This is a genomic window from Methylobacterium sp. J-001 (assembly GCF_022829565.1).
Lineage (GTDB): Bacteria > Pseudomonadota > Alphaproteobacteria > Rhizobiales > Beijerinckiaceae > Methylobacterium.
Genome location: NZ_JAKSYN010000137.1, coordinates 55,883 through 169,882 on the forward strand (window position 1 = coordinate 55,883; position 114,000 = coordinate 169,882).

Consider the following 114,000-nt stretch of genomic DNA (forward strand, 5'->3'; position numbering starts at 1 on the left):
CGCGGTCATCGGCTCCTGGAACACCATGGCGATGCGCCGGCCACGCAGGGTGCGCCAGGCCGGCTCGTCCAGCGTCAGAAGGTTCCGTCCTTCGAACAGGATCGAGCCGGTTTCGGGTTTTAGCGCCCGGGGCAGCAGGCCGGTGAGCGCGTAGGCGCTCATCGACTTGCCCGAGCCTGATTCGCCGACCACGCAGAGGATCTTGCCGGGCTCCAAGTCGAGGTTCAGGCCTTCGACGGCATGCGGACGGTCGGCGCCCTTCGGGAGCGCGATCGTCAGGTCACGGATGCGGACGACCGGCGCGCTCATGATTCAAACCCTCGCTGCACGGCGGCGCAGGATGTCTGGGCCGGAATCGCCGAGATCCCAGAACAGCCCCGCCATGATCGCCATGCCTTCGCGGGTGCTGGAGGCGAGCATGTGCTCGTCCGGGCCGTGCTGGCGGCAGGCCGGGTAGGAATGCGGCACCCAGAGAGTCGGCAGGCCCAGGATCTCCGAGAAGGCATCGTTCGGCAGCGAGCCGCCGAGATTGGGCAGCAGAGCCGGTTTTTTTCCGGCGCTCGCCTCGATCGACAGAAGCGCCCATTCCACCCAGGGATCTTCCACCGGCAGGCGGGTCGCCTGGAACACCTCCGCTGCCCGCGCCGGCCGGACCTCGATCATCGGAAAGCCGTTCGCGTCCAGATGGGCGCGCACGTTCTGGATCAGGTTCTCCCAATCGGTGCCGACCACGAAGCGCAGCTGCAGGGTCGCCTTGGCGTGGGGCGGCACGGCATTGAGCGGCCCGTCCGGATCGCCGGTCTTGAAGGCCAGGACCTCCAGGGTGTTCCAGGCAAACACCCGCTCGGCCGGGGTCAGCCCGGGCTCGCCCCAATCCGCGTCGATCGTGGGCGCGGTCGGGTCCTCGCCGACCCGGATGTCACGGAGCGCCGCGCGCACGCCCTCGGGGATGGGCGGCGGCCGCAGGGCCTCGACCAGGATGCTGCCGCGGGCATCGACCATCGAGGCGATCGCCGAGGCCAGCACGGTGCCGGGGTTGCGCAGCAGACCGCCCCAATTGCCGGAATGGTGTGGCCCCTCGCGTAGGGTGAGGCTCAGCTCGAAATTGTAGGCACCGCGAGAGCCCAGGAACATCGTCGGGCGTTCGGCGCTGAGCCGTGGCCCGTCCGAGGCGATCAGCACGTCGGCGCGCAGAGCCTCGCGCTGCGCCCGGCAGAACGGGCGCAGGCCCGGCGAACCCGATTCCTCGCCCATCTCGATCAGCAGCTTCACGTTGAAGCCGAGACGGCCGTCTCGGGCAGCGATCACCTGCTCCAGGGCCGCGAGGTTGAGGACGTGCTGGCCTTTGTTGTCGGCGGTGCCGCGCCCGTACCAGCGGTCGCCTTCGACCACGATTTCCCAGGGGCCAAGCCCCTCGCGCCACTGCTCGGGATAGCCCCGCACCGTGTCGCCATGGCCGTAGATCAGCACGGTGGGCAAATTCGGCCCCTCGTGCCGCTCGGCGATCAGGAACGGACCGTGCACCCCGTCGGGGTTGGGGAAAATCTGGGGCGCCGCGAAGCCGAGGCGGGCGACCAGGGGCGTGATGAACGCGTCGAGATAGGCGTGCAGGGCCGCCTCCTGCCCGGGCGCCTGGCTCTCGGTTGGGTAGGCGACGGCGTCCCGCAGGAGCGCGAGAAAGGCGCCGGAGTCGAACGTCTCGGTTGCGCGCGCGATGGCGGCGTCTCGCGTCATGGTGTGTTTCCCGTGAAACATTGCGGTTCTGCACCGGAAAAGTTCAGGCGCTGCCTGGTGCACGTCAGCCGGTGAGGGCGCTCCCGGGCGCCTTATCCATGCCGACCCTCGGGGGCGGTGATGTCCCGCAAACCATCGCCCAGAAGGTTGATCGCCAGCACGAGGAAGAGGAGTGCCACGCCCGGGATAGTGATCACCCAGGGCTGGAAGAACATGTACTGCTTGCCCTCGGCGATCATCAGGCCCCAGGACGGCAGCGGCGGCTGCACCCCGAGTCCCAGGAACGACAGGGCGGCCTCCAGCAGGATCGCGTGTGCCATCTCCAGCGTCGCCACGACGATCAGGGCGTTGAGGATGTTGGGCAGGATCTCCTGGAGGACGATGCGCAGGTCGGTGAGGCCCGAGGCGCGGGCGGCCGAGACGAAATCCTGGTTGCGGATCTGCTGCGTGGCGGCCCGGGTCACCACGGCGAAGCGGTCCCAGAGCAGGAAGCCCAGCACCAGCACCACGACCTTGAGCGAGCCGCCGACCAGCGACGCCATGGCCAACGCCACCAGCACCACCGGCATCGCCAGCCGGGTGGTCACGATGTAGCTCACCACCGAATCGACCCAGCCGCCGAAATAGCCGGCGCAGAGGCCGAGTACCGTTCCGATCAGCCCGGAGATCAAAGCCGCCGAGATCCCGATCAAGAGGGAGATCTGGCCGCCGTAGAGCAGGCGGCTGAGATAGTCGCGCCCGAGCTTGTCGGTGCCGAGCACGTGGTCCCAGGTGCCTTTAGCCTGCCAGATCGGCGGGATCAGGCGGCGCGAGACGTCCTGCGCATAAGGGTCGTGCGGGGCGATGAGCGGGGCGGCGAGCGCCGCCAGCACGATCAGCCCGAGGATGCCGGCGCCGATCAGGAAGCCACCATGGCGCAGGCCGCGCCGCAGCATAAGGCTGGTGGGCGAGCGCACCGGCGCCAGGGCGGCCGGGACCGTGATGTCCGGAGGGAGGGCGGGCGCGGCGAGCGCCGCCGTGTCGGGGGGCAGGCTCATGGGGCGAGCGTCCTCACGATTGGCGCAGGCGCGGATCGAGGAAGGCGTTCAGCAGGTCGGCCGCGAGCGTCAGGGCGATGTAGATCATCGCCAGAACCAGCACGATCGCCTGGACCACCGGGAAGTCATTGCGGGCGATGGACTCCCAGGCGAGCTGGCCGAGCCCCTGGAGCGAGAACACCGCCTCGATCACGATCGAGCCGCCGAGCATGAAGCCGAACTGCACCGCCGCCAGGGCAATCACCGGGATCACGGCGTTGCGGAGCGCATGTCGCACCAGGATTTTTCGCGGCGGCAGTCCCTTTGCCCGGGCGGTGCGGACGTAATCGGAGGCCAGCACCTCGAGCATGCCGTTGCGGGTGAGCCGCATCACCGCCGGCATGGCGTAGTAGCCGAGCGCCACCGCGGGCAGGACGAAGTTCTTCCAGCTCGCGTTGCCGGAGACCGGCAGCCAGCGGAGGTTGACGGAGAAAATCAGGATCAGGGTCAGCCCGAACCAGAAGCTCGGCATCGCCTGGCCAAGTACCGAGATCGACAGGGCGAGCCGGTCGATCCAGGTATCGCGCTTGACCGCGGCGATCACCCCGAGCGGCACCGCCACGAACAGAGCCACCGCAAGGGCGATCACACCGAGATAGAGGGTGATCGGCAGGCGGGCTGCCAGCAGGTCGATCACCCGCTCGCGGAAGTAGAAGGAATTGCCGAAATCGAGGTGCAGCGCCTTCCAGGCCCAGGCGAGGAACTGGGCCAGCAGCGGCTGGTCCAGGCCGTAATCCTTGCGGATCTGCACGATCTGGGGCCCCGTGGCCTCCGGCCCGGCGATGGCCGTAGCGAGGTCCCCCGAGAGGTGGAGCAGCATGAAGCTCGCCACCGAGACCGTGAACGCCACCGCCAGGGCGACCAGGATGCGCCGGAGCGTGAAGGCCAGCACGGTGCCGCCCCCTTACTTCCAGGACGCCGCGTAGAAGCGCGGCACCTCGTCCGGCTGGGCGGTGAAGGTCAGGTCCGACGTGAAGGCGTAGTTGGTCGCGTAGGAGAACATCGGCAGGGCATAGGCCTCTCCGGCGATCCGCTGGAGCGCCTTGGCGTAGGCAGCCTTGCGCTTCTCTGGGTCGGTGGAGCCGTCGCCCGCCTGCAGGTCGGCGATCACCTGGGGATCCTTGGTCAGGTCTTCCTCGCCGCCGCGGAAATAGACTCCGTCGAAGGCCGAGACGTCGTTGACCGAGAACGAGCCCCAGGTCTGGTAGCCGATCGAGATCTTGCCGGCCCGCAGAGAATCCCGGAACGCCGCATAGCGCAGGTAGTTGAGCCGCACCTTGATGCCGACCGCCCCGAGATAGCCGATTACCGCCTCGGCATAGTCCCGCTCGCGATAGGCGCCGAGATCGATCTCGAACCCGTTCGCGTAGCCGGCTTCTTTCAGCAGCGCCTTCGCCTTGGCCGGATCGTAGGGATAGCGCATCACCCCCTGGTCGGTGCAGCCGAACTGGTCGACGAAGCAGAGCGCGTTCATCACCCGCGAGGCGCCGCGCACGAGGTTGTCGACCATCGCCTTGCGATCGATGGCGTAGGAGATCGCCTGCCGGACCCGCACGTCCTTGAGCGGCGAGTTCTCCTTGGCGCGGCCAAGCGTGTCGAACTGCAGGAAGCCGACCCGCATCGTCTCGGAATTCAGCACGGTGATGTTGGGGGCCGCGCGCAACTGCTCAGCCTGATCGCTCGGCACCCGCCAGATCCAGTCGACGCCGCCGGTCATCAGCTCGGCCATCCGGCTTTCACCGTCCGGGATGACCCGGAACTGCAGCTTGCCGATCTTCGGCTTCCCGAGCGGGCTGCCGGCCCAGTACTGGGCGAAGCGCTCCATGGTGACGCCGCGGCCGCTATCGACCTTGGTGATCTTGTACGGGCCGCTGCCCACCGGCGCCTTGGCGAAGCCGTCGAGGCCGACCTTCTTAAAATAGGAAGCCGGGAAGATCGGGGTCGGGCCGGCGAGGTATTCGAGCGCCGCCGGGAATGGCGCCTTGAGATGGATCCGCACGCTGTGCGGGCCGGTGACCTCCACCGACTTCATCCAGTCGACGTTCTGGCGGGTGACGGTGCGGGCCTCGGGCGTCAGCACGTAGTTGAACGTGAAGGCCACGTCCTCCGGCCCGAGCGGGTCGCCGTTGTGGAAGGTCACGCCCTCGCGGATCGTCAGGTCGAGGGTGGTGTCGTCGGTCCAAGTCCAGGCGGTGGCCAGCATCGGCTTGTAGGTGCCGTCCGCGGGGTCGCGCCACAGCAGCGTATCCCAGCAGTTGCGGGCCAGCACGACGCCCTCGCGGGCGCTGTTGTGATAGGGGCTGACGTTCTCCGGCTCGCTGTCGGACGCGTAGACCAGGGTGTCGTCGACCTTGCCGGCGAGGGCCGGGCTCGCCGCGACCAGGGCGGTCAGAGACACTGCCAGGGAAGCGGCACAGGTGATCGTCCGTATCGGCATGTCGACTCCGTCTCCGACGGCGGAGCAGCAGGGTGCCCGGAGTAATTCCGCGACTGCCGCCTTTTTCACCCTGCCATGATGTTGTGCATCTGGGATCGCAACAAGTAGAATTTAGCGAGCGATGCATTGCCGTTTCGGCAACGGAGATGCGCGATAAGTCGTCTTGAGGCAGAATAATGCAGATTACGGGGCTGCGCTACTTCCTGACGGTCGCCCGAACCGGCTCGATCGCGGCGGCCTCGGCCCAGCTCAACGTCGCCGCCTCAGCGATCAGCCGGCAGGTCGCCAACCTGGAGGCCGAGCTTGACTGCGTTCTGTTCGAGCGGCGCCCGCGCGGCATGGTGCCGAGCCCGGCCGGTGAGCTCCTGGCTCAGCACGCGCATCAGATGCTGATTCGGTCCGAGCAGGTCGTTGCGGAGATCGGCGAGTTGCAGGGCCTGGCCCGGGGCCTGATCCGGGTGGCGAGTTCCGAGGGGTTCGCCCTCGACATCGTGCCGAACGCCGTGGCGTCCTTCCACGCGGCCCATCCTGGACTTCGCTTCGAGGTGACGGTGCTGCCCCCCGCCCAGGTGACGCAGATGGTGGCGGCGGGCGAGGCCGATCTCGGCATCACCTTCGCGCTCGCACCGACCACCCAGGTCGAGGTGCTGTATGACGGGGAGGTCGACATGCGGGCGCTGGCGGCGCCCGACCATCCCCTGGCACGGGCGAAACTCGTGCAGCTCTCCGATCTGCCGAACTATCCGGTCGCCCTGTCGACCCGGGACACGACCCTGCGGCAGGTGTTCGACGCGGCCTGCCTGCACGAGGGGATCGTGGTCGAGCCGGTGCTGACCGCCAACAACCTGGCCTCCCTGCTGCCGTTCGTGCGCAATTCCCGCGGTCTCGCGCTGATGTCGGCTTTGTCGGTGCGGACGCCGGTGGACCTGAACGCGTTGGTCAGCCTGCCGATCCGCGCCCGGGCGAGCCTGGCCCGGGGTATCCAGGTCCAGGCCATGCGCGACCGGCGGCTGCCCCGGGCGGTGCGGGGCTTCTTGCGCCAGCTCACCGACGCGCTGCCGCCGCCGGTGGGGGCCGGTTAGGGCCTTGCCTCAGGCGCCGCCGCGGACCGAGGCGATGGCGCAGCCATGGTCCATCACGTCCTCGGCGCTGGCGCTCGGCGCCCGGTAGGCCAGCAGCAGGAAGCCCGGCTCTGGATCGCCCGGCGGCGTGGCGAGAGCCGCAAAGCTCGTCCGGTGCAGGTCCGGCCGGGGACCCGGGAGGGTGCGCAGAGCCGCGAACGGGTTGAAGCGTTCGGCCTCGGCGGCCGGCACCCGCATCGCGTGGTAGTGATCCCCGGCGAGCGGCACCGGGAAGCGGGTCCAGGTCCCGCGGATCTGGCGGCCATGCGCCTTCACGGCGGCCAGCACGCTCGGCTTCAGGCAGTCGAGATGGATGTGGAGCTGGTCCTGGCTCCGCCCCCGGGCAGAGTTGACCGCGAGCCCCACCGCCTCGGGCGGCAGCTTGCCCTTCAAGGCGTCCGACACGAACGGGCGTGCCGCCAGCGCCGCCCGCCAATAGGCGGCCCCGCGCGGCCCGCGCAGAACCGGAGCTTCCAGCCCGGCCACGGTGTCGGTGGGCATCACCACGATGTGGGTCGGCTCGCCGGGCGCGCGCAGAACCGCCGAGCCGGGATGGTCCTTGTCGCCGAGATCGACCGACAGGCACGGAAACGTCCGGTCGGCGATCCGCTTGGCGAGCACGCAGGTCTTCAGCGCGGCCCACAGCACGTCCCGGCTGGGGTCCGGCGCCGCCGCGGCCGGCATCGCGAGCGTAACGACAAGGGCGGCGATCAGCGCACGGCGCATGGAAAGTCCCGATGAGGCCGGGCCGGCGGACTGCCCGGCCGGCCGGGCTTGCGATAACCGTCTCGGACTGCGCCGGCAAAGCGTCCGGTGCCGCGTTGGGAGCGGCCCGTAATCAGGAGACCTCGATGCCGAACGTGCTCACCCCCGACATCGGCGCCCAGTTCGCGGCGGTCGCCTTGGGCCACGTCACCCGGGAATATCCCAACAAGCCCGGCCACGTCCTGGCCGGACCCGAGGACGCGCGGACCCCCGCGGCCCTGCACCCGGTCTTCCACGGCAGCTACGATTGGCATTCCTGCGTCCACGGATACTGGCTGCTGGCGCGGGTGCTGCGGCGCTTTCCCGGTGGCCCACAGGCCGGGGCGATCCGCGCGCATCTCGATGCGCAGCTGGTGCCCGACAAGGTGGCGGGGGAATGCGCTTATTTCGCCGCTCCGACCGCCCGGGGTTACGAGCGGCCCTATGGCTGGGCCTGGCTCTTGAAGCTCGCCGATGAACTGTCGCGCCTGCCCGAGCGTCGCTGGGCCGAGGCCCTCGCGCCGCTCACCGGGATGATCGTGCAGCGGGTCCGGGATTTCCTGCCGGTCGCACCGTATCCGGTGCGGGTCGGCACGCATTTCAACACCGCCTTCGCGCTCCGGCTGGCGGCCGATTACGCCGAGGGGGCGCCGGACGCGGCCCTGTCCGACCTGCTGCTGGGCACCGCCGAGCGCTGGTACGAGGCGGATACGGACTGCCCCGCCTGGGGGGAGCCCGGGGGCGACGATTTCCTGTCCTCCGCGCTGATCGAGGCCGAATGCCTGCGTCGGCTCCTGCCGGCGGACCGGTTCCGGCCCTGGTTCGACCGGTTCCTGCCGGATCTCACGGCGGGGCGGCCCACGACCCTGTTCCGGCTCGCCACCGTGACCGACCGCAGCGACGGCAAGATCGCCCATCTCGACGGGCTGAACCTCAGCCGGGCCTGGTGTTTCCGGGCCCTCGCCGCCGCCCTGGATCCGGACGATCCCCGTCGCCAGTCGCTCGCGACCGCGGCCGAGGCGCATCTGGAGGCCGGTCTCCCGCATGTGACCGGCGATTACATGGGCGAGCATTGGCTCGCGACCTTCGCCCTGCTGGCGCTGGAGGCCGGATCGGATTCCGGCCCGTGAGGCCGACCACTATGAGAAGTTCTTGAGAACCTTTCGCCGTAGCCTGCGTTGTTTTCCGTCATGGCTACGAAGCGCCTGGAACAAAAAAAGGACCACCCCCGAAAGAGCGGCCCGAAGTCTTGGGAGGAAACGCCCACGAGGGGCAGCAGCACGGCAACACCATCGCCGTGCTGCATCGCGTCAACCGGAGAGGGGAGACCTTGTTCCCAGCCCGATCCGGCGCTGCGTCGCCTCGTAGAGCACCTGGGCGAGCTGCTCGGCCGAATACGGCTTGCGCACCAGCGCGAAACCATGTGCGTCGTCGGTCGCCAGGATGTGGCTGTAGCCCGAGGTCAGGACCACCGGCAGGTCGGGACGGCTGCGCTGCAGCTGCCGGGCGAGGGCGACGCCGCCCATCCCCGGCATGACCACGTCCGAAAAGACCGCGTCGAAGCGATCCGGGGTCCGCTGCAACTCGGCAAGCGCCTCTTCGGCGGATTTCGCCCAGATCGGCGCGTGGCCGAGATCCTCCAGGATCTGGGTGCAGAAGCGCCCGACCCCGAGATTGTCCTCCACGACCAGGATGCACAGGCTCCGCTGCGGCTCCGCCTCCCGGCGGTCGTCGCGACCGGGATCGGCGGCCGCCGCGGGGGCCTCGACCTGCGGCAGGTAGAGGGTGAAGCGGGTGCCCCGGCCGGGCTCGCTCGCCACGTCGATATCGCCGCCCGATTGCTTGGCGAAGCCGATGACCTGGCTGAGTCCGAGCCCGGTGCCCTTGCCGATCTCCTTGGTCGTGAAGAACGGCTCGAAGATCCGCCCGAGATCCGGGGCGGGGATGCCGGCGCCGGTATCGACCACCATCACCGCCACGAACGGCCCCGGGGCGCCGGCATGCCCGCGGATCGGTGGCATCGGGCGACCGCTCTCGAGATGCAGGGTCAGGCTGCCTTCCCCGTCCATCGCGTCGCGGGCGTTCACCGCCATGTTGATCAGCGCCGTCTCGAACTGGCTCTCGTCGGCCCGCACGAAGCAGGCTCGGCCGGGCAGGTCGGTCTCGACGTGGATGCGGGCGCCGGTGACCGAATCGATCATGTCGGCGATGCCGCGCAGGCGCTCGCAGATGTCGAAGACCTGGGGCTTGAGCGCTTGGCGCCGGGCGAAGGCGAGGAGCTGGCCGGTGAGCTTGGCGGCGCGGTCCACCGTGTCGGAGACCGCGTCGAGGTAGCGGCGCCTGCGCTCCTCGGCCAGCTCCGGCCGGCGCAGGAACTCGACCGACGAGCGGATGATGGTCAGCAGGTTGTTGAAATCGTGGGCCACGCCACCCGTGAGCTGGCCGATCGCTTCCAGCTTCTGCGATTGCCGCAGTGCCTCCTCGGCGTGGCGCTGCTCGGTGATGTCGCGCCCGAAGCCGTAGAACAAGCCATCCTCCGGCACGACGGTCCAGAGCACCCGCCGGCGGTCGCCGTCCCGGGTCGTGCACGACAGCTCGACATCTTCGGCCTGGCGGCCCTCGCAGAGGGGATTGAGAGCGGCCCGCGCCGCCTCGCGCTCCGAAGCGACGACGAAGTCGATGGCGGTCCGGCCCAGGGTCTCCTCCTCGGACCAGCCGAGCGCCCGGCTCCAGGAGGGGTTCACGGACTGGATCTGCCCGTCCCGGGCTGTGACGAGCTTCAGCACCGGCGACAGGTTCCAGACCCGGTCGCGGTCGCGGGTCTGGGCGGCGACCTGCGCCTCCAGGTGGTCCGCCCGAGACTGGAGCAGCGCCTCGTCCCGGTGCCGGGCCGCCGCGGCACGCCGGCTCTCCAGCAGGCTCATGAGGGTCCGGCCAAGCGCCTCCAGAATGAAGACCTGCTGCTCGGTCAGGATGCGCGGTTCCCGGTCGAGGACGCTGAGCGTGCCAATGGACCAGCCCTCCGGGGTGGCGAGCCGCACGCCGGCATAGAAGCGCAGGTCCGGCTCGCCCGCGCCGTCCAGGCAATCCGGCAGCACCAGGGTGCTCGCCTGGCCCAGGGTCTGGGTGCAGAAGCCGGTCTCGAGGGGCCGGTCCGGCGCCGCATGGCCGAAGGCGGCCTTGGTCCATTGCCGGTCGCCGTCGGCAAAGCTGATCCGCGCCATCGCGGTACCGCAGGATGCGGCCGCCATCTGGGCGATCTCGTCGAAGGTGCGTTCGGGTGCGGTGTCGAGGATGGCGTAGCTGCGCAGAGCCGCTAGGCGCTGGGGATGGTGGCGTTCGAAGCCCGACGGGCAGGACATGGTCTCGTTCCGCGACACGGCTGCGTCAAATCCCACGGCACCGACCCGCCAAGTCAATCGACCCCTCAGGCGAGTCGATCAACGGCGGTCTGACGGCTTGTTAAGCCGGTTCTTCCTACAACGCGCGAGCATCGCTTTGCGCCGGCTCATCCGGTGCAGATCGACGCGCCGCAGGGTGTTGGGCACAACCGCCAATCCGTCACGATGTGCAGTATGGTCGCACGGCGTATCGAACAGAGTGGCCGCGGGTTCCTCGTTAAGACACAATTTGACCGGAGTGGGCGTGGACCTCAGACTCGACGACCTCGTCCGGCATACCCGTGGCGATCCGGTTGCGGCGGCTCGCGAGGTCGCGGCCGGCGCGGCGCGTCGAGCCGGCCACCACGATCACGACGGCGGATTTCCGGCCGAGGATGTGGCGGAGCTGGCCCGGGTCGGCCTGCTGGCCGCGCCGGTCCCGAGGCGCGCCGGTGGCGCGGGCCTCGGTGAGGAGCCGGACGGAGCCATCCTGCGCGCCGTGCTGACGCAGATCGGCGCCGGCAGTCTCGCGCTGGGGCGCGTCTACGAGGGGCATATCAACGCCGTTCAGCTCGTCGCCCGGTATGCCAGCGGCGAGGCGCGCAACAACCTGCTTGCCGATGCCGCGCAAGGCCACCTGTTCGGGGTCTGGAACACCGAGCCGCCGGGCAACGGCCTCAAGATCGCCGGCACCGAAGGCACCCGGGTCCTGCACGGCGTGAAAACCTTCGCGTCGGGGGCCGGGTTCGTGACCCGCGCCCTCGTTACCGCGCAGCCCGAGACCGGCGGCTCGCAGATGATCGTCGTCGCCCTCGAACCCGGCGAGCGGGCGGACCTCTCCGCCTGGCGGGCGCAGGGGATGCGGGCTTCGGCCACCGGAACTGTGGATTTCACCGGGCTGGGCGCCGAAAGCTTCACGCCGGTCGGTGCCCCCGACGATTATCAGGTGCAGCCGCATTTCTCGGGCGGCGCTTGGCGCTTCCTCGCAGTCCAGCTGGGCGGCCTGGAGGCTGTGCTCGACGCCTGGCGCGGCCATCTCGTCGCCACCGGCCGCGGCGAGGACCCGCATCAGCTCGCTCGCCTCGGCGAGGGCGTGATCGCCGCCGAGACCGCGCGCCTCTGGGTGGCGCGGGCCGCCGCGATCGTGGGCGAGGAGGGCGATCCGGACGGGATCATCGCCTACGTGAATCTCGCGCGCCTCGCGGTCGAGCGCGCCGGGCTGGACCTCTTGGGATTGGCCCAGCGCTCGGTCGGCCTGCAGGGCTTCCTGCGCGACCACCCGCTGGAGCGCCTGACCCGGGATCTCGCCACCTACCTGCGCCAGCCCGGTCCCGACCGGGCGCTGACCGAGGGCGCCCGCCACGTCTTGCGTGCCCCGCAGGCGAGCGGCGCTCTATGGCTGGACGAGGCCTGAGCCGAAGGGATGGGATTCGGAACGCAAGCCTTTTCGAATGCGGCATCGCGTCTGTGAATCGGATGGCGGCGGGCGGGAGCCCTGACCGTCGACCGGCGTTTGCAGCATCCGGGACAGGTTCGGATCAGCATGGCCAAGCGCAGGACGAAGACGGTCGCCCACCAGGAGACCGAGGACGCGCCGCTGATGCCGACCGGCGCGCTGGCGGTGGCGCTGCTGGGCCTGGCGGAGGATGCGGCGCCGCTGGTCCACGTCGCCCGGGATGCCAGGCGGCTGGAGGAACTGGCCGCGACGCTCAAGGCCCTCGACCCCGAGGCCCGCGTCGCCGTCTACCCGGAATGGGATTGCCTGCCCCTGGACCATGCCTCGCCGTCGCGGGCCATGATGGGTGCCCGGGCCGCCACGATGCGCTGGCTGACCGACCGGGACGCCCTGCCGGGCTTCCTCCTGACCACGGCCCCGGCGCTGATCCAGCGGGTGCCCCCGCCCGAGACCTGGGCTTCGGCCCGGGTGACCCTGCGGGTCGGCGCCCCCCTCGACGTGGCCGCCGTGACCGCCGACCTCCAGCGCCTCGGCTACATCCTCGACGAGCGGGTCGACGAGCCCGGCGAAATCGCCGTCCGGGGCCGCACCATCGAGGTGTTTCCCGCTGCAGCCCCGCGCCCCTGCCGGATCGAGCACGCCGAGGGCCGGGTCACAGCCATCCGCTCCTACGACCCGATCTCGCAGCGCTCCGTCGCCGAGGTCGAGGATCTGGTGATCGATCCGGCCACGGAGATTATCCTGGCGCCGGATTCCGGCCAGAGCTTCGAGCCCTTCACCGGGCAGGAGCATCGGCTGGACCGCTATTATCCCCGCCTCGTCACCCTGCTCGATTACGTGCCTGAGGCCCGGCTCGTGGTCGAGGACGGCACCCAGGCCCGGGTCGATGCCTTCTACGAGCAGATGGACGAGGCCGGAGCCCGGCGTGCGCCCCGCGGCGGCCGGCCGGATGGCGGCGCCGGTCTCTACCTCGCGCCCAAGGCGTGGCGGGACCTCGTGACGGCGCGCACCCGGGCCATGGCCACGGACGCCGCGGCCGAGCCGGTCGAGATTCCGGTGTTCGCCCGAGAGCGCCGGCCGGAAACCGCCTTCGCCAAGTCGATGCGGGAGCGGCTGAAGGCCGGCGACGTGATCGTGCTGGCTGGCTCGCGCCAGCCGCTCCGGCGCCTGGTACGCCAGGCCGGCAAGATCGCCGAGCGCCCTGTCCGGCTGATCGACGCCTGGTCCGACGTGGCCGAGGCGTCACAGGGCGACATCCTCGCCCTGGAGGCGCCGATCGGAGCCGGCTTCCGGGTCCCGGCCGGAGGCGCGACCGTGTTCGCGGCGGCCGACCTGTTCGGGCCGGATGCCGCGGTGGCCGGCACCGCCCGGGCGATCCTGCCGATGGGCGAGGTCGACTTGCGCCCCGGCGACGTCGCGGTCGACCGCGACCACGGCCTGTGCGTGTTCGAAGGGCTGGAGCCCGTGGCGAGCCCCCAGGGCGTCGGCGGGGAAGACGAGCCCTCCGAGGCCCTGCGGTTGCGCTTTGCCGGCGACGCGATCCTGATGGTGCCGGTGACCCAGGCCGATCGGATCTGGCGCTACGGGCCGGAGCCGGATGCCGTCACCCTCGACAAGCTCGACGGCGGCACCTGGGCCCGTCGCCGCCTGCAGGCCGAGGCCACCATGGCGCGGACCGCCCGCGTGATGCTGGACGCCGCCCGCGCCCGCCGGGACACCAAGGCCCCGGTTCTGGCGCCTCCGTCTCGCGACATGGAGCGGTTCGCCGCCGGCTTCGGCTTCGCCCCAACCCCGGACCAGGCCGCGGCGGTCGACGCTCTGATGGCCGATCTCGCCTCCGGCCGGCCGATGGATCGGCTCGTCTGCGGCGATGTCGGATTCGGCAAGACCGAGGTGGCGCTGCGGGCACTCGCAGCGACGATTTTTGCCGGCAAACAGGCTGCGCTCATCGCCCCGACCACGGTCCTGGCCCGCCAGCATGTCGAAACCCTACGCCGGCGCTTCGGCCGCTTCGGCATCGAGGTCGCGCAGCTTTCGCGCCTGGTCTCCCCGGCCGAGGCCAAGCGGGTGAAGGCCGGTCTCGCGGACGGTTCGATCCGGCTCGTGGTCGGAACCCAGGCACTGGCCGCCCGCGGCGTAAGCTTCGCCGATCTGGGCCTGACGGTGATCGACGAGGAGCAGCGCTTCGGCGCCAAGATGAAGGCGGACCTGCGCCGCCTGGCCGAGGGCGGGCACGTGCTGACGCTCACCGCCACGCCGATCCCGCGCACGCTCCAGGCGGCGCTCGTCGGCCTGCAGAGCCTCAGCGTGATCGCCACGCCGCCGGTGATGCGCCAGCCGGTCCGGACCGTGGTGGCACCGCTCGACGCCGACGCGGTGCGCGAGGCCCTGATCCGCGAGCATCGCCGGGGCGGCCAGAGCTTCGTCGTCTGCCCGCGCATCGAGGACATCGCCCCCATGGCCGAGCGCCTGCGCGGACTCGTGCCCGGCCTCGACGTGCTGGTGGCGCATGGCGACCTGAAGCCGTCGGCCATGGACGAGGTCATGGTCCGCTTCGCCGACGGGGACGGCGACGTGCTGCTCGCCACCGCCATCGTGGAGAGCGGCCTCGACGTGCCCCGGGCCAACACCATGCTGGTCTGGGAGGCCGCCCGGTTCGGGCTGGCGCAACTCCACCAGCTGCGCGGCCGGGTCGGCCGTGGCCAGCGGCGCGGTGTCGTCCATCTGCTCAGCGATCCGGCCGCGCCGCCACCGCCCGCTTCCCTGCAGCGCCTACGTGCCCTGGAGGCGCTGGATCGGCTCGGCGCCGGCTTCGCGGTCAGCGCCCGCGACCTCGACCTGCGTGGCGCCGGCGACCTCGTCGGCGAGGATCAGGCCGGTCACGCCAAGCTTGTCGGGCTCGGCCTCTACCAGCACCTGCTGCAGCTGGCCCTCACCGCCGCCAAGGGCGAGCCGGCCGAGGATTGGAGCCCGGAGATCGAGATCGGTCTGCCGAGCCGGATCCCGGAGGATTACGTGCCCGAGCCGGAGATCCGCCTGAGCCTCTATACGCGTCTGCTGCGCCTGCGCGACGGGGAGGCGATCGAGGCCCTGGCCGGCGAGGTCGAGGACCGCTTCGGCGCAGCCCCGGCACCGGTCCTGGCCCTGTTCACCCTGGCGCGGCTGCGTGCCGCCTGCTGTGGACTGGGTGTGGCCCGGCTCAGCGGCGGTCCCCAAGGTGTCGCGGCCGATATCCGAGCCGACCGGCCCCTGCCGCCGATGCCGGCCGAGGATGGGATCATCCTGCGCCAGGGCCGCGTGGTCTGGCGGAACGCGTGCGCCAACGCGCAGGCCCGGGCCAGCTTGGCGGCCGATCTCCTTGACCGCATCCGGGCTGCCCGGGAGCGCACGGCGTGAGGCGGATCCGACTCCAGGCGAACCACCCTCACGCGCTTGTGAGGTTCGCCCAGGCTGCACCGGTACAATCATATCAGTGACAGCGCAGCCGTAGCAGCCCATCTGCGGCGGGCCATACCCCGATCGAGTCTCCCCGCACCCCGCCGTGGTGTGGGGGGCAGTCGGGTCCCGCCGTTGTACCGGGGTCTCTTGCCCTTTCGGCTTCGGTACGACCGCATGGCCGGGTGCCCATGACCCCGTGCAAGGCGGGTACCCGGCCTGTCGTTCGTCCACGTCGAACCCATGACGGGCCTGCGCCCGGAGTTGACCGGAGTCGTCCGCTCGGGCCTTCTCGACGGGAACGGGGTCATGCACGGGTCCGCTGGAACCGTCCCGCAACCCTGTGCATTTCTGGGGCCAACCAAGGGAGGCATCATGCACGTCACGATTGAGCAGGCCGAGCGCGCGATCGCCGCGGCACGGGTGAAGGCCAAGGAGCTCGACACCCAGATGTGCATCGCGGTCGTCGATTCCGGCGGCAACCTGAAGGCGTTCCACCGCATGGACGATGCCTGGGTCGGCTCGATCGACATCGCCCAGAAGAAGGCCAAGACCTCGGTGTTCTTCGGGATGATGACCGGCCAGATCGGCCAGCTGTCCCAGCCCGGCGGCCCGCTCTATGGCATCGAGCATTCCAACGATGGGCTGATCACATTCCCGGGCGGAATCCCGATCGTCGACGCCGACGGGGTCATGTCGGGCGCGATCGGCGTCAGTGGCTCCACGGTCGAAAACGATCACATCGTGGCGGAGGCCGGGGCCAGGGCCATTGGCCAGACCGAACTCCCGGCTCATCCCTGGCGGACCTGAGCGAAGACGGGCGGCCAGCGCGTCACACCACAAACCCTGGAGCCGTCACCAGAGGGGGGACGGCTCTAAGGATCCCGCCCCGCGAGCGCCCGGCCGATCCCGAGCAGCAGCATGCTCGAGATCAGTTGGAGGTTCGCGTTGCCGTAGCGCTCAAGCGCGGAATGGACGCGGATGCACTGGTCGGCCGCGGCTTCCAGGTGCTTGGCCTGGGCCGCGTCATCCCCGTTCGCGGCCGGTGATGCGCCGGCATAGAGATCGGTGACGTCGATATAGGCGCCGCGCCCTCGCAATGCGCCTACGGAGTCGGGCGCCAAGCGGCCGCGATTGAGGATCCAGCGAACGTGGCCGGCCTCGCTCAGGACGCGGAACTCCATCGAGACCAGGCCGCCTGTCCGGCGCACCGTGCGGATCCGGTCGAACACCCAGCCGCGATCTTCGGGATGGATGCGCCCGAGGGCAACATCCAGCGGTAATGGCTTGCCGGCAAAGCTCGAATCCCCGGACAACAAGGTGGCCGCACCCGCGTCGAGCACGGATCGGCCGGCCAGGACATCGGTGTCCCAAGTCCCGACGAATCCAGCATCCTGCAGGGCGGAGGCCGCCGTAGACGCCAACGCCATTCAATCCCCCAACCCCGGCTGCAGCCTCTTCATCGTCGGGCAGCCCGATAGCCCGCAGCGACACATGTTGCGGTGACGCGCCGTGTCCAGAGATTGTCCGGATCAATGACAGTTCTGCACCCGGACATGTCGTCACGGGTCTCCGCCGCCCAGGCTGGGCCGGGTACTGCTTTTCGCCGGTTTGGTGGACTCATTCGTGCCGAGCAAACGCAGCGTAAAGCTTTTCATGCTCCGCTCCTTGCGCCGCTGAACTCATATCCACTTCAGCGGTGAATGCTTTACAGGCTCGGATACGGTATCGTTTCAGGTCTCTTGATGCGTACATACATCTTCCGGGCGATTCGCCGGGAACCGAACGGGATGCTCGGCCCCGACCTGTATCGGCACGCCTTCGCGGCGAAGGATGACTCGGACGCGGTGGCGGCGGCCAAGAGGATCGATCTCGATCTGACGCAGCTCGGCGCCAATGCGGTCTACGTCTCGGCGGAGGACGGGCGGGCGATCTGGAGCCTGCACGCGCAGGATTTTCCCGACCCGAGCCTCTGAATCCGCCCCCGCCCTGGTGCCGGATGGGATCACGGCCTAACGTCGCCGCCTTCGGTATACGGTCGGCCGAGGCGCGGGATCACATCAGCATGGATCGCACCAACCTCCCGCTCTCGTCGAATCGCCTCTGGGACAGCCTGATGGAACTCGCCCGGATCGGCGCGCTCCCCAACGGCGGCAACGACCGGCAGACCCTGACCGACCGGGACGCCGAGGGGCGTGCCCTGTTCCAGCGCTGGGGCGAGGCGATCGGGCTGACGCTCACCGTGGACCGGATCGGCAACATGGTCTTCCACCGGCCGGGACGGGATCCGGACCGGAAGCCCGTCGCGATCGGCAGCCACCTCGACACCCAGCCCACCGGCGGCAAGTTCGACGGTCCGCTCGGCGTGCTCGCCGGCCTGGAAATCCTGCGCGCCCTGCACGAGGCCGGGATCGAGACCGAGGCGCCGCTCCTGCTGATCAACTGGTGCAACGAGGAGGGCTCGCGCTTCGCACCGCCGATGAGCGGCAGCGGCGTCGCCATGGGGATCGTCCCGGAGGCCGACGTGATGGAAACCCGCGACCTTGCCGGCCACGTCTTCGGCGAAGAGCTTCGACGGATCGGCTGGCAGGGCGAGTCGGATCCGGCGGCTCTTCGCGGGATCGGCGCCTATTTCGAATTGCACATCGAGCAGGGCAAGCGCCTGGAGGATGCCGGCCTGACCATCGGGGTGGTCGACCGGGCGCTCGCCCAAATCTGGTACGAGATCACCGTGCTGGGCGAGGAGGCCCATGCCGGCAGCCCCATGGCCGGCCGGCGCGACGCCATGATGGCCGCCGCGGCGCTGATCGGGTCCCTGGAGGACATCGCCCGGGAAGCGGTCGGCCCCGAGGGCGAGCGCGGCCGCGCCACCGTGGGCGTGCTGAAGGCCGAGCCGGCGAGCCGCAACATCACGCCGGGCCGGGTCTGGTTCAGCCTCGACACCCGCCACGGCGATCCCGGGCAGCTGGAGGCGATGCGCGGGCGGATCCTGGCCCGGGCGGACGCGCTCGCGGCCGAGCGGGGCGTCACGATCCGGGTGGAGGAGTTCTGGCGCGCGCCGCTCACCCCGTTCGACCCGGTGCTGGTCGACCGCGTCCAGGCCGCCGCCGAGGCCCGGGGCCATGCCTGGACCCGGATGCCCACCGCGATCTATCACGATGCCGTCTATTGCGCCCGTCGGGTTCCGGCGGCCCTGGTGTTCTGCCCGTGCCACGGCGGCATCAGCCACAACGAGGCCGAGAGCATCACGCCGGACTGGGCCCGGGCCGGCATGGAGGTGCTGGCCGACGCGGTCCTGGCCACCGCCGGAATCGTGCGGTCCTGAGGAGTCTGGTCCGGCATGTCCGACGACAACGTCATCCGTCCGACCTTCGGCACGCCCCGCAATGCCGCGCCGCCCGAGCGAACCGATCCCGATGCCGAGCTTCCGCCGCTGCGCCTGTTCGGCGCGGCCGCCGGCCACCGGGTCGGACTGATCCGCGACACGGCAGCCCAGGAAGGCGACGTGTTCCGGATCGTGGTCGGTCCGGAGGATGAGCAGGCGGTGGAGACCGTTGCGCTGCTACCAGCCGGTGCAGACACCGAGGGGGAGGCGGAGCGGATCGGCTTCGCGATCCTGAGGGCGCTGGAGGTGATCGAAGGCCCGGTCTGACCCGGCTGCCCGCCCAATGGATCTGTCAGACGACCGGCTTCGGTTTGATGATCGGCGAGCGCGTCAGGCTCTGGATCTCGCGTCCCGGCCGCCCGGCCTTGAGGGCGATCTCCTCCTCCTGCTCGGCGATGACCTGCCGGGCCGGCTCATCGCCGTCGAGGCCGCCGAGGATCTCGGCGGGCACGCGGCGGTTCGAGGCCCGGGAGCCGTCCTCGAAGACGACGTCGAAGAGAATGAAGCCCCGTTCCTGGGGTCTGGACTTGATGCGCTTAGCCATAGGTGCTGATACGCCACCGCGATCCCGCGCGGCAGGGGGCACTGTCGCGCAGGGGGTTGCACCGCGCGCAGCGCCGAACCAGCTCGCGGCCCCTCTATCGCCGTGATCTTTCGTGCCGCCGGTCCAGAACCAGCTGCACCGCCAATCGAGGAAACGTCCGTGATACCCTGGGTTCATCTCGACACCGGATCCGTCCCGGGGGGCGGCACCGACCTGCGCCTGATGCAACGCGGCGACGAATTCTCGATCCTGGCCGACACGATCGAGCTGATGAACAACCGCCGCAGCGGCTCCGAGGCGGCGCTCGCCGCCATGACCTGCGAGCGGCTCAAGGACCGGCCCCGGGCCCGGATGCTGATCGGCGGCCTCGGCATGGGCTTCACCCTGCGGGCGGCGCTCGAAGGCCTCGGCCCGGAGGCGCGGGTCGTCGTGGCCGAGCTGGTCCCGGCCGTGATCGCCTGGGCCCGCGGCCCGCTCGCCCATGTCTTCGGCGATTGCCTGGACGACCCCCGGGTCGAGGTGCGGGAATCCGACGTGAACCGCCTGATCCAGGCGGGGCCGGGCCAGTACGACGCCATCCTGCTCGACGTCGACAACGGCCCGGAAGGCCTGATGCGCCGCTCCAACGACCGGCTCTACGACAATTGGGGCCTCAAGCGCGCCCGCTGGGCCCTGCGGCCGGGCGGCATCCTGGCGGTCTGGTCGGGCGCCCCGGACCGGAAGTTCAAGTCCCGCCTGCAGCGGTCCGGCTTCGCGGTCGAGGAGGCCCGGGTCCACGCGAGCGGGCGCGGCAGCGGCCCCAAGCACGTGGTCTGGCTCGGCACCCGGACCGAGGGGCCCGTCGCGCCGGATCGGCCCGAGGCCGGCCGCTCCAAAGCGACCCGATAGGCGCCGGCCTGCCGCCCACGGTCGCACCCCCTGGGCCGGCGGCTGGGACTCCGCACATGCGGGGCATGGGTGCGAATGGCGGGCATCTCTACACGGTCGAGGTCAGGCCGAGCCGGCATGATCCGGGGCGTTTCACGTGGGCGATCCGCGACCGCGGCAAGCTGGTCCGGGGATCGTACCGTCCGCACGCCTCCGAGGGCGTCGCCCGGGCCGTCGCGCTGGCCGAGGTCGAGCGGCTGATCGGGCATGACGAGCCGCAAAACGGCGGCTGATCGGGCCGTACGGGATCCGAGCCATGGTCTGGACGCGCATCTCGACGACTACAGCGTGTCACATATGCATGCAGAAACAACCCCCGATCGGTTGCATGCCGCACTGCGGTAGCTTATCTCTGCACTGCGGGATGGCGATGGCGTCGCGATCCCGCTGCCCTTCTTGGGCGTTTCCTCCCTAGACTTCGGGCCGCTCCTTCGGGAGTGGCCTTTTTTCTGTTCTGTATCGGCAGCTGCCGGCGGCAACCTGAAATCCGCATCCGTGGCCCGAGGCTTCGGCCAAGCGGAACCATGACCTTGGCTGTTCGTTTTGCCGTCATGGAACACTACAAATCCACCCTCGCGACGACCGCGATAGCCGTATTCGGCTTGGTAGTGGCTGCCCATACTCTGCATCCGGGCAACTACGAGGTGCAGCCGCGCGCTGCCCGGGGCGTCGCAGCGCAGGCTGCGCCATCGAGCTGGATGGATCCGCCAGCCCGGATCGCCGTCACGAGCAAGCCGGATGCTGCCGTCTCCGAGAGCGTCCGCGCGTCCGCGTCCGACCTGCTGGCACCGCAGATGGCTGGCCTGTTCCCGCCGGGCGCCGTCACGGCGCCGGCGCTGCCGAGTGAGATGATCGCCCCGGCCGAGAAGGCGCGCAAGACGCTGGCGGCGCATCGGTCCAAGGTGTCCGACCGCGGTCTGCGCCGGACGGCACGCCTGCGCCACGCCAGCCTAGCCCGCACGGCGGCCGTGGACCCGGCGATCACGCCGTCCGAGCCCGCGCCCGCACAAGCCTCCAAGAAAATCGATCCGATCGGCGACCTCATTCGCGGCCTCGGCCTCGGTCACGACAGCGAGGGCTGACCGGCCCACACGCTACTGCACGTGGATGGTCAGCTTCATCTTCGGATGGATGCCGCACTGGATGACGAAATCCCCGGGCTCATTCAGTACCAGCCGCGTCTCCGTGCCGGGCTCCTGATCGCCGGCATCGAACGTGAAGCGGTCAGCCTCGATGAAGGCGTGGTGGGTTTGACTGGAATCCTCGTTGCGCAGGGTGATCGTGTCGCCGAGCCGTAGGAACAGGTCGGTCGGCACGTAGTGGCGCCCCTTCTGCAGGACGACGCGGGTTGTGCTCGCCAGCGTCGCCCGCGCTGAGTCCGCTGCCGCGCACAGACCCGCCAGGGCCATCGTCCCGACAAGAAGCAGGGGGCGCAGGCGCCGGTTGCGAGAGGGCATGTCTGGATGTCCGCTGGGAATTGGATTCGCCCGGGCAAGGGCGTGAGAGGGGATCGATCACCGAGCGGCCCGGGATGCCGCTCAGCGCCATGGTGCGCCGAGTTCCTGAACACACCGCTACGTCAACCCGTAAGATTGTCTTGACCGCGCAGTCAATAAGACTCCGATATTTAGACTCTACAAGTCTTGATTGTATTCGTCGCTGGAATGCGTGTCCCCGTCACGCGGGGCACACAGTGTCAGAACGCTCCGCACATGATCCCGGAAGACCTGAACCCGCGCCGGCAAGTCGCGCCCGGCCAGCGTCACGGCGCGCAGCACCGCCCCGCGGCTCGCCCAGGGGGCCAGCACGCGCACGAGCTGGCCCCCTGAGACCGCCCTGGCAGCCACGAGGCTCGGGATATGGCCGATCCCGGCCCCCGCCAGGGTCAAGCGATGGACGGTCGCGAAGTCGCTGACCCGGATGGCTGGGCTCAGCACGATCTGCTCGGACCGGCCGAGTCCGTCGGTGAGCGGCAGGGCACCCGAGCCGAGCCGCTCCCGGGACAGGATCAGGTCGTGATCGTGCAGCCCCGCCAGATCGGCGGGAGCCGGGCGGCGCAACAGATAGGCGGGCGCGGCGTAGAGGCCCACCGACAGCGTCGCCAGGATGACGGCCCGGTAGCCGGTCTCTTCCGCACCGCCGAGCCGCAGGGCAAGATCGATCCGGTTGGCCGCCAGGTCGAGGCGGGCATCGGTGTTGAGCATTTCAACCGTGATCTGCGGATAGGCCTCCCGGAAGCTCGCAACGATCTCCGGCATCACCTCGATTCCGAAATCGATCGAGGTGGTGAGGCGCAGGTGCCCAGCCGGCACCGTCCGCGCGTCGCGGGCGGTCTCGGCGGCCTCATCGAGGAGCGCCAGGCTCTCCTGAGCCTTGGCGTAGAAGGCCAGTCCCTCCGCGGTGGGCGAGACCGCCCGCGAGGTGCGCGCCATCAGCCGGGTTCCGAGCGCCCGCTCCAGCCGGGAGAGGCGCCGGCTGACGCTGCCCTTGGTTTCCCGCAGGTTCGCGGCCGCGGCCGTGACGGTACCGAGATCGACGACCGTGCAGAAGGCCCGCACGTCATCGAGACCGCCCTGGAAGGTTTCCGTTCTCGCAACCATGGGGTTCCGGATAGCAGGCTCATAAGCAGTCGTGAACAGGGCTACAGGGCTGCTGCGGCGCACCGAATCGCGCACGATCGTCTGCAGTGTAGGAGACACCCTTGAAGTCGATTCTCGCCTCGAGCCTTCTGGCCCTCCTGGTCGCCACCCCCGTCCTGGCCCAGACCCCGCCGACCCGCGACCCGGCCCAGATCCAAGCCGGCACCTACGTGGTCGATCCCAACCACACCCAGGTCGGCTGGCGGGTCTCCCATATGGGCTTCTCGAACTATGCCGGCGGCTTCTCGGACGTGTCCGGGACCCTCGATCTGCAGCCGAAAAACCCTTCGGCTGCAAAGCTCACGATCAAGATCCCGGTCGCCTCGGTCACCACGACCAGCGCCAAGCTCACCGACGAGCTGAAGGGCGACCAGTGGCTCGACGCGGCCAAGTTCCCCGAGATGACCTTCGTGTCCACCAAGGTCACCCCCGAGGGCAAGGACAAGGCGAAGGTCACCGGCAACCTCACGCTCCACGGCGTGACCAAGCCGGTGACGCTGGACGTCACCCTGGTCGGGGCCGGCGTGAACCCCCTGAGCAAGAAGGTCACGGTCGGCTTCGACGCCACCGGTACGCTCAAGCGCTCCGAGTTCGGGGTGAAGACCTACGTGCCGCTGATCGGCGACGACCTGCACCTGACCATCGCGGGCGCCTTCGAGCGCCAGGACTGAACGGAGTGGGCGGAAGCGGATCACTCGATCCGCCCCCGCGCAAAACCGGGTTTCCGACGGGCCTGATGCCCTTCGGCGGGGTTCGGGACAGTGTCCCGAGACAGAGCGGAACCCTCCGATCGGGCAAGCCCTGATCGGAGGGCTTGGCCCTACGTCCCCGGCTGGTCCTCGGACCCGGTGCCCAGAGCCCGCTGCACCATCACGCTGTCCGACCAGCGGCCGTACTTGAAGCCTACCGCTTTCAGGTAGCCTACACGGACGAAGCCGCAGGTCTCGTGCAGGCGCAAGGACGCCTCGTTCTGCGCGTCGATGTAGCCGATCATCTGCCGGTAGCCCCCCGCCGCGCAGGCCTCGATCAGCGCCGGCAGGAGGCGGCGCCCGATCCCGGCATGGAGATGGTCGGGATGCACGTAGATCGAGTGCTTGAGGGTGTAGCGATAGGCCGGGCGCTTCCGGAACGGCACCGCGTAGGCGTAGCCCGCCACTTGGCCGCCGCGTTCGGCGACGAGGTGGGGCAGGCGCTTCTTGCGCATGGTCTTGCGCCGCCGCTTCAGGTCGTCTGGGAGCAGGCGCGCCTCGTCGTCGAAATCGGCGACGTTGCCGACGCCTTTGCCGATATGGTGCTCGTAGATCGCCACCATGGCCTCGACATCCGCGTCCGAGGACGGCCGGATGATGATGTCCGGGCTTGGCCGCGCCGGGATCGGGGCGCCTTCCTCGGGCTCGATCTCCATCAGGCGCCGTCCCGCACGACGTAGGTGTGGAAGCGGATCCGCCCGTCCGGCTCGACCTCGCGATAGACCCCCTGGATCTCGGCCTCGAAGCCGGGGAACAGGTTGGCGGAGGCCTCGAACATCTTGAAATAGTCGAGCATCGGCCTGGCGCGGTCGTCCAGGCGCTCGCCGGGGAGGACCGTGCCGATGCCCGGCGGGTAGACCAGCATCAGCGTGGTGGCGATGCGCCCCTCGGCCTCGGCGATCGGTACATAGTCGACCTTGTTGCGGGTCAGCATCTGGGCGGCCTTCTTGGGCGGCATCACCATTTCGGGCAGATGCTCGGGGGCGAATTGCCGGCGCTGGAGCGCGGAGGTGCCGGCCTCCCGGTGGAAAGCGTGGAACTCGGCGCAGAGGTCGCGCAGGCGCACCCCGCGGTAGCGGTTGGGCCGGCGGCTGACGAATTCCGGCATGGCCTCCTCCAGCGGCACGTTGTCGTCGTGGAACCGCTTGAACGCGACGAGGCCCGAGATCAGGGTGCCGGCCTTGGAGGATTCGACGCCGGGCGTCAGCAGGAAGAGCAGCGAGTTCAGATCGTTCTTCTCCGCCACGATCCGGTTCTCGCGCAGGTACTGCGCGACGATCGGGGCCGGCACGCCGTGATCGGCATAGGCACCCGTCTGCCGGTCGAAGCCCGGGGTGAGCACCGTGAGCTTGTTGGGATCGGTGATGGCGTAGACCGGCGCGACATGGGTGAACCCATGCCAGCGGGCGCCGGGTTTCAGTTCCCAGTGCCGCGGGTCGGCGGCGAGCTCATCCGTGGGCACCTTCTCCCAGGGCACCTCGGCCCCGTCGGCATTGCTGGTCACGTCCGGCACGAAGGGGTCGAAGAACCAGCGCCGCAGCGGGTCGGCCTCGTTCTCCTCGAATTCCCGCCGGATCGCCCGGACCTTCTTGCGCCACTCGATTCCGAGCCGGATCGTGTCGTCCCACAGGATCATGCCCGAGCGGCCCTTCATCATCTGGGCGCCGACATCAAGGGAGGCGAAGAGCGGGTAGAACGGCGAGGTCGAGGCGTGAACCAGGAAGCTCTCGTTGAGACGCTTGTGCTCGACCCGCCGGGTCTGGCCGCGGATATGGCCGTCCCGGGTGTGGATCTGTGAGGCCTGGGAGAAGCTCGCGAGCTGCTTGTGGGTCGATTGCGTGGCCACGATCCCCGGCGAGGTCTCGTCGAGCCCGGTGAGCCCCATGGCGAAGCGGCGGGCGAAGAGCGGGTGGAACTTCATGAAGCCCGCCCAGGCCTCGTCGAACAGGATGTAGTCGCAGAGGTGGCCGATCTTCTCCAGGATCTCCTGGGCGTCGTAGATCGTGCCGTCGTAGGTGCATTGCTCGATCACCGCGACCCGGAACGGCCGCTCCCGGCGCCAGGCCTCGGGGTCGGTGACCAGCGGGTTGGCGCGGATCTTTTCCCGGATCCGGGTCTCGTCCAGCGCCTCGTGATAGATCGGGCCGATCAGCCCGAAAGCATTGCGGTCCGTTTCCAAAAAGATCGGGATGCCGCCGCCGAGGAACAGGGCGCCGTGATGGGCCGCCTTGTGATTGTTGCGGTCGAACAGGACCAGGTCGTCCTCGGCCACCAGCGACGACAGCACGATCTTGTTGGAGGCCGAGGTGCCGTTGAGCACGAAGTAGGTCTTCTCCGCCCCGAAGATCTTGGCGGCCTCCTTCTGGGCCTTGAGCGCGGGACCCTCGTGGGTCAGCAGATCGCCGAGATCGAGGACCGAATTGTCGAGGTCGTCGCGGAAGATCGCCTCGCCCAGATGCTCGACGAAGATCCGGCCGATCGGCGAGCGGTTGTAGAAAATGCCGCCGTTATGGCCCGGGCAGGTCCAGAGCTGGTTGCCCTTCTCGGCATAGTCGACCAGCGCGCCGAAGAACGGGGTCTTCAGCGTCTGGGCATATTGCGTCACCCGGCTGACCAGGCCGCGGGCGATGAATTCGGGAGTCTCTTCCGCCAGGAAGATGTAGCCGTCGATGAAGTCGAGCAACTCGACCGGGATGTCCTCCAGCCGCTTGCGGCGGACCATGATGACGATCGGCATCTCCAGGCCGCGCTTGCGCATCATGTCGATGAGCGCGGCGGCCTTGCCGTCGAGGCCGCGCTTGCCCCAGTCGACCACCATGCAGCCGATGGCAGCATCGGTCTGCACGGCGATGGCCGCGTCCTCGACGCGCCGGGCCCGCACCACCTCGAAGCCGCGATTCTCCACCGCGGCCACGATCTGGGCGACCCGCGCACCCTCCAGGTCGTCCGGATCGAAGGCGGGGGTGCACATCAGAACCGTGAAGCGACGGTGGAAATCCATGGAGCCCCTCTCAGCCTTGCAAGCAGCGAGTGGCTTTCTGGCCCATCTGCGACGTTTGCATGACGGAGCCGCAGATGGCGGCCAAATCCGGCGCTTCAGGCGCCGATCACCTCAGCCATTGGCCTCATCGTGATCCCTCTCTCGGCGAGGTCGGCGCGCACCTGCGCAGCCATCGCGACGGACCCCGGCGTATCGCCGTGGACGCAGATACTGTCGATCCGGGCCGGGATGCGTCGCCCGGACAGGCAGAGGATCGCGCGATCCTCCAGCATCCGCGCCACGCGCCCGGCCGCCTCCACCGGATCGTGCAGCACGGCCCCCGGCAGCTTGCGCGAGATCAGGTTGCCGTTATCGGCGTAGGCCCGATCGGCATAGATCTCCCGGGCCAGGGGCAGGCCGAGCCGCTCGCCGGCACGCTCGGTCTCGAGGCCCGGCATGACCACGAAGATCAGGTCGCGGTCGAGGGTCCGGATCGCGCGGGCCACCGCCAGGGCCAGGTCTGCATCCTCATTGGCGATGTTGCCCAGCGCCCCGTGGGTCTTCACGTGCCGCACGGGGCAGCCGGCATCCTGGGCGAGCGCCAGCAGGGCGCCGACCTGGTAGAGCACCGCCTTCTCGACATCCGCCGGGCGCTCGCCGTGGATCGGGCGCCGCCCGAAACCCCAGAGATCGAGGAAGCCCGGATGCGCCCCAGCCTGCACGCCGGCGCGGGCGGCAAGGGTCAGGGTCTCGTGCATCACCAGCGGGTCGCCGGCGTGGAACCCGCAGGCGATGTTGGCCGAGCTAGCGATCGCCAGCATGCCGGCATCGTCCCCCAGGCGGTAGACGCCGAACCCCTCGCCCATGTCGCAGTTCAGATCGACGATCATCGGGGTCCTTCGAAAGCGCGGCATCCCTGCGCATTCAAGGGTTGGACCAGCCGTACCGCCCATCGGCGCCGGAGATGGAAACGGTCCTCTACGGCAGTGGGTACCGGCTCAGAATATCGTCGGTCCGCTGGACGGTCTTGTCGTATCGGCAGGCATACAGCGCGCCGGTGGTGCCGCTGCCGTTGTTCCACTCGCTGAAGGTGAGGTCGCCGCAATCGGCGTCCCGAAAGGCGATCCAGGCACGCTGGGCCGCCGTGAACTGAGTCTTCCAGACCGCCTTGGCGTCCGGTGGGCGGTCGTCCTGATCGATGACCGATAGGGCCTTCTTGTAGGCCGCATTGAGCTTCGCGTCGGCCGCGTCGAGGGCCTTGTGCAGGCAGGCCTGGGTCTCCGGCGTCGAGGTCGCGGCCTGGCACAGCTTGGCCGAAGGCTGGTCCGCCCGTGCTTCCGTCGAGGGGATTGCGCAGACCCAGAGGCCGGCGAGTGCGAGGATGCCGGCCGAGCGGGACACCAGGAAGAGATTTGGACGCATCATGGACTCCCCGGGGACGAATCGGCCCGGCTCGGGTGAGCGGCGGGACGAGGATACGTTGGCTAAAAAGGCATGAACACTTCTTTGGCATGCCGGGTGATCCCCGCTCGCCGAGCTCACCAAGAGCAGGTCCGTTCCAACAATTGCGCGGGCGCATTCGGCTGACGTAGCGTCGTATTACGTGTCACGAGTGCATAAAATAATATCTTCTCTAAACTTTGAGAATATATCGCGCTGGCAGGGCAAATGATGCGCTCGTTAAATGAAGCTATTCTATATAAAAACTAAATTGTGTCATCAAAGATATCGTTGACAACATAGTCTCATCATGAAACGGCGGTTTTGACCTTTTCCCCACCGGGATACCGAGCCGTCCCAGATGTCCATGATGCGTTCAGGCCGTTGCCCGCCGCTGTTTTTGGGCTCCACCGCAGTTCTGGGCATTGGTGTCCTGCTCGTTGCCCATCCCGATCCCGCATGGGCAGACGATATCCGTCCTGGATCGACGGTGCAGCTTGAGGAACTCTCGGTGGAGAGTACCGGCGCCCCGCCCGGGGTGGTGCCGGCCTATGCCGGCGGGCAGATCGCGCAGGGCGGACGTCTCGGCCTGCTCGGCAATACCGAGGCGAAAAAGTCGCCGTTCAGCATCACCAGCTACACCGACACGTTCGTGCGCGACCAGCAGGCCCGAACCGTGTCCGAGGCGCTCAGCCGTGACCCATCGGTGCGCGCCACCCAGACGACCGGGGCGCCATTCGACTCGTTCTCGATCCGTGGCTTCCCGGCGGGCGAGGGCACAAGCGGCGAGATCGCGTTCGACGGCGTCTACGGCGTCGCGCCGAGCTTTCGCGTCTTCACCGACTATGCCGAGCGGATCGAGGTGCTGAAGGGCCCCTCGGCGGCCCTGTCCGGCGTCTCGCCGAACGGCGCGGTCGGCGGTGTCGTCAACGTCGTTCCCAAGCGCGCCGGCGAGGACCTGACCCGCGTCACCCTGGATTACGGCTCGGTCGCCCGGGGCGGCGGCCAACTCGACGTCGCGCGCCGCTTCGGTCCCAGCCGGGAATGGGGCGCGCGTGTCGTCGGCAGCCTGCATGGCGGCGACACGCCGTTCGCGCGCCAATCCGAGACGACCGGTGTCGGGGCGCTCGCCCTCGACTATCAGGGCGAGCGTTTCCGCGGCTGGCTCTACCTGCTGGCGCAGACCGACCGCTTCGACGCGCCTCTGCGCCCGTTTCTGCTCAAGGCCGGCGTGCCGGTCCCGCGGGCGCCGGATGGCCGCCTGAACCTGACCCAGCGCTGGGAATATTCTGACATCGACGACCGCGGCGCCCTGATGCGCCTGGAATACGACCTCACCGACGCGGTCACGCTGTTCGCCGATGTCGGCGGCGCGCAGACGGAGGTCCAGCGCTACTTCCAGTCCGCCCCGACGATCCTCAATGCCCGCGGGGATACGACCAGCACGCCGCAATTCTACGCGATGGGCATCGACCGCTCGACCGTCGATGGCGGCGCCCGGGTGCGCTTCGACACCGGCTTCCTCCACCACGCCCTCGTGGTGCAAGCCTCGGCCTACAACGAGGACACGGCGCGCCAATTCCCTGCCGGCCGCGGCGCCTACCTGTCGAACATCTATGCGCCGCGTCTGGCCGCCTACATCCCCCCGCCGATCACCGCCGGGCGACCCCGCCTCTCCGACAGCACGCTGTCCGGGGTCTCGGTGGCCGACACGCTCTCGGCCCTCGACGAGCATATTCTGCTGACGCTGGGCGTCCGCCGGCAGCGGGTCGAGGCGCACAATTACCTGGCCAATGTCGGAACGCTGAGCTCCGCCTACGACAAGAGCGCGACCACCCCGGTGGTCGGCCTCGTGGTGCGGCCGTGGGACGCCGTCTCGTTCTATGCCAATTCCATCGAGGGCCTGAGCCGCGGCGACGTCGCCCCGCTGGCGGCGAGCAATGCCGGCACGATCCTGGCCCCCTATGTCGCGCATCAGGTCGAGGCGGGGGTGAAGCTCGATCTCGGCCGGATCGGTGGCACGTTCAGCGCCTTCCGGATCACCAAGCCGAATGGCGAGGCGAACCCCGTCACCCGGAGCTTCGCTCAGACCGGCGAGCAGCGCATCAGCGGGCTGGAGTTCAGCGTCTACGGCGAGATCACCCCGGAGCTGCGGGTGTTGGGCGGCTTCAGCCTGCTCGACGGCGTTCTCACCCGAACCGCTGTCGCCGCCAATCTCGGTCACGTGCCGATCGGGGTGCCGGACGTGCAGCTCAATCTCGGCGCTGAGTGCGACCTGCCCGGGCTGCCGGGCCTGACCGTCGACGGGGCGGTGATCTATACCGGGCGGCAATTCGTCGACCTCGCCAACACCCAGGCCCTGCCGGACTGGGCACGCCTGGATCTCGGCCTGCGCTACGCCACCGTGATCGACGGGCACCCGACCACGTTTCGCGCCAACGTGCTGAACGTCACCGGGACCCGCTACTGGACCGGGGTCGCCTCGTTCGGCACCTTCTTCCAGGGTGCCCCCCGCACCTACCTGCTGTCGATGACGGTCGATCTGTAGGCGACCGCCGAGACCGATGTTTCACGGGAAACATTGTCTTAACCCGACAGCCCGAACCTGTGACCCGAATGCCGTCGCCTTCCCGCGCGTCGCGCGCTAGCACGGCCCGGCATGACGGTCTCGATCACGACATCCAGCTGGCGCGACCTGAAGAACGCCAAGGCCCAGGCCCGGCTGGAGCGGGCCCTGCCGGCGATCTTCCCGGCCCCGGTCCTGCACCATGCCCTGTCGCGGCCGCTGATCCCGCCGACCCCGCGGCTGGCGGTGGAAAGTTACTGGCGTAACCACATTCTTCGGGCCGACCGGCTGGCCCGTGCTCTCGCGGCGCGCTCGGGGACGCCGGAGGGCTGGACCTGGCAGCTCGGCGAGGGCGGTGCGGGTGGCCGGCCGGCGAGCTTCCGGGTACCGCCGGCTCCGTTCCGCGAGACGGCCTTCGCCCGCGGCCGCGGCGCCTGCTGCATCTGCGGCCAGCCGGTCTACCGGTTCGGCTGGCACCGGGACCTCTGGGGGCAGGGCGTACCGAACGGCAAGGCCGTCTGGCACGCCGCCTGTGTCATCGCCTGGAAGTTCTGGAGCGCGCCACACGAGCAGGTCAAAGTGCTGAAGCGCCACCAGGGGCATCGCTGCAAGGCCTCCGGCAAGCGGCTCCTGCGCACCGCCGAGGTCGACCACGCCCTGCCGCTCTACCGGGTCTGGCGCGAGCACCGCGATGCGCCCTGGCCGGAGCTGCTCGGCTATTGGGGGGCCTCGAACCTGCAGGTCGTCAACCGGACCGCTCACGTCCTGAAGTGTCGGGACGAGGCGGCCGAGCGCTCACAGACTCTACGCCTCTCCCGATATCGGGTGGTCGAGGACGAGTCCGGGTTCAGCGTGGTCGAGGAGGAGTGAGCCGCCGGCTCAGCCGCGTGTGACCGCCTCCAGGCCGTGGGATAGGTCGGCCAGAAGATCGTCCACCGCTTCGAGCCCGATCGACAGACGCAGCAGCCCGTCGGTGATGCCCGCAATTGCGCGGGCTTCGGGATCCATCGCGGCATGCGTCATGGTCGGCGGGTGCGCGATCAGGCTCTCCACGCCGCCCAGCGACTCGGCCAGCGTGAACACCCGTAGCGTCTCCACCAAGGTCTTCACGGCGGCGCGGCCGCCAGCGAGCTCGAAGCTCAGCATGGCCCCGAACCCGGCCTGCTGCGCCTTGGCGATGGCATGGCCCGGATGGGACGGAAGGCCGGGGTAATGGACCCGGCTGACGGCCGGATGTGAGTCCAGAAAGCTCGCGAGCTGCCCGGCATTCTGCTGCTGGCGCTCCACCCGGACGAACAGGGTGCGGATGCCCCGCAGCGTCAGGTAGGCGTCGAGCGGTGACCCGGTGACCCCGATCGTGTTCGCCCAGGCGGCGAGCTCGTCACCGACCGAAGCTTCGGCGGCGATCACCGCCCCGCCGATCACGTCCGAATGGCCGTTGAGGAACTTCGTGGTGGAGTGGACGACGAGATCCGCCCCGAGGGCGATCGGCTGCTGCAGCGCCGGCGACAGGAAGGTGTTGTCGACAACAGCCAGCGCGCCGACCGCCTTGGCTTGGTCGGTGACGCGCCGGACATCCACCACCCGCATCAGCGGATTGCTCGGGGTCTCGACCAGCACGACCTTGGGTTCTTGCGCGAGCACCGCGGCCAGGGCCGCCGCGTCGGTCTGGTCGACGAAGACCACGCGGTACTGCCCGCGGGCGGCGCGCAGGCTCAGCAGCCGGTGCGTCCCGCCGTAACAGTCGTGCGGCGCCACCAGCAGGTCGCCGGGACACAGGCTCGACAGGGCGAGATCGAGGGCCGCCATGCCGCTCGACACCATGACGGCGCGGGCGCCACCCTCAAGCTTGGCGATGGTATCGGCGAGCTGGTCGCGGGTCGGATTGCCGAGCCGCGAGTAATCGTACGGGCCGGGCTGCTCGAAGGCGGGAAACTTGAAGGTCGTCGACAGATGGATCGGCGCGATCACGGCCCCGAAGGCGGTATCCTGGGCCACCCCGTTGGTCGCCGCGATGGTGCGGGCATCGAGTCCCTCGGGCATCGGCTGTTCCTTCCTGCGCCGGAATCGGGCCGGCACGCATGACCGGCCGGCTTGCAAGCGCGTTCTTTATGGAGAACGGAACAGACTTTCAAGAGAACGATGGCCGCAAGCGGAGCGCAGATCATACACTTGCACGAACCCGCCGCAGCCGATCCTCGGCAGGTCTACCCTGCTGAATGACCCATAATGCGGAGCCCAGAGATCGTCACTGCAGGAAACTCAGACGGGAGAGCAGCCGGCCTCCGGCAGCTGCTTCGCCGACGGCCACGCTGCATGTCATGCCCGCTGCGAGCATCACGCCCGGCGGCACCGCGTCGATGTGGATCCGGACGGGAATGCGCTGCGCCAGCCGCACCCAGGTGAAGACCGGATTGACGCTCGGCAGGCCGCGATGGTCCGGGTTCTCGTTGGCGTCGGCAATGCCGTGCCCGAGGCTTTCCACATGCCCCGAGACCGGCTGCTCGAACCCCATCAGGCGGATCTCGGCGTGGGCACCGACCGCGATCCGGGACAGCTTGGTCTCCTCGAAATAGGCGGTGATCCAGAATCCCTCGGCCTCGACGATCGAGATGCGGGTCACACCGGCGGTCGCATAGTCGCCCGGACGCAGCCGGAGGTTGGTGACGTAGCCGTCCAAGGGTGCCCTGACCGTGGCACGGTCGAGGTTGATCTCGGCGACACGGGCGGCGGCGATGGCCGCGTCGTAATCCGCACGCGCGATCGCCGCCGTACCGTTGGCCCGCTCGACCGTTTCCGGGGCGACGACACCCGGGCTCAACTGATTGCGCCGGCGCGCCGCCGCGGTTTTCAGGGCCGCATCCTCACGCCTAGCGAGGACCCGCGGCCTGCGCGCCGTCGAGGGCCAGCTGGAAACGGTGCGGATCGATGACGTAGAGAATATCGCCGCGCCGGACGAACTGGTTGTCGACGACCCGCATGTCGACGACCGTACCCGAGACCTCGGGGGTGACCCGCACGACCTCGACGCTGACCCGCCCGTCGCGTGTCCAGGGCGCCAGCATGTAGGCTTGCCACAGGGCCGGGAGCAGCGCCGCCGTCGCGGCGACGGTGGCCAAGGTCAGCCAGGGGCGGAGCAGGCGCTTCAGGACCGTCATGGCGGCACTCAGACGAACAGGATGAGGAGCGCCACCGTCGCGAGCAGCACCGCGCATTCCAGGAGCGCGGGATGCCAGGCGCAGCGCAGCACTCCGGCACGGTCCAGGACGGCGCGAAGCCCCGCGAAGACCGGAATGGCTGCCACGAGGTAGATGAGGATGGGCGGCAGGTAGACGCCCCCGATCGCGACCTCGCTCAGCATGGGGCGCTCCGGTGCCGGTCGAAGGATCCGTCCGTATGGGCTTCGAGCAGCACTGCCATGTCGGTCAGGCAGGCGGCGATCCGATGGGCCGCCGACCAAGCGCCAAGATCCTCGATCGATCGCGCGGCGATCTCGGCTGCCGCCGCCGCGAGGATGTCACGAGCCTGTCGCGGCGTCCGGGCGGCTTCGGCCAGGGCCCGCAGGGTCGTCGTGTGGAGGAACGCCGGTGTGGTGGCATGTCGGGCTGCGCCGCGTGCCCGAATCGCGGCACGGCCGAGGCGCAGCCCGGCGATCCCCTCCGCCATGATCGCCGCTGCCTCCGGATCGGCCCTCAGGCTCAGCGCGAGGCGGGCCAGCCGGTGGTGCTGAAGATGCTCCCAGACGTGCCGATGCTCCGGTGGGTCCGAATGCAGGAGCGCCAGGGCGTCGCGGCGCAGAGCCGCCCGGATGCGGCGGGCTTGCCGGCGCGGATCGTGCGGAAGGAGGAGTCGAAAGGCCAGAAGCGTGACGAAGACTGCTGCGATCCAGCCGAAGGCCTGGTTCAGGAAGGCCGGCAGGCTGAACGCCATCGGGTTCGTGGCTCCGACGAGCGTGTTGAACGCAACCAGGTAGGCGAGCCCGGACGGCCCGTGCCGGGGCAGGGTGGTGGCGTAGAGGCCCACCATCCAGAACGGCGCGATCACCGCGATCAGCAGCGGGAAGCCTTGCACCTGGGGCATCAGGCCGAAAGCGCAGACGAAAGCCGCCGGCACGGCCACGAGTGTCCCGGTGATGAACGCGACGGCGCCCGCGGCCGGATTGCCCGTCATGGCGAGCAGGGCCAGATAGGGGGCGAGGATGAGCAGCAGGAGCGACCAGTCGCTCCAGCCGGTCGCGATCCCGAAGGCGCCGGCGAGCAGGATCGCCAGCGCGGAGCGCAGCCCGTTCTCCGTCGCCGCCCCCCAGTCCCGATGGAACCGGAATGACCGCGCAGGCGCCGGGCGGCCACCCTGGAGCCGTGCCATTCCCGACAGCGCCGACCTGTAATCCTCGATGAACGCGACGAGGCGGTCGAGGGCGATCAGCGGGGCGGATGTTCCGGTATCCGCGGCTTCGGCGCGCCTGGCGCGCGCCTGCACCGCGCCGCTCAACGCGGTGATCCGTTCGAGCGCCTCCTCGAAGCGCCGAGCCTCCAGCGCGCACAGGATCCGCGGCAGTTCGGTGACGACGCCTTCATGCGCCACGACGCAATCCTGGCCTGCTTGCGGATCGGCGTCACACAGGTCCGAGCTGCCCAGCAGCGCGCTGAACAGGGCAGCGATGGTGTCGCGAATTGCGCCCTTGTGCCTTGCCAGGTCCGGGGACTCGGCTCGGCTCAGTTCCAGCAGATCATCGACCGCGAAGAGGCCGGCAATCTGTGTCGGGGTTGGCAGGCTATGCGCCGGCTCTTGGCTTCGCAGCCGCTCCAAGGCGACGCCCGCAATCGTACCGAACTGCCCGATCAGAGCGTTATCCAGCGCGACGCGCGTTGCACGTTTGCTGAACAGGGCCGTCACCACCCCGAGGCAGACCACCCCGACCGCAACGGTGGCTGTACGGCCGAGCACGGCATCCAGCGCCCGCTCGGGCATCTCCAACGCGTCATACGTGGCGAGGCCGACCGTATAGCCGGCCACGGCCGCGCCGGACGCTCGGAAGTGCCGGAGCAGCGTCGCTCCACCGGTACAGAGGCCGAGCCAGAGGGCGAAGCCGAAGATGAACAGGATGGGAGCCTGGATGAAGAGGCCCATCAGGACGAGGGCGGCGCCTGCGCCGATCACCGTGCCGACAAGGCGCCATCCGCCCTTGGCGAGAACAGCGCCCTGGTTCGCGTTGGCGACCAGCAGGACCGTCGAGGCCGCAGAATAGGGCGTCTCGAGCTGCAGGCAGAAGGCGAGACCGAGGGCTAGCGTCGCAGCGCTGGTGGATCGCGCGACATGGGCAGTGCGGGGCGTCAGGATGTCGATCGCGAGAAAGCGATCCCGGGCACTCCGCAAGAAGGCGGACGCACGCAGCGATGGAGAGGGAGCTGGGTGGGTCATGCGGGTGCGGCCAGCGCTTCGGCCGCGACGCTCGAGCCGGCGATCCCGGGTCGAAGAGGTGAGGGTCCCATAGCTGTCTCGGCGATGGCTTAAATAGGATCATCCTACCTTTATGCGGGACATGTCAATCCGTGTGACCAGAGCTGGGATGATCCCTCTTTGCTCGCTATAAGAGCGCTATGGTGCTCGCCGCGTCCCTTCCACAGGTCCCCCGCCGCTCCCTGGTCGATTCGACCATCGACCTCATCCGCGCGGAGATCGAGACCGGCCGCTGGAAGGTCGGCGCACGCATACCGAAAGAGGCGGAACTCGCCGAGATGCTGCAGGTCGGGCGGAACACGGTGCGGGAAGCTGTGCGGGTCCTGTCCCATGCCGCGGTTCTGGAGGTCCGGCAGGGCGACGGAACCTATGTGCGCCTGAACATCGACCCGGCTGAGGTCATGCGCCGGGTGACGCATGCGAGCCTGCGAGACCATTTCGAGCTGCGCGCGCTCCTCGAAACCGAGGCCGCGCGCCAGGCTGCGGCCCGGCGGAACGACGATGACGTGCGGCGGCTCGAAGCCCTGCTGAACGAGCGGGGGGAACGCCCCCCGGACGGCGATCTCGCCGACTTCATCGCGCGCGACATCGCGTTCCATGTCGCGGTCGCGCAATGCGGCGACAACGCCGCCCTCGCGGAACTCTACCGCTACTTCGCTCTATCGTTGCACGGCAGCACGAGCACGGCGCTCGCGGACATCACCCTGCCCGAGCCCGACCTCGCCGCCCATCGCCGGGTGTTCGACGCGATTCGGGACCGAGACGAATCAGGGGCGGCAGAGGCCGCCCGGGCGATCGTCGGCCCGATCCTCGACGCGCTCGCGAATGTCGAGACGCCTGTTACCTCCAGCGTCTGATCGGCCCCCCGGCTCCGTTCGGCCCTCCGCCCCCAGAGCTTGCCTGGCGAGCGAGACGGCGTCCTGATCGGTGGCGCAGGCGACCTGAGGCGTGCCGAACGCGCGGACGAGGCCGGGAAAGGCCGCCTCCAACGCGCGGCGCCGATCCGAATCGGGCTCCACGACGATCAAGGCCCGGCAGCGCCCCGCCAGGACCTCCTTGTTCCGCTTCAGCCAGAGACCCCGGGCGACGCGGTCGTCATGCAACTCGTCATCGCGGCGGCCCGGATAGACGAGCACGAAGGGTTTTTCGCTGGCCAGAAGTCGGTCCATCTCCTGGCACCAGGCGGTGGCGTACCCGGGTGGGCGCGCTTCCTCAGCGCGCAGCCGCACGATGGGAAACGTTGAGACATCGTGGAGGGTGAACGGCTCGCGATCCATCGACAGACCTCCCTGGAATCGTGCTAAAAGATCGTTTGATCCAATCATCCTACCTTTATTGACCGACTCGGGCAATCGCCGTAGCGCTGGGCTTCCTCGATCGGAGATCGCCGATGCCGCCACGCCCGCCATCTCGCCTTGCCAACGGTACGTTCGATCGGCCGCGGCCTTCGGGCCTGCGCCTGCGGATGGCCGGCGGCTTGTTCACGGTGATCCTGAGTCTCTCCCCGGCGGCCCTTCGCGCCGAGCCCCGCCCGGCCAGGGCCGGGTCAGCGAGCGACGAACCACGCCCGCCCTCGACGCCTCGGCATCACGCCGCGACGGCCCGGATGCCAGCCGAATTCGTGGGCGCCGCCCTCGGCCAACGCGGCAGCAACGCGACCGAGATCGCGCTGCCGGCTCTCACGGTCAGCGGCCGCGGAATGACCGGGACCGATCCGGTCCCCGGTCTCGTGGCGCGCGTCTCGGCCACAGCTACGAAGACCGACACGCCGGTCATCGCAGTGCCGCAGGCGGTGTCGGTGATTCCCCGAGAACAGATCGCCCAGCAGGCGGCCCGGAGCGTCGGCGACAGCTTGCGCTACACGCCGGGCGTGTTCGCCGACACGCGGATCGGCGGCGTGCTGGAAAGCGTGTTCCTGCGCGGCTTCGGCGGCCTCGCGGCGGGCGCAACCAACCCGCAGGTCCTCGACGGCTTGCCGCTGGTCAAGGGCGGCAACTGGTCTGCGCAGGTCATCGATCCGTCCGTGCTGGAGCGTGTCGAGGTGCTGCGCGGGCCGGCCTCGGTGCTCTACGGGCAGGCGAGCCCGGGCGGCATCGTGAACATGGTCAGCAAGCGGCCGACCGAGCAGCCCGTCCGCGCGGTCACGCTCACCACCGGCAACCGCAACCGCGCCGAGGCGGCCTTCGATCTCGGCGGCCCAATCACCGAGGACGCCAGCTGGGCCTATCGCCTCAACGGCCTCGGCCGCCGGGTCGACACCCAGGCCGATTTCTCCCGGGAGCAGCGGCTCGTGCTGGCGCCGGCGCTGGCTTGGCGGCCGGACGACGACACGCGCCTCACCTGGCTCGGCTTCTACCAGAACGATCCGCACAACAATTTCGCAGGCTGGCTTCCGGCCGAGGGAACCCTGTTCCCCAGCCCGGCCGGCCGGATCCGGCGCAGCTTCTTTCCGGGCGAGCCCGGCTTCGATGCTTACGGCCGCCAGCAGGCGATGATCGGCTACGCCTTCGAGCACCGCTTCGACGAGACCTGGAGCGTCCGCCAGAACCTGCGTTACGCCCATATCGACACACGCTTTGAGGGCGTGGCGATCAACTTCTTCGCCCCGTTCGGCGCGACCGCGAGCCTGCTCGAGCGCTCGGCCTCCTGGTCTCGGGAGGCGGTCGACGGCGTGTCCCTGGACAACCAGGTGCTGGCCGACTTCGCCACCGGACCGATCGGCCATACGATCCTGCTCGGGCTCGGCTATCAGGGCTCCCAGGCGGACGTGAACGCCTCTGGCTTCGGCCCGGTGCCGGCGATCGACTTTGCGGCGCCGGTCTACGGCCGGCCCTTCGCGCGTCCACCCGCCGCGCCGAGCACGCGTCAGGACTGGAACCGCGTCGGCCTCTACGCCCAGGACCAGATGCGTCTGGACCACTGGGCCGTCACGGTCGGGGGCAGGCAGGATTGGTCCCTGCTCGATACCGCCAACCGCCTGACGGCCCTGACCTCCAGCCAGGACGACCAGGCCTTCACCGGCCGGGTCGGCGCCGTCTACCTGTTCGACGGCGGTCTGGCACCGTATGCGAGCTACGCGACGTCGTTCGAGCCGACGCTGGGCACCGGCTTCTCGGGCACCCCGTTCAAGCCGACCCATGCGCGGCAGACCGAGGCCGGGGTGAAGTATCAGCCCGCCGGCCTGGACAGCTTCGTCGCCGTCTCGGGCTTCGACATCACCCAGGACAACGTCGCCACCGCCGACCCGGCGCACCTCTTCTATAAAGTCCAAACCGGCGCCGTGCGCTCGCGCGGCATCGAGATCGAGGCCCGCGCGACCCTGTCCGACAGCCTCGATCTGATCGGCGCCTATACCTACCTCGACACCACCGTGCGCCGGGACGGCAACCCGGCGCTCGTCGGCAAGCGCTTCGTGTCCGTGCCCAACCAGTTGGTGTCGCTCTGGGCAAATTATCGGTTCCCGGCCGGCCCGCTCGCGGGCCTCAGCCTCGCCGGCGGGATCCGCGCCATCGGCCGGAGCGCCGGCGATCCCGCCAACAATTTCTCGGTACCGCCCGTGACCCTGATCGACGCCGCGATCCGCTACGATCTCGGCGCTGCCGATCCCGGACTGGCGGGCTGGCAGGTCTCGGTCAACGCCGCGAACCTGCTCGACCGGACCACCGTCGCCTCCTGCTTCGCGGCGGGCGGTTGCTTCTACGGAAACGGCCGGACCGTCATCGCCAGCCTCGGCTACCGCTGGTGAGTCGCTATCGGCCCCCCGCGCTGCCCGCCCGCCGGGTGCGGCGCTCCGCCTTGCGGGTCGCGGTCTCGCGCAGATGCTGCTCGATGGCGTCGTTGGCGCGGCCGCGCATGTGCCGGATCGCCTCGACATCGTCGAACGTGTCGGGGAAGCGGCGCGACAGCCACAGATAGGCGCTGGCCAAGCGCACCGTCCGCTCCTGGTAGTCGAGTTCCCCGGCCAGGTTCGCCCGCAGGGCCGGGACCGTGGTGCCGGCCGCCCGGGCCTGGCTCCAGCGCTCGAGCATGCCCATGGCGATCTCGTCGCGGCGGTTGACGGGGCAGACCGAGAAGGCGAACTTTTCCTCGATCGGCAGCCGCGCCCGATCGACGACCCTCGCGACCTCCAGGATCTCCTCCAGGGCCGAGGGCTGGAACGGCGAGCCGGCGTAGAAGGTCGCCCGGGCGAAATGGGTCAGCACCTCGTGGAGGCTCTGGGTCTGCATCTCCTCGGCGACGGAGCGGATCGCGCTGAGGTCGGGCCGGACGAAGAAGCGCGAATCGGCGGCCGGCGCCGTGGGGGCGCCCGATAGCGCGATCCGGATTGGCTCCACCGCGATCGCCTCCGTCGCCGCCACGTAGCCGACATCCTGGTGGCCATAGCGACCCGCCCGGCCGGCGATCTGGCGGATCTCGGAATTGGTCAGCCCGCGCTCCTTCGTGCCGTCCCACTTGCGCACGGTCGAGAACACGATCCGCCGGAGCGGCCCGAGATTGAGCCCCATGCCGATCGCGTCCGTGGTGACCAGCACGTTGGCCTCGCCGGTGCGGAAGCGCGTCGCCTCGGCCCGCCGCACCTCCGGCGAGAGGGCGCCGTAGATCGTCGCGACCCGATGGCCCCGGGCGACCAGGATCTCACGGTTCTCGTGCACGGCCCGGCGCGAGAACGCCACCACCGCGTCCCCCGGCTCGACCTTCTCCAGCGGGACCGGTTCATCGAGCAGCAGCAGCGGCGACTTGCGGGTGAACGGGATCACCTCCAGCGACTCGCCCGCGGCCTCGGCGGCGCGCCGGACATAGGCCAGGGCGTCGTCGGAGCCGCACACGACCACTGTCCGGGCGGCCACGCCGAACAGGGCGTTGGTCCAGGCCCAGCCGCGATCGGGATCCGACAGCATCTGGATCTCGTCGATCACCGCCACGTCGATCGGGCGGGTCAGGTCGGCGGTCTCGATGGTGCGGGCGGTGTGGGTCGGCTGCGGCTCACCCAGGACCTCCTCGCCGGTGACCATGCCGGCCCGGAGGCCGCGCTCGCGCAGGGCCTCGTAATTCTCCAGGGCCAGCAGCCGCAGGGGCGCCAGATAGGTGCCGGTGGGGGCCGCCGTCAGCATCTGCAGGGCCGCATAGGTCTTGCCGGAATTGGTCGGGCCCATGTGGAACAGGATCCGCCGGTTCAGCCGGCGGGCGGCACTGAAGCGCTCGATATAGGCGCCGAAGCCGACCTGATCGCGCAGGCGGCGCAGGCGCGAGCCCTCGCTCGCCACCGCCTTGGCGTGGCGGCGCACGGGGGTGAGCGTGTCGTTGAGCGCGCGCGCCAGCTTCGGCCCGAAGGTGAACACCCGGGAGCGCAGCGAGCGGTCGAGATGGGCGATGTAGGCGGGGGCGTCGGCCCCGACCTCGCGCAGGTCCTGGAGGATCTGCGCCCGCAGGCGCTCGACCGGCTTGGCCAGGGTCCGGGTGACCTCGGCGGCGCGCTCCGCCACGGCCGCCCGCAGGGCCTCGACGCGATGCGCCGGGTCGTTCCGGGTCGCCATGCGGGCCAGGATCTCGGCCGCCGCCGGGTCCGGAGCGCTGTCGATCCGCAGGTCCAGGCGGCCATTGTCGAGGAGCGGGATCTCGGTCCGGATGCTCCAGAGCACCCGGCGGTCCCGCAGGATGGCGGCCTTGAGGGCGGGGATGACCTTCCGGACCGCCGGGACGCCGGTCTCGGCAAAGGCCCGAGCCCTCTGCCGGGCGCGCAAGACTTCGGCGATCCGCTCGTCGTCGACCTCGGCGCCGAATTCGGGCAGTTCGAGATCGGCGCGCAGGGTTTCCAGGTCGAGGGAATCGGGAGAGAGCCCGAGCCGCGCCACGGCCTCGGACAGGTAGACGATCGTGGGGCGGAGACGCTTGCGCGCCATGGACTCACCTTCGGCCGCAGCATCCGCCCGCCGGCGCTGACGCCGCCGCCGAACGCGTTCCTGAGAACCATCCTTGCGCCAGTCCGATCCCGGACACCATCCCCGGGCTTCAGGAGTCCCCCGCCGCCGCGGTAAGCCAAGTGCAGAAGGCACGGACCGTCGGGTCGTCGGCCCGGGCCTCCGGCACGTAGGTGTAGTAGCTCCGCGCTGGCAGGGACGGGCCCGGGAACGGGCAGATCAGGCGGCCGGCGGCCAGGTCGTCGGCGATCAGGCGCTCCGGGCCCATTGCCACGCCGAGGCCGTCGAGGGCGGCCTGTAGGGTGAGGTAGAAATGCTCCAGGGTCACGGAGGCCTGCGGAACCAGATCCGGCACCCCGGCGGCGCGCAGCCAGTGCGGCCAGACCTGCGGGAGCGTCGCCGCATGGAGCAGGGTGTGGTGCCGCAGCTGCTCGGGCTCCTGCAGGGGCAGGCGCTGCAGCAGGGCCGGGCTGCAGACCGGCCTGCGTCGCTCGGTGAGGAACGGCTGCCCGACATGGCCGGGGCGCGTATCCGGCCCGCCGCGGATCGCCACGTCGAACGGGTCGGCGAGGCTCGCCAGCGGCACGTTCGAGGTGGTCAGCCGGACCTCGATGGCGGGATGGGCGACTTGGAAACCCGACAGGCGCGGGATCAGCCAGCGCAGGGTGAAGGTGGCGAGCGCGTTGACGTGCAGCAGGCGCGGCCGGCCGCGCTCCACCTGGCGGGCGGTGGCCAGGGCGACCCGGTCGAGGGCGGCGCCGATCTCGGCGGCGTAGCTGCGCCCGGCCTCGGTGAGCACCACCCGCCGGTTGTGGCGCTCGAACAGCGGCACGCCGAGCCAGCCTTCGAGCATCTGCACGTGCCGGCTCACTGCCCCGTGGGTGACGCGCAGCTCCTCCGCGGCCCGGGTGAAGCTCGCGTGCCGAGCCGCCGCCTCGAAGGCTTTGACGGCGTTGAGCGGCGGCAGGCGGCGATGCATCCGTGTCAGGTTTCCTCACGCGAGTGTCAGCATAAGGCGTTTGTCAGCCGGGCGCGAGACCCGCATCCTGTGGTGGAAGCATCAAGGACAGCAGGATGGCCCGCGCCTCGGAGTTCACCGCCTCGCTCGACGCCGCCTCGGACCGGGAAGCCAAGCGCACCGAGGCCAAGCGCACCCTCGTGGTCACCGGGATCAACCACGCCCTCCACGACGGCTACACCGACCTGATCTACGTGCTGCTGCCGGTCTGGCAGGCGGAGTTCGGCCTCGACTACGTCGCGCTGGCGCTGCTGCGCTCGCTCTACAACGGCGCGCTCGCCGCCCTGCAGATGCCGGCGAGCCGGCTCGCCCAGTCGCTCGGCGCCCGCACCGTCCTGGTCCTCGGCACGCTGCTCAGCGCCGGCGGCTACGCGCTCGCCGGGGCGTCGGGTGGCCTGATCGGCCTCTGCGCCGGCCTGCTGCTTGGAGGCGCCGGCAGCAGCACCCAGCACCCGCTGGCCTCGACCGTGATCGCCCGGGCCTACGGGGCTGCGGCCCGCGGCCCGCTCGGTACCTACAACTTCGCCGGCGATCTCGGGAAGGCGGCCGTGCCGCCGCTGGTCGGCTTCCTGCTGACCCTGTCGGGCTGGCGCACGGCGCTCTGGGTGATCGCCGGCTTGGGCGTCGCGGTCGCCCTCGGCGTCGGCCGCTGGCTGCCGCGTGATCCCAGATCACAGTGCGAGGAGCGCAAGGGCGCGGCCCGGGCCGCGCAGGCCGGCGACGGCGCGGGCGCGCGGCCCGGCTTTGGGCTGCTCGTCACGATCGGCACCCTGGACAACGCCGCCCGCCCGGCCTTCCTGCTCTACCTGCCGTTCCTGCTGCAGGAGAAGGGCGCGGCCCTGACCACGGTGGGGCTGGCGCTCTCGCTGGTGTTCATCGGCGGCGCGCTGGGCAAGGCGGTGTGCGGCCGGCTCGGGGAGCGCCTCGGCGTGACCCGGACCGTGCTGCTGACAGAGACCGGAACCGCGGCGGCGATCCTGGCGGTGATCGCCCTGCCGCTCGCCGCCACGCTGATCCTGCTGCCGCTGCTCGGTGTGATGCTGAACGGCACCTCGTCGGTCCTCTACGGCACGGTGCCGGACCTGGCCCCGGGCGGACGGGTCGAGCGGGCGTTCGCGGTGTTCTACACCTGCACCCTGGGGGGCAGCGCCCTGGCTGCGCCGCTGCTCTACGGCCGGCTCGGGGACGCGGCCGGCCCCCGCTGGGCGGTGGTGGCGGCTGCCGCCACGGCGCTGGCCGTGGTGCCGCTCATGCTGGCCCTGTCCCGGCATCTCGCCGGGGGGAGGGCGGCGGGTCGCGCCTGACAGGGGACCGATTCGTGACCCATACGGCGGGTCAGAGCACCCCCAGCGTGCTCACCCGGACCGGCTCGGACCGGCCCTCGACCGGGATCTCCCGGATCGCCGTCGACGCGGTCTTGGCTGCGCGGTAGACCGCCTCCGAGACCACCGCGATGCAGCCCAGGACCTTGGTCAGGCCCTGCAGGCGCGAGGCGACGTTCACGGTGTCGCCGAGCGCCGTGAACCGGGCATCGGTGGCGTCGCCCATCTCGCCGACGATCGCCAGGCCGGCATGAACGCCGATCCCGTACCGGAGGGTGTGCTCCAGATCGACCGCCAGCAGCGCGTTGAGGGTGGCGACGTGTTCGGCGATCAGATCCACCGCCCGGAGCGCGTCGCGGGCCGCCGGCTCGGGGTCGGACTCGAGGCCGAACAGGGCCAGCAGGCCGTCGCCCAAAAACTGGTTGGTCGAGCCGCCTGCCTCCCGCACCGCGTCGCCGACCGCGCCGAGGAAGCGGTTGATGATGAACACCGTGTCGTAGGGCAGGCGCTCCTCGGCGAGCCGGGTCGAGCCGCGCAGATCCACGAACATCGCCACGATGAAGCGCTCCTCGCCGGACTGCGCCCGGTCGAGCAGATCCGCCTGCCGGACGCGCGGGGGCAGGGGGAACAGCGGCACCACGGCGAGGTCGGATTCGGGCCGGAACTGGCAGGCGAGGCGGACCCCCGGCCCGGCGGCGATCCGCTCCAAAACGGCGCGCTCGGCCCGGCCGGCGGGGGCCGTCCGGTCGCTGCCGTCGAGCACGCGGATCCGGCAGGTCGAGCACCGCCCGCGGCCGCCGCAGACGCTGGCATGGGGGATCCGGTTGCGCCGGCTCGCCTCCAGCACGCTGGTGCCGCGCGGCACCCGGACCACCCGCCCGTCGGGATAGCTGAGCCGGATCGTGCCGCGCTGGATCTCCGCCAGGGTCCGGACCCCGCGGGCGGCGATGACCGCGGCGACGAGGCCGGCATAGGTCGTCAGCATCCCGTCCCGGATGGCGGCGAGCCGGGCCACCTGATCGGGTAGCCCGACATGGACGGGCCGGAGCGCCACGGCCCGCCAGGCCGGGTCCTGCGCCAGGGCGAGGATCGCCCGGCCGCCCTGGACGAAGCCGAGCAGCGCCAGGACCGGCACCAGCACCGCCATCGCCAGGAGCCAGGGGGCGGCGCGCCCGAAGGCGGGCTTCAGCCGCAGCCAGAAATACAGGCCGGAGCAGCCGTGGATCCAGGCGAGGACGAGCATCGCCGCCTGCAGCGCGCCCTGATGCGGTGCGGCGACCCAGAAGGCGTAGAGTTCCTGCGCGTAGCCCTTGTCGAGCCCCTCGGTGGCGAAGGCGATCCGGGTGGCGGTGACGTGGCTGATGAGCAGCGGCGGGATCAGCAGCCCGGAGACCATCTGCACCGCCTCGCCGGGCCGCCAGCGGAAGTAGCGCGCCGCATAGAGCGCCTGGAGGCCGAGCAGCAGGTGGATCAGCAGCGCGCCGTAGAGCAGCGCCAGGCCCGGCGGGTTGAGCCACAGGGCGGAGGCGACGCTGAGGCCATCCTCCATGGCGTCGAGGGAGACGTTGCCCAGCGCGTGGTTGGTCAGGTGGGTGAGGATGTAGGCGAACAGCACCAGACCGCTGCCCAGGCGCAGGCGGCGCAGGCTGAGGACGGGGCGGATCCGGGCGCGCAGCGGGATCGGGGCGGCGGGCGGACTCCCGGCGGCGGATCGGAGCGTCGCAAGCGACGGGGTGCGCATCATGCTGGGAGGTCCGACGAGATCGGCAGCGGGCCCGTTTGTCCGGCCCCTCGTATCAGCAAATGGCGGCCTCGGCCTCCGTTGTATTTCTACTTGCCGGCGAGTTTCAGGTCAGGACTAATTCGAAGGCGGCCGGGACAACCTTCGCGCGCTCTTCGAAGCGGCCGGAAACGGCGTTGCCGTCGGCCGGCTTCCGGCGAAGAATTGCCTGGCGTGTCCGCCAATTCGGCGCCGTGTCCGGACGGGCGAGCGCCGTCGACCGACTTGCGCGCTGGGCGTTGCCCGGGCGGGATGACACATCCCCGATGCCCCCTCCCGGATGACACCTGGAAACGCCCGATGGCCGACCCGTTCTTCGCCCGCAGCGCCGCCGCGGTGGCCGCGGACCTCATCGGGGCCGGTCTCCGGGTCGGGGAGGCCGGCGGGATCATCGTCGAGACGGAGGCCTACGACCGGACCGACCCGGCCTCCCACAGTTTCGCCGGCCCGACGCAGCGCAACGCCAGCATGTTCGGGCCGCCGGGGCACGTCTACGTCTACCGGTCCTACGGGCTGCACTGGTGCCTGAACCTGGTCTGCGAGCCCGGCAGTGCGGTGCTGATCCGGGCGATCGAGCCGACCGAGGGGCTGGCCGCCATGGCGGCACGCCGGGGCCTGGACGATCCGCGGCGGCTCTGCGCCGGCCCGGGCCGCCTGTGCCAGGCCCTCGGGGTCACCGGGGCGATGGACGGCCTGCCGGTGGCGGAACCGCCGTTCCGGTTCGCGCCCCGGGGCCAGCCCGTCCCGGTGGCGGCGGACCGGCGCATCGGGATCACCCGCGGCGCCGAGACCCCCTGGCGCTTCCTGCTCGCCGGCTCCCGGTTCGTCAGCCGACCGGTGCGGCGGGTCGCGTCCTGAACGCCGACCCTGCGCGGTTCGATCGCAGCGCGCATCGCAAGCGTACGGACGGCCGGACCGATCCGCCGGTGCTTGGCCGAACCGACAACCTCATGTAGATATCTCTGTGGGATGCTACAATTTCTGCAACCACAGGTGAAAATTTTTAACGATAAGCCTTCGGACCTGCCGTGATTCAGGACAGCCAGACGGCTTTCGAGATCGTCGGCCGCCTCAAGGAGGCGGCGAAGATCTCCGACATCCTCCGCGAGATGCGGGCGGCCGGCGCGTCTTTCGGCTACGATGTCTTCATCATCACCAATCTGCCGGCGGAGCACGAAGTCTCCACGCAGAACTGCGCATTGGTGCCATCCTGGCCGGAAGGCTGGCGGACACGCTATTTCGCGCGGGATTATCTGCGGATCGATCCGGTGGCGAACCATGTGCGGCGCACCACCGAGCCGTTCTTGTGGCGCGAGGCGCCCTACCGCTCCGACGAGGCCGGGGCGGCCCGGCTGATGGCCTGCGGCTGGGACGTCGAGCCCCTCGGGCTGCCGACCCGGTATGAGGGCCATTCCATCCTGGCGGTCTATGCCCGGCTGACCCCTGACACGGTCGCGGCATCGCGCCGGTTCTTCGGCCTCGACGCCGCGCCCCTGCATCCGGCACCGGTGCCGGCGAGCCGGCTGCCCGGGCCCGCCGAGCGGAGGCTGCACGCATGAGCGTGTCCGATATCCTGAACCGGGCCTGTCAGCGCGAGGGCGAGGACCCGGCGATCGTGCGCCTGGGCCACCACGCGATCGAGATGTGGCGCGCCGCGGAAGAACTCGGCGACCCGCGCCTGCTCGCCGCCCTGCGTCCCCTGGTGGAGCATGTCGGCCGGGCACTCGCCCGCGACGTGCGGGGCGAGGCTTGCACGGACGACACGCTGCATTGAGGCGACCGGAGGGGATGTGGCAGGGCACACCCGTCATCGCGCGCGCCGCGAAGCAACCGCGGGGTGGCCACCCCAACGGATGATCCCCCCAACCGTCCGAGAGGCGCGGATCGACGCCGGCCCGCCTTCGGGCGACGAGGCATGGAAGCGGACCTTGCCTCTAGGTCGGCGGCAGCAGCTCGATGCCGAAGCGCGTCGACAGGCTGCCGAGACGTGCCAGAGCCTCGGCGTCAGGCGCCTGAGCGGGCGCCGAGGCCGTGCCGGTCTGCCCCGCCTCTCGGACGAACTGCTCGAAGCCGGATGGCGTGCAGAACACCAGGGCTTCGGCTGCCTCGGGACCGACGTTCCCCAGACGATGCGCCTGGCCTCGCGGGAGGATCACGACGTCCCCCTTGGACAACGCGCGGATCTCGCCGCCGGTCTCGACCTGAACCTGTCCGGACAGCACGTAGATGGTTTCCTCCTCGTGCAGGTGCCGGTGCAGCGGCGTCCACACGCCGGGCGGATTGGTGATGCGCAGCAGCGAGAACTGCTGGCCGGTCTCGTCGCCCGTCACCAGGATGTCGACGCGCGTTCCCGCAAAGGTGATGGTTTCGTTCCGGTGCATCGGCGTGCTCCTGGCCAACGGAATGCCGGATGTACGCCGGCGCTGGACATGAGACGAGCTTAAGCGTTCTCATGGGTGTATGAGCTCACGTCATGTATCCGAGCGCGACCTTCGCCTCTTCCTGGTGCTCGATGCGCTTCTCGATTATCGAAGCGTGACGCAGGCGGCGAGCGCCCTCGGCCTTACCCAGTCGGCCGTCAGCCATTCCCTGCGGGCCCTGCGGATGCGGTTCGGCGATCCGCTGCTGGTTCGGGTCGGCCATACGCTCTGCCCGACACCGCGCGCACTGGCCCTGCGCCCGAGCCTGTCACTCGGGCTCTCGGAACTCGAACGCGTGCTGGGCCGTGAGCCGACGTTCGATCCGGCGCACTCGACGCGGTGCTTCACCCTTGCGACACCCGACTATCCCCAGTTCACGGTTCTGCCCGAGCTCTTCGGCCGGATGAGGCGCGAAGCCCCCGGCCTCGATTTCCAGGTGAGACCGATCGGCCAGGGCCTCGCTGAAGACCTTGCGAGCGGGAGCCTGGATCTCGTCCTGGCGGGCGCCGAAGTCGAGCAGCAGCTCGCGCTCGACCGCGCGTTGATGCGCGTGCGCGTCATCTCCGAGCCGTTCCGCTGTGTGGTGAGGCGGGGGCACCCGGCCTTGGCATCGCCCCTCGACCTCGACGTCTACACCACCCTGCCGCACGTGCTCGTCAGCACCGGCGGAGACCGCACGGGTATCGTCGATACCGCCCTGGCTGCCGTCGGGCGGCGCCGACGCGTCGCCATGACCGTCCCGAGCTTCCCGGCCGCGATCTGGATGGTCGCGGCCTCCGACCTCGTCGCGACGCTGCCGAAGGCGATCACCGATCGCGCGTCGCGGCACGATGTCGAAGTCAGAGAGCCGCCGATCCTGCTGCCCCCGAGCGACGCCTATCTCTGGTGGCATCCGCGCTTCCAGCACGATCCCGGACACGGCTGGTGGCGTCAAACCTTGTCGGAGGCCCTGGCGGTCTTGCGCTCCCAGGGGTCGACCGGCCGGACGAACCCTCTCGCCGATGACTGATCGGGACACGCCGAGCGGCGGATGGTCTCCGGAATGCCGTGCAGGCCCATCGCCTCCGCCGGGGCCTCGATCACGCCGAGGCGGTCGATGCGCCGCGCCACCTGCGGCGCAAGGCGGGCCCGGCTATCCCTTCGACAAGCTCAGGGTGAGGCCGTCGATCCGCGTCAGGATGCGTCCCGGCACGGCAGGCTCGGTCAGGCGGCCGCCCGAATGGCCGGCTCCGACGCGCGCGCCACGGCGGCGACGACCTGATCGGGCGCCAGGTGGTGGATCATGTGGCCCATGCCGGGAATGACCATGAACGTGCTGCCGGGGAGTTCCCGGTGGAGCCGCTGCGATTGCCGGCCGACATCGGCGATCTGATCGTCCCCGCCCGTGATGATCACGACGGGGAGCGTCAGGTCCCGGTAGTGGTGCTGGAGCTCCGCGGCCGCCGGCGTCATCGTGGCGGCATCCTCCGCCGAGGCGCGCAACTGCAGCGGGCGCAGCATCATGGCCTTCGGGAAGGCGCGATCGAAGCGCTCCGGGACGGCGGCCGGCGCGAACATGCCCTTGATCAGGGCGGGCAGCATCAGGCGGCCGGCCAGCGGCGACACGGTGTAGCGCATCAGGTCGCCCAGGCCGGGGATCGCCACCGGGGACGTGAGGATCACGTCGGCGCGCAGCGTGGGATAGTAGTAGCCCGAGGCCAGGACGAGGCTGCGCACCAGCTGCGGGGCCTGCAGCGCCAGGGCGACCGCGACCAGCGCGCCCCAGGAATGCCCGAGCACGACGGCCCGCGACACGTCGAGCCGCTCCAGCGCCTTCGCGAACAGGGTGGCGTGGGCGCGGGGCGTCCAGAGGCCCCGGGGCCGGTCGCTGTAGCCGTAGCCGGGCCGGTCGAAGATGATGACGCGGTAGCGCTTGGCGAGATCGTCGACGATGCCGCTCACCAGGAAATCCTGGATCAGGGTGCCGTTGCCGTGGATCAGGACCAGCGGCTCCCCATGTCCGCGCTCGATGTAGTGCAGGCGCACGCCGTCCACGGTCATGAACTGGCCGATCGGCGGGGTGCGCTGCTCCGCCTTGCGGGTCGCGGCCAGCGCGTAGAGGGCCGAGGCGCCCAGGGCCGCGGCCGAGCCCACCAGGGTCGGCACGAGCCAGGGGCGGGAGGGGGAGCGACGCGTCATGATCGGATCCTGAAGGGGGAGGGGGCGTGCTCCTGATCAACCGGATCAATCCGAAGCGCTGTAATCCGGGCGGCGAGCGCGAGGGCTCGCCGACCGCCTGTTTCGCGACGGGGCCCTACGGCAGCGCGCCGATCATGCCCTTGGCTTCGGTCATCGTGTCCTCGCAGGCGCGCTGCTGGCCGGCGCGATCCTCGTCCCCCGCCCGGCCGATGAGCCGCCGCGCATCGGAGATGTGGGCCGCCGTCGAGATCATGTGGGCGTCGCTCGGCGCGCCGGACGGCGCCTGCGCCAGGGCCTTCGGCGACTTGCTGCTGCGGATCGTGTGGCCGTCTTGGAGGCCGGCCACGTGGACGGCGCCGGCGCTGTCGAGGCGACGTTCGATCGTCCCGATCTGCTCGGCGCAGGAGCTGGCCCGGACCGGCAGCTGCGAGAGACCGAGCAGGAAGGCGGAGGCCCCGAGGGCGAGCGCGAGACGCATGGGTGATCCTTGAGATGCGGGGTTCGGGCTCGCTGGGCGAGCCAGGCCGGCGATGGCGCGGCCGGAGTTGAGAGCGGGATGCAACCGCGGTGATCGAACGGCCGCTCAAATTGCTGCACTGCAATAGAGAAACACGGGGCCGTCCCGATCGATCCGTTTCGAGAGCGAAAATATTTGGCAGATCTACGGCGGGTATTTTCCCGGGATCATTTGTCTGAAAGCGCCGGTTAGCTCCATCGACGCCTAAAAATTCGACGGAGATATTCTGAATGAAAGCGCTTACCTGGCAGAGCCGCGGCACGATCACCTGCGAGACCGTGCCCGATCCGACGATCGAGCATGGCCGGGACGTGATCATCAAGGTCACCGCCTGCGCGATCTGCGGCTCGGATCTGCACCTGATGGGCGGGTTCATGCCGACCATGGAATGCGGTGACATCCTCGGCCATGAGACCATGGGCGAGGTCATCGAGGTCGGGCGCGACAATCACAAGCTCAAGGTCGGCGACCGCATCGTCGTGCCGTTCACGATCTGCTGCGGCGAGTGCCGGCAGTGCAAATGGGGCAATTGGAGCTGCTGCGAGCGGACCAACCCGAACGGCAAGCTGCAGGCCCAGACCTACGGCTATCCCCTCGCCGGCCTGTTCGGGTTCTCGCACATCACCGGCGGTTTCGCCGGCGGCCAGGCCGAGTATCTGCGCGTGCCCTACGCGGATGTCGGCCCCATCGTGGTGCCCGAGGGGCTCAGCGACGAGCAGGTCCTGTTCCTCAGCGACATCTTCCCGACCGCCTACCAGGCGGCCGAGCATTGCGACATCGGCCCGGAGGACACGGTCGCGATCTGGGGCTGCGGGCCGGTCGGCGTGCTCGCCGTGAAGTGCTGCTATCTCCTGGGCGCCAAGCGCGTCATCGCCATCGACAGCGTGCCGGAGCGGCTGGCGCTCGCCCGCGAGGCCGGCGCCGAGACCATCGATCTCGGCCATCAGAACGTGCAGGACACGCTCATGGAGATGACCCACGGCCTGGGCCCCGATTCCGTGATCGAGGCGGTCGGCATGGAATCCCACGGGGCCGACACCACGCTCCAGAAGGTCTCCTCGGCGATCCTGGAGCACACGGTGAGCCTGGAGCGGCCGTTCGCGCTCAACCAGGCGATCCTGGCCTGCCGCCCCGGCGGGAACGTCTCGATGCCGGGTGTCTTCGCCGGCCCCGTCGGACCGGTCGCGCTCGGAATCCTCATGAACAAGGGCCTGACCCTGAAGACCGGCCAGACCCACATGGTCCGCTACATGAAGCCGCTGCTGGAGCACATCCAGAACGGCGACATCGACCCGTCCTTCATCATCAGCCACCGCTCCACCAACCTGGAGGAAGGGCCGGCGCTCTACGCGGCGTTCCGGGACAAGACCGACAACTGCACGAAGGTCGTGTTCAAGCCGCACGGCTGAGTGCGCGCGCGGCGGCTCCGGCCGCCGCGCCTCTGGCGTCTGGCGCGTGCTCGTCCGGCCGGTCAGGGGTGCGATTTCTGTTCGCCTGTTGCGGTGACCGTGACGATCTCGTCGGTCGCCAGGCCTGTCGGATCCTGCCGAACGCGCTACGGGATCAATCCGCGTCGCGCTTGAGCCGAACAACACGCTGATCGGCGAACTTGGCCGCGGCCACGGAGCGGGATCGCCCGCGCAGCTGGGCAAGGACCAGCGTCATCGGCGTCAGGGCGCGGATGTCGATTCAACGGCCGTGCAGGCGCGGATCCTGGGGGATGCCGCTGGGGATCTGCAGGCTGAACACGTCCTGGCGAAGCGTGAGAGTGGGCAGGCATTCCAGCGCCCCGGACGCGACGGCCGGCCGCAGCTCGACGCCGCGCCGGGCGAGGGCGCGCCTCATGTGGTGGCGGATGGCCAGCGCGGGGTCGGGCAGCGCCAGGTCATGGGCCAGGCCGTCGCGCAGCCGCACAGGCCCGGTCTCCGCCGCCAGCGCGCGGCCCTTGCGCATCAAGGCGCAGAGCGTCTGGTGGCCGGCATCGAGCGGGTGCAGCTCCGCGGAGGGCGGCGGCTGCAGGATCAGGGCGAGATCCGCCTCGCTCGCCGGCCGCCCCAGCGCGCCCAGCCAGAGCGAACGGTTCTGTGGGCGCCTTCGGATTGCCCGTCGGTGGCTGGGGAGGAAACACCCCTGGCGCCGGGTGTGTTAGGAGGCGGCCATGTCCGCCAAACACGCCCGTTACATCGCCCCGATGGAACCGCTTGCTGCCGGGATCGACAGTCAGGTGGTAGAGGGGGGCGACGCCTCGACCAGGGATCCGGCCCGGACGGCCATCCGGGTGCGGCGTTCGAAGGACGCACGCGACATCGCTGTCCGGGTTGCCTCTGCGAGGCCGCTGCACAGCCATGGACAGGTCTAAGCCCATGGCTTCGCAGACTTCGGCCTTCGCCGACGGCGGTCACATGGGCGCGTGCATGCGTGCCTACGATTGGTCCAGCACCACCCTCGGGCCGCAGCAGCACTGGCCCCCATCGCTCCTGACCCTCGTGCGGGTCATGCTCAACTCACGACAACCGATGTTCATCGCCTGGGGCGCGGACCGCACCCTGCTGTACAACGACACCTACGCGCCCATGCTCGGCGAGCGGCACCCGGCGGCCCTCGGCCGCCCATTCTTCGAGACCTGGCCCGAGGTCCAGGGCGAGGTGGGGGCCCTGATGGATCGTGTGTTCGCGGGCGATCCCGTACACATGGACGACCTGCAGCTCACCCTGCGTCGCAACGGCTACCCCGAAGAGGCTCACTTTGCCTTCTCCTACACGCCTGTCCCGGGGGACGACGGCACGACCATCGGCCTGTTCTGCGCCTGCACCGAGACGACCCGTCAGGTGCTCGCCGAGCGGCAAGCCTCCTCCGAGCGCGAACGGCAGCAGGCCCTGCTGCAGCAGATGCCCGGGTTCGTCGCCGTGCTGCGCGGGCCGAGCCACATCTTCGAGTACGTCAACGACGCCTACGTCGCGGTGGCCGGCCGCCGGGACTACGTCGGGCGCACGGTCAGCCAGGTGTTTCCGGAGCTGATCGACCAGGGCTTCTACGAACTGCTCGACCGGGCCTATGCGACGGGCGAGCCGTTCACGGCCCGGTCCCTGCCGATCCGGTTCGTCGGCGAGGACAGCGACCGGTACCTCGACTTCCTCTACCAACCCATCCGCGACCAGGCCGGGGCCATCACCGGCCTCTTCGTCGGCGGCTACGAGGTCTCGGACCAGGTCCGCTCGCGCGCCGCCCTGGCCGAGAGCGAAAGCCGCTATCGCACCCTGTTCGAGAGCATCGACGTCGGGTTCTGCATCATCGAGCTGACGTTCGACGATGCGGACCGCGCCATCGATTACCGGATTCTCGAAGCGAACCCGGCCTTCGAACGCCAGACCGGCGCCAACGTGGTCGGTCGCTGGGTCAGCGACTTTGCCCCAAACCTCGAACGCCATTGGTTCGACACGTATGGGCGCGTCGCCCTGACGGGCGAGCCGGCCCATTTCGAGAACAAGGCCGACGTGTTCGGACGCTGGTTCGACGTGCGGGCCTTGCGGGTCGGCGAGCCGGCCGCGCATCGGGTCGCCATCTTCTTCAGCGACATCTCCGAGCGCAAGCGCATGGAGGACGCGCTCCAGGTCCTCAATACGACCCTGGAGCAACAGGTCTTCCAGCGCACGGCCGAGCGCGACCGGCTCTGGACGCTGTCCGAGGACATGCTCGCCCAAGCCAACTACGAAGGCATGATGTCGGCGGTCAGCCCGGCCTGGACCCGGGTCCTCGGCTGGTCCGAGGCCGAGCTCCTGTCACGGCCCTACGCGACCTTCATGCATCCCGACGACATGGGGCCGACGCTCGCCGGCCTGGCCCGGATGGGAGAGACGCGACAGCCGACACGCTTCGAGAACCGCATCGCCGCCAAGGGCGGCGGGTGGAAGCCCATCGAATGGACGGTCGCGCCCGAGGCCGACGGCGCCAATTTCATCGCCGTGGGGCGTGACCTGACCGTCGTCAAAACGCGAGAGGCGGAGCTTGCCTCTGCCCAGGAGGCCCTGCGCCAGGCCCAGAAGATGGAGGCGGTCGGTCAGCTCACCGGCGGTGTCGCGCATGACTTCAACAACCTGCTCACCGTCATCAAGTCGTCCACCGACCTGCTCAAGCGCCCGGGCCTGGCGGAGGAGCGACGCCAGCGCTACGTCGGCGCGATCTCGGACACCGTCGCACGCGCCGCCAAGCTCACGGGCCAGCTGCTCGCGTTCGCGCGGCGCCAGGCGCTGAAGCCGGAGGTCTTCGATGCCGGCAAGAGCGTGGTCACCATCAGCGACATGGTCGGCACGCTGAGTGGCGCGCGCGTCAAGATCGTCACGGACATCCCGGGCGAGCCCTGTTTCGTCAACGCCGATCCGAGCCAGTTCGACACGGCCTTGGTGAACATGGCCGTCAACGCCCGGGATGCCATGGACGGCGAGGGCACCCTCACCATCACTGTGCATCCCGTCTCGATCATTCCCCCGCTCCGCAGCCACCCGGCCGTGCCCGGCGACTTCATTGCGGTGTGTATCGAGGACACGGGTTCCGGCATCGCCCCTGAGCGGCTCGAACATATCTTCGAGCCCTTCTTCACAACCAAGGGCGTGGGACAGGGGACGGGTTTGGGGCTGAGCCAGGTCTTCGGCTTCGCGAAGCAATCGGGTGGTGAGATCAGGGTCCAGAGCGTGATCGGCCAGGGTGCGATGTTCGTGCTGTACCTGCCGCGGGTCGAGGCGGCCGCCCGCCTGCCGCAGGTCGAGCCCGAACCCCTCGTCGACGGACATGGCCTGTGCGTCCTGGTGGTCGAGGACAACGCGGATGTCGGAACATTCGCGACCCAGACCCTGGCCGAACTCGGCTACGTCACCGTCTGGGCCGCCAACGCGGAGGAGGCCCTTGGCGAGTTGGCCAAGGACGCGGACCGTTTCGACGTGGTGTTCACGGACGTCGTGATGCCGGGGATGAACGGGATCGACCTGGCTCACCGGATCCGGGGGGACCATCACGATCTGCCCGTGCTGCTGGCCTCCGGCTACAGCCATGTGCTCGCCCAGAACGGGACCTACGGGTTCGAGCTGCTGCACAAGCCGTATTCGGTCGAACAGCTCTCGCGCCTGCTGCGCAAGGTCGCCACCCGGCAGCGGCGCGAGCGCATCATCGGCCGCTAGCGTGACCTCGACGGCACCCGTCAGCTCTCGACCCGCTCGAGGGCTATCGTCCTGACCGACACGAGACAGGGATTGGCGTTGTCGCGGCGCCACGCCAGCAACAGCTCCGGCCGAGCGGTTGCGGGGAGCGAGATCGGCCGCAACCGGATATCCGCCATGCTGTTCCCGCGGGTGCTCGCCGGCACCAGCGCGATCCCGAGGCCGGCCCCGACGAGGGCCAGCATGGCGTGGACCTGGTTCACCCGCTGCACGATCCGCGGCGCCACCCCACCGGTCTCGAACAGCGTGTCGAGCAGATCGATGAAGTACCGGCCGCCCTTGGGCGACCAGGTCACGAACGCCTCGCCGTCGAGATCCTGCAGCGTCGGGACGCGGCCCGTCGCCAGGCGGTGGCCGCGGGGCACCGCGAGCAGGAGCCGCTCGCTCACCAGCGGTGCCGTCGCGATCGACGATTTGGGATCCTGAAGGATCGGGGCCGGCCGCAGGATCGCGAGATCGGTCCGGTTCTCTTCGAGCGCCAGGATCTGCTCGTCGGAGACCATCTCCGCCAGCACGAGATCGACCTCGGGCAGCCTCGCGCGCACATGGGCCACGACACGGGGCAGCGTGCGATAGGCCGAGGCCGCCGTGAAGCTGAGACGGATCACGCCGCTTTCGCCCCGGGCCGCGCGTCGCGTGATGCGCGCGGCGCTCTCGGCCGCAGCCAGGACCCGATAGGCTTCCGCCAGGAACGTGCGTCCGGCCGGAGTCAGCCGGACCGCCCGGGTGGTGCGGTCGAGCAGCGTCACGCCGAGCGTCTGCTCCAGCATCTGGATCTGCCGCGACAGCGGCGACTGGGTCAGGTTGAGCTTCGCCGCAGCCCGGCCGAAATGCATCTCCTCGGCGACGGCAATGAAGCTGCGTGCGTGGCCGAGATCGAACATTGATGCAGGATCCGGGATAATCCAGCTAGAATGAGCGTTGGACGCATTTAAAGCGCTGACCTACCCCGGATGCAACGCCCAATGGCTTGCATCAGGGAGGGACGCGGATGGCGAGGATGACCCCGGCCGAGATGGCCCGTGCGCTGGGCTCCGGCCTGCTCTCCTTCCCGGTCACCCATTTCCGCGACGATCTCGGCTTCGACGAGACCGCCTACCGGGACAATCTGAGCCGCTTGGCCGACTACAAGGTGTCGGGCCTGTTCGCGGCCGGCGGCACCGGCGAGTTCTTCTCGCTGACGCCCGCCGAGATCGATCGCGTCCTGCGCGCGGCCGTCGCGGAGACCCGCGGCCGCGTCCCCGTCATCGCTCCGGCGGGCCAGGGTACCGCCCTCGCGGTCGAGCTCGCCGAGGCGGCCGAGGCGGCCGGCGCGGACGGCCTCCTGCTGCTGCCGCCCTATCTCGTCGGCTCCGAGCAGGCGGGCCTCGCTGCCCATGTCGAGGCGGTCTGCCGGGCCACCAGCCTCGGGGTCATCGTCTACAACCGGGCCAACGCCCAGCTCAACGAGCACACCCTGGCGGGCCTGTGCGACCGCTGCCCGAACCTCGTCGGGTTCAAGGACGGCGTCGGCGACGTCGAGCTGATGACGCGGATCTATGCCGGCCTGGGGGACCGCCTCACCTATATCGGCGGCCTGCCGACCGCCGAGACCTTCGCGCTGCCGTATCTGGAGATGGGCGTCACCACCTACTCCTCGGCGATCTTCAACTTCCTGCCCGAATGGGCGCTGGCCTTCTACGAGGCGGTGCGCCGGCGCGACCGCGATGCGGTCTACCGGGAATTGCGCGACTTCGTCCTGCCCTACATCGCGATCCGCAACCGCAAGCGCGGCTATGCCGTCTCGATCGTCAAGGCGGGCATGACCGCGGTCGGCCGCCACGCCGGTCCCGTCCGGCCGCCGCTCACCGAACTCGACGCCGCCGAACACGCCGAGCTGAAGGCGCTGATCGGCGATCGCCGCTGAGACTCTCCACCCTCGCCAAGACCGGAGCTGCCGAACCAACGGCGGCCCGACCCGCCGCCCGGGCGCAATCGGGCGGCATCCATCCCGGGAGAACGTCCATGAGTGCCCTGACCAGCGGCACGGCGAGCACCCTGCTCGACGCTGCCGATGCGGCGCGCCGTACCCGCGTCCGCCTGCTCATCGTGGCGATGCTGTTTGCCGCCACCACGATCAATTACGCCGACCGCGCCACCATCTCGATCGCCGGGCCCGACATGGCCAAGGAGCTCGGCCTGACGCCCGTGCAGATGGGCTACGTCTTCTCGGCCTTCGCGTGGTCCTACGTCCTCGCCCAGATCCCCGGGGGCTGGCTCCTCGACCGCTACAGCGTCAAATGGGTCTACGCGGCGGCGGTGGCCCTCTGGTCCGCCTTCACCCTGGCCCAGGGGGCGGTGGGCTTCTTCACCGGCCTCACCGCCGTCGTCATGCTGTTCGCCCTGCGCCTGGCGGTCGGCCTCACCGAGGCCCCGGTCTTCCCGGCCAACGCCCGGATCGTGGCGGCGTGGTTCCCCACCCGCGAACGCGGCATGGCCTCGGCGTTCTTCAATTCGGCCCAGTACTTCGCGACGGTGCTGTTCACGCCGCTGATGGCCTGGATCGTCCACAATTTCGGCTGGCACCATGTCTTCACCAGCATGGGCCTGCTCGGCATCGCCTTCGCGGTCCTGTGGCTGCGCGTGGTCGACAGCCCGAAGAACCACCCGTCCATGAATCGGGCGGAGCGGGACTACATCGAGGCCGGCGGCGCGCTGCTCGACATGGACGGGCAGGGCACGAAGAAACCGGGCCATGCCGGCAAGACGCTGCGCGAGCTCCTCGCCAACCGGATGCTGCTCGGCATCTATGTCGGCCAGTACTGCATCACCGTGCTGACCTACTTCTTCCTGACCTGGTTCCCGGTCTACCTCGTCAAGGAGCGCGGCCTGTCGATCCTGCAGGCCGGCTTCGCGGCGGTGCTGCCGGCGCTCTGCGGCTTCATCGGCGGGATCCTCGGCGGGGTGATCTCCGACCTGCTCCTGCGGCGCGGCTACTCGCTGACCGCGGCCCGGAAGATCCCGATCGTGGGCGGCATGCTGCTCTCGATGAGCATCATCGGCTGCAACTACGTCCAGACGGATGCGGTCGTCGTCGGGCTGATGGCGCTGGCCTTCTTCGGAAAGGGCATCGGGGCACTCGGCTGGGCCGTCGTCGCCGACACCTCGCCGCGGGAGAGCGGCGGTCTCTCGGGCGGCCTGTTCAACACCTTCGGCAACACCGCCGGCATCACCACGCCCATCGCGATCGGCTACATCGTGCAAAGCACGGGATCCTTCAACGGCGCCCTGGTCTTCGTCGGCCTGAACGCCCTGCTGGCCTGCTTCTGCTACCTTGTGGTTGTCGGCGAGATCCGCCGCGTCGAGCTCAAGGCGCGCTGACCGTCGAGACCGGACCGATCCCAGGACGGCCCGGTCCCGGTCCGACAGGGCCGCGCGCATTCGGCGGAGACCGGCCGCGCGGCTCAATCACCCGATGCAGTGAGGAGGAACGCCATGCTGAACGACCAGGGCCACGCCGCGCGCAACACGCCGACGGTGACGGAGATGAGGGTCGTGCCGGTCGCCGGCCACGACAGCATGCTCCTCAACCTCTCGGGCGCGCACGGCCCGTTCTTCACCCGCAACCTCGTGATCCTCACCGATTCGACCGGCGCCACAGGCCTCGGTGAGGTCCCCGGCGGCGAGGCCATCCGCAGGACGCTGGAGGATGCCCGGGACCTCGTGATCGGCCGGCCGCTCGGGGCCTGGAACGCGGTCCTCAACGCCATGCGGACGCGCTTCGCCGATCGCGACGCGGGCGGGCGCGGCCTGCAGACCTTCGACCTGCGCATCACCATCCACGCGGTCACGGCCGTCGAGGCCGCGTTCCTCGACCTGCTCGGCCAGTTCCTCGGGGTGCCGGTGGCCGCCCTCCTCGGCGAGGGGCAGCAGCGCGACGCCGTCGAGATGCTGGGCTACCTGTTCTACGTGGGCGACCGCACGCGCACCGATCTCGCCTACCGGGCACCGGAGGCCCGCGACGGCTGGTTCCGCCTGCGCGACGCGGAGGCGCTGACCCCGGAGGCCGTGGCCCGGCTCGCGGAGGCGGCCTATGCGCAATACGGCTTCAACGACTTCAAGCTGAAGGGCGGCGTGCTGCGGGGCGAGGACGAGATCGCCGCCGTGACCGCCATCCACGAGCGCTTCCCGAAGGCCCGCGTGACCCTCGATCCGAACGGCGCCTGGTCCCTCGACGAGGCGATCCGGCTCTGCAAGGGCCAGGGCCACGTGCTGGCCTACGCGGAGGATCCCTGCGGGGCCGAAGGCGGATTCTCCGGACGCGAGATCATGGCCGAGTTCCGGCGCGCCACCGGCCTGCCCACGGCCACCAACATGATCGCCACCGACTGGCGGCAGATGAATCACGCCATCCAGCTCGGCGCCGTCGACATCCCGCTGGCCGACCCGCATTTCTGGACGCTGGCCGGCTCGGTCCGGGTCGCCCAGCTCTGCCGCGATCACGGCCTGACCTGGGGCTCGCACTCGAACAACCACTTCGACGTGTCGCTGGCCATGTTCACCCACGCGGCCGCGGCGGCCCCGGGGAATGTCACGGCGATCGACACCCACTGGATCTGGCAGGACGGCGAGGCCCTGACCCGGGAGCCGCTCGCGATCCGCGGCGGCCTGGTGCAGGTGCCCGAGCGGCCGGGCCTCGGGATCGAGCTCGACTGGTCGGGTGTCGAGCGGGCGCACGCCCTCTACCGCGATCACGGCCTCGGCGCCCGGGACGACGCGGCGGCGATGCAGTTCCTGATCCCCGGCTGGACCTTCGATCCGAAGACGCCCTGCCTCGTCCGCTGATCGCGCTGGGACGCGCGCGCGCGGCACCGACCCCCGTCGTGCCGAAAGACCTGCGGACGCGGTGCGCGTCCGCAACGGCCTCTGAGCATTCGCGCGAAGACCGGAATGGATGTCGGGTTCATCGGCCTCGGCATCATGGGCGCACCGATGGCGGGGCACCCGGTCGCGGGCGGGCATCGCCTGCACCGCAAGACCCCTCGCAGCGTGCCGGAGCACCCCCTGCCGGCCGGGGGCATCGCCAGCGCCAGGGAGGTCGCGGAGCGCTCGGACGTGGTCATCCGCGAAGGCGCCGTCACGGCCGAGCGCTGCGAGCGGGGGTGCAACGTCCACGGCCGGCCCTACCGCGTCCTCGGGAAAGAGAAAGGCCCTCTTCCTGAGCTGGTCGAAGGACGCCGTGCTGGAGCGCTGCTGGATCGTCGAGCGGATCTTTTGGCGGACCCGGGCGCTGCAGCCGCTTCTACTGCGAGCGTGCCGATCGGCTCGGCGTAGCGGTCGGATGCCCCGTCTGCGTTTCAAGCCACAGGGCCGTCAACGCCCTCGACGACCTGGCCTGAAACAAAAGGCCCACACAGCCTCTAAGTCCATCATGCCACTCAACTTTCCTTGACGTAGGAAAGTTGGTGGAGCTGAGGGGAATCGAACCCCTGACCTCCGCAGTGCGATTGCGGCGCTCTCCCATCTGAGCTACAGCCCCGTCGAGGCGCCGGCCTTGTAGGCGCGGGCGGCTCGACCTGTCAATTCCTGTTTCACCGCCGCCCGCCAACGCGCCGATCCCGGTGCCGTCGTGTGGGCGCCCTGAGGACACGCGCGGACCTGCATGAACGCCCTGATCTGGCTCTTCGACACGGTCGTCCAGCTTTTCATTTACGTCCTCATCGCCAGCGCGGTCCTGAGCTGGCTGGTGGCGTTCAACGTGGTGAATGTCCGCAACCCGATCGTCGCCCAGATCGGTGAGGTGCTCTACCGGATCACCGAGCCGGTGCTGCGGCCGATCCGCAACCTGCTGCCCAATCTCGGCGGCGTCGACATCTCGCCGATCATCCTGATCCTGCTGCTGCTGTTCATCAGCCGCCTTCTGCACGAATATGCCGTGCCCCAGGCCGCGATTTACGTGCAGTAGGATCGACTATCGTGAAGACAAATCCAGGCCGGTTCTTCGAGGATTTTCGCCTCGGCGAGACCATCCGCCACGCCACGCCCCGCACCGTCACGGTGGGCGACGTGGCGCTCTACACCGGCCTCTACGGCCCGCGCTTCGCCGTGCAATCGTCGGACGCCTTCGCGCGGGCCTTCGGGTATCCGAAAAGCCCCCTCGACGACCTGCTGACCTTCCACATGGTGTTCGGCAAGACCGTGCCGGACGTCTCCCTCAACGCGCTGGCCAATCTCGGCTACGCGGAGGGCGGGTTCCGCCGGCCGGTCTATCCGGGCGAGACCCTGTCGACCGTCTCCGAGGTGATCGGCCTCAAGGAGAGCTCGAACCGCCAGACCGGCGTGGTCTATGTGCGCTCGGTGGGCTCCGACGAGGCGGGCGAGACCGTGCTGAGCTATTGCCGCTGGGTCCTGGTGCGCAAGCGCGACCCGGAGGCCGCCATCGCCGAGGAGCACGTCCCGACGCTGGCCAAGGTGGTCGATCCGCAGGATCTCGCGGGCGCCCTGCCGAAGCTGTCCGCGGCCGCCTACGATTCGGATCTCGCCGGCAGCCCGCATCGGTTCGCCGACTACGCGGTCGGGGAAAAGATCGACCACGTCGACGGCATGACCGTCGAGGAGGCCGAGCACCAGATCGCCACGCGCCTGTTCCAGAACACCGCCAAGGTCCATTTCGACGGCTTGGCCGCCAAGGACACACGGTTCGGCCGCCGGCTAATCTATGGCGGGCACGTGATCTCGCTGGCCCGGGCGCTCAGCTTCAACGGATTGGGCAACGCCTTCGCGCTGGCCGGCATCAATGCCGGCCGCCACGTGGCGCCGCTCTTTGCCGGCGACACGGTCTATGCCTGGAGTGAGGTCCTGGCCGCCGCCGATGTCGGCCGCGACGATGTCGGCCTCCTGCGCCTGCGCACGGTGGCCACCAAGAACCAGGCCTGCGGTGCTTTCCCGGACCGGGCGGGCGAGGGCTACGACCCGGCCGTGATCCTCGACCTGGATTACTGGGCGTTCGTGCCGAAGTAGACTTTCAGGCCGAGGCTCCCGACAGACCGAGGCTTCGGAGGGCGCGCTGTCCGAACAGGACGCGCGCCCTCCGTGTTCCCACGGTCTACGGCCGAGTCCGGTTCCAGGCGTTCCGACGCGTCGGGGGAGGGGCCCTGTTCCCGGCACACGCGGAGAGGCGGTGCTATCCTGGATCGTCGCCCGCTCCGGCGGCTGGAACGGGAACGGCCGGATACCCGACCCAAGATCATGACCCGCGGGCGGGGGCCGCTTCGCCCCCACCCCCGTCCGCGACCGGGCCGCGCAAACCCGCCTCAAACCCGTGTCGCCCGCCTCACCCGGCGGCATCCTCCAGCAGGATCTCGCGCTTGCCGGCGTGGTTGGCCGGGCCGACGATGCCCTCGGTCTCCATCCGTTCCATCAGGGAGGCGGCGCGGTTGTAGCCGATCTGGAGGCGGCGCTGGATGTAGCTGGTCGAGGCCTTCTGGTCGCGCAGAACCACCTGCACGGCCTGGTCGTATAGGTCGCCCCCGGTCTCGCCGAAGGAGCCCTGGTCGAACACGGCGCCGTCGAGCTCCAACTCGGCCGCGCCGGCCTTGCCGCCCTTGCCGTTCCCTTGGGCGCCCTTCTCGGGGGCCCCCTCCTCGTCGTCGGCGGTAACGGCGTCGAGGTAGCTCGGCCGGCCCTGGCGCTTGAGGTGGGCGACCACGCTCTCGACCTCGCTGTCCGAGCAGAACGGCCCGTGCACCCGGGTCGTCCGGCCGCCGCCGGCCATGAACAGCATGTCGCCCTGACCGAGCAACTGCTCGGCGCCCATCTCGCCCAGGATCGTGCGGCTGTCGATCTTGCTGGTGACCTGGAAGGAGATCCGGGTCGGGAAGTTCGCCTTGATCGTGCCGGTGATCACGTCCACCGACGGGCGCTGCGTCGCCATGATCAGGTGGATGCCCGCTGCCCGCGCCATCTGGGCGAGGCGCTGGATCGCGCCCTCGATATCCTTGCCGGCCACCATCATCAGGTCGGCCATCTCGTCGACCACGATCACGATGTAGGGGAGGGGGGCGAGGTCCATGGCCTCGTCCTCGTAGATCGCCTCGCCGGTCTGCCGGTCGAAGCCGGTCTGCACGGTCCGGGTCAGAACCTCGCCGCGGGCGGCGGCCTCCGCCACGCGGGCGTTGTAGCCGTCGATGTTCCGCACCGCGATCTTGGACATCTTCTTGTAGCGCTCCTCCATCTCGCGCACCGCCCATTTGAGGGCGATCACCGCCTTCTTCGGGTCGGTCACGACCGGGGAGAGCAGGTGCGGGATGCCGTCGTAGACCGACAGCTCCAGCATCTTGGGATCGACCATGATCAGCCGGCACTCCTCCGGCTTGAGCCGGTAGAGCAGGCTGAGGATCATGGTGTTGATCGCCACCGACTTGCCCGAGCCGGTGGTGCCGGCGACCAAGAGGTGCGGCATCCGGGCGAGGTCGGCGATGATCGGTTCGCCGCCGATGTTCTTGCCCAGGCACAAGGCGAGCTTGTGCTTGCTCTCGGCGAAGTCCGTGGAGGCCAGGAGCTCGCGCAGAAACACCGTCTCGCGCTTGGCGTTCGGCAATTCGATGCCGATGGCGTTGCGGCCGGGGACCACGGCGACGCGGGCGGAGACCGCCGACATCGAGCGGGCGATGTCGTCGGCCAGCGCGATCACGCGGCTGGACTTGGTGCCGGGCGCCGGCTCCAGCTCGTAGAGGGTCACGACCGGGCCGGGACGCACCGCCAGGATGTCGCCGCGCACGCCGAAATCGCCGAGCGTCGCCTCGAGCAAGGTCGCGTTCTGCTCCAGGGCGTCGGCCGAGACCTGGCTCGCAGGCGAGGGGCCGCGTGGCGCAGCCAGCAGGTCGAGGGCCGGCAGGGCGTAATCCTCCGGCCGCATCTGCGGCGCGGGCGCTCGGCGGGCCGGGACCGGCGCGGCGGCCGGCGGGGCGACACGCGAGGCGGTCGGCTCCGGGGCGCGCGCCGGCGCCGGCCGGGGCGGGGCCTCGAACGCGTCCGGCTCGTCGTCCTCCGGGGGCAGGGCAACCCGGCGGGCGGGCGCCGCGACCGGCTCGTCGAGGGACTCGAACACCGGCTCGCGCCGCTCGGCGCCCGCTTGCGGCGCCTCGGGCAGATGCTCGGCCCAGGGCAGGTCGGCATCCGTGAAGGCGCGCCGGGCCGCCAGGGCCGGCGAGGCGCTGTCGAACGGCTCGACCCGGCCGGTCCGCCAGGCGTCGACCCGCCGCGCCAGGGCGACGCGCATCCGCATCAGGCCCTGGGCGAGGGCGCCGATGCCGACGAGGCCGAGGCTCGGCTCGTCCGCATCCTCGCGCTCGTCGCGGCCGGAGGCGCGGCCGCGGGCGGGTTGATGCCGGGCGGGATAGGGCTCGTCGTGGAAGGAATCCTCCTCGACGGCCCCGAACCGGCAGGCGCCGGTCAGGCTGAGGATCGCCACCGCGGCGTAGACGAAGCCGACGAGATGGGCTGCCGCGGATGAGACCGCCCCGACGATCACCCGGGCCATCGACAGCAGGCCGTCCCCGGCGACGCCGCCGAGCCCGGTCGGGAGCGGCCAGCGGGCGGTGGGGGGCAGGGCGCTCGCCACCGCACTCGCGGCGCAGAAGCCGATGATCCACAGCGCCAGGCGCATGCCGCCCTGCGGCAGGTCGCGCTCGCGCATCAGCCGCACGCCCCAGAGCACGGGCGGCAGCACGAAGGCGAGGGCGCCGAGCCCGAGGATCTGCATGGCGAGATCGGCCACGACGGCACCCGGCTGGCCGAGCACGTTGTGGGCCGGATGGTCGGTGGCGTGGTTCAGGCTCGGGTCGTCGATCGACCACGTAGCGAGCGCCACGGTCAATGCGACCGCACCGGTGAACAGGACGAGCCCTCCGAGCTCCGTCAGGCGCTTGCCCAAGAAGGGGCGAACGCTGTCGACGTAGGTGTCGTAGGGCGACGCGGGACGGCGAAGCGAGCGCATGCGGGACCGGACGCGAACGGGGGACTCTCGCCCGAGGCTAGTCATGCCGGCCTTAACGACCTGCTAAGGTTGAGGAAGCCTGACCCGGCGCCCACCGGGATCGCGCGGGAGCAGGCGAGGGTGGTGCAAAAACCGCCCCGCTATGGCACAGAAACCGCCATGAATATCGACGGCACACCCTATCGCACCATCTTCCCGGACCCGGACGGCGTCAGCGTCCAGGTGATCGACCAGACACGCCTGCCCTTCGCATTCGAGTTGAAGCGGCTCGCCACCCTCGACGACGCCGCCCTGGCGATCCGCACCATGATCGTGCGCGGCGCCCCCCTGATCGGGGTCACCGCGGCCTACGGGCTGGCGCTGGCGATGCGGGCCGATCCCTCGATGGAGGGGATCGACCGGGCGGTGGCGGTGCTGGCCGCGACCCGCCCGACGGCGATCAACCTGCGCTGGGCGCTCGACCGGGTCGCCGGCAACCTGCGGCAGATCCAGCCGGCCGAGCGCTTCGTGCGCGCCTTCGCGGAGGCCGGCCGCATCGCCGAGGAGGATGTGGCGAGCTGCCGCTCCATCGGCGCCCATGGCGGCCAGATCATCGCCGACCTGCACGCGGCCCATGGCGGGCGGCCGGTCACGGTGCTGACCCATTGCAACGCCGGCTGGCTCGCCACCGTGGATTGGGGCACCGCCCTGGCGCCGATCTACGCCGCCCACGAGCGCGGCGTGCCGGTGCACGTTCTGGTGGACGAGACCCGGCCGCGCAGCCAGGGCGCGGCGCTCACCGCCTTCGAGCTCCACGGCCACGGCGTGCCGCACACGGTGATCGCCGACAATGCCGGCGGCCACCTGATGCAGCATGGCGGGGTCGACCTGTGCATCGTCGGCTCGGACCGGACCACGGCGAGCGGAGACGTCTGCAACAAGATCGGCACCTACCTGAAGGCGCTCGCCGCCCACGACAACCGCGTGCCGTTCTACGCGGCCCTGCCGTTCTCGACGATCGACTGGACGCTCCACGACGGCGTCAAGGAGATCCCGATCGAGGAGCGGGACGGCCGCGAGGTCACCCACATGACCGGCCGGCTCCCTGACGGCGGCTTCGCCACGATCGAGGTGGTCTCCCCGGGCAGCCCGGTGGCCAACCCGGCCTTCGACGTGACCCCGGCCCGCCTGGTGACCGGGATCATCACCGAGCGCGGCATCTGCGCGGCCAGCGAGGAGGGGCTGTACGGGCTGTATCCGGAGCGCCGGAAGGCGGCGTGAGGGGAGGCCGGAAGGCCCGTGGGCTCAGCCCCTCACCTTGACCATCACAGGGGGCGGGCTGCCGCCGTGTCGTGCTCTAGGACAGGCCGCCCGGCTTCCTGGATGCATGCCGGATCGCGAGGATCGCGATGGCATCCGCCGATGCGTCCAGACGGTAGAAGATCAGATACGGATAGCGGGGCAGGGCGAAACGACGGACACGGCGACGCCCCATTGGGCCGATCTCGGGATAGCGGCCGATGAGCACGAGCGCGGCCTGGATGGCTGTCTCGACTGCAGTGCGCCGCGCGGATTGCGAGCCTCCAGATAGGCTGCGATCGCTTCCACATCGGATTGGGCTTGCGGAGTGAGGCGTAGCCTCATGGTGCATCGCGCACCCGTGCGAAGGCCGCCGCAATGATCTCGTTCGCCTCACCCTCTACGAACGCGCCGCGATCAGCCTGCTCCAGGCCGGCCGTGACGGCGGCCCTATGCTCCGGCTCGACGTCGAGGGGCTCAGCGATCTGCGCCAGGCTGAGCATGGCCTGGGCGATGGTATCCTGTTCGGCGGCGGACATCCGACGAACGGCCGCCACCGCTTTGTCCAGTAGATCCGTCATGGGCCGATCTCCCACCACACCTTAGCAGGATCGGCCAGAATGATGCCAGAACGCGGTTGGGGCTGCCGTACGACGCGCACGATGAGCGTCGGACGGCGGCCTGAGCAACCTCATCGCGCGCCGGGCCGGCCGGACTCGACGAGCTGCTGAGCCCGGGCGCTCTGGCGCTCGAACATCCAGCCCGGATACTCGGTCGGCAGGGCGCTCACCGCGTCGAGGGTATCGAGCTCCTCGGCGGTGAGCTGGAGCTTCGTCGCGGCGATGTTGTCCTCGAGCTGATCGAGGCGCTTGGCGCCCACGATGACGCTGGTCACCGCCTTGCGGTGCAGGAGCCAGGCAAGCGCCACCTGGGCCACCGAGACACCGCGGCTCTCCGCCACCGGGCGCATGGCGGCGATACAGGCTTCGGCGCGCGGGCCGTCGACCGGCGGGAAATCGAAGCTCGCGCGCCGGCCCTCTCCCGATCCGCCGGAATACTTGCCGCTGAGCAGGCCGCCTGCGAGCGGGCTCCAGACCAGCAACCCGAGAGCCTCGGAGCGCAGCATCGGAACGATCTCCCGCTCCAGGTCGCGGCCCGCGATGGAATAGTAGGCCTGCAGGGTCTCGAAGCGGGCGAGCCCGGCCCGCTCGCTGATCCCGAGCGCTTTGACGATCTGCCACGCCGCCCAGTTCGAGACGCCGACATAACGCACGTGGCCGTGCTGCACGAGGATGTCGAGGGCCCGCATCGTCTCCTCGATCGGGGTCGCCGGATCGAAGCCATGGACCTGATAGAGGTCGATATGGTCGAGCTGCAGCCGCTTCAGGCTCGCCTTGCAGGCGTCGATCAGGTGCAGGCGTGAGGCGCCGCGGGCATTGGCGCCCGCTCCCATCGGTCCGTAGCCCTTGGTGGCCACGACGATGCTGTCGCGCGAGACCTTGAGGTCGCGCAGGGCCTGCCCGGTGATCTCCTCCGAGAGACCCTCCGCGTAGACATCGGCCGTGTCGATGAAGTTGATGCCGGCATCGATCGCCCGCCCGACGAGACGCCCGGCCTCCACCTGATCGAGGGCACCGATCTGGCGCCACATCCCGCCGCCGCCGCCGAAGGTCATCGTGCCGAGGCAGAGTTCCGAGACGAACAGCCCCGTATTGCCGAGCTTCTTCTGATACATGTGCGCGGGATCCCGTCCGTGTCCGTCGCGACAACGCACGGGGGCGGGAACCGCTGCGCCTCACGGCTCCCAGCGATGGAACACCGCGCTGTCGAACGCGAAGACCGGCTCGCCGCGCTGGTTCACGCCCGTGTTGCGGGCAAACGCCAGGCCCCAGCCGGGGCGGGAGGCGGAGGCGCGCTTGTCGGTGAGCTTCGTGCTGAACCGGACCGTGTCGCCCGCATAGACGGGTTTGAGCCAGCGCAGGTTCTTGAAGCCCGGGGAGGGGCCGGCTTCCGGGACGGGGCCGCGGGTCGCCGTGTGGGCGGCGTCGCGGGCGCGGGTGGTGAGCAGGCGGTTCATGTAGGCGGCGGCGGTGTGCCAGCCGGAGGCGCACAGGCCGCCGAAATGGCTGCGCCGGGCCGCGGCCTCGTCGAGGTGGAACGCCTGCGGGTCGTAGGCCTCGGCGAAGGCCACGATCGCCGCGGCGCTGAACGGATAGGCGCCGAGGTCGCGGACCCAGCCGATCTCGGCATCCCGCAGGAACGGCAGGATCTCGGCATCCTCCGGCTCCTCGACCGGCCCGGGTTCGCCGATCTCCACGGGGCGGGGCGGCAGGGGATCGGTGCCGCTTCGGGCCAGCATGAAGGTGAAGCGCTGGGTCAGCACCGTCTCGCCGCGCGGGTTGCCGAGGGCGACCTCCGCGGTCACGAAGCCGAGCCCCGGCTTCGAGGCCGAATCCCGCATCCCCACGACCCGGAAGGTCAGCGTCAGGGCATCCCCGGGCAGGACCGGCGCCAGCCAGCGCAGCTCGTCGATCCCGGGCGCGCCCAGCGACGAGCCGCCCCGGAACGGCCCCTGCTGCAGCAGCCGCATCCCCAGCGCCGCCGTGTGCCAGCCCGACCCGATCAGCCGCCCCGCGAAGGTGCCTTGCGCGGCCGCCTCGTCGAGGTGGAACGGCTGGAAGTCGAAGGCCCGCGCGAAGCCGACGATGGCGTCGCGGGTGACCGTCAGGGGCTCGCCGACGATGACGTCGCCGACGGAAAAGTCCTCGACCGCGGGGTCCGGCATGGCAGCCTCGTCCAGTGCGTCAGGGGGAGGGCCTCAGTTGGCGAAGCGGAAATGCAGCACGTCGCCGTCCTGCACCACGTACTCCTTGCCCTCGAGCCGCAGCTTGCCGGCGTCCCGGGCGCCGGATTCGCCGCCGAGCGTCGTGTAGTCCGTGAACGCGATAGTCTCGGCGCGGATGAAGCCCTTCTCGAAATCCGAGTGGATCACCCCGGCGGCGCCGGGCGCGCGGGTGCCCTTGGTGATCGTCCAGGCCCGGGCCTCCTTGGGTCCGACCGTGAAGTAGGTCACGAGGCCCAAGAGGTCGTAGCCGGCGCGGATCACCCGGTTGAGGCCGGGCTCGGTCAGACCCACGGCTTCCAGGAATTCGGCCTGGTCGGCCTCCGGCATCACGGCGATCTCGCTCTCGATCTTGGCCGAGACCACCACGGCGATGGCGCCCTCGGCCTTGGCCCGGGCGAACACCGCGTCCGAATAGGCGTTGCCCTTGTCGGCATCGCCCTCGTCGACGTTGCAGACGTAGAGGACCGGCTTGGCGGTCATCAGCCCCAGCGACTGGAACAGCTTCTCCTCGTCCGGCTTGCGCTCGACGAGGCGGGCCGGCTTGCCCTCGCGCAGCAGCGGCAGGGCGCGGTTGACGAGGTCGAGGGTCTCCTTGGCCTCCTTGTCGGCGCCCTTGGCCTTCTTCTCCAGGGCGACGGCCCGACGCTCCAGGCTGTCGAGATCGGCCAGCATCAGCTCGGTCTCGATGGTCTCGATATCGGCGGCCGGGTCGACCTTGCCCTCGACATGGGTGACGTCGCCATCGGTGAAGCAGCGGACCACATGGGCGATGGCGTCGACCTCACGGATGTTGGCCAGGAACTGATTGCCCAGGCCCTCGCCCTTGGAGGCGCCGCGTACCAGCCCGGCAATGTCCACGAAGGTCAGCCGCGTCGGGATCTTTTCCTTCGAGCTCGCGATCCGGACGAGGTCGTCCAGGCGCGGATCCGGCACCGCCACCTCGCCGACATTCGGCTCGATGGTGCAGAACGGATAGTTCGCCGCCTGCGCGGCCGCCGTCTGCGTCAGCGCGTTGAACAGGGTCGACTTGCCGACGTTCGGCAGGCCGACGATGCCGCATTTGAAGCCCATGGACTCAGTTCCGTTGAAGCACGTCGCCGGGCGACGCGCGGAAAGGGTTGATGAGGGTCAGGCCCTCGAACACGGCGCCGTGTGCCATATCCTCGGTCAGAAAGTATCGGCATCCGGCGAGCTGGGCCGCGGCTACCAGGAGGCAATCGAACCACTGATAGCCGAGATTCTCGCGGACGAGCCATGCCAGTTCGGTGTCATCTTGATCGATTGGGCGCGCTCCCCAGGCCCCGATCGTCTCGACTTCGTCCTGAACGTCGCGCAGCGAGCGCCCCAGCTCGTTCTTGAGAATCCATCGCGTAAGTTCGTTGAGAACTTGCAGATTCGTGCGGGCGCAGCCCAGGTCGGTGATGGCAGCCAGCCACGTCCGTGCGCGCTCGCGCTTGTCGGCATTTCGTTTGTCGCGTGCGTAAACCAGCACGTTCGTGTCGATGAAGATCGGCTCAATCGTAAAGTTCATCGCGCGACGGTGCTTTGCCGTTCTCGTCCGTCAGATTCATGAGAGGCCCGGCCAGGAAGCGTTCGAGCGCCTCCCGCTGCGTCAGCGGCCGGCCGACGCGCTGCTCGACGGCCTCGGCGACGAAACGCGATAGGCTCTTGCCGTCGCGCGCGGCGGCGACACGCGCCCGCTGCAGCAGGGCCTCGCTCATCGTCACGGTGACGTTCTTCATCGCAGCCTCCGCCGCCTATATCGTGTCCTCGTGTTTTCGTGTCAATTTTTGGAACCCAGCGTCTTCACCGCGTCCCAGCCCCGGCCGGCCATGGCGAGATGAACCTTGTTCTGGAAGCTCGCATCCTCGCCCGCCGCCAGCAGCGCGGCGTGGTCGGCGACCGCGTGGCAGAGATCCTCGACCCAGGGCAGCTCGGCCTTGCCGAAATCGTTGAGCACGTAAGCGTGCACCAGCGCCTTGTCGCCGGGATGGCCGATGCCGAGCCGGACCCGGCGATACTCGTTGCCGCATTGGGCGGTGATCGAGCGCAGGCCGTTATGCCCGGCATTGCCGCCGCCGAGCTTTACCCGGAGCTTGGCCGGGGCGAGGTCGAGCTCGTCGTGCAGCACGATCACGTCGCTCAAGGGGATCTTGTAGAAGCGCTGCGCCTCCGAGACCGAGCGCCCGGACTCGTTCATGAAGGTCGAGGGCTTGAGCAGGATCGCCCGCTCGGTGCCCAGCACGACCTCGGCAGCCTCGCCCTGGAAGCGGTGCCGGAACGGGCTCGCCCGGTGCTGGCGGGCGATCGCGTCGATGGCCAGGAAGCCGATATTGTGCCGGTTGTTCGCGTAGCGCGAACCCGGGTTTCCGAGGCCGACGATCAACCGCATGGCAGAGTCCCTGGCGCGCTCCCGGTCATGGGCCTTCCCTCGGCGCATCCCTTTCGGGGCGGTCTCTGGCACGCTTCCGCGCGCGGCGCATCCCCGCTCCGAGCCCGGGACCAGCGTCGCCGGGCCCAGCCTTCCTGGACCGGTATCAGGCATTCGGAGCCGAGCCCGCACCGATCGTGCGCCAGCGCACGGCATCGGTCGAACGGGAGGCAGACCATCCCGGTTGAGAGGTCATCATCGGCCAAGCACAGCCCGAGCGATCAAGACCGCCGCACCGACGATCTTCCTCACCCGGCCCGGTTGACCGGATGACGTCTCGTCGAAGTCGGACGCAGACAACAGGAGATCATCATGACCCGTCGCATGCTCGCCGCCGCCGCCCTGGTCGCCGCGGCCGCCTCGCCGGCCCTCGCGCAGGGGATGGATTCGAAGCATTCGCCCTATCCGGCCTCGGCCTATTCCGGCTGGATCGGGAATGCGGGCGTCTCGCAGCAGGATCGGGCTCAGACGATGCGGGCCTCCGCCTACCGCTATGCCGGCCCGCATGCCGGCGGCCCGGCCAACGCCCTGCCGCGATACTGAGCTGGCGCGCGGCCCGCGGGCCTGCCTCGGGTCAGGCCGCCGGGACGGCCCGACCCTCGCCTGCGACGGCATCGGCCTCCGGCCCCGCGCCCTCGAGCGCGCGCAGCTCTCCCGGGCGCAGCGTCCCGCTCAAGAGATCGACCTGACTCACCAGCCGGGCGAGGGATTGCCCCCGGTCGAGATCGGGCCGGGTCGGTAGCGGCCGATCTGCGCCCAGCGCCCCCAGGGTGGCGGCGATCCAGGTGCGCCAGGCTTCCGCCTCCGGGGCGGCCGCCTCGGGGGCGTGGCGCAGCACCGTGAGCCGGGCGCTGATCCGGCGCAGGGTCGCGTCCGCCACCATGGCGGCCTCCACCTCCGGATGGCCGCCGGCCCGGGGCTGCTGCAGGGCGCGCGACAGGGCCGCCTCCAGGTCGTTGAGGGCGAGGCCGGACGCCCGGGCGCGGGCGAGCACTGCGGCGTCGCGGGCCTCGCCGGAGGCGGCGAGCAGCACCGCCTCGGCGAAGTCGGCATGGGCCTTCAAGGCCCGCCGCAATTCCTGGCGGACCTGGTCCGGCTCCCAGATCGGCCAGAGCACCAGGCAACTCGCCACCGCGATCAGCCCGCCGAGCACCGTGAAGCCGGCGCGCATGCCGACGATCTCCCAGGAGCTGTGGCCGGGCTCCAGCAGCTCGACCAGCAGCACCACCAGCGGGGTCAGGCAGGTGACGAAGAAGCCGTAGGAGATCTGGCGCGCGGCGAAGCCGACCACACTGAGCACGAGGATCAGCCCGGCTTCCACCAGCGGGGTCGTGGCGTAATAGGCCAGCACCGCGCCCGCCACGCCGCCCAGCACCGTGCCGCCGATCCGCTCCAGCGCCCGCTGCCAGGTCGCCGCGTAGAACGGCTGCATGGTCAGCACCACGGTCATCACCAGCCAATGGGTGAACGCGCCGGCATAGGTCAGGGTGGCGGCGAGCGCCGGCGCCGCGACCGCCGTGGCCCGCAGGGCGTGCCGGAGGTTCGGCGAGGCGAGGGTGAAGTTCTGCCGCAGCGGCTCGACATAGCGGGTCCAGCGGTCGAGGCTCCGGCCGTCCGTGAGGGTGCCGCCCGGCCGGTAGCCCTCCGGCGTCGAGAGCTTGGCGCCGATCCGCACGCGCCCGACGATCCGCTCGGCCAGCCGCGCCAGGGTCGGATCCTCCGACAGGCCCTCCGCGGCCCGGGCGATGGACAGTTCCAGCCGGGCGAGGTCGAGGCTGGCATCGTCGCGGATCGCCCGGGCGATAGTGACGAGCAGCGGCCGCAGCCGCCGCAGGAAGGTCTTGGTGAGGGCCCGCCGGCTGGGCGCGGGCCGGCTCTCGATCAGCTCCGCCACCGCGATCAGCGCGGAGAAGATCTGCTCGGCGCTCTCCAGGCGCAGCAGCGCCTGGGCGGTGCGCTCGGAGACGCGCTCGCGGGAGCGGGCGAGGTCGAGGATCATGGCCCGGGCCGTCTCGATGCTCGCGCGCACGCCGCGCCTGTGGCCCCGCGCATGGCCGTCGAACGCGTCCGCGTCGGGATCGGTCAGGGCGACGAGCCGCTCGAGATCGCCGCAGAGCCGCGCGAGGCCGTGCCAGACCTCGGCCACCGCGCGGTGCGCCGGCCGGTACGGGTGCAGGCGCCAGATCACCAGGGCGAGCAGCGTCGCCCAGAGGCCGCCGGCCGCGAACATCAGCGCCACGATCCCGGCCTGCTCCCAGGTGAGCGGCCGGTCGAGGGCGATGCACAGCACGACCACCAGCACGTTCCCGGCCGATTGCGCCTGCACGCTCCAGACCCGGACGTAGGAGCACGCGAAGATCAGCGCGCAGGAGACCGGCACCACCACCGGCAGCCCCAGGGGCTGCAGCAGGCCGAGACCCGCCCAGAGCAGGCCACCGAGCAGCGAGAAGGCGGTGAGCACCCGCAGGCGCACCCGCATCGGCCCGCCATTGTCGCAGAAGCAGGCGAGGTTCGCGGCCAGCGCCATGGTCAGCAGCGGCGGCCATTGCACCCAGATGTTGATCAGGATGACGACGCCGAACGCGAAGGCGGCGCGCACGCCCTCGACCAGCCGGACGTTGCGCAGGTCGAGGCCGGTGGGCAGGCGCCGCAGATCCGCCCCGGGCCGGGCGAGGCTGCCCCGGCCGGCGGCCCGGCGGCGCCGGGCGCGGTCGGGGGACGATGCGGACGGATTCGGGCCAGGCAACCTCGGACTCCTGTGCGGGGGCAGCACCCCGGCATGAACAGCGCCCCGGCCTGTCCGGATCCGCCCCGCGCCGCAACCCCGCCATGCCGCCCTCGGGCAACGCCAGGTGGCGCCTGCCACGCCGCGACCGGGTCCGTCACGCAGACGCTTGACCCTCGGCCAAGCCCGTGGCTTCTGGGCACGCTGGCACCCAGACTCCGTAGCTCAGCTGGATAGAGCAGCCGCCTTCTAAGCGGCAGGTCGTTGGTTCGAGCCCAACCGGGGTCGCCAGTGAAATCAATGATTTAGGAGCTTACGCTTATTGCTGCTTCATAGAAAGGACGACCTGAGGACGACGTCTAATTTGCTAGAGATATTCCTGGTGCGGTTGGTCGCGCCTTTCATGAAGGTTGGCTCTGCTGCGTTTCGCCAATGAATCGGCAGCTCGTCTGCTGCTGATTCGGCCTAACTTCCTGTCTTGAACCCTACCGCTGCGCCCTCGAGCTCGTCCTCCAGCTTGCTGTTGCACGCCATGCGGTCGAGCAGGTCGGGCAACCGGGTGGGTGCGTAGTCCCAGGCATCGACGCCCGCATCTTCAGAATGTCGCGTTCCGGTGATGGTCGCATGGGTGTGGCCGTAGAGGTGCACGGCCCCCCTGTGGATTCGTCGCCACGAGCGCATCGCGTAGTGGCACAGTACCACCCGGCGGTCCTCAACGACGATCTCGCGCATCTGCCTCGGCGGTGAGGACCACGGCAGACGCAGCACCGCCCTCGCGTCGTGGTTCCCTACGATCAGGTGCTTGCGCCCGTGAAGACGCCGGAAGACCCGCGCGAGGGCGGTAGCGTCCAGGCCGAGCGCGAAGTCACCGAGGTGCCAGATCTCATCGGAGCTGGCGACCCGAGCGTTCCAGGCGGCGATCAACGCCTCGTCGTGCTCTCGGATGTCTAGGAAGGGCCGGTCGCTGTACGCGATGACGTTTGTGTGCCCGAAATGCGTGTCGCTGGTGAACCAGGTCTGGGGCATGCGAACCTCGACGGCGTCTGCCCACACTCCGGCACGCGACGCGAGCGCGGTACGGATAGCGGGCGATGTGGGGTTTGGCGGGAGCCAAATGCGAATTCGCATCGGTCAGGCTGGGCAGCAGGTCGGCGCACCCTCTGATCTGCTGCGGGGCGCGATCGCCGTATCGATGTGCTCGGCGGCGGACGCTGCGACGAAGCGTTCGAGGTCGGCGCTACTGCGGGTATGCCCGTCTGGATCCAGGGCACCGCGCAACTTCTCGTAGGCGAGGAACAGGCGGTAGGTCGAGCACACGTCCGAGACACAGTAGGCGGCGACCTCCGCCAGGCGTCCGGCCGCGACGAAGTCGGCGACGCGGCCACCGTCGATGCTCTCCGGCTTGCCCGGCAGGTTGAGGGCGCGACACAGGACGTCGAGACCTACCTTAGCGCGGGCGTCGAAATTGCCGAGAAGATCGCAAAGATCGAGAGCAGATTCATCGTAGCGGCGGTAATATGGGCGGCAGGTCAGGCCCGGTGCGGCGACGCCGTTGATCATCGCGCGGTAGCGCAACGTCGGCAGGTCAAAGCCGTGGCCGTTGAAGGACACGAGCTGCGGCCGCAGCTGATCGAGCTTGGCCGCGAAGTCGGCGATGAGCCTGCCCTCTGATCGTTCGCCGACATGCGGAGCGCCCAGTGCCCGCACCCGGTAGGCGCCATCCTCGCGAGTGGCGATCAGCGCGCCGATGCAAACGATGGAATGATAGATCAGCTTCGGGAAGCCGGTGCCGAGCTTGTCGCGAGCCGCGTCCGCGTCCCCGCGATCGAGGCCGTGCACCCGCGCGACAGCGGCGAGATCGGGCGCCGTTTCCAAATCGAACACCACGACGGTTGTAGACATGAACATCTCCTTCATTGGCCATGGATCGCGATGCTATGAGATGCGCGCCGGACGGAATTGGATGATCGTGATGGCTCGCCGGCGACCGTGCAGCACGGGAGCGGCAGAACGGTCGGGCTGGCGAGGAAAGGCTCAGTCTGCCGGATGCCCGAGCCGGTAAGTCCGGGTCAGCGTCCGGGCCCAGCCGGCGGTCTGATCGAGCAACAGCAATCGCGAGGTCACCGCATACCGTTCACCGGCAAGCTTCGGGTGATCGCTCACCCGCCCGATCAGCGCCGGCTCGATCGCTGGGACCATCGTGCGCCGCCACTGGGTGAGCAGTGGCGCGGCAGCGAGCGCATGTCGGTCGGGGGCCTCGCCGGCGGTGAGGCGTTCGAAGTCGACCAGCGCGTTCTCGATGCACACGGCATCCTCCAGCGTCAGGTAAAGTTCGAGGTCAGTTCTCGGCATTGCAGGGTTCCTCATCGGGTCGATGACGCGGCACGGTCGGCCGGGTAATTCACGGCGCAGTGGTGACGGATTCGGTGCGGCAGGTCAGGATCCGATGCCGTCGTGATGCTGAGACTTCACTACGATGCGATGGCCGGCGCGGACCCGGATGCGCGGCTTGTGCGCGGCGGCGATCTCTGCGATCTCGGCGCCGGTCATCACCCGGCGGGCGAGCAGAACCTCGACGAGGGCCAGCACCGCCACACGATCAGCTCGGACGAGGTCTTCTGCCGCGAGTTGAAGCCGGTGCAAGTCGGCCTCAACCCGCGCCGCCATCGCGGGATCCTCGCGCAACAGCAGGGCCGCGTCCTGCTGGCCGACCACAGCGCGCAGGGTCTCACCGAGGCCGAAACTTCCATGCAGGGCCGAGAGCTGCCGGGTCGCATCGCGAAGGTCGAAGGCGGCCCCTGCATCGACACCGTCGCCGATGATTCCATCAGCGGCACGCCCGGCGAGTAGGCCGACCACTTGTCGCTCGATCGCGGCGCGATCTGGCGAGCGATCCGCAATGCTGACGACGGTCGAGCCGCCGTGCCGCCCCCCGGCCTCGATCGAGACCTGGATCACCGAAAAGCCCAGCCTGATCGCGACGACGGCGTGACCGGCCTCATGAAGCGCCACGGCGCGAAGCTGTTCCGCCGAGCGAGGATCGGCCGGGGCGATCTCGGCCATCAAGTCGTCCCGGTTCATAGCGCGCCCGGCCACCTGCGCCCGGCGCCGGGCGGCCCGCACTGCGCCGGCCAGGATCGCGCCGGTCATCCCATGGCTCAGGCGCGCGACGGGCGAGAGATCGGCATCCAACAGGTCGGTTTCGAGATGAACGCGTAGGATACCGAGGCGGCCGGCCTCATCCGGTGGACCGATCAGGAACGACCGATCGAATCGTCCCGGTCTGAGTAGGGCGGGATCGATGCGCGTGATGTCATTTGTGGCCGCGACCAGCACCACGCCCGCCCGGCGCAGTTGCTCGAATCTGAGCAGACAGAAGGTGATCGCGGGTAACCACCATGACGATCCGCGATCATCCAGGCGTGATCTATTTGGTAGTGCATCAAGTTCGTCGATGAAACCGACCGCACATCCCTGTTGCCTGGCCGCGATCTCGAGTCGATCGCAGAAAGTAGAGATCTGCTTGATCACGCTGTCCAGAAAGCCGGAGCCATTGGCGAACCATTCGCCAACACTCGTCTCTCCAAAGATGACCCCCGCTTCCTGGGCGAGGGAGCGCGCAAGCGTCGACTTGCCCGTCCCAGGCGGCCCGTGAAGTACTGCCCCTTCCAGCAGCTGGGCCTTCATCTCGCCGCGGCGCACCCGGGCGATGTCAACCGCAGTCCGCATCGCCCAGACGTGGGCTTCGCCGTAGCCAGTCAGACGGTCGAGCGGCGTCACCGCCTCGCCGTCAGTCAGGCCAACGCGCGCGTCGCTCGCCCTGCGAATGCGTGCGACGCAATCGGCCGGAGCCGCGCCCGGCCGTAGGGCGGCGGCGACGTCGGGTAGGTCGAGGCCGGCGAGATCCTTAGGCTCGAGCGCCCGGCGCGGTCGCCGCCCACACCACATGCCGATGGCTCGGTTGACGAGGTCGGCATCGAGCGGCGGCACGTCGATGTGCGCGTCGGCCGCGGCAAGTAGCACCGGGGCGACCCATTCGCGATCCGGCGTGATCGCTACGACGGGTCGGCCTCCGGCGATACGCTCAGCGGCATCGACGTCGGGGTCCGGCGTGGGGGAGGCGCGCGGCCGGTTCACCTTGGCGATGCAGGTGGCCTTATGGCCGCTGACCCGGGCGATCACCGCCTCGACCGGTCCGACCCAGCTGCTGCTCGGCACCGCAACCACCACCACCACGGGCTTAGCTTCGCGCAAAGACCGGAAGACGCGCAGCGGCAAGACGGTGTTGACGGCCATCTGAGCCAAGAGGCTGGTCGGGTCGACTAGGCCCTCGAACCTGCGGACACCTCGCCTGTCCGGGCGTCGGCCGCCCACGCCGCCGTCACCCGCGCCGGATTCGTCCGCCTCAGCATCGGCCTCCTTGGCTTCGACGTCAGTTTCGTCCGGGAGATCGCGGACGAGCATGTCGATTGTCATCGCGACAACTTCGCGTTCGGCCGCTGTCGAGCTCCGGGTTGTGGCCTCGATCTCGTCGACGTCACCCGAGGCCGGGATCGTCGCCGCTACACACGCGTGCGTCGCCATGTCAGAATGCATGCTCATGGCCGGTTCTCCTTGCTGCGGGTGATCGGGATCTCGATGACGAGGGCGGGGTCGAAGGCCTTGCACTCGTCTCCGTACCCGTGTGGATTCGAGACGAGGCGGGTGCGCCCGATCATCAGATTGATGGGGTGATGGGTATGGCCGCTGAGCCAAAGCTCGGGGCCCCCCGCGGCGATGAGGTCCGAGAGGTCGCTGGCGAAGGCAGCGCTGACCGGATCGCGTCCGAAGCGCGGTGCGATGCCTTCTGGATGCGGAGCGTGGTGCGTCACGACGATGCTTGGGCCATCGTGCGGCATGGCGAGGGTATCGGCGATGAACCGGACCGAGCCCGCGTGCAGGTCGGCGGCATCGGCGGGCAGGAAGGGCTGCCATGCCGGCAGGTGTGCGCCGGCGATCCGGCGATGATCGTTCATCACCCTGCGCGCGGCCGCCATGGCGACTGGGCGATGCCCTGCGCCGAACAAGCGGTAGTTCGTCCAGAGCGTGCACCCGAGAATACGCACGCCGCCGATCACGACGGCGTCGTTCTCCAAGAGGGTGATATCGAAACTCTGGGCGGCAGCGCGGGCGCGGGCAAGCTCGTCTTGCAGGACCGCGCCGTAGTACTCGTGATTGCCCATCACCATGACGATCGGGATCGGCGCCGGGATGTGCTGGCGGAGGTAGGCGAAGGCGGCGACCGCCCCCTGGCACGTGTCGCCGGCCACTACGACGAGGTCGGCGCCGGGTACAAGCTGCAGCCGGCCGGTGTCAGCGAGGTCGACATGCAGGTCGGATAAGAGCTGAAGCCGCATGACCGGCACCGCTGCGGTCGCAGTCGAGGGATCCGAGTCATCGGCTGCGAGGCCGCCGATCGCCGCGAGCTGCGACGGTCGATGGTCCGGTCCGCGCGGTGGAGACGTCGAAATGAGTCGGGTCATGGCGCGATCCAACGGCCACCGACGCGAGGGTGCGGTGCCGAAAAGGGGCTGACTGAAGAGGTGATGGAAAACCCGCGTCCCGTGGGGCCTTGGTCGTGATCCTGCGCGCTACCGGGCGGACCACACGCGACCGGGTACGTTGGTGGCGGTGGCGAGCCGACCGCCATTGGTCAGCGACGGGATCACCACCGGCACCCTGAGATGCAGGAGACCATCCTCCCCGAGGTAGGCTGCCCCCGCCGCCACGAGCTGCCTGCGCTTGTTGGCGACCCCCGGCTGAATACTTGAGCCATCCTCGGCGGCGAGCGTCGACCCGGCTTCCAGGATCGTACAGCCCGGAACGCTCACCGCGGTCGCCCGGACCTCGCGCCACGCGAGCGTATAGCGCCGCACTTCGGGCAGACCGAACACTGGCAGTGGGACATCGAGCCGGTAGCCTCGCTTCAGTCCCGTCAACGGCGGTACCGCGATGGGGGTATCCGGGTCGGAACCCGCTCGCTCACGCGGAGCGATCTGGATCGCAGGCCGTAGCCAGGTCCCGCGAGGTTCGAGAGCGAGGCAGCCTGCGCCGACAAGGAGCTGGCGCGCATCTGCCAGCCAGCGGGCGCCGAGACCGGGGTCGGTCTGCTCCAGCATCGCTTCCTGCGGAGATGCCCCGACCACGCTGCAGTGCCCGGCCCTCTGGATCTGCCGGGTGAGCAAGGCCTGCAAGGCGAGGATCGCATCCTTGCCGATGCGGGCTTTGTGCGTCGATCCGATGATGAAGAGCCGCTCGATCCGCAGCGGCGGCAGGCGCAGGTGCTCTTGCCAGCGACGGGGTACCTTGATGGTCTCGCCGACCTTGGCTTCGCCGGACGCGCAATCGCCGTCGCCCGCGACCACATGCTCCGCTTCGGCATCCGGCTCGTGGACCGCGATGCAATAGCCATCCTGCGCTCGGGACAGGGCGATGTACGCGGCGTAGGACGTCAAGGCCGTTTCCTGGAACAGAATGTGGACCTCATCGATCGGGGCAACGCCGACCACGAGGTCGGAACCGAGCATCGTGATCAGGCGGGCGCCGTCGAAGCGCCTGGACAGGCGCTGCGCAAATGTGAAGGCCGATCCGAGCGGGATCAGCTCGTCGGCGGCTTGAGGTTGAGCAGCCGGAATGCCCCGACTTGATGCGGTGTCTTTCTTGGCGCTGTGAGTCATCGCGAAGTTCATCATGCGAAACCTCCACCGAGATCGGCCTGCCGACGACTAGGCGTCTGGCGACGATCGCGGGCTTTTGGGGGACGGCTGCCGCCCACGGGGCTGGGCGGCGTGAATGTCTGGCTCGGACCGGCGACAGCGCGCGCATGACCCAGCGGTCCACCGCAGCGGACCACTGACGGGCCGATGGCGGTCAGAAACCGTGCACCGGCGCGAGGTTCAGAGTTGGGGGGAGGAGAGGCGCCAGACGCGGCAAGAGGCGTCGAAGACGCTTGCCAAGTCGATGCCCAGAATGCCAGCGTCGACGAGCGCGAGCACTGCCGAGATCGGCTGCGGGTGATCCGGGATGGCGAAGGCGAGGTCGCTGAGCGCGGCATCGCCGGTCTCGTCCACGGCGGCGAGCAAACGCACCTGCACGTCTGGGGTGATCAAGGGGTGATCGACGAAGTCGGGATGGGGGCGCGCACGGCCGGCACGTGTGGGCCGGCCAAGGTTGCACACAGACGCAGCTGCGCCGTAGATGGTCTCAGCCATGTGGCTGTCTCCTGTTACAGCAGGGTGACGCTGATGGTCAGGTCGCTGGCGCGGCGGGAACCGCGCCGGCGGCCGTCCTCGGGAAAGGATGGCTGCCGGGACTAGATATCGACGTCGAGGGGCAGTGCACCACCTCTATGGCATCATCTAACAAGCACTCGCTCGTCTACAAGCCCTCGACAGCTCGAAAACCGAGTTACTCATATAAAAAACGAAAGCGTGGATATTAACCTTAAAATCTTTAGCGGTTGTCGAGTCCTAACGCATGATCTATTAACAAAAATAAATTTTATATTAGGCAGATTAATTCAGATAAATTGTCGGAATCGATTGTGATTCAAGCGCAAGTTTATCAGTTTATTCAGATTTTATAATATTCCGGCCAGGTTATGGACTTCGTAGAGGTGCGCTAATAAGGCTTTTGTCCGGCGGTCGTTGGCTTCGGGCGGGATAATGACAATTTGACTGCCGCCATCATGGCATAGACAAATCGCTCGTCGATTTTGATGAATTAAGTCGTGGGCGCATAAGATTCGCAGTTAGGCCCCGACGGCTGCGGGTGTGTTGCTGGTGCGCAGGTCGTATGAATACTTTGCGTAGCACGTGGTGACGGCGCGGAAGTCATTAGTCCTGCTGAAAAACGCTAAACCAGATTGCGGTATCTATGCTGGAACGGGCGGATCGCCAGTACTTGCTTGCGGTTGGCTATCGGCTTCACGTTGGTCCATGCCCCATGCTCGGCCATCTGGACCCGCAGAGCGTCACTGTCGTAGGCGCGATCGCTCACCAGGACCTAACCCGCGCCCAACCCGCCCGCATGTTGACCGCTGAGCGCCCTGTTTGGAGGTGAGGCCTCGCCTTAAAGCCGACATTCAGTTTTGCGCCCATCTCGGCCGCTCAGCGCCATCTCGCGGACTCTCCGAAGCGGACGCTGTGACAGCACAGCTTGTGGGTCTCAGTCGCGGCCATCTCAGTCATTCGAGGGGCCTGCTCACATCCCCCCAAGCGGACGCCCTTCGACACTGAAACGCCTACAAATTGAGTAGTGAGAAGAGGATTGGGCCAATACATTCCGGAAAGAATGGTCTCTACAATAGAAAACGATCAGCAATAGGCCGAATTCAGTTGATTCTCCGCATCAGTACTGCTTCCGTAAAGACCGGCTCCCAGGCCATGATGTGGTCCGTCATTAGGGTCATCGCATCGTCCTTGACCCGCCCTGTAACGAGGTCGACGATGCGGTAGTGCTCTGCCACAGACGCGTCTTGTCTCGTCCGCCCAGCCTTCGAGCGTATGCCGTAAAGCCGCATCTTGTCGCGCAGCTTCATGACGATGCCGGTAAGGATCGGGTTGCCCGCACGGGACAAGAGCGCTTCGTGAAAAGACCGGTCCGCCACGAGATAGGCCGGCACATCACGATCCCGCACAGCCCTCGCAATCTCGTCAGCCCATTTCATCAAATCGTTCACGTCAACAGCTCCGGCCCGCACGACTTTCGCGAAGGCCTGAGCTTCGAGCTGCACGCGAACCTCGAACAGGTTGCGCAACTCGTCGAGCGTCGGATCGACAACTCGGAAACCGCGATTGCGGATCGGCTGCAGCAAATCATCGGCGGCAAGCTGGAGAAGCGCCTCCCTAACAGGCGTCGTCGAGATCCCGAGAGAACGGGAGAGCGAGGGGACTGAGAATACCGTGCCCGGCTCGATCGTACCGGCGAGTATGTCGAGGCGTAACTGCCGCTCGACTCGCTCCCGCAGGTTCTCTTCCGTCGCGAGCGGATTGGTTCGATCTTTGCAATCCAGCACGGCACGCCTTCTCCCGGCAGGACCAATAGCGTGTTTTGGCCCTCGCTTGAACTACCACCAACCCAATGGTAATGCGTGACGCGCTACTGAGGCTGCTTCCATGTCTGCTGACATCAAGGAAGGCTATTGCACCCTGTGCCGATCGCGTTGCGGATCGCTCAACAGGATCGAGGGCGGACGGCTCGTTTCCGTCGCACCGAATCCCGCGCATCCGACCGGCGCAGCGCTCTGCGCCAAGGGACGGGCTGCACCGGAACTTCTTGGTAGCCCCCGCCGCTTGACGACGCCCCTTCGTCGCACCCGGGAGCGCGGCAGTGCGGATCCGGGCTGGGTCGAGATCGGCTGGGACGAGGCAATGACAGACATTGCCGCCCGTCTCGGGGATCTGCGTGCACGGCACGGCGCTGAGACAGTCGCCTTCGCGGTCACCACGCCGAGCGGCACGCCGATGGTCGACAGCTTCGAATGGGTGGAGCGGTTCGTCCGGGTCTTCGGCAGCCCCAATCTGATCTACGCCGTCGAGATCTGCGGCTGGCACAAGGATTTCGCCCACGCCCTGACCTTCGGCCGCGGGATCGGCACCCCCGATTACGAGACGGCCGATACCATCGTGCTGTGGGGCCACAACCCGACCCGCACGTGGCTCGCCCAAGCGACACGCATCGCGGACGCCCGCAGGCGCGGAGCGACCGTCGTGGTGGTCGATCCCAAGCGCGGCGGCTCCGGCGAGACGGCCGACCTCTGGCTACCGATCCGCCCGGGGGCGGACGGAGCCCTGGCGATGGGGGCGATCCGCCACCTCCTGCGGGAGGGAAGCTACGACAGGGCCTTCGTCCACGACTGGACGGACGCGGCGTTCCTCGTCGATCGTGCCAATGAACGTCTTCTGAAGGCCGCCGAGTTGTGGCCCGGCGCCAGCGGCTTTGTCGTGCTCGACGAAGCGGGGCGGCCGCAGCCGCGCGACCCACGCGACCCGACTGCCGGTGCTGCCGCGCAACTCGACACACAGGTCCGCCTGATGGACGCCGCGGGCAACAGGCGCACGTGTGCCAGTGTCCTGCGCCTGCTGACCGAAGAGGCCGACATTTACGATCCGGCCCATGTCGCCACGGTCACCCAACTCGATCCTGCGGCGATCGCGCGCTTCAACGCGCTCTTCGCGGGCGCGCCACGGCTCGCCTATCATTCCTGGACGGGGGTGGGTCAACACACCAACGCCACCACCACCGAGCGTGCGATCGCGACGCTCTACGCCCTTACGGGAGCCGTTGACCGCGACGGCGGCAACCTCTGGACGACCGCCCCTCCGACCCGATCGGTGAATGCCTACGATCTGCTGGCCCCGGCGCAGCGGGCAAAGGCCCTCGGCTTGGCCGAATTGCCCCTCGGGCCGCCGAGCCGGGGATGGATCACCGCTCGCGATTTCACCCGCGCCGTGCTCGAGAGCGAGCCCTACCGCGTGCGCGGCTTGATGAGCTTCGGCACGAACTTCGTGGTCTCGCAGGGGGATACGGGCCGCAACCAAGCCGCTCTGGAAGCGCTGGACTTCCACGTCCACGTCGACATGTTCCTGAATCCGACCGCCGCGAATGCCGACATCGTGCTGCCGGCGAGTCTGCCCTGGGAGCGCGAGGCGCTGAAGGTCGGGTTCGAGATCACGCAGGAAGCGGTGGAACTGGTGCAGCTGCGCCAAGCCATGGTGCCGCCCCTGGGCGGCACCCGCTCCGACTACGCCATCGCCTTCGATCTCGCCTGTCGCCTCGGGCATGGCGAACAGTTCTTCGGCGGCTCGATCGAAGCCGGCTGGAATTACCAGCTCGCGCCCGTCGGGCTGACGGTAGACGACCTACGGGCATGCCCCGGGGGCATCCGCTTGCCTCAGCCGACGGCCCGGCGCAAATACGAAGCCCTCCGCCAGGACGGGTCGGTCGTCGGTTTTCCCACGGCGACGGGGCGGATCACGCTCTACTCCGAGGATCTGCTCGCGCATGGGCAGCCCCCTCTCGCCCACCATGTCGAGCCCGCAGGACTCGACGAGCCCGGCCTGCCGCTGGTGATGTCGACCGCCAAGACCGGTTGGTATGTGCACAGTGCCTACCGCCACATCGCCTCTCTGCGGAAGCGCGCGGCAGCGCCGACCGTCGAGGTGGCGCCCGACGACGCCCGCCTCCGCGGGATCGCCGAGGGCGATGCCGTCATCGTGCGGACCGCTCACGGCGAGGCCCACCTGCGGGCGCGCATCGACGCGACGCTGCCGAGCGGGACGGTGATCACGGAGTTTGGCTGGTGGGAGGATTGCCCGCCCCTGGGGCGTGAGGGCTCGCCGGTTGCCGGGTCGACGAGCGCGAACGTCAATGCCGCCCTGTCCGACGCGGCCCGAGATCCGGTAAGTGGTTCCGTGCCCCTGCGGGCGGTGGCTTGCGAGCTTGTCCGCGCCGTCGGGGCCAATCGCGGACGTTGGCAAGGCCGGCGCTCGTTCCGCGTCGCGTCGCTGCGGCGCGAGGGGGCGGACATCGCCGCGTTCACTCTCGCGCCTGCGGATGATGGTCCAGTTCCCGCCTACCTTCCCGGCCAATACGCCATCCTCCACGCCACAGTCCCGGGCCTCAGCCGCGCCTATTCCCTGACGGGTGACGCCCTGACGCCGGAGACCTACGAGATCGGCGTCAAGCACCACGCCGCGCAGGAAGGCTGGCCGGCCGGACGAATGTCGAGCCTCGTCCACGGGCTGAAGTCCGGCGATCCGGTCGAGCTCGAAATGCCGGCAGGCACGTTCACTCCGCCGCTTGGGGGGGATCGCCCCATCGTCCTGCTCGCGGCCGGGATCGGCATCACCCCGTTCGTAGGCTACCTCGCCGCGCTTGCCGCGCGCCCGGACTCCGCGCCCGAGGTGCATCTGGTCGCGATCTCCCGCAACGGAGCGGAGGAGGCCTTCGGGGTCCGCCTCCGCGAGGCCGCGGCGGCCCTCCCACGCCTGCGGATCACCCGCGTGTTCACGCGCCCGCGCCCGGAGGATCGGATCGGGGTCGATTACGAGCGGGCCGGTCGGCCGGCCATGTCCGAGCTGGCCCTGCCGGATCCGGCGTGCCGCCCCCTCGTGTACCTGTGCGGGCCGGATGCCTTCCTCCGCGACGGGAGGGCGGCCCTGACAAGACTCGGCGTCCCGCGCTTCGACGTGTTCAGCGAGAGCTTTGCGTCGGCCATGGCCGTGCCTTCTGACCTTGCACCGCGAACCGTGCGCCTTGCCCGCAGCGGAACGGGCTTCACCTGGACGCCCTCCGCCGGAACCCTGCTCGACGCGGCCGACGCGGCGGGGCTCGGGCTGCCGAGCGGCTGTCGGGCGGGCCAGTGCGAAAGCTGCAGCGTGCCCGTCGCGTCCGGGTCGGTCGCCCACCTCGGCCCCTACGACGGCGAGCCCGACCATTGCCTGACCTGCCGCGCTGTGCCGGTCAGTGACCTCGTCCTCGACGCCTGAAAGGAAGACACGACCGATGAGCGATACGGCTACCTTGACGCCCATCGCCCCGCCCAGCCCGGATCTAGCCCGGGAGGGTCGTCTCGTGCGCGTCTCGCAGGCGATCGTGGCCTTCGCCGAGCGTTGGTTCCCCGACAGCTACGTCTTCGTTCTCATTGCAGCTTGCATCGTCGCCCTGGGAGTATTCGCCCACGGGAGCGAACCGCTTGCGATCAGCAAGGCGTTCGGCGACGGCTTCTGGAGCCTGATCCCCTTCACCATGCAGATGGCGCTGGTGGCGGTCGGCGGCTACGTCGTTGCCGTCTCGCCCCCCGTGGCCGGGTTGATGCGCAGGGCCGCCGCCCTGCCGCGCACCGGGCGCGGGGCCGTGGTGTTCGTTGGCATCACCAGCATCTTGCTGTCTCTGCTCAATTGGGGCGTCAGCCTGATTTTCTCCGGCCTGCTGGTGCGCGAAATCGCCCGCCGGCAGGATCTGCGCCTCGATTACCGGGCCGCCGGCGCGGCGGGCTATCTCGGCCTCGGCTTCGGCTTCACCCTCGGCATCAGCTCGGGGCCGGCACAGCTGCAAGCCAATGCCGCCAGCATTCCGGCCTCGCTCCTGCCGATCACGGGCGTGATCGGCTTCGAGCAGACCATCCTGACGTGGCAGAACCTCGTCGTCGTCGCCTTCGGCACGCTGCTCTCGGCCGCGATCTGCTACCTGACCACCCCCTCTGATGCGAATGCCCGAACGGCCGCAGATCTTGGGATCGACCTCGTCGACGCCCAGCCCAAGGTGATCCGCGCGAGTCGTCCGGGCGAATGGCTGGAGCACAGCCCGCTTCTGACGATCCTCGTCCTCGTCCTCGCATCCGGGTGGCTCTACGATGCCTTCAAGGCGGGCAACCCGCTGATCACGATGTCGGGCCTCAACAGCTACAATTTCGTGTTCCTGCTGCTCGGCGCCCTGCTGCACTGGCGGCCGCGGGGCTTCATCGCGTCCTTCGCCAAGGCGATGCCGAGCGTCTCCGGCGTGCTGCTCCAGTTCCCCTTCTACGGCGGCATCGCCTACATGCTGACCAAGGTGAAGGCGGCGGACGGCTCGACCCTGTCGGACGCCATCGCCCACGGGTTCGTCAGCCTCGCCCACGGATCAGGGGCCTTCTCGGTCCTCGTCGGGATCTACTCGGCGGTGCTCGGCTTCTTCATCCCCTCGGCCGGCGGCAAGTGGGTGATTGAGGCTCCCTACGTGATGAAGGCGGCCAATGAGGTCGGCGCCCATCTCGGCTGGACGGTGATGGTCTACAACATCGCCGAGACGCTGCCGAACTTCATCAATCCGTTCTGGATGCTCCCGCTGCTCGGCGTGCTCGGGCTGAAATCCCGCGATCTCATCGGCTACACGGCGGTGCAGTTCATGATCCACCTGCCGATCATGCTGGTGCTGGCGGCGGTCCTGATGACGACCTTCACCTATCATCCCCCGATCGTGCCGTGACGGCCGCGCCCGGCGCCGCCGCGCTCGGACTGCGCTCAAAGGTGATCCCTTGATTCCGTTCTTCGATCACGATGCGGTTCATGCCGCCCTTGACCATCCGCGCTTGATCGAAGCTCTGCGCGGCGCCTTCGCCGCCGCCGATATCGAGGCCCCCGTCCGGACGGCCCACGAGGTCGGCGCAGCGGAGGCGCCCGGTCGCCTCCTGGCCATGCCGGCCTGGCGCCGGGGTGACCTGGTCGGCGTCAAGCTGGTGAACGTGTTCCCCCGCAATGCCGAGCGCGGCCTCGGCGCCGTCCACGCGGTGTACGTCCTGTTCGATGGAAAGACGGGAGCGCCCCGCGCGATGATCGACGGCGAGGCGCTGACGAACCGCCGCACCGCCGCCGCCTCGGCGCTCGCCTCGACGTACCTCTCTCGTCCGGACAGCGCGGTGCTCGCCCTTGTCGGGACCGGTCACCTCTCGCCAGCGCTCGCCCACGCGCACGTCGCCATCCGGCCGATCCGGCGCGTGCTGGTCTGGGGTCGTTCGGCAGCGAAGGCCGAGGCCCTGGCGGCGCGGCTGCGGGAGGAGGGGCTTCCCGCCGAGCCGGCGGCCGATCTTCCGGCGGCGGTCTCGGCCGCCGACATCGTCAGCTGCGCCACGACCTCGACGCAGCCGCTGGTGCTTGGCCGTCACGTCCACCCCGGTACCCATGTCGACCTCGTGGGCGCCTTTACGCCCGCGATGCGCGAGAGCGACGACGCGCTGATTCGCGTCGCCCGTGTCTATGTCGACACCTATGCCGGGGCCCTGCGCGAGGCCGGCGACCTGACGCAGCCGATCGCGGACGGCACGTGGTCAGAGGACCGGCTCGCGGGCGACCTGCACGACCTATGCAGCGGGGCGGAGGCTGGCCGCAGGGACGCCGAAGAGATCACCGTGTTCAAGTCCGTCGGCGCGTCCCTGGAAGATCTCGTCGCTGCCTCGCTCGTCGTCGAAGGGTAAGGTTCACACGGGCAGCGGGCTGTCCGTCTTCACCTCCTCCATCACAGCGTAGGTGCGTGTCTCCTTCACGCCGGGCAGATCGACCATGACCTGCCCCAGAAAGCGGCGGTAGGCGGCCATGTCCTTCACCCGGGCCTTGAGCAGGTAGTCGAAGCCTCCGGCCACCATGTGGCATTCCAAGATCTCGGGCACGCGGCGGACCTCCGCTGAGAAGCGGTCGAACACCGTGCCGGTGGTCTTGTCGAGCAACACTTCGATGAACACCAGCAATCCCAGATCGAGCATCACCGGATCGAGGCGAGCACCGTAGCCAGTGATGTATCCCTCGCGGGTCAGCCGCTTCAGGCGTTCGGCCGTGGCGGTGGGCGAGAGCCTCAGCCGCTCGGCGAGGTCGACGGTTGATATGCGCCCGTCCTGCTGCAGGATGCGCAGGATAGCAGCATCAGTCGAATCCGTGCTTTTCACTACCAGATGGCTATTCCATTGGGAAATCCGCCGACTTTCGGCGCGATTGTTGGATGTTATCACCGCCCTAGCGCCCCTACAACATCCCAAGAGGCGGGCCAAGAGCCGGCGGAGGGAGACGGGTTCTGCCATGTCGATCGTGTCTTCAGCCAGGCGCGTTGCACACGTTCACGCGTCGTTTGCGGACTTCCAGGAAGACCTGCCTGCATTGTCGCCGCTGCGCATGGCGATCGTTGCGGCTCACCGGCGCCCTGAGGCGGAGTGCCTGGCGCCGCTCCTCGATCTCGCGCAGCTTCCTTCAGAGGCGGCGGCCCGTGTCGCCGCGACGGCACGCAGCCTCGTCGCGGGCCTGCGGCGGACCACACCGCGGGGCGGCGTCGAAGGCCTGATTCACGAGTACGACCTGTCGAGCCAGGAGGGCGTGGCCTTGATGTGCCTTGCCGAGGCCTTGCTGCGCATCCCGGACGCCGCAACCCGCGACGCGCTGATCCGCGATAAGATCGCCTCCGGTGATTGGCGGGCCCATCTCGGCCACAGTCCCTCGCCGTTCGTCAACGCGGCCACCTGGGGCCTTCTGGTGACCGGCAAGCTCACCGCGACGACGAACGAGGGCGGATTGTCCTCGGCCCTGACGCGCCTGATCGGGCGGGGTGGGGAGCCGTTGATCCGGCGAGGCGTGGACCTTGCCATGCGGCTGATGGGCGAGCAGTTCGTGATGGGTGAGACCATCGCCGAGGCGCTGCGCCGGGCACGCCGCCGTGAGGCGAAGGGCTTCACCTATTCCTACGATATGCTCGGCGAGGCCGCGGTCACGGCCGAGGATGCCGGCCGCTACCAAGCCTCTTACGAGGCGGCGATCCATGCCATCGGGCAGGCGTCCGCCGGTCGGGGCATCACCGGGGGGCCCGGCATCTCGATCAAGCTCTCGGCGCTGCACCCGCGCTACACCCGGATGAAGCGCGCCCGCGTGCTCGATGAGCTGATCCCCCAGGTGAAGGCGCTGGCCCTGCTAGCCAGGGGGTACGACATCGGCTTGAACATCGACGCCGAGGAAGCCGATCGGCTCGACCTGTCCCTCGACATCCTCGAGGCCCTCGCCACCGATCCGGAGCTCGGGGCATGGAACGGACTTGGGTTCGTCATCCAGGCCTACGGGCGGCGTTGCCCCTTCGTCATCGACTGGCTTGTCGATCTCGCCCGCCGGAGCGACCGCCGCCTGATGGTACGGCTGGTGAAGGGCGCCTACTGGGACAGCGAGATCAAACGGGCGCAGGTCGAGGGGCTTTCCGACTTCCCGGTCTTCACCCGCAAGGCCCACACCGACGTGTCCTACCTCGCCTGCGCTCGGAAGCTGCTGGCCGCGCCGGACGCGGTGTTTCCGCAATTCGCCACGCACAACGCGCAGACCCTGGCCAGCATCGTGGAGATGGCCGGCCCGGATTTCCGGCCCGGCGACTACGAGTTCCAGTGCCTGCACGGGATGGGCGAAGCGCTCTACGAGGCCGTGGTCAGCGCCGGCGTCATCGGCCGCCCGTGCCGGATCTACGCCCCTGTGGGCACCCACAAGACCCTGCTCGCCTATCTCGTCCGGCGACTCTTGGAGAACGGCGCGAACTCCTCCTTCATCAACCGCATCGCCGACGCGTCCGTATCAATCGACGACCTCATCGCCGATCCAGTCTCCACAGTGCGGGCGATGCGCGAGCCGGGGGCGGCACACGAGCGGATCGCGGCCCCGCGCGACCTGTTCGGCGCTGGGCGGCCAAACTCGGCCGGCCTAGATCTGAACGACGAGGCCGTGCTCGCCCAGCTCGCCACCGACCTAGCTAAGGGAGCCACCAGGGCCTGGACTGCCGTTCCATCCGGACGCTCCGCTGCGGAGGCCTGCGAACCGGTCCTCAACCCTGCCGATTGCGGCGACGTGGTGGGCCATGCGCGCACCGCGGAGCCCGCCGACATCGCCCAGGCCCTGGCGACCGCATCGGCGGCTGTGCCGAATTGGGTCGCGACGCCACCAGCCCTCCGGGCCGAGCTGCTCCGCGCCGCCGCGGACGCTTTCGAGATGCGGATGCCGGTTCTGCTTAGCCTGATCGTGCGGGAGGCGGGCAAGTCCCTGTCGAATGCCGTCGCCGAGGTGCGGGAAGCAGTGGACTTCCTGCGCTACTATGCCGGCGAGGCCGAACGGGTCTGCAGCCCCGACCACGGACGGTCCCTTGGCCCGGTCGCCTGCATCTCGCCCTGGAATTTCCCCCTCGCGATCTTCACCGGGCAGGTGGCGGCCGCCCTCGCGGCTGGCAACACCGTGCTCGCCAAGCCGGCGGAGGAGACCCCGCTCGTCGCGGCTGAGGCCGTGCGGCTCTTGAGCGAAGCCGGGATCCCCGTGGATGTGCTGCATCTCCTCCCCGGTGCGGGCGACGTCGGCGCCGCGCTCGTCGGCGATGCGCGGGTTCAAGGCGTGATGTTCACCGGCTCGACCGCCGTCGCCCGTCTGATCCAGCGGACCCTCGCAGATCGCCTTACCACGGACGGACGCCCGGTGCCGTTCATCGCCGAGACCGGGGGGCAGAACGCGATGATCGTGGATACCTCCGCACTGCCCGAGCAGGTTGTGACGGACGTCCTCGCCTCCGCTTTTGATTCGGCCGGTCAACGCTGCTCGGCCCTGCGCATCCTGTGTCTGCAGGAGGAGATCGCCGAAAAGACGCTGGCCGTGCTGCACGGCGCCCTGTGCGAGTTGGAAGTGGGCGACCCCCGGCGCCTGTCCGTCGATATCGGTCCGGTGATTACCTCCGGGGCGGCCGAAGGGATCACCCGCCACATCGAGACGATGCGGATGCGCGGCCATAAGATTACGCAATTGGGCAAGACCCCGGCCACGGATGCGGGCACCTTTGTCCCTCCCACGGTGATCGAGATTGCCAAAATCTCGGATGTGGAGGCCGAAGTGTTCGGCCCAGTGCTCCACGTGCTGCGCTATCGGCGGGATGATCTCGACGCGCTCATCGACGCCATCAATGCCACCGGCTACGGGCTGACCTTCGGCCTGCACACCCGAATTGAGGAGACGGTTACGCGCGTTCTTGACCGGATCGAGGCGGGCAACATCTATGTGAATCGCAACACCATCGGCGCTGTGGTCGGCGTGCAGCCATTCGGCGGCTCGGGCCTGTCCGGGACAGGGCCGAAGGCCGGCGGTCCGCGCTACCTCCGCCGCCTGCTGCCTCGCCTGGCTCCGTCCGCAGCCGGTGCGACCGCAGCTCCGTCCTCCGCCGATACAGTCGCTCAGGATTACATCAGATGGCTCCGGCAGCGGGGCCACGCCGACGTCGCAACCCGAGTCGAAAATTATTTCGCCCGGGCACCTGCCGGCACCGAATGCGTGTTGCCGGGCCCGGTCGGTGAACGCAACATCTACAGCCTCCGTCCTCGCGGCCCAATCGCGGCCTTGGCCTCGGGCGAGGAGGGAACATTGCTCCAGGTCGGCGCGATCCTGGCGACCGGCCAGAGCGCCGTGATCACGGCTGCGAGGGCGTTATCGGGCCTGTTCGACGGCTTGCCTGCGGGGGTCCTGCGGAAGATCGTCCCCGCAGAGGATCCCGCGATCGCCCCCGGACTTAGCGGCGTGCTCCACGAAGGCGAACGGGCCGACCTCGCGGGGCTGACCCGCCGGATTGCCGGACGGAGCGGTCCAATCTTGACGATCCAGTCGATCCTCACGGCGTCCAATCTGGAGGATTACGAGCCCTCGGATCTCTTCGAAGAACGGTCGGTGTCGATCAACACGGCGGCGGCAGGTGGCAATGCGAGCCTGATGGCCCTCGACGCCTGATCCCATGCGATCTTGCAGCGCCTCATAGCACTTATCGAGAGGAAGGGATGGCAACGCCCATCCCGTACGACCGCGAAACGGATGGTAGGCGGAATGTTCTCTACGACCTGCAGATGAGGTGTAGTCAGCGAGGTCGAACGATGTGCCCGTCTTGTAGTTGGCGCTGAAGCGAGAGGCTTGACCGTTTTGATAGGTTCCGTTGTTGCGCCCATGATGAGTTGATTTCGGAATGGCTGCTTCGACGCCATGGACTCTCCAGAGCAGCTATTCCGCTATCAGCCATAAGACGTGACGCCGGATCGCCGAAGCTCGCAAGATCAGACATTCGGCTTTGCGCCCAATCCGGTCATTCAGCTTGTTATGCCGACATCGCGTAAGCGGACACTACTGGCTACCACCCGATCTTTTGCTTGGGAGTGGCTTACAGAACGAAGCCCGCTTTGTTCTACGCCGGCGAATTTTTCGATTGGGCATCGGGGCGACACGTTAGGAAGCGACTACGGATCAGTTCCTGGACGACGAGGCGGTCATCGTTGCCTTCCGGCGGCATACCCTGCTGCCGCTCGACGACTGCCTCTACGCGCTGCACCCTACACACCCGTGGCGGGGATCCACCCATCACAGTGATCGATCAGGAAGGGCTGGAGTCAGCGCAGTCCTCCATACGTCACCTTCAGCGAAGTCGGGCTGCAACGCTTGGCGAGGGACAGGACGGCGATGCGCGCCGGGTCGCGCTTGCGTTCGAGCATCCTGATGTAGCGCGTCCCGTGCAGCACCTGCGGAACGCCGGAGGAGAGGGCCGGGAAATCCTCGGCCGGGCTTTCGACAGCGACGCACAGGTCGAACGCGGCAGTGCCGTAGTTTGGAAAGTTGTAGATATCCGAACTTCCGACGACGCTCGGTCGCTCGACGATCCATTCCGCGGTGGCGCCTGTGATCTTGGGACTGATCATTTGGCCGTCGATGTCGACGGTCTGAGGAACGTATTGGACGGCTATGCCGACCGGCGGTGAGGTCGAGAGATTAACGACGACGGCAACCACGCGCCGCGCATCGATTGCCGTCAGCACGCAGAGCACCTCGTTGCCCGGGGCGAGCGGAAGCGGGAGATAGGTTGGTGCGTTGTGCGCAGCGTCCAGCGTCCACCATTGCGTCCACGCCTCCGCCGTCACCGCTCCGTCCGCCTTCAACAGAGAGACGGTGCCGACCTGCGGCAGCGAGGCGTCGAGATAGCGGCGCTGACCGTCGAGCCCGATCCAGTGGGAGCACACGTAGGGAAAGCCGGGCGTCCCTGGGTTCGGCGGGTCCGGGACGCGTAGCGTTTCGGGCGTCTTCCAGACCCCCCAGACTTGAGCGAATTGTTGGCCACCATTGGCCGTCAGATAAGCGCCGGCCCAGTTCCGGCTGGTGTCGAGTGGGCTTGCAGCCGGACTCAATCGGTTGGCGCGCTTCGCGCTGATCCGATACGCGGTTGTCTTGATCCTCTCACGGACCATGGGGTCAAGGGCGAATGACTTGAGGGCCAGCGACCTTCCGAATCCGCGCTCCCACACTTGGTGCAGAATCCTGGGCGCGGCGGATCCCGGGCGCGGCGGCAGGCCGAATTCCCGAAGCCGCGAGGCATCGATATCGGCTGGTATGATCGGCTGGGCGGGCGCCTCGAAGCCAGTGAAACGTCGCTGCAGATCGTCGAGCACACGCTCGTCGACGCCGCCTCGATCGGACGATGGATCTCTCATGCCCATTCCTCCCGCGCTGCATCGACGGCGATCTGATACTTGCTGGTGCCTGGCGCGGTGCCGGACTGCTGCAGCAGCGGTAAGGTGCTGATGGCGAGCGCGAGGCCGCCGTCCGTGTCGCTTTTGTAGTGAAGACCGGCGATCTCCCTGTTTCGCGCGATTCGGTTCGCCAAGGTCCACAGGACGACCGAGGCGGTTTTCTCGACCGGCAACCCCGCGAGCACGTCGCGCATGCACAGCGCCATGAGATGCGCTTGGGTCGCGTGGCCGCTCGGGAAGGACGCGTGGCCCGGGACCTGAAGCGGCGGCATCAACGCGGGGCACAGGTGCGTGGGGCGTGGCCGAACATATTGGCCTTTGTAGTACATGGCGACGAATGTGCCGATAAGACTTGCAATCGTCAGGACCTTGTTCGTGTTCGGATAAGAACCGGGCTGGGACGTTAGAGCGTTCAAGAAGTAGCTGATGAATTCGTCCGACTGGGACAGAATCTCGCCCAGCGCGTCCGCCCGCTCCTCCTCTGCCGCGATGACGAGATCGTCGATCTCTTGTTTCACGTTCAAGGCGCCGGTGCCGACGATCCAGTCCACTGGCGGGGTGGCGGGAAACGCCGGAGGTTGTGCGGTGGCCGACGGAAGCTGCGGTATGCTGGACGGCCATGCGGGCGTCATGGCGCGCCAGTTCGTGGTCGAGAATTCCACCAGGCATTGCCACGCGTACCAATCCGCCGACCAATTGCGATCGGGAAACTTCGGTTGCGCGATGATGGCGAGCGCCCCGATCGTCTCGCCGGGAGGCACCGCGCCCCCCCCCGGCGGCGTGTCCGCAGGCGCAAAGACGAACGGCAGAGCGACCCGATCGGGAAAGAACCAACCCGCGGAATTGCCCGAGGCGTTGCCTCCGCCCCCGGCGTTGCCGGAGTTGCCGTTATTTCCGTTGTTGCCGTTATTTCCGTTGAAGCTTGCGGGCATACTAGCCTCCTTTCAGTTCGATTCAGTCGGGAATTCCAGCCTCAAGGAGTTGAGTGGCAAAAATATCGCGGACTTGGCCGCACAACGGCGTTCGGCTGCGGAACAGACGGACGCGGTATTCTGGAATGAGTTTTAGGAGCTGACGGGCGACTAGGTCGGCTTCTGCGCGCTGCCCTGCCGCAACGAGGCTCGCAATCAGGCACCGCAAATTGGAGGCGTTGCTGGCACCCTTCGCCGCGGATGCGCGGCCCCACGCGATTGCATCCTCGTGACGCCCGGCGAGGTAATAGGCCTGCGATAGATAATGCTCCAGCCAAAAGGCATCGCTGCCCAATGGTGATAGTCGCACCGCGTGTTCAGCATGCTCGACAGCGCGCGCCGTTTCGCCGGCGTAACCTAGAGTTAACCCGCTATAAGCCCAGGCTGACGCACAGCTGGGGCCTGCCGCAAGTGCGCGTTTAAAATATTCTTGGGCGCTGTAATAGTCGTGAAGCAAATAAGACTGAAGATGACCGTAGATTGACAGGCCGACCGCATCGTTCGGATCGCGCTCGATAGCCATCCGCGCGGCATGGGAAGCCGCAAGGCAGTCGGCATTATCGTCATTGGACCAGCCCTGGCCGATCCATTGCATGCCGAGCGATGCCAGGTGGGAATAGGCCGGCGCGTAGGCTGCATCGCAGGCCGCAGCCTGTTCGAGCAATCTCCTGGCCTCGATGAACGACGTCCGCTCCAATTTGTGAATGAGACTAAGTGCCTGGAGCGTCAGGTCATAGGCCGTGAGGCTCTCGGGCCGTTTACGGTCCGCACGCGCCAGTTCATGGGATCGCAGGTGCGGCGCGACGATCGACGCGACCCGCATCGCGATCGCGTCCTGCATTTCGAAGATACTGCCGAGCGTTCCGTCGAAACGATCCGCCCAGATCACGCCGCCGTGGTTGGCTAGTTCCACTGTGAGGCGCAAGGCATCTCCCTGGCGTCGCAGGCTGCCGTGCAGGACGTAGTCCGCGTCGAGTTCACGAAAAGCGCGGTGCAGGTCGACCGGGAAGAGCTTAAAACCCGCGGTGGAGCTGCGGGATATGACCAGCAGATCCTTGAGGCCGCTCAAGGCGCGGATAATGTCGTCGATCATGCCTTCCGCGAAGTACGTGTCCACTTCGCTCCTGTGGAGCGCTCGGAACGGAAGCACAGCCAGCACCGGCCTGTAATCGCGGCGCTCTTCCCCCGACACGCGGTCCCAGCTACGCGGCGGCGTCGGCACATCCGATTCTGTCAGAACAGTCTTGGCGTGAGTGGCATAAAGCATGACGGGCGCGCGAATGTTTTTAAGCCGCCGCTCGCCGACGCACGCGAAGGCCGACGGCACTCGCTGTCTGACTTGATCGTATACAGCTGCCGAGATTAGTATTCCGCCGGGATCCGCGAGTGGTTCGAGACGTGCTGCAATGTTGACCGCTGTTCCCCCGATCTGGTCGCCCTGAACCATGATTTCGCCGGCATGGATGCCGATCCTAAACAGGAGCCGCCGCTCGGGCGATACCGCGCCCGTGCGGCGCCGGGCGTTGGTCTGGAAGCGCAACGCGCAGGTTACGGCGTCGACGGCGCTGGGGAACTCCGCGATCAATCCGTCGCCCGCGACGCCGAAGACCTGACCGCCGGATCGCGCGATAGCGCGGCCAAGCTTGCTGATCTCCGCGCAGACGCGGCGGTGGGTGTCCTCTTCCGCGCTCCCCATCAGGGCGCTGTACCCCACGATGTCCGCCGTAAGGATCGCCGCCAGCCGGCGCTGGATCTTTTCCTTGCCGAACGGAGCGGCGTTAATCGCAGGGAGAGGCGACAATGTCTTGCCCTCGCGATAACCAGGCTAGATACAAGACCACGAGCATGAGTTGGCGTTCCGATCACCTGATAGTTGTCTAAGAAATAACCGAGCGGGAAGAGATGAAAGCGCTGGTATATGAGCCGAATTGACGATATCATTTGCGCAGTTCAAAGTGTTTTGCGTGCCGTTTTATCGATAAGATTCTACGCGCGCCTGTTAGATTTTGAACGGCAGTCATCATGCTGGCATCTGCGCGTCGGAAATTATATCGGGGCGTGTGATTCGAGCAACGTATTTTTTGAATGCTCGGCGCGGTTCTAGCCACGTCCTCCGCGGTCCCGTCGAGCACTCCCCGATCGCTGGCCGGTGTCGGCGTGCCGAGGGTTCAGGCCGCTTCATGGTTTCGGGTTGCAGTTCGCGCCGTAAACCTGTCGAGCCGCACACCTGACTCTCGTCGGGCATTCGAAGTCCGATCGGCTCAGGATGCCTGCGATCCTGCAAAGGGCAGAGCCTTTCAGCACACAGGTGCGCGCGGCATCACAACCGAATGTGCTTTAAATATTGATGTATTTCTTGACGCTAAAATAACAACGTAAAATCCGTCAAATCGCTTCGATGCAGAGATACTGTAACTCATTATAATGCAATTCGCCACAATTTAAAAAAAATTAAGTATGGCTAAAGGCGATTTTTTGCAAGGCCGTCCGATTGAACACGGTGCAGGCGCCAGGCGCTATAGTGATATATCCTTTGCGCTGCCACGCTGAGAGATGCCGGTTGGTCCCCTCGCGGGAAAGGCCGACCATGTTGCCGAGTTCGCGTTGCGTGGTCAGCACGCGGTTGCCGTTGCGGTCCGGGGCGCCGGCCAGCATGAGCAGGGTTTTGGCCAGGCGCTGCTCGGCGCAGACGAAGGCGTGATCCGATAATTGCTGGCTGGTCCGCCGCAGCCGTCCGCTCAGGATCGCCAGGAGCCGGACGGCCAGCATCGGGAAGTCGTTGACCAGGGGCAGCAGGTCGCGCCGCTCCATTAGCAGGAGGCAGCAGCGCGTCGCTGCGATCGCGTCGGCCGTGCGTGGCCCATCATCGAGAAGCGCGATTTCGCCGAAGACCTCGTTCGGCCCGATCAGGTTCAAGATGAGCTCGGACCGGCCCTCCGGACACGGCGTCGAGATCCGAACGTGCCCGCTCACGACGGCGAGCAGTCCGTGGCTCTCGTCGCCGCGGCGAAAGATGCGTTGCCCGCAGCGAAACGTGAGGCGCTGCGCGCGCATGGCGAGGCGCTCGATGACAGTTTGCGGCGCGTCCGTAAACAGCTCGTGCTGCGACAGCATGCATCGCTTGTCGAGCGCCGCGGCGGCTCTGTCGGACAGCACGGGTCAGGCTCCCGGCCCGGGTCGGAACACCCGTGGCACGCTTCCGCCGATGATCCTGAAGACCGATGGCGTAGCCCATAAAGATCTGTTGTCTCGCCCAAACCCAAGCATATCGGACTGTATCCACTGCATGCCGATGGCGGATGGCATCTCCGGTGTCTCGCCGACGCGCGGCAGCATACTACTGTCGGACACGAAACCGGGACAAGGCCCTCCCGCTTCAACATCGGGCGTAGCCGGCTGTGTCGATCGTCAACGGAGATTGAATCCCGTGGCGATCAGAGACAGTCATGACCGGCCGGAGGGGCGCGTTGCGGTCTTGCTAATCGCGCCGCCGCCCGCCACCAGACTCCGGCGCCAGCAGGAGCGCCGCGGTCGCACTGTTCTTCTGCGCGGTGCAAGAGTGACGAACCTCACACCCGTTTGGATGCGACGAACTACACTTTGTCGGCGCTCAGGAGACGTTTGACCTCGAGCGGAGGAGGGATCGCTCATGTTGGCTGCCAAAGACCCAACCCCGATGATGCCGGGCGCCTCGCTGGCGCCTAGTGGTGACCTGAGCGGGGCCGGCTCAGACCGGGCGGTTGACGCCGACGGACCGCAACACGCCCGGGTCGATCCGACGCGCGTCGCCGCCGCGCTTGAGGCTTTCATCGAGCATCTCGAGGAAGGGGTGGCGGTTATAGCGACCTGCGGACGCGTGCTGTTCCTGAATTGCGCCGCCCGAGCTATGGTGCGCGGTGTTCCGTTGCGGCTCGTGAACGGTCATCTCCGCGCCAGCGTGCCGAACGACACGGCGGCCCTTCGCAAGATGGTCTCGGGTTGCACGCTCAATGGCGGCGACTCGATCCGTCTTGTGAGCGAGGACAGGACCTTGCTGATCGCCGCGAGCGCGCTGGCCCCGATAGCCTTCGCGTCGGCCGAGTCGGCGGTGCTCCTGCGCCTGATCGATCCCGCTGCCATCCGGCTGCCCCGGCAGGAAATGCTGCAGGTGCAATTCGGTCTTACGCCCGCCGAGGCCGCGTTTGCCCTCGAGATGCTGGCTGGGAACGATCTGGTGGCGAGCGCGACCCGCCGCGGGATCACGCTGAACACCGCACGCGTGCACCTGCGCCGCATCTTCGATAAGACGGAGACACGTCGGCAAGCGGCGTTGATACGTCTGCTCCTGCTCTGCCCCCAACCGGTCACGCGGCAGGTATGAAGCGGAAGTCGATCCAACGGTTGAAGCAGGTCTCAATCGAGGCAGCCCTCGTCCGGCCGTCTACGTCGAGGCCTTCGAAATCGGTACCTGGAAGCCGCGCGGTTTCAGGGCCGTACGCGGGGCACGAGATCTACCGAACGGCGATCGATGGCGATGTATGGAACAGAGTTTCGCCTGCAATGCTACGGTAGGGGCTCCCATTCGGAGATAAGTGACTGCCGTGCTCTGGAAAGATGCGCCGAGCGAGAGCCGGTGGATATGAGCGAGAACTGCGCAACTGGTCTCCGCCCTCGACAGGAAGCGTAGCGAGTGCCGAATCACTACTTTGCGAACCTAGGCACTCACGGGACGGAAGGCCGGATTAGCGTAAAAAATTACTGGGCCGGGCGTATCAAGCCCTTGGAGGCTCAGGCAGACGGTCAATATCCTGTAAAGCGGACTGGCGCCAGCTGAAACCCTGACTTCGCTGATCACTTGCGGCTGACCATGAGGGAACGTTCTTCCGCGACCTTCTCACTCACCAGAGCTTATGTCTGCTATGGAGCAGCGCTTGCAGCAGCTTTTGCTGGCGGATTGGGTTGGTGAAGGTCTGTCCGCTTTCGCGGCTTACCTCCTTGGGCAACTCATCGGCTTTCGGCCAAATGCGGTCCGGTCGGCGCGCACTTCTGAATGGCTGGGTTGGGTGGTTTTCTGCCGGTCTGCTTACAAGCAGTAACCGATGGAAGCGGACATCACCGCCGTTCCCGCTCACGACCCCTTCACAGACTTTCGGAAGGTCCGCTTGCAGGCGCCCTAATTAGACCCGGGGAGCTGCGGTCAGCCTCTGGGTAAGACCAAGTTACGCCTGAACGGGTCGTCGGCACGCTCGCGACGCAAAAGCCTCGCGTGCCCGCTTGATCTCGGCATGGTGCGTCTCCGCCCAGATCCACACACCGCAGAATGCGGCACCCAGGCTCTCACCAAGCGGCGTGAGCGCGTAGTCCACGTGGGGCGGGATCACCGGGTGCACCGTCCGACGCACCAAGCCGTCCTGTTCCATCTGGCGAACTGTCTGGGTCAGCATCTTTTGGCTGATGCGGCCGACCGCCTTGCCGAGTTGGGTGAAACGCAGCGTGCCGCGCTCGTGCAGGGCTTCGAGGATCAGCATGGTCCACTTGTCGGCTACCTTGCCGATAATGTCTTGGACCAACGCCTCGATGGCCGGGTCGGTCTCGGTCGGGACCTGTTCCTTCCGACGCTCCTCGATCCGTGGATCGGCCTCTGCCCTACGCATCCGACACTCTCCGTTTGGTGCGTATAAATCTTTTCGGTGCCTACTTCGGTTCGGAGAGCATGATCCATAACCTCATGGGCGACAACAACGAAGGTCGCTCACATGAAGACGTCAGGGAACACCATCCTCATCACCGGCGGCGGCTCCGGCATCGGCCAAGCCCTCGCCCAACGCTTCCACGACCTCGGCAACACCGTCATCGTCGCCGGCAGGCGGACGGAGGCGTTGCAGCGGACGATTGCCGGACGTCCGAACATGCATGCCATGGCGTTCGATGCCGACAGCGCTGAGGGCGTGGCCGACTTCGCACGACGCGTGACGGCCGAGCATCCGGCCCTCAACGTGGTCATCAACAACGCCGGGATCATGCGCTCCGAGGCGCTGGACCAGCCTCGCGACCTCTCGGACGCGGAGGCAACGGTCATCACCAATCTGCTCGGCCCCATCCGGCTGACCGACGGCCTGATCGATCATCTCGGCCGGCAGCCCGATGCTGCCTTGGTGAACGTCACCTCCGGTCTAGCCTTCGTGCCTCTCGTGTCGGCCCCGACCTACTCGGCGACCAAGGCCGCCCTGCACAGCTACACGGTCGCGCTGCGCGAGGCGCTTAAGGGCAAGGTCGAGGTCATCGAGCTGGTGCCGCCGGCAGTGCAGACCGACCTCACCCCGGGACAGGCGACACGCCAAGGATACCTGTCACTGGCCGACTTCATCGACGAGGTCATGTCGCTCTTCCAAGAGCGGCCCACCCCGCGTGAGATCCTGGTGCAGCGGGTCCGCTTCCAGCGTCAAGCCGAGGCGGAACAACGCTTCGACGAAGCGGTGACGACCCTCAACGAGATGGCTCGCAAGGCCCGCGAGGCGCAGCAGTAAGAACGAAGGGCGCGGTCGACGATCCATGCTCCGCCGTTTGTCCCGGCGAAGCGAGGTCTTCTTTCGGTCGCGCCAGCGAGGACTGTTTCCCACCCGAAGCAGGCCTTGGGAATGTCTGCTTCCAAGCACTTCGTAAGATAAAGCCGCGCGACCAATCAAGACAGGGGGACGGCACGCTGGCCGCCTTCTATGATCAACATCGATCCCACGTGCCCAGGAGCACTTCGAACGAGTAGCAGACAGCAGCCGCGAACCGAACGCCGCCCCAAAATAGCGAGTACTCGCGCCCGTAACAGTATCTTGCTATGTTTTGTGCTGAATGAGGCCCTGGATGGCATCCAACGCATCTTCACGCAATCTGTCAGTAGTAAGGTGCTCCCACAATTGCAGCATTCGATCGGTTTGCTCAAATTTTATAAAATCTTCGCCAAAACCATACAAGTCATCTACGGATATGCGAAGCGTATCTGCAATCCGCTTCAAACTCTCATGACGAGCGTCTTTCTCGTTGAGCATATTGCCCTCCAAAGATTGTCGGTCGTGTGCGGTCGTAGGGGGTACCATCCCGCTTGGTTGTAACGCGAACGACTTGTGCGTTCAAAGGTTGTGTCAGCATGTTGGCCCGACCGAACTGAGGCGGGAGGTGCTGGTGATTTTCACGACCGACGCTCAGGGCGAAGTCACGTACATCTGCCTCGAATGGTTCTCCTACGCCGGGCAGACACGTGAGGCCGCGTACCGGGACGGCTGGACCACGTCAGTCCTGGAGAGCGACCAGGGTGCTGTCAGGGCCATCCTCGCGGAGGCCGCCCAAGCCCAAGCCGAGTTCAGCGTCCGCTTCCGCATTCGGTGCGCAGACGGGTCGGTGCGGTGGCTGGCGGCTGGAGGCGTTCCCTCATTTGGACCGCCGGGGCGCTCGTTCCTCGGCTATCTCGGGTCCATGATCGAGTTTGCTCCGACCGAGGCGACTGAGATCGCAGCGTATGGTGGTATCGAGAGGTTCGTTCCACCGCCAACACACGTGGCCACACAGGCCGTGGCACCGCTCGACACCATCGCGGATCACCTCATCATCGTGCATGCGCTGATGGAGCAGCACGACGTGATGTCAGGTCTGAAGGAGGTCAAAGGCGCATTGTTTAGGGTCGGTCAAGCGTTGGCCCGTGGGGATGGATCGCGGTCGCAGGTCAACTGAGTGACTGCAACCTCGTGCCCCGCTGCAGGCGCACCTTGCTAACTACTTCGTTGGCTTTGACGGCGGTCGAGGCAGGACGCGGATCTGGACGAGTTTTCCGGTCCGAGGGTCGAGCACTACCACCATGTCATGCCCCCTACGATCAGATGCTTTACTTCAACACCACGCGGAACACAGCCTTGATCCTCCGGGCGGTCGCTCACGATCATCGTCGCCTGGCAGTGCGTGCTACGATACAATGCAACTTATGGTTGTAAAGTGCGTAGGCGCTCAACTGACGCAATAAGGCAAGGCTTGGCCCTCCAGGAAGTTCGGTTGGGGTGTAAGCCTCGCAGCCGTGCGTGCCATGGATCGGAAACCGAACGTCCGCTTCGGGGCGAAGGGCTAAGGTCTGATTGCCACCCCGAGCAGAAGTTGCCGGAGGGCTGACAAACGTCCGCTTCGGGGGAACGCCGACAGCGCTTCCGGCGGCTGGGTTGGGTCGATAGGAGGCCGTCCGCTTATCCAGCCGATCATCTCCGAAGCGGCCGTTCCGCTTACGGCCAGACTACGCCATGCCTGATCGTTATCGCGCGCAAAACCGGCCGTTCGGCTCTGCGCCCATCTCGGTCATTTAGGCAAGCTCGGCAACGCCCGCATAGCAGACATTCATAGACACACTGGCATGCTGCGAATTTGCAGAGGGGCAGAATTGATATTATTTAACCGAGAGTCGGCGAAGTAAAGGGTTATTGAGGTCCAGCCCGCGACTAGTCGTTGAAGAAAGCACATCCCGTCGATGTCGACGGCCACTACATTGGAATTGCGTTGGGCCGACGAGCGCCCCGCGACTGCGAGAACACCATCATACAGCCGGGCCACGAGCAATCTGTCGCTGAACACTTGTAAGAGGATGGTCGAGGTGGTTTCTATGAGGCAGAAATTTAGGTGTTGCACGCCAAGCTGAATTACTGACGAGTGGATCGACGTGCGGTTCACCCACAACGCGACCGGGCTCAACCTGACGATGAGTTGGCCGAAGTGGAAGCTTGGGCGTGGCTTGAACTATCTGGTGGAGTTGGCAGCCGGCTCGTCGGTACTGCAGTTAAAGGACGTGCGGTTCGTAGAGGCGCTTAGACTGACTGACGCGCTCGACGTGAAGGGCGAGGGCACGATCATCAAGGTTGCGCTGGCCAAGAGCACGGCCGGCCTGGACCGTCTGGAGGTGTGCTACTGCAGGAACGGCTCGGCCACCAAGACCAACCCGTTCGTCGCCCCCACCCGCAAGCTGTGAGCGGCCCCGGCCTCAACGCCGGAGGTGGCCGCGCAGTGTGGTGACGCGGCTGCCTACGAGGCGCACGGCCTTGCGGAGTTGCTCCTCACTGACCCCGAACAGCTTGGCGTAGGACTCGCGGCTGGACCGGTCGTGGATGTCGAGGTGAGTGCGTTCGGTCTCGGTAGCCATCGGTGTTCGCTCCCTGACACGCCTCTCGAAGGAGCGCCGTCGACTGTGGGATCAACGCGACCTCACCCTCCGTGTTGCGACCCAAACAGACGCGTTCCGCCGGTCATGCACAGGTTCCGCGGACGATCCAACGAATGGAAGCATCTCGCCGTTATGCAGGTCGACCTCGAGATCGACCTTGAAGAACCGGAGAGATGCCACGACCGGAGCCTGCCCAGTCCAGGTGACCTCGCTTTCATATCGGGTGTGAAACTCATCCGAAATGGCGCCCAGGAAGGAATGCAACCAAAGACGCTTGGCGCTCTTCTTCTCGTATCCACCACATCGAACATTTCGTCGGCCGCGCCCGTCGGATGATCCGCGTTCGCGAAGGCCGCAGCCATGATCCATTGCAATCATTATCAAGGTGGCGAAGCCCGACCGGCCCTCACCTAAGTCGCTCGGGTACTGTCGAGGCGAATGGTACCTCCCGAGAACGCGGACCTCCCGTCGCGCCTGGCCGAACTCGTCGCCGTGCTGCTCGCACGCGATGGCGAGCGCGGCGACCGTCGTCCGGACGACGCTTGAGAAGTCACAGTTCCAAATGGCGAGCCTTCGGACAGCCACTTCGTTCCCAACGAGATGCGCGGCATCGGAACACGGCCAACGGAAGTGATCCGCTCACGGTCAGAACGGTCGCGAAGGGTATGCTCACCCCCTGGGTGGACGAATGCCGAGCAATCGTATGACGGCAAAGGCTAGGACGGCCGATGCCAAGCTTAGGCCGCACACGAAAAGGAAACCGTGCGGATCGTCGCCCAAGGGCAGCCCCTTCACGTTCATCCCGAACAAGCCGGTGACGAAGGTCGGCGGAAGGAACAGCGCCGACAGCACCGACAGGACGTAGAGCTGCCGGTTCGTCGCCTCGGCGATGCGTTCGGACACCTCTTCTTGCAGCAGCCGAGCCCGCTCCGCCTGCAGGGTCATATCGCGGTCTAGCGCATCGAGGCGCTGCGCGAGCCGGGCCGCCGCCGCGACCGCCGGCCCGTGGACGTTGTCCGTCGCCCCGTCCGTCTCCAGCCGGTGGAACACGGCGGCGAGGCCGGCGATCTGCCGATGCAGGCGCACCGCGTTGCGGCGGACGGGCCCGAGCCGGCGGCGGTCGTCGCGGGGCCGTCCGTCGAGGATGTGGTCCTCGATCCCGTCGAGTGCGTCCGAGAGCCTCTGCCCGGTGGTGGCCATCACCGACACGACGTGCCCGACAAGGGTCTCAAGGAGCAAGGTCGGCGAGGCGACGGTGTGGCCCCCCTCGACCGCCGCGCGGGTCGCGTCCGGGCTTTCCGCCGGTCCGCGGCGGCCGCTGACGAGGCTGCGTGGTCCCAAGACGAAGTGGAGCCTGCCCGCCGGGACGGGCTTGGCTCCCGGGCGGGCGAGGTCGGCGACGACGCCCCCGATGTGGTCGGCCTCGACAGTGATGCGCTGGTGCTCGTCGGGCGCGAACACGGCGGTGGCGAGCCGGGTGGGACCGAACCTACCTTCGCTCGCCCGACCGACCAGATCCGCCGCATCCAGGTCGTAGTGCAACCACAGGAACCCGCCGCCGAACGCGTCAAGGTCGCTCGCCGCCTGCGCCGGCGGGACGGACCGTCCCCGCCCATCCGCGTCGAACGCCATGGCCCATAGCGGCTCGCTCGGCCGGGTCGGCCCCGCGATGCCCGTCGTGGTCGAGGGCGCGGCGCTGGCGTCGACCGGCGGATCCGACGGCTTCATGGGTGATCCAATCGATGAACGGCCCGGTGACGGCGGGCCGATGAGACCATAAAAACTTTGAGTGGTGGCGCCGCACCCGTATGGTGCCCCCCGTATCCAAGTCGAGGGCGACCGACGAGCCGCATGGGCGCCGCACCGGACATTCGAGCGGCTCGTCGGTTCCCAGGGTTCTGCATCCTGCCAGACATCTCCACCGAACGCGCGTGGCGGCCGTCCGTCCATGGGCGCTCCGGGCACGTGCGAGCCTTGCGCGATACGCTCGCCGTCGCGCTGATCGTCAGCCTCGCACCCATCGCCGCAGTCGCCCAGTCCGCGAATACCGGCGCCGGCGGCGATCCGCGCACCTCGGTCGCCCAGCCCGAGGTGTCAGGCAAGCCGTCGGCGGTGGCGACGACCTCGATCCAGTCCGTGCTCGGTGACGCAGCCGATCCTACGGGTCTGCGTCGCTTCCTGTCTGACCGAGGGATTGTCCTCAGCTTCAACGCCATTGCCGACATCCTCGGCGACACTAGCGGCGGCACGCGTCGCACGGCCACCGTCCTCGGGCGGCTCGACATGCAGCTCGACGCCGACCTCGACCGCCTCGCCGGCTGGCACGGCGCCGCGTTCCGGGTCGAGGCCTACCAGATCAACGGCGCCGGGCTGTCCCGGGCCGCCGTCAACGACCTTGCCGTGATCAGCGAACTGGAAGCGCTGCCGTCCACCCGCCTCTACGAGCTCTGGATTGAGCAGCAGTTCCTCGACGGGCAACTGGCGGTCAAGCTCGGACAGGTGGCGGCCGACACCGAGTTCCTCGTGAGCCAGACCGCGACGCTGTTCATCAACTCGACGTTCGGCTGGCCGACCATCGCCGGCACCAACCTGCCGAGCGGTGGTCCGGCCTACCCGTTCGGCGCGCCCGCGATCCGGGCCAAGTACCTCACGACCTCGAACCTCTCATTCCAGGTCGGTCTGTTCGACGGCGACCCGGCCGGTCCGGCGCGGCAGTGGAACGACCCGGACCCGCAACGGCGCGACCGCACCGGCACAAACTTCAGGCTGTCCGATCCAGCGTTCCTGATCGCGGAAGCGGCCTACGCGTACAACTTCGAGGAACGGGCCGGCACGGGTCAGGTTCTAGTCGAGCCCGGGACGGTGACGCTCGGGGGCTGGCACCATTTCGGCCGGTTCGATTCTCTCCGGGTCGATGACACCGGTCGCTCGCTCGCCGACCCTTCGACAACCGGGGTCGCCCGCAGGTTCCGGGGCAACGACGGCCTGTACGGGATCATCGACCAGACCGTGTACCGCGAGCCGGACGACGCCGGGCAGGGCGCAAGCGCGTTCGTGCGGGCGGTGACGTCGCCGGGCGACCGCAACCTGATCGACCTCTACCTCGACGCTGGCATCGGCTACCGCGGGCTGCTGCCGGGTCGGTCGAACGACACGGCGGGCGTGGCAGTGTCGTACGCGCGCATCTCGCCGTCGGCCCGGGGTGCAGATCGCGACACCATCCTGGAGACGGGCACCGCGATGCCCCGGCGGCGGTTCGAGGCGCTGATCGAGGCCACGTACCAGGCGGTCCTCGGCCCGGGCGTGACGGTGCAGCCGAACCTGCAGTACGTTTTCCATCCGGGGGGCAACATCCCCGACCCGCGCGACGCGCTCGGGCGGCGGATCAAGAACGCCACGGTCGTCGGCTTGCGGGCGACGCTGACCTACTGAGCGAGGTTTGACTCCTTGCGGAACCTCGGCAATGGCCATCCGACCCGAGAGTGAACCGGTCGAGCCCGGACGCCGTTCGGATACCGTTCGTCAGGCGTGCACCGGAGATGACTCTTCCGCTAAATCGAGGCGAGGAATGTCCGGCGCGGCGAAGGCAAGCATGCGATCCCCCTCGTTGGGGGCGGCACGCTCGTTGTCGACCGAGAGGAGTTTCACCGCCCCGTCCGTCTCGATGATCAGCAGGGCGACCGCGTCGGTCTGCGCCCACGCATTCGCGAGGACGACTTCGAACCGCCAGCCGGCCTCGTGCCGCCCGGCCAGGGCATCGAAGTCGACCGTGCCGTTGCCGAGAACCTTGCCGCGGGTATCCCGGCTGACACCCGTGTCCGCGTGCAGGAGGTGGTCCGCCGACGGCGCGAGTTGGTAGACGCGCTCGCGGCCGATCTCGGGGGCCAACCGAGTGCACACCAGGGCGTTGTAGAGCTCGTCCCGGGTCGCAGCGAGCAGATGGTCCGGGGGGTGGTCGGCGAGACCTTCCTCGGCATGCCGCGACAGGAGCTCGGCCTGCAGCGTTGGCACCCCCGCCTCACGAGCAGCCTGAAGCGCGCCAGGGTAGGTGTCGATTAGCACCACCGGCACGCCCGCGCGATGCAGGGCGACGACCATGTCGCTCGCCCATGGCGACGCCCCGACGACGGCGAGCCGCTGGGTCTCGGCCGCGGTGGACAGACCCAGTCGCCGAGCCAGCGGTCCCAGTGAAAAGCCATGAAGGATGACCGTGGCCACGATGACCGCGAACACGGTGGGCTGGATCAGGTCGCCGCCGGCGTAGCCCGCCTCGCTCAGACGGGGACCGGCCAAACCGGCGACGGCAGCCGCGACGATACCGCGAGGGCCGATCCAGCCCACGAACAGCCGCTCCCGCCGCGACAGGTCGCTGCCCAGCGTCGCGAGCCAGATGGCGGCCGGGCGGACCGCGAACAGGACAGCGGCGGTGAGAGCGAGGATGGGCAGGGACAGCTTGCCGAGGACGCCGAGGTCGAGGTCGGCGGTCAGTACGACGAACAGGCACGACACCAGGAGCACGACAAGCGCCTCCTTGAACCGACGCAACTCGCCCAAGCCCGGCACGTGGCGGTTCGCCAGCGCGATGCCGAACACGGTCGCGCCGATCAGCCCGGCCTCGTGCATGAGAAGGTTCGGGACGACGTAGGCGACAAGCGCGAGCGCGAGCAGCACCGGCGTTTTGAGCGTCTCTGAGACGAGATCCCGCCGGAATGCCCAGGCCACCAAGAGGGCAAAGCCAACGCCGAGACCGCCCGCCACCAGCACGCCCTCGGCGAGGTGGATCGCCAGGGCGACTGCCGGGGTCTCGCCGGCGTCGTGCGGCACGCCCACCAGGATCTCGATGACGACCGCCGTGAGGATGGCCCCGACCGGGTCGTTGACGATGGCCTCCCACTTCAGGAAGGCGGCAGACCGCCGCTCCAGGCGGGCGTGGCGCAGCAGCGGCAGGATCACGGTCGGTCCGGTTACGACGAGGATGGCGCCGAAGACCGACGCGGGGCCCCACATCATCCCGCCGATGAGGTGGGCGGCGAGGGTACCCAGGACGAAGTTGACCGGCAGCGCGAAGGCGGTGAGCCGGAGAACGCCCTCGCCCGAGGCCCTGAGTTCGCGGAAATCGAGCGCGAGACCACCCTCAAACACCACGATGGCCACCGCCAAGCCGATCAAGGGTCGCAGGTTCTCCCCGAAGTCGCGGGACGGGTGCAGCAGGCCGAACACGGGTCCGACAAGGAACCCGAGCGCGAGCAGCAGCACGATGGCGGGGATGCGCAGGCGCGCGGCGAGCAACTGGGCGGCGATGCCACCGCCCACGATGCAGAGGACGGCCGTCGCCAAACCTTGTTCCATCCATTTCCTTCCGGGCAAACCTGTCGTCGAGACCGTCCGACGCCTCACCGGCGGAGGGATCAGCACTTCCGCCGTCGTAAGGGTCGGATCACATGCCCTACAACGGGTTGGAGCCTATGGGATTCCCGACCAGGTCCTCGTCGGGGTCGCACCCCCGGCATCGGTTTGGCGATTGTCGAGCTTGCGCAGCTCGGTGGCGATGTCCTGCAGGCTGGCGTCGCCCTTGCGCAGGACCCGGTCGGCCTCGGACAGCCGGTCGCGCTCCGCCGCCGTGATGTCCCGGGCGCTCAGCACCACCACGGGGAGCTCGGCGCAACCGGGCAGTCCCCGAAGCCGGTCCAGGAAAGAGAACCCGTCCATCACGGGCATGGTCAGGTCGAGCAGCACGAGGCGCGGCACGCCGTGCCGGACTTGGTCTAGCGCCTCGCAGCCGTTCCCGGCCTCACGGACAGTCCAGCCGTTGCGCTCCAGCACGGTCCGGAGGCGGTGACGCATGTCGGCATCGTCATCGACCACGAGCACGTCGCCGTCGGCTTCCCGGAACTGTTCCAGGATCGTGCGCAGCCGCGTCCAGTCCACCGGCTTGGGCAGCGCCTCCACCGCGCCGAGCGAGGCGCTCAAGGCCGCGTCGGCGACGAAGCTGACCATCACCACCGGGATACCGGCGGTCCCCGGCTCCGCCTTCAGGGCGGCGAGCACCGACCAGCCGTCCATCTCCGGCATCATCACGTCGAGCAGGATGGCGCGGGGCTTCAGCGACCGGGCGAGGTCGAGCCCGGTACGCCCGTCCCCCGCGGTGCGGACGGCGAAGCGCTGGCGTTCCAGGAACCGGGTCATCAGTTCGCGCTGGTTGGCCTCGTCGTCGATGACCAGCACGAGGTCGCCGACCGTCACCTGGTTTTCTGGAGCCACCGGTGCCGCCTCGACGACCTGCTCGGGAGCCACCGCCGGGACGCACAGGGTGAAGCTGGTTCCCTGGCCCTCGACGCTCTCGACGGTGATGTCGCCGCCGAGCAACTGGGCGAAGGCACGGCTCAGCGCCAGCCCGAGGCCGGTCCCCCCGTAGGTGCGCGTCGTGCTCTCGTCGGCTTGCGTGAACCGCTCGAATAGCCGCCCGACCTGCTCGGGGCTCATGCCGATGCCGGTGTCCCGCACGGTGAACCGGAGCCAGTCGCCGGCCGCGGCGACCTCGCGGGCGGCCCGCAGCGTGATGGTGCCGCCCTCGGTAAACTTGGCCGCGTTCGACAGCAGGTTGAACACACACTGGCGCAGCTTGGTCGCGTCCGTGCGCGCCCGGCCGACATCCCCGGCGACGTCCAGCGCCAAGACGTTCCCCTTCTTGGCCACCAGAGCCTCCACGGTGCCGGCGGCGTCCGTGACGAAGTCGGCGACGTCGATGTCCTCGGAGTAGAGTTCCATCTTCTCGGCCTCGACCTTCGACAGGTCGAGCACATCGTTGATCAGCCCGAGCAGGTGCTGGGCGTTCGACTTGATCTTGCCGAGGTCCTTCAGCAGGCTCTCCTGGCCGAGCTCCTCCGCCTCCTCCTCCAGCATCTCCGAGTAGCCGATCACCGCGGACAGCGGCGTACGCAGCTCGTGGCTCATGTTGGCGAGGAAACGGCTCTTGGCCCGGCTGTGCTCCTCGGCGGCGTCCCGGGCCTCCTTCAGGGCGACCTCGGACGCGTGGCGCTCGGTGATGTCCTCGTGGACGCCGACCCATTCCCGGATCGTACCGTCGGCGTCGCGCACCGGCACCGCG

At 68.6% G+C, this 114,000-nt stretch carries 96 protein-coding genes, 2 tRNA genes and 4 pseudogenes (2 of these 102 only partly in view); 42 read left to right on the top strand and 60 right to left on the bottom strand.

Annotated elements, in window-relative coordinates; translation table 11 throughout:
* The 5 genes from MKK65_RS17430 to MKK65_RS17450 form a co-directional block, all read right to left on the bottom strand.
* On the bottom strand, positions 1-309 hold the 5' end (the start) of the coding sequence (locus MKK65_RS17430) for an ABC transporter ATP-binding protein (protein ID WP_243959288.1). Its footprint begins 1,296 nt before the window's first position; only the first 309 of its 1,605 coding nucleotides appear in the window; it begins with the start codon at positions 307-309; its stop codon lies beyond the left edge, outside the window.
* 3 nt (positions 310-312) lie between these two features.
* Positions 313-1,734 carry a M20 family metallopeptidase gene (locus MKK65_RS17435; protein WP_243959290.1) on the bottom strand — a complete coding sequence of 474 codons (1,422 nt, stop codon included), beginning with the start codon at positions 1,732-1,734 and terminating at the stop codon, positions 313-315.
* Positions 1,735-1,826: 92 nt separating this feature from the next.
* On the bottom strand, positions 1,827-2,771 hold the full coding sequence (locus MKK65_RS17440) for an ABC transporter permease (protein WP_243959292.1): 945 nt from the start codon (positions 2,769-2,771) through the stop codon (positions 1,827-1,829).
* A gap of 13 nt (positions 2,772-2,784) precedes the next feature.
* Positions 2,785-3,702: an ABC transporter permease gene (locus MKK65_RS17445; RefSeq protein WP_058190792.1), complete on the bottom strand. Its 918-nt coding sequence runs from the start codon at positions 3,700-3,702 to the stop codon at positions 2,785-2,787.
* 12 nt (positions 3,703-3,714) lie between these two features.
* Complete coding sequence (locus tag MKK65_RS17450) at positions 3,715-5,247, bottom strand: ABC transporter substrate-binding protein (RefSeq protein ID WP_243959294.1); 1,533 nt, start codon at positions 5,245-5,247, stop codon at positions 3,715-3,717.
* A gap of 176 nt (positions 5,248-5,423) precedes the next feature.
* On the opposite strand from MKK65_RS17450, the gene MKK65_RS17455 reads away from it, so the two are divergent.
* On the top strand, positions 5,424-6,329 hold the full coding sequence (locus tag MKK65_RS17455) for a LysR family transcriptional regulator (protein ID WP_243959296.1): 906 nt from the start codon (positions 5,424-5,426) through the stop codon (positions 6,327-6,329).
* Between the two features lie 9 nt (positions 6,330-6,338).
* On the opposite strand, the gene MKK65_RS17460 is transcribed toward MKK65_RS17455, so the two are convergent.
* Complete coding sequence (locus tag MKK65_RS17460; protein ID WP_243959297.1) at positions 6,339-7,094, bottom strand: CDP-diacylglycerol diphosphatase; 756 nt, start codon at positions 7,092-7,094, stop codon at positions 6,339-6,341.
* Positions 7,095-7,219: 125 nt separating this feature from the next.
* Between MKK65_RS17460 and MKK65_RS17465 the strand changes: the two genes are divergently transcribed.
* Entirely contained in the window at positions 7,220-8,242 is a 1,023-nt protein-coding gene (locus MKK65_RS17465) for a DUF2891 domain-containing protein (protein ID WP_243959299.1), read from the top strand.
* A 180-nt stretch (positions 8,243-8,422) separates the two neighbouring features.
* Here the strand turns inward: MKK65_RS17465 and MKK65_RS17470 are convergent, their stop codons facing one another.
* Positions 8,423-10,474, bottom strand: a complete 2,052-nt coding sequence (locus tag MKK65_RS17470) for an ATP-binding protein (RefSeq protein WP_243959469.1) — start codon at positions 10,472-10,474, stop codon at positions 8,423-8,425.
* A 283-nt stretch (positions 10,475-10,757) separates the two neighbouring features.
* Between MKK65_RS17470 and MKK65_RS17475 the strand changes: the two genes are divergently transcribed.
* The 3 genes from MKK65_RS17475 to MKK65_RS17485 all read left to right on the top strand — a co-directional run bounded on the left by MKK65_RS17475 (position 10,758) and on the right by MKK65_RS17485 (position 16,193).
* Entirely contained in the window at positions 10,758-11,906 is a 1,149-nt protein-coding gene (locus tag MKK65_RS17475) for an acyl-CoA dehydrogenase family protein (RefSeq protein ID WP_243959301.1), read from the top strand.
* 129 nt (positions 11,907-12,035) lie between these two features.
* Positions 12,036-15,344: a DEAD/DEAH box helicase gene (locus MKK65_RS17480; protein ID WP_243959303.1), complete on the top strand. Its 3,309-nt coding sequence runs from the start codon at positions 12,036-12,038 to the stop codon at positions 15,342-15,344.
* 414 nt (positions 15,345-15,758) lie between these two features.
* Positions 15,759-16,193: a GlcG/HbpS family heme-binding protein gene (locus MKK65_RS17485; RefSeq protein ID WP_243959305.1), complete on the top strand. Its 435-nt coding sequence runs from the start codon at positions 15,759-15,761 to the stop codon at positions 16,191-16,193.
* Positions 16,194-16,258: 65 nt separating this feature from the next.
* Here MKK65_RS17485 and MKK65_RS17490 read toward each other — a convergent pair whose 3' ends face one another.
* On the bottom strand, positions 16,259-16,726 hold the full coding sequence (locus MKK65_RS17490) for a PAS domain-containing protein (protein WP_243959307.1): 468 nt from the start codon (positions 16,724-16,726) through the stop codon (positions 16,259-16,261).
* Positions 16,727-17,128: 402 nt separating this feature from the next.
* Here MKK65_RS17490 and MKK65_RS17495 point away from each other — a divergent pair, with 402 nt between their 5' ends.
* The 3 genes from MKK65_RS17495 to MKK65_RS17505 all read left to right on the top strand — a co-directional run bounded on the left by MKK65_RS17495 (position 17,129) and on the right by MKK65_RS17505 (position 19,035).
* Positions 17,129-17,359, top strand: coding sequence for a hypothetical protein (locus MKK65_RS17495; RefSeq protein ID WP_058190801.1), 231 nt, complete (start codon positions 17,129-17,131; stop codon positions 17,357-17,359).
* Between the two features lie 89 nt (positions 17,360-17,448).
* Positions 17,449-18,708: a Zn-dependent hydrolase gene (locus MKK65_RS17500; RefSeq protein WP_243959309.1), complete on the top strand. Its 1,260-nt coding sequence runs from the start codon at positions 17,449-17,451 to the stop codon at positions 18,706-18,708.
* Between the two features lie 15 nt (positions 18,709-18,723).
* Positions 18,724-19,035, top strand: a complete 312-nt coding sequence (locus MKK65_RS17505; protein WP_243959311.1) for a hypothetical protein — start codon at positions 18,724-18,726, stop codon at positions 19,033-19,035.
* Positions 19,036-19,060: 25 nt separating this feature from the next.
* Here MKK65_RS17505 and MKK65_RS17510 read toward each other — a convergent pair whose 3' ends face one another.
* Positions 19,061-19,312, bottom strand: a complete 252-nt coding sequence (locus MKK65_RS17510; RefSeq protein ID WP_058190804.1) for a hypothetical protein — start codon at positions 19,310-19,312, stop codon at positions 19,061-19,063.
* A 159-nt stretch (positions 19,313-19,471) separates the two neighbouring features.
* Between MKK65_RS17510 and MKK65_RS17515 the strand changes: the two genes are divergently transcribed.
* The 3 genes from MKK65_RS17515 (at position 19,472) to MKK65_RS17525 (ending at position 21,321) form a co-directional block, all read left to right on the top strand.
* A complete protein-coding gene (locus MKK65_RS17515) occupies positions 19,472-20,200 on the top strand; it encodes a spermidine synthase (protein ID WP_243959313.1) in 729 nt (242 codons plus the stop codon).
* 56 nt (positions 20,201-20,256) lie between these two features.
* Entirely contained in the window at positions 20,257-20,472 is a 216-nt protein-coding gene (locus tag MKK65_RS17520; RefSeq protein ID WP_409565447.1) for a hypothetical protein, read from the top strand.
* Between the two features lie 204 nt (positions 20,473-20,676).
* Positions 20,677-21,321, top strand: a complete 645-nt coding sequence (locus MKK65_RS17525; protein ID WP_243959315.1) for a hypothetical protein — start codon at positions 20,677-20,679, stop codon at positions 21,319-21,321.
* A gap of 12 nt (positions 21,322-21,333) precedes the next feature.
* On the opposite strand, the gene MKK65_RS17530 is transcribed toward MKK65_RS17525, so the two are convergent.
* Positions 21,334-21,696 carry a hypothetical protein gene (locus tag MKK65_RS17530; protein WP_243959317.1) on the bottom strand — a complete coding sequence of 121 codons (363 nt, stop codon included), beginning with the start codon at positions 21,694-21,696 and terminating at the stop codon, positions 21,334-21,336.
* Between the two features lie 177 nt (positions 21,697-21,873).
* The gene (locus MKK65_RS17535; protein WP_243959319.1) at positions 21,874-22,839 is read right to left on the bottom strand and encodes a LysR family transcriptional regulator; all 966 of its coding nucleotides are present in this window, start codon (positions 22,837-22,839) and stop codon (positions 21,874-21,876) included.
* 101 nt (positions 22,840-22,940) lie between these two features.
* On the opposite strand from MKK65_RS17535, the gene MKK65_RS17540 reads away from it, so the two are divergent.
* Positions 22,941-23,549 (top strand): YceI family protein, encoded by a 609-nt coding sequence (locus MKK65_RS17540; RefSeq protein WP_058190809.1) that lies wholly within the window; start codon positions 22,941-22,943, stop codon positions 23,547-23,549.
* Between the two features lie 149 nt (positions 23,550-23,698).
* On the opposite strand, the gene MKK65_RS17545 is transcribed toward MKK65_RS17540, so the two are convergent.
* The 4 genes from MKK65_RS17545 to MKK65_RS17560 form a co-directional block, all read right to left on the bottom strand.
* Positions 23,699-24,283 (bottom strand): GNAT family N-acetyltransferase, encoded by a 585-nt coding sequence (locus tag MKK65_RS17545; RefSeq protein ID WP_243959321.1) that lies wholly within the window; start codon positions 24,281-24,283, stop codon positions 23,699-23,701.
* Positions 24,283-26,628: an Orn/Lys/Arg decarboxylase N-terminal domain-containing protein gene (locus MKK65_RS17550; RefSeq protein WP_243959323.1), complete on the bottom strand. Its 2,346-nt coding sequence runs from the start codon at positions 26,626-26,628 to the stop codon at positions 24,283-24,285. Before MKK65_RS17550 ends, MKK65_RS17545 begins: the two co-directional genes overlap by 1 nt.
* A 95-nt stretch (positions 26,629-26,723) precedes the next feature.
* Positions 26,724-27,497, bottom strand: a complete 774-nt coding sequence (locus MKK65_RS17555; RefSeq protein WP_243959325.1) for a LamB/YcsF family protein — start codon at positions 27,495-27,497, stop codon at positions 26,724-26,726.
* A gap of 88 nt (positions 27,498-27,585) precedes the next feature.
* Entirely contained in the window at positions 27,586-28,032 is a 447-nt protein-coding gene (locus tag MKK65_RS17560) for a lysozyme inhibitor LprI family protein (protein WP_243959327.1), read from the bottom strand.
* A gap of 376 nt (positions 28,033-28,408) precedes the next feature.
* Here MKK65_RS17560 and MKK65_RS17565 point away from each other — a divergent pair, with 376 nt between their 5' ends.
* Complete coding sequence (locus MKK65_RS17565) at positions 28,409-30,595, top strand: TonB-dependent receptor (RefSeq protein ID WP_243959329.1); 2,187 nt, start codon at positions 28,409-28,411, stop codon at positions 30,593-30,595.
* Positions 30,596-30,706: 111 nt separating this feature from the next.
* Positions 30,707-31,483, top strand: a complete 777-nt coding sequence (locus MKK65_RS17570) for a hypothetical protein (protein WP_243959331.1) — start codon at positions 30,707-30,709, stop codon at positions 31,481-31,483.
* A 9-nt stretch (positions 31,484-31,492) separates the two neighbouring features.
* Here the strand turns inward: MKK65_RS17570 and metB are convergent, their stop codons facing one another.
* From metB to MKK65_RS17595, 5 genes are all read right to left on the bottom strand, one after another.
* Entirely contained in the window at positions 31,493-32,656 is a 1,164-nt protein-coding gene (gene metB / locus MKK65_RS17575; protein ID WP_243959333.1) for a cystathionine gamma-synthase, read from the bottom strand.
* Between the two features lie 205 nt (positions 32,657-32,861).
* Positions 32,862-33,434, bottom strand: coding sequence for an efflux RND transporter periplasmic adaptor subunit (locus MKK65_RS17580; RefSeq protein WP_243959335.1), 573 nt, complete (start codon positions 33,432-33,434; stop codon positions 32,862-32,864).
* A 49-nt stretch (positions 33,435-33,483) separates the two neighbouring features.
* A complete protein-coding gene (locus MKK65_RS17585; RefSeq protein WP_243959337.1) occupies positions 33,484-33,771 on the bottom strand; it encodes a biotin/lipoyl-binding protein in 288 nt (95 codons plus the stop codon).
* 8 nt (positions 33,772-33,779) lie between these two features.
* Positions 33,780-33,974 (bottom strand): DUF1656 domain-containing protein, encoded by a 195-nt coding sequence (locus tag MKK65_RS17590; RefSeq protein ID WP_243959339.1) that lies wholly within the window; start codon positions 33,972-33,974, stop codon positions 33,780-33,782.
* Positions 33,968-35,989, bottom strand: coding sequence for an FUSC family protein (locus MKK65_RS17595; protein ID WP_243959341.1), 2,022 nt, complete (start codon positions 35,987-35,989; stop codon positions 33,968-33,970). Before MKK65_RS17595 ends, MKK65_RS17590 begins: the two co-directional genes overlap by 7 nt.
* 224 nt (positions 35,990-36,213) lie before the next feature.
* On the opposite strand from MKK65_RS17595, the gene MKK65_RS17600 reads away from it, so the two are divergent.
* A complete protein-coding gene (locus tag MKK65_RS17600; protein ID WP_243959343.1) occupies positions 36,214-36,930 on the top strand; it encodes a FadR/GntR family transcriptional regulator in 717 nt (238 codons plus the stop codon).
* Here MKK65_RS17600 and MKK65_RS17605 read toward each other — a convergent pair.
* Positions 36,841-37,350 (bottom strand): GntR family transcriptional regulator, encoded by a 510-nt coding sequence (locus tag MKK65_RS17605; RefSeq protein ID WP_243959345.1) that lies wholly within the window; start codon positions 37,348-37,350, stop codon positions 36,841-36,843. The genes MKK65_RS17600 and MKK65_RS17605 overlap by 90 nt on opposite strands.
* A 113-nt stretch (positions 37,351-37,463) precedes the next feature.
* Between MKK65_RS17605 and MKK65_RS17610 the strand changes: the two genes are divergently transcribed.
* A complete protein-coding gene (locus MKK65_RS17610) occupies positions 37,464-39,818 on the top strand; it encodes a TonB-dependent siderophore receptor (protein WP_243959347.1) in 2,355 nt (784 codons plus the stop codon).
* A 4-nt stretch (positions 39,819-39,822) separates the two neighbouring features.
* Here the strand turns inward: MKK65_RS17610 and MKK65_RS17615 are convergent, their stop codons facing one another.
* Complete coding sequence (locus tag MKK65_RS17615) at positions 39,823-41,973, bottom strand: helicase-related protein (protein WP_243959349.1); 2,151 nt, start codon at positions 41,971-41,973, stop codon at positions 39,823-39,825.
* Positions 41,974-42,082: 109 nt separating this feature from the next.
* On the bottom strand, positions 42,083-42,970 hold the full coding sequence (gene gcvA / locus MKK65_RS17620) for a transcriptional regulator GcvA (protein WP_243959351.1): 888 nt from the start codon (positions 42,968-42,970) through the stop codon (positions 42,083-42,085).
* Positions 42,971-43,065: 95 nt separating this feature from the next.
* Between gcvA and MKK65_RS17625 the strand changes: the two genes are divergently transcribed.
* The gene (locus MKK65_RS17625) at positions 43,066-44,313 is read left to right on the top strand and encodes an MFS transporter (RefSeq protein WP_243959353.1); all 1,248 of its coding nucleotides are present in this window, start codon (positions 43,066-43,068) and stop codon (positions 44,311-44,313) included.
* A gap of 31 nt (positions 44,314-44,344) precedes the next feature.
* Here MKK65_RS17625 and MKK65_RS17630 read toward each other — a convergent pair whose 3' ends face one another.
* Positions 44,345-46,075, bottom strand: a complete 1,731-nt coding sequence (locus MKK65_RS17630) for an adenylate/guanylate cyclase domain-containing protein (RefSeq protein ID WP_243959355.1) — start codon at positions 46,073-46,075, stop codon at positions 44,345-44,347.
* Between the two features lie 336 nt (positions 46,076-46,411).
* Between MKK65_RS17630 and MKK65_RS17635 the strand changes: the two genes are divergently transcribed.
* The 3 genes from MKK65_RS17635 to MKK65_RS17645 all read left to right on the top strand — a co-directional run bounded on the left by MKK65_RS17635 (position 46,412) and on the right by MKK65_RS17645 (position 47,885).
* Positions 46,412-46,969 (top strand): DNA-3-methyladenine glycosylase, encoded by a 558-nt coding sequence (locus MKK65_RS17635; RefSeq protein WP_243959357.1) that lies wholly within the window; start codon positions 46,412-46,414, stop codon positions 46,967-46,969.
* Positions 46,970-47,139: 170 nt separating this feature from the next.
* A complete protein-coding gene (locus tag MKK65_RS17640; RefSeq protein WP_243959359.1) occupies positions 47,140-47,670 on the top strand; it encodes an autoinducer binding domain-containing protein in 531 nt (176 codons plus the stop codon).
* Positions 47,667-47,885, top strand: a complete 219-nt coding sequence (locus tag MKK65_RS17645) for a hypothetical protein (RefSeq protein ID WP_243959361.1) — start codon at positions 47,667-47,669, stop codon at positions 47,883-47,885. The genes MKK65_RS17640 and MKK65_RS17645 overlap by 4 nt, the downstream gene beginning before the upstream one ends.
* A 160-nt stretch (positions 47,886-48,045) precedes the next feature.
* On the opposite strand, the gene MKK65_RS17650 is transcribed toward MKK65_RS17645, so the two are convergent.
* The gene (locus MKK65_RS17650; RefSeq protein WP_243959363.1) at positions 48,046-48,492 is read right to left on the bottom strand and encodes a cupin domain-containing protein; all 447 of its coding nucleotides are present in this window, start codon (positions 48,490-48,492) and stop codon (positions 48,046-48,048) included.
* A gap of 79 nt (positions 48,493-48,571) precedes the next feature.
* Between MKK65_RS17650 and MKK65_RS17655 the strand changes: the two genes are divergently transcribed.
* Positions 48,572-49,540 carry a LysR family transcriptional regulator gene (locus MKK65_RS17655; protein WP_243959365.1) on the top strand — a complete coding sequence of 323 codons (969 nt, stop codon included), beginning with the start codon at positions 48,572-48,574 and terminating at the stop codon, positions 49,538-49,540.
* A 194-nt stretch (positions 49,541-49,734) separates the two neighbouring features.
* Here MKK65_RS17655 and MKK65_RS17660 read toward each other — a convergent pair whose 3' ends face one another.
* Together MKK65_RS17660 and MKK65_RS17665 are read right to left on the bottom strand one after the other, a co-directional pair.
* The gene (locus MKK65_RS17660) at positions 49,735-50,709 is read right to left on the bottom strand and encodes an alpha/beta fold hydrolase (protein WP_243959367.1); all 975 of its coding nucleotides are present in this window, start codon (positions 50,707-50,709) and stop codon (positions 49,735-49,737) included.
* Positions 50,710-50,824: 115 nt separating this feature from the next.
* A complete protein-coding gene (locus MKK65_RS17665) occupies positions 50,825-51,187 on the bottom strand; it encodes a hypothetical protein (protein ID WP_243959369.1) in 363 nt (120 codons plus the stop codon).
* A gap of 269 nt (positions 51,188-51,456) precedes the next feature.
* Here MKK65_RS17665 and MKK65_RS17670 point away from each other — a divergent pair, with 269 nt between their 5' ends.
* Positions 51,457-52,635 (top strand): zinc-dependent alcohol dehydrogenase, encoded by a 1,179-nt coding sequence (locus MKK65_RS17670; RefSeq protein WP_058190829.1) that lies wholly within the window; start codon positions 51,457-51,459, stop codon positions 52,633-52,635.
* Positions 52,636-52,789: 154 nt separating this feature from the next.
* Here MKK65_RS17670 and MKK65_RS17675 read toward each other — a convergent pair.
* A pseudogene (locus MKK65_RS17675) lies at positions 52,790-53,272 on the bottom strand (LysR substrate-binding domain-containing protein); the annotation flags it as partial.
* A 317-nt stretch (positions 53,273-53,589) separates the two neighbouring features.
* Between MKK65_RS17675 and MKK65_RS17680 the strand changes: the two are divergent.
* Positions 53,590-56,397, top strand: a complete 2,808-nt coding sequence (locus MKK65_RS17680) for a PAS domain-containing protein (protein WP_243959371.1) — start codon at positions 53,590-53,592, stop codon at positions 56,395-56,397.
* A gap of 20 nt (positions 56,398-56,417) precedes the next feature.
* Here MKK65_RS17680 and MKK65_RS17685 read toward each other — a convergent pair whose 3' ends face one another.
* The gene (locus MKK65_RS17685; RefSeq protein WP_243959373.1) at positions 56,418-57,320 is read right to left on the bottom strand and encodes a LysR family transcriptional regulator; all 903 of its coding nucleotides are present in this window, start codon (positions 57,318-57,320) and stop codon (positions 56,418-56,420) included.
* A 107-nt stretch (positions 57,321-57,427) separates the two neighbouring features.
* Between MKK65_RS17685 and kdgD the strand changes: the two genes are divergently transcribed.
* From kdgD to MKK65_RS17705, 4 genes and pseudogenes are all read left to right on the top strand, one after another.
* On the top strand, positions 57,428-58,342 hold the full coding sequence (kdgD, locus tag MKK65_RS17690; protein WP_243959375.1) for a 5-dehydro-4-deoxyglucarate dehydratase: 915 nt from the start codon (positions 57,428-57,430) through the stop codon (positions 58,340-58,342).
* 98 nt (positions 58,343-58,440) lie between these two features.
* Complete coding sequence (locus tag MKK65_RS17695; protein WP_243959377.1) at positions 58,441-59,796, top strand: MFS transporter; 1,356 nt, start codon at positions 58,441-58,443, stop codon at positions 59,794-59,796.
* Positions 59,797-59,910: 114 nt separating this feature from the next.
* On the top strand, positions 59,911-61,260 hold the full coding sequence (gene gudD, locus MKK65_RS17700) for a glucarate dehydratase (RefSeq protein WP_058190835.1): 1,350 nt from the start codon (positions 59,911-59,913) through the stop codon (positions 61,258-61,260).
* 105 nt (positions 61,261-61,365) lie between these two features.
* A pseudogene (locus MKK65_RS17705) lies at positions 61,366-61,539 on the top strand (NAD(P)-binding domain-containing protein); the annotation flags it as partial.
* A gap of 339 nt (positions 61,540-61,878) precedes the next feature.
* Here MKK65_RS17705 and MKK65_RS17710 read toward each other — a convergent pair.
* Positions 61,879-61,954: transfer RNA gene (locus MKK65_RS17710), tRNA-Ala, on the bottom strand.
* Positions 61,955-62,077: 123 nt separating this feature from the next.
* On the opposite strand from MKK65_RS17710, the gene MKK65_RS17715 reads away from it, so the two are divergent.
* Together MKK65_RS17715 and MKK65_RS17720 are read left to right on the top strand one after the other, a co-directional pair.
* The gene (locus MKK65_RS17715) at positions 62,078-62,380 is read left to right on the top strand and encodes a YggT family protein (protein WP_058190837.1); all 303 of its coding nucleotides are present in this window, start codon (positions 62,078-62,080) and stop codon (positions 62,378-62,380) included.
* 11 nt (positions 62,381-62,391) lie between these two features.
* Positions 62,392-63,435 (top strand): MaoC family dehydratase, encoded by a 1,044-nt coding sequence (locus tag MKK65_RS17720; protein ID WP_243959379.1) that lies wholly within the window; start codon positions 62,392-62,394, stop codon positions 63,433-63,435.
* Between the two features lie 313 nt (positions 63,436-63,748).
* Here MKK65_RS17720 and MKK65_RS17725 read toward each other — a convergent pair whose 3' ends face one another.
* The gene (locus MKK65_RS17725) at positions 63,749-66,412 is read right to left on the bottom strand and encodes a DNA translocase FtsK (protein WP_243959381.1); all 2,664 of its coding nucleotides are present in this window, start codon (positions 66,410-66,412) and stop codon (positions 63,749-63,751) included.
* Between the two features lie 159 nt (positions 66,413-66,571).
* On the opposite strand from MKK65_RS17725, the gene mtnA reads away from it, so the two are divergent.
* Positions 66,572-67,672, top strand: coding sequence for an S-methyl-5-thioribose-1-phosphate isomerase (gene mtnA / locus MKK65_RS17730; RefSeq protein WP_243959383.1), 1,101 nt, complete (start codon positions 66,572-66,574; stop codon positions 67,670-67,672).
* Positions 67,673-67,748: 76 nt separating this feature from the next.
* Here the strand turns inward: mtnA and MKK65_RS31395 are convergent, their stop codons facing one another.
* The 8 genes from MKK65_RS31395 to pth form a co-directional block, all read right to left on the bottom strand.
* A complete protein-coding gene (locus MKK65_RS31395; RefSeq protein ID WP_243959385.1) occupies positions 67,749-67,919 on the bottom strand; it encodes a type II toxin-antitoxin system RelE/ParE family toxin in 171 nt (56 codons plus the stop codon).
* A gap of 112 nt (positions 67,920-68,031) precedes the next feature.
* Positions 68,032-68,271 carry an acetyltransferase gene (locus MKK65_RS17740; protein WP_243959387.1) on the bottom strand — a complete coding sequence of 80 codons (240 nt, stop codon included), beginning with the start codon at positions 68,269-68,271 and terminating at the stop codon, positions 68,032-68,034.
* Between the two features lie 110 nt (positions 68,272-68,381).
* Positions 68,382-69,425, bottom strand: a complete 1,044-nt coding sequence (locus tag MKK65_RS17745) for an aldo/keto reductase (protein ID WP_243959389.1) — start codon at positions 69,423-69,425, stop codon at positions 68,382-68,384.
* Between the two features lie 60 nt (positions 69,426-69,485).
* The gene (locus MKK65_RS17750; RefSeq protein WP_243959391.1) at positions 69,486-70,475 is read right to left on the bottom strand and encodes a MaoC/PaaZ C-terminal domain-containing protein; all 990 of its coding nucleotides are present in this window, start codon (positions 70,473-70,475) and stop codon (positions 69,486-69,488) included.
* A 33-nt stretch (positions 70,476-70,508) separates the two neighbouring features.
* Positions 70,509-71,606 carry a redox-regulated ATPase YchF gene (gene ychF, locus MKK65_RS17755; RefSeq protein ID WP_058191609.1) on the bottom strand — a complete coding sequence of 366 codons (1,098 nt, stop codon included), beginning with the start codon at positions 71,604-71,606 and terminating at the stop codon, positions 70,509-70,511.
* A gap of 4 nt (positions 71,607-71,610) precedes the next feature.
* Entirely contained in the window at positions 71,611-72,066 is a 456-nt protein-coding gene (locus MKK65_RS17760; RefSeq protein ID WP_058191610.1) for a PIN domain-containing protein, read from the bottom strand.
* Positions 72,050-72,277 carry a hypothetical protein gene (locus MKK65_RS17765; RefSeq protein WP_058191611.1) on the bottom strand — a complete coding sequence of 76 codons (228 nt, stop codon included), beginning with the start codon at positions 72,275-72,277 and terminating at the stop codon, positions 72,050-72,052. The genes MKK65_RS17760 and MKK65_RS17765 overlap by 17 nt, the downstream gene beginning before the upstream one ends.
* Before the next feature lie 41 nt (positions 72,278-72,318).
* A complete protein-coding gene (pth, locus tag MKK65_RS17770) occupies positions 72,319-72,927 on the bottom strand; it encodes an aminoacyl-tRNA hydrolase (protein WP_243959393.1) in 609 nt (202 codons plus the stop codon).
* A gap of 351 nt (positions 72,928-73,278) precedes the next feature.
* On the opposite strand from pth, the gene MKK65_RS17775 reads away from it, so the two are divergent.
* Positions 73,279-73,509 (top strand): hypothetical protein, encoded by a 231-nt coding sequence (locus MKK65_RS17775; RefSeq protein ID WP_243959395.1) that lies wholly within the window; start codon positions 73,279-73,281, stop codon positions 73,507-73,509.
* Positions 73,510-73,540: 31 nt separating this feature from the next.
* Here MKK65_RS17775 and MKK65_RS17780 read toward each other — a convergent pair whose 3' ends face one another.
* Complete coding sequence (locus MKK65_RS17780) at positions 73,541-75,712, bottom strand: FUSC family protein (RefSeq protein WP_243959397.1); 2,172 nt, start codon at positions 75,710-75,712, stop codon at positions 73,541-73,543.
* Positions 75,713-75,905: 193 nt separating this feature from the next.
* On the opposite strand from MKK65_RS17780, the gene MKK65_RS17785 reads away from it, so the two are divergent.
* A tRNA-Arg gene (locus MKK65_RS17785) sits at positions 75,906-75,982 on the top strand.
* A 174-nt stretch (positions 75,983-76,156) separates the two neighbouring features.
* On the opposite strand, the gene MKK65_RS17790 is transcribed toward MKK65_RS17785, so the two are convergent.
* The 9 genes and pseudogenes from MKK65_RS17790 to MKK65_RS17830 form a co-directional block, all read right to left on the bottom strand.
* Entirely contained in the window at positions 76,157-76,717 is a 561-nt protein-coding gene (locus tag MKK65_RS17790) for a metallophosphoesterase family protein (RefSeq protein ID WP_243959399.1), read from the bottom strand.
* Between the two features lie 105 nt (positions 76,718-76,822).
* A complete protein-coding gene (locus tag MKK65_RS17795) occupies positions 76,823-77,593 on the bottom strand; it encodes a 3'-5' exonuclease (RefSeq protein WP_243959401.1) in 771 nt (256 codons plus the stop codon).
* 132 nt (positions 77,594-77,725) lie between these two features.
* Positions 77,726-78,043, bottom strand: a complete 318-nt coding sequence (locus tag MKK65_RS17800) for a DUF6634 family protein (protein WP_147910753.1) — start codon at positions 78,041-78,043, stop codon at positions 77,726-77,728.
* An 84-nt stretch (positions 78,044-78,127) separates the two neighbouring features.
* Positions 78,128-80,287 (bottom strand): AAA family ATPase, encoded by a 2,160-nt coding sequence (locus MKK65_RS17805; RefSeq protein ID WP_243959403.1) that lies wholly within the window; start codon positions 80,285-80,287, stop codon positions 78,128-78,130.
* A 2-nt stretch (positions 80,288-80,289) separates the two neighbouring features.
* The gene (locus MKK65_RS17810) at positions 80,290-81,087 is read right to left on the bottom strand and encodes a metallophosphoesterase (protein ID WP_147910757.1); all 798 of its coding nucleotides are present in this window, start codon (positions 81,085-81,087) and stop codon (positions 80,290-80,292) included.
* Positions 81,088-81,321: 234 nt separating this feature from the next.
* Positions 81,322-82,422: a hypothetical protein gene (locus MKK65_RS17815; RefSeq protein WP_147910755.1), complete on the bottom strand. Its 1,101-nt coding sequence runs from the start codon at positions 82,420-82,422 to the stop codon at positions 81,322-81,324.
* 204 nt (positions 82,423-82,626) lie between these two features.
* Entirely contained in the window at positions 82,627-82,941 is a 315-nt protein-coding gene (locus MKK65_RS17820; protein WP_147910756.1) for a hypothetical protein, read from the bottom strand.
* Positions 82,942-83,531: 590 nt separating this feature from the next.
* Positions 83,532-83,778 (bottom strand): annotated as a pseudogene (locus tag MKK65_RS17825) (IS5/IS1182 family transposase); the annotation flags it as partial.
* Between the two features lie 284 nt (positions 83,779-84,062).
* The gene (locus MKK65_RS17830) at positions 84,063-84,746 is read right to left on the bottom strand and encodes a GntR family transcriptional regulator (RefSeq protein ID WP_243959405.1); all 684 of its coding nucleotides are present in this window, start codon (positions 84,744-84,746) and stop codon (positions 84,063-84,065) included.
* A gap of 100 nt (positions 84,747-84,846) precedes the next feature.
* On the opposite strand from MKK65_RS17830, the gene MKK65_RS17835 reads away from it, so the two are divergent.
* The 3 genes from MKK65_RS17835 to MKK65_RS17845 are packed head-to-tail and all read left to right on the top strand — an operon-like array spanning position 84,847 to position 90,683.
* Entirely contained in the window at positions 84,847-88,221 is a 3,375-nt protein-coding gene (locus tag MKK65_RS17835) for a molybdopterin-dependent oxidoreductase (RefSeq protein WP_147907757.1), read from the top strand.
* 16 nt (positions 88,222-88,237) lie between these two features.
* On the top strand, positions 88,238-89,698 hold the full coding sequence (locus MKK65_RS17840) for a short-chain fatty acid transporter (RefSeq protein ID WP_147907758.1): 1,461 nt from the start codon (positions 88,238-88,240) through the stop codon (positions 89,696-89,698).
* A gap of 49 nt (positions 89,699-89,747) precedes the next feature.
* Complete coding sequence (locus MKK65_RS17845) at positions 89,748-90,683, top strand: ornithine cyclodeaminase family protein (RefSeq protein ID WP_243959409.1); 936 nt, start codon at positions 89,748-89,750, stop codon at positions 90,681-90,683.
* A gap of 3 nt (positions 90,684-90,686) precedes the next feature.
* Here the strand turns inward: MKK65_RS17845 and MKK65_RS17850 are convergent, their stop codons facing one another.
* A complete protein-coding gene (locus MKK65_RS17850; RefSeq protein WP_243959473.1) occupies positions 90,687-91,148 on the bottom strand; it encodes an Lrp/AsnC ligand binding domain-containing protein in 462 nt (153 codons plus the stop codon).
* Here MKK65_RS17850 and putA point away from each other — a divergent pair.
* Both putA and MKK65_RS31565 read left to right on the top strand, forming a co-directional pair.
* Positions 91,108-94,977 (top strand): trifunctional transcriptional regulator/proline dehydrogenase/L-glutamate gamma-semialdehyde dehydrogenase, encoded by a 3,870-nt coding sequence (gene putA, locus MKK65_RS17855; protein ID WP_279596805.1) that lies wholly within the window; start codon positions 91,108-91,110, stop codon positions 94,975-94,977. The two genes, MKK65_RS17850 and putA, sit on opposite strands and share 41 nt — an antisense overlap.
* Positions 94,978-95,488: 511 nt before the next feature.
* Positions 95,489-95,596 (top strand): annotated as a pseudogene (locus tag MKK65_RS31565) (IS481 family transposase); the annotation flags it as partial.
* A 28-nt stretch (positions 95,597-95,624) separates the two neighbouring features.
* Here MKK65_RS31565 and MKK65_RS17860 read toward each other — a convergent pair.
* The 4 genes from MKK65_RS17860 to MKK65_RS17875 form a co-directional block, all read right to left on the bottom strand.
* Positions 95,625-96,716: a G1 family glutamic endopeptidase gene (locus MKK65_RS17860; RefSeq protein ID WP_243959412.1), complete on the bottom strand. Its 1,092-nt coding sequence runs from the start codon at positions 96,714-96,716 to the stop codon at positions 95,625-95,627.
* A complete protein-coding gene (locus tag MKK65_RS17865) occupies positions 96,713-97,687 on the bottom strand; it encodes a phosphatase PAP2 family protein (RefSeq protein WP_147907762.1) in 975 nt (324 codons plus the stop codon). The genes MKK65_RS17860 and MKK65_RS17865 overlap by 4 nt, the downstream gene beginning before the upstream one ends.
* A gap of 22 nt (positions 97,688-97,709) precedes the next feature.
* The gene (locus MKK65_RS17870) at positions 97,710-99,527 is read right to left on the bottom strand and encodes an adenylate/guanylate cyclase domain-containing protein (protein ID WP_243959414.1); all 1,818 of its coding nucleotides are present in this window, start codon (positions 99,525-99,527) and stop codon (positions 97,710-97,712) included.
* Positions 99,528-100,177: 650 nt separating this feature from the next.
* Positions 100,178-100,882 (bottom strand): Crp/Fnr family transcriptional regulator, encoded by a 705-nt coding sequence (locus MKK65_RS17875; protein WP_147907764.1) that lies wholly within the window; start codon positions 100,880-100,882, stop codon positions 100,178-100,180.
* Between the two features lie 493 nt (positions 100,883-101,375).
* Here MKK65_RS17875 and MKK65_RS17880 point away from each other — a divergent pair, with 493 nt between their 5' ends.
* Complete coding sequence (locus MKK65_RS17880) at positions 101,376-102,086, top strand: helix-turn-helix transcriptional regulator (protein WP_243959416.1); 711 nt, start codon at positions 101,376-101,378, stop codon at positions 102,084-102,086.
* Positions 102,087-102,924: 838 nt separating this feature from the next.
* Here the strand turns inward: MKK65_RS17880 and MKK65_RS17885 are convergent.
* Complete coding sequence (locus tag MKK65_RS17885; RefSeq protein ID WP_147907765.1) at positions 102,925-103,359, bottom strand: helix-turn-helix domain-containing protein; 435 nt, start codon at positions 103,357-103,359, stop codon at positions 102,925-102,927.
* 102 nt (positions 103,360-103,461) lie between these two features.
* Here MKK65_RS17885 and MKK65_RS17890 point away from each other — a divergent pair, with 102 nt between their 5' ends.
* Complete coding sequence (locus MKK65_RS17890) at positions 103,462-104,232, top strand: SDR family oxidoreductase (RefSeq protein WP_147907766.1); 771 nt, start codon at positions 103,462-103,464, stop codon at positions 104,230-104,232.
* 303 nt (positions 104,233-104,535) lie between these two features.
* Here MKK65_RS17890 and MKK65_RS17895 read toward each other — a convergent pair whose 3' ends face one another.
* Positions 104,536-104,748 (bottom strand): hypothetical protein, encoded by a 213-nt coding sequence (locus MKK65_RS17895; RefSeq protein WP_243959418.1) that lies wholly within the window; start codon positions 104,746-104,748, stop codon positions 104,536-104,538.
* A 133-nt stretch (positions 104,749-104,881) separates the two neighbouring features.
* Between MKK65_RS17895 and MKK65_RS17900 the strand changes: the two genes are divergently transcribed.
* Together MKK65_RS17900 and MKK65_RS17905 are read left to right on the top strand one after the other, a co-directional pair.
* Positions 104,882-105,427, top strand: a complete 546-nt coding sequence (locus MKK65_RS17900; protein WP_187193493.1) for a PAS domain-containing protein — start codon at positions 104,882-104,884, stop codon at positions 105,425-105,427.
* A 967-nt stretch (positions 105,428-106,394) separates the two neighbouring features.
* Positions 106,395-106,700: a hypothetical protein gene (locus tag MKK65_RS17905; RefSeq protein ID WP_147907769.1), complete on the top strand. Its 306-nt coding sequence runs from the start codon at positions 106,395-106,397 to the stop codon at positions 106,698-106,700.
* A 12-nt stretch (positions 106,701-106,712) separates the two neighbouring features.
* Here MKK65_RS17905 and MKK65_RS17910 read toward each other — a convergent pair whose 3' ends face one another.
* Both MKK65_RS17910 and MKK65_RS17915 read right to left on the bottom strand, forming a co-directional pair.
* Positions 106,713-106,871, bottom strand: a complete 159-nt coding sequence (locus MKK65_RS17910) for a DUF3606 domain-containing protein (protein WP_147907770.1) — start codon at positions 106,869-106,871, stop codon at positions 106,713-106,715.
* Between the two features lie 690 nt (positions 106,872-107,561).
* Positions 107,562-108,620, bottom strand: coding sequence for a CorA family divalent cation transporter (locus MKK65_RS17915; protein WP_243959420.1), 1,059 nt, complete (start codon positions 108,618-108,620; stop codon positions 107,562-107,564).
* 237 nt (positions 108,621-108,857) lie between these two features.
* Here MKK65_RS17915 and MKK65_RS17920 point away from each other — a divergent pair, with 237 nt between their 5' ends.
* Positions 108,858-110,324: a carbohydrate porin gene (locus MKK65_RS17920; protein ID WP_243959475.1), complete on the top strand. Its 1,467-nt coding sequence runs from the start codon at positions 108,858-108,860 to the stop codon at positions 110,322-110,324.
* Between the two features lie 90 nt (positions 110,325-110,414).
* On the opposite strand, the gene MKK65_RS17925 is transcribed toward MKK65_RS17920, so the two are convergent.
* Positions 110,415-112,241, bottom strand: a complete 1,827-nt coding sequence (locus MKK65_RS17925; protein WP_147907772.1) for a sodium:proton antiporter — start codon at positions 112,239-112,241, stop codon at positions 110,415-110,417.
* A gap of 114 nt (positions 112,242-112,355) precedes the next feature.
* Positions 112,356-114,000, bottom strand: partial view of an MHYT domain-containing protein gene (locus MKK65_RS17930; RefSeq protein WP_243959423.1) — the 3' portion only. Its footprint extends 1,019 nt past the window's final position; 1,645 of the gene's 2,664 nt are visible here — the last part of the coding sequence; the start codon falls outside the window, past its right edge — the gene reads right to left on this strand; the stop codon is at positions 112,356-112,358.

Excerpts from the sequence above, each read along its gene's own strand:
- MKK65_RS17745 (WP_243959389.1), bottom strand. The coding sequence starts at position 69,425 with ATGTATCAGAAGAAGCTCGGCAATACGGGGCTGTTCGTCTCGGAACTC.
- mtnA (WP_243959383.1), top strand. The coding sequence starts at position 66,572 with ATGAATATCGACGGCACACCCTATCGCACCATCTTCCCGGACCCGGAC.
- MKK65_RS17505 (WP_243959311.1), top strand. The coding sequence starts at position 18,724 with ATGTCCGACGACAACGTCATCCGTCCGACCTTCGGCACGCCCCGCAAT.
- MKK65_RS17495 (WP_058190801.1), top strand. The coding sequence starts at position 17,129 with ATGCGTACATACATCTTCCGGGCGATTCGCCGGGAACCGAACGGGATG.
- MKK65_RS17485 (WP_243959305.1), top strand. The coding sequence starts at position 15,759 with ATGCACGTCACGATTGAGCAGGCCGAGCGCGCGATCGCCGCGGCACGG.
- MKK65_RS17740 (WP_243959387.1), bottom strand. The coding sequence starts at position 68,271 with ATGACGGATCTACTGGACAAAGCGGTGGCGGCCGTTCGTCGGATGTCC.
- MKK65_RS17500 (WP_243959309.1), top strand. The coding sequence starts at position 17,449 with ATGGATCGCACCAACCTCCCGCTCTCGTCGAATCGCCTCTGGGACAGC.
- MKK65_RS17625 (WP_243959353.1), top strand. The coding sequence starts at position 43,066 with ATGGCCCGCGCCTCGGAGTTCACCGCCTCGCTCGACGCCGCCTCGGAC.
- MKK65_RS17695 (WP_243959377.1), top strand. The coding sequence starts at position 58,441 with ATGAGTGCCCTGACCAGCGGCACGGCGAGCACCCTGCTCGACGCTGCC.
- gudD (WP_058190835.1), top strand. The coding sequence starts at position 59,911 with ATGCTGAACGACCAGGGCCACGCCGCGCGCAACACGCCGACGGTGACG.
- MKK65_RS17435 (WP_243959290.1), bottom strand. The coding sequence starts at position 1,734 with ATGACGCGAGACGCCGCCATCGCGCGCGCAACCGAGACGTTCGACTCC.
- MKK65_RS17510 (WP_058190804.1), bottom strand. The coding sequence starts at position 19,312 with ATGGCTAAGCGCATCAAGTCCAGACCCCAGGAACGGGGCTTCATTCTC.
- MKK65_RS17810 (WP_147910757.1), bottom strand. The coding sequence starts at position 81,087 with ATGCGGCTTCAGCTCTTATCCGACCTGCATGTCGACCTCGCTGACACC.
- MKK65_RS17660 (WP_243959367.1), bottom strand. The coding sequence starts at position 50,709 with ATGACGCGTCGCTCCCCCTCCCGCCCCTGGCTCGTGCCGACCCTGGTG.
- MKK65_RS17680 (WP_243959371.1), top strand. The coding sequence starts at position 53,590 with ATGGCTTCGCAGACTTCGGCCTTCGCCGACGGCGGTCACATGGGCGCG.
- pth (WP_243959393.1), bottom strand. The coding sequence starts at position 72,927 with ATGCGGTTGATCGTCGGCCTCGGAAACCCGGGTTCGCGCTACGCGAAC.
- MKK65_RS17455 (WP_243959296.1), top strand. The coding sequence starts at position 5,424 with ATGCAGATTACGGGGCTGCGCTACTTCCTGACGGTCGCCCGAACCGGC.
- kdgD (WP_243959375.1), top strand. The coding sequence starts at position 57,428 with ATGGCGAGGATGACCCCGGCCGAGATGGCCCGTGCGCTGGGCTCCGGC.
- MKK65_RS17535 (WP_243959319.1), bottom strand. The coding sequence starts at position 22,839 with ATGGTTGCGAGAACGGAAACCTTCCAGGGCGGTCTCGATGACGTGCGG.
- MKK65_RS17630 (WP_243959355.1), bottom strand. The coding sequence starts at position 46,075 with ATGATGCGCACCCCGTCGCTTGCGACGCTCCGATCCGCCGCCGGGAGT.
- MKK65_RS17615 (WP_243959349.1), bottom strand. The coding sequence starts at position 41,973 with ATGGCGCGCAAGCGTCTCCGCCCCACGATCGTCTACCTGTCCGAGGCC.
- MKK65_RS17470 (WP_243959469.1), bottom strand. The coding sequence starts at position 10,474 with ATGTCCTGCCCGTCGGGCTTCGAACGCCACCATCCCCAGCGCCTAGCG.
- MKK65_RS17765 (WP_058191611.1), bottom strand. The coding sequence starts at position 72,277 with ATGAAGAACGTCACCGTGACGATGAGCGAGGCCCTGCTGCAGCGGGCG.
- MKK65_RS17665 (WP_243959369.1), bottom strand. The coding sequence starts at position 51,187 with ATGCGTCTCGCGCTCGCCCTCGGGGCCTCCGCCTTCCTGCTCGGTCTC.
- MKK65_RS17815 (WP_147910755.1), bottom strand. The coding sequence starts at position 82,422 with ATGATGAACTTCGCGATGACTCACAGCGCCAAGAAAGACACCGCATCA.
- MKK65_RS17750 (WP_243959391.1), bottom strand. The coding sequence starts at position 70,475 with ATGCCGGACCCCGCGGTCGAGGACTTTTCCGTCGGCGACGTCATCGTC.
- metB (WP_243959333.1), bottom strand. The coding sequence starts at position 32,656 with ATGCCCGAGGGACTCGATGCCCGCACCATCGCGGCGACCAACGGGGTG.
- MKK65_RS17440 (WP_243959292.1), bottom strand. The coding sequence starts at position 2,771 with ATGAGCCTGCCCCCCGACACGGCGGCGCTCGCCGCGCCCGCCCTCCCT.
- MKK65_RS17890 (WP_147907766.1), top strand. The coding sequence starts at position 103,462 with ATGAAGACGTCAGGGAACACCATCCTCATCACCGGCGGCGGCTCCGGC.
- MKK65_RS17650 (WP_243959363.1), bottom strand. The coding sequence starts at position 48,492 with ATGCACCGGAACGAAACCATCACCTTTGCGGGAACGCGCGTCGACATC.
- MKK65_RS17910 (WP_147907770.1), bottom strand. The coding sequence starts at position 106,871 with ATGGCTACCGAGACCGAACGCACTCACCTCGACATCCACGACCGGTCC.
- MKK65_RS17655 (WP_243959365.1), top strand. The coding sequence starts at position 48,572 with ATGAGCTCACGTCATGTATCCGAGCGCGACCTTCGCCTCTTCCTGGTG.
- MKK65_RS17555 (WP_243959325.1), bottom strand. The coding sequence starts at position 27,497 with ATGATCGTCGATCTGAACTGCGACATGGGCGAGGGGTTCGGCGTCTAC.
- MKK65_RS17760 (WP_058191610.1), bottom strand. The coding sequence starts at position 72,066 with ATGAACTTTACGATTGAGCCGATCTTCATCGACACGAACGTGCTGGTT.
- MKK65_RS17550 (WP_243959323.1), bottom strand. The coding sequence starts at position 26,628 with ATGGATTTCCACCGTCGCTTCACGGTTCTGATGTGCACCCCCGCCTTC.
- MKK65_RS17835 (WP_147907757.1), top strand. The coding sequence starts at position 84,847 with ATGTCTGCTGACATCAAGGAAGGCTATTGCACCCTGTGCCGATCGCGT.
- MKK65_RS17565 (WP_243959329.1), top strand. The coding sequence starts at position 28,409 with ATGTCCATGATGCGTTCAGGCCGTTGCCCGCCGCTGTTTTTGGGCTCC.
- MKK65_RS17670 (WP_058190829.1), top strand. The coding sequence starts at position 51,457 with ATGAAAGCGCTTACCTGGCAGAGCCGCGGCACGATCACCTGCGAGACC.
- MKK65_RS17560 (WP_243959327.1), bottom strand. The coding sequence starts at position 28,032 with ATGATGCGTCCAAATCTCTTCCTGGTGTCCCGCTCGGCCGGCATCCTC.
- MKK65_RS17805 (WP_243959403.1), bottom strand. The coding sequence starts at position 80,287 with ATGCATTCTGACATGGCGACGCACGCGTGTGTAGCGGCGACGATCCCG.
- MKK65_RS17795 (WP_243959401.1), bottom strand. The coding sequence starts at position 77,593 with ATGTCTACAACCGTCGTGGTGTTCGATTTGGAAACGGCGCCCGATCTC.
- MKK65_RS17570 (WP_243959331.1), top strand. The coding sequence starts at position 30,707 with ATGACGGTCTCGATCACGACATCCAGCTGGCGCGACCTGAAGAACGCC.
- MKK65_RS17775 (WP_243959395.1), top strand. The coding sequence starts at position 73,279 with ATGACCCGTCGCATGCTCGCCGCCGCCGCCCTGGTCGCCGCGGCCGCC.
- MKK65_RS17865 (WP_147907762.1), bottom strand. The coding sequence starts at position 97,687 with ATGCCCGCAAGCTTCAACGGAAATAACGGCAACAACGGAAATAACGGC.
- MKK65_RS17590 (WP_243959339.1), bottom strand. The coding sequence starts at position 33,974 with ATGCTGAGCGAGGTCGCGATCGGGGGCGTCTACCTGCCGCCCATCCTC.
- MKK65_RS17450 (WP_243959294.1), bottom strand. The coding sequence starts at position 5,247 with ATGCCGATACGGACGATCACCTGTGCCGCTTCCCTGGCAGTGTCTCTG.
- MKK65_RS17915 (WP_243959420.1), bottom strand. The coding sequence starts at position 108,620 with ATGAAGCCGTCGGATCCGCCGGTCGACGCCAGCGCCGCGCCCTCGACC.
- MKK65_RS17685 (WP_243959373.1), bottom strand. The coding sequence starts at position 57,320 with ATGTTCGATCTCGGCCACGCACGCAGCTTCATTGCCGTCGCCGAGGAG.
- MKK65_RS17800 (WP_147910753.1), bottom strand. The coding sequence starts at position 78,043 with ATGCCGAGAACTGACCTCGAACTTTACCTGACGCTGGAGGATGCCGTG.
- MKK65_RS17585 (WP_243959337.1), bottom strand. The coding sequence starts at position 33,771 with ATGACGGTCCTGAAGCGCCTGCTCCGCCCCTGGCTGACCTTGGCCACC.
- MKK65_RS17605 (WP_243959345.1), bottom strand. The coding sequence starts at position 37,350 with ATGGATCGCGAGCCGTTCACCCTCCACGATGTCTCAACGTTTCCCATC.
- MKK65_RS17860 (WP_243959412.1), bottom strand. The coding sequence starts at position 96,716 with ATGAGAGATCCATCGTCCGATCGAGGCGGCGTCGACGAGCGTGTGCTC.
- MKK65_RS17725 (WP_243959381.1), bottom strand. The coding sequence starts at position 66,412 with ATGCGCTCGCTTCGCCGTCCCGCGTCGCCCTACGACACCTACGTCGAC.
- MKK65_RS17600 (WP_243959343.1), top strand. The coding sequence starts at position 36,214 with ATGGTGCTCGCCGCGTCCCTTCCACAGGTCCCCCGCCGCTCCCTGGTC.
- gcvA (WP_243959351.1), bottom strand. The coding sequence starts at position 42,970 with ATGCATCGCCGCCTGCCGCCGCTCAACGCCGTCAAAGCCTTCGAGGCG.
- MKK65_RS17925 (WP_147907772.1), bottom strand. The coding sequence starts at position 112,241 with ATGGAACAAGGTTTGGCGACGGCCGTCCTCTGCATCGTGGGCGGTGGC.
- MKK65_RS17790 (WP_243959399.1), bottom strand. The coding sequence starts at position 76,717 with ATGCCCCAGACCTGGTTCACCAGCGACACGCATTTCGGGCACACAAAC.
- MKK65_RS17880 (WP_243959416.1), top strand. The coding sequence starts at position 101,376 with ATGTTGGCTGCCAAAGACCCAACCCCGATGATGCCGGGCGCCTCGCTG.
- MKK65_RS17840 (WP_147907758.1), top strand. The coding sequence starts at position 88,238 with ATGAGCGATACGGCTACCTTGACGCCCATCGCCCCGCCCAGCCCGGAT.
- MKK65_RS17520 (WP_409565447.1), top strand. The coding sequence starts at position 20,257 with ATGCGGGGCATGGGTGCGAATGGCGGGCATCTCTACACGGTCGAGGTC.
- MKK65_RS17635 (WP_243959357.1), top strand. The coding sequence starts at position 46,412 with ATGGCCGACCCGTTCTTCGCCCGCAGCGCCGCCGCGGTGGCCGCGGAC.
- MKK65_RS17715 (WP_058190837.1), top strand. The coding sequence starts at position 62,078 with ATGAACGCCCTGATCTGGCTCTTCGACACGGTCGTCCAGCTTTTCATT.
- MKK65_RS17895 (WP_243959418.1), bottom strand. The coding sequence starts at position 104,748 with ATGCTCAACGAGAAAGACGCTCGTCATGAGAGTTTGAAGCGGATTGCA.
- MKK65_RS17480 (WP_243959303.1), top strand. The coding sequence starts at position 12,036 with ATGGCCAAGCGCAGGACGAAGACGGTCGCCCACCAGGAGACCGAGGAC.
- MKK65_RS17545 (WP_243959321.1), bottom strand. The coding sequence starts at position 24,283 with ATGGAGATCGAGCCCGAGGAAGGCGCCCCGATCCCGGCGCGGCCAAGC.
- MKK65_RS17610 (WP_243959347.1), top strand. The coding sequence starts at position 37,464 with ATGCCGCCACGCCCGCCATCTCGCCTTGCCAACGGTACGTTCGATCGG.
- ychF (WP_058191609.1), bottom strand. The coding sequence starts at position 71,606 with ATGGGCTTCAAATGCGGCATCGTCGGCCTGCCGAACGTCGGCAAGTCG.
- putA (WP_279596805.1), top strand. The coding sequence starts at position 91,108 with ATGCGCAGGATAGCAGCATCAGTCGAATCCGTGCTTTTCACTACCAGA.
- MKK65_RS17645 (WP_243959361.1), top strand. The coding sequence starts at position 47,667 with ATGAGCGTGTCCGATATCCTGAACCGGGCCTGTCAGCGCGAGGGCGAG.
- MKK65_RS17530 (WP_243959317.1), bottom strand. The coding sequence starts at position 21,696 with ATGCCCTCTCGCAACCGGCGCCTGCGCCCCCTGCTTCTTGTCGGGACG.
- MKK65_RS17460 (WP_243959297.1), bottom strand. The coding sequence starts at position 7,094 with ATGCGCCGTGCGCTGATCGCCGCCCTTGTCGTTACGCTCGCGATGCCG.
- MKK65_RS17885 (WP_147907765.1), bottom strand. The coding sequence starts at position 103,359 with ATGCGTAGGGCAGAGGCCGATCCACGGATCGAGGAGCGTCGGAAGGAA.
- MKK65_RS17465 (WP_243959299.1), top strand. The coding sequence starts at position 7,220 with ATGCCGAACGTGCTCACCCCCGACATCGGCGCCCAGTTCGCGGCGGTC.
- MKK65_RS17820 (WP_147910756.1), bottom strand. The coding sequence starts at position 82,941 with ATGGCTGAGACCATCTACGGCGCAGCTGCGTCTGTGTGCAACCTTGGC.